This is a genomic window from Bacillus sp. FSL W8-0629, assembly GCF_038593225.1.
Taxonomy (GTDB): Bacteria; Bacillota; Bacilli; order Bacillales; family Bacillaceae; genus Bacillus; species Bacillus altitudinis.
The window spans coordinates 1,346,210-1,461,552 of the sequence record NZ_CP151975.1; the positions used below are offsets into that span (position 1 = coordinate 1,346,210).

Below are 115,343 nucleotides of genomic sequence, written 5' to 3' on the forward strand. Positions count from 1 at the left end.
ATTCATGACAGGGAAATATCCGTTCATGATGTTTGGACTTCCAGCAGCAGCACTTGCGATTTACCATGAAGCAAAACCTAAGAATAAAAAACTTGTAGCAGGAATTATGGGGTCAGCGGCCCTTACTTCTTTCCTAACAGGGATCACTGAACCGCTTGAATTCTCATTCTTGTTTGTTGCACCGATATTATTTGCGATTCACTGTGTATTCGCTGGATTATCCTTTATGATAATGGATATTCTAAACGTGAAAATCGGGATGACCTTCTCAGGAGGGTTAATCGACTTCTTCCTATTTGGTATCCTGCCAAATAGAACCGCTTGGTGGCTTGTTATTCCAGTCGGTCTCGTACTGGCTGTCATTTACTACTTCGGATTCAGATTTGCGATTCGCAAGTTTAATCTGAAAACGCCAGGACGAGAAGATGAAGCAGCTGACGGTGCAAGCAGCGCTCAATCTGGAAAAGGCGATGACTTACCTTATGAAATTCTTGAAGCAATGGGTGACCAAGAAAACATTAAACACCTAGATGCTTGTATTACGCGTTTACGTGTCACTGTAAATGATCAGAAAAAAGTGGATAAAGACCGCTTGAAAAAGCTTGGCGCTTCAGGTGTCCTTGAAGTAGGGAATAACATCCAGGCCATCTTTGGACCACGCTCTGATAATTTAAAAACACAAATGCAAGACATTATTGCAGGGCGCACACCTCGACCAGCGAAAGACCCTTCTGCAAAAGAAGAAGTCAGTCAGCAGGTTGAAGAAGTCATTGCAAAACCGCTTCAAAACGAACAAGGGGAAGAAACGTTTGCTTCACCAATTACAGGGGAGCTGCATCCAATTACAGATGTGCCAGATCAAGTATTCTCAGGGAAAATGATGGGTGACGGTTTTGCTATCTTGCCAAAAGAGGGAACAGTGGTTTCACCAGTAAGAGGAAAAATCTTAAATGTGTTCCCAACAAAACACGCCATCGGCCTCCAGTCTGATGGTGGACTTGAAATCTTGATTCACTTCGGGATTGATACAGTCAGCCTCAAAGGAGAAGGATTTGAAGCATTTGTACAAGAGGGAGACCAAGTAGAAATCGGTCAAAAACTTTTAGAGGTTGATATTGATAAAATTAAGTCAGAAGTACCATCTTTAATGACACCAATTGTATTTACAAACTTAAGTGAAGGACAATTTATTGACCTTCAAGAATCCGGTGAAATCAAAGCTGGCCAAGAAAACATCATGAAAATTTCAAAATAATTTTCATAACTGCCGTTCTTGTTAGATGACAAGCTCGGCAGTATGATATAATATTGTGGATGTATGAAATGTATAAAAAGGAGATTGATAAAAATGGCTCAACAAACATTCAAAGTAACTGCAGATTCTGGAATTCACGCACGTCCTGCAACAGTTCTTGTACAAACTGCTAGTAAATATGATGCTGATATCAACTTAGAATATAATGGTAAAACAGTGAACCTGAAATCTATTATGGGTGTAATGTCTCTAGGAATTGCGAAAGGTGCTACAATCACAATCTCTGCTTCTGGTTCTGATGAAAATGATGCACTTGCTGCGCTAAAAGACACAATGAAAAGTGAAGGCCTAGGCGAGTAATGCAACAACTGAAAGGAATCGGTGCTTCAGCAGGCGTTGCGATTGCAAAAGCATATCGTCTGGAAGAACCAGATTTAACAGTTCACCAAAAAGACATCAATGATCCAGAGACAGAAGTGAAACGCTTTGAAGAAGCAATTCATGTTTCAAAGCAAGAACTTGAAGCAATTAAAGAGCATGCGCTAAAAGAACTTGGCCAAGATAAAGCGGATATTTTTTCTGCACACCTTCTTGTGTTAAGTGATCCAGAGCTGCTCAACCCAGTGAAGGATAAAATCACATCGGATAAAGTAAATGCTGAATTTGCTTTAAAAGAAACAGCAACAATGTTTGTTACAATGTTTGAAGCAATGGACAATGAATACATGAAAGAACGTGCAGCGGATATTCGCGACGTTACAAAACGTGTCACTGGTCATTTGCTAGGCGTTGACATTCCAAACCCAAGTATGATTTCTGAAGAAGTCATTATCATTGCTGAAGATTTAACACCTTCTGATACAGCTCAGCTGAACAGACAATTCGTCAAAGGTTTTGCGACAGATATCGGTGGTCGTACTTCTCACTCAGCAATTATGGCAAGATCAATGGAGATTCCAGCCGTTGTTGGAACAAAAGAAGCAACAAAAACGGTGAAAAACAATGATCTGATCATTGTTGATGGTATTAGCGGAGACGTCATCATTCAGCCTTCTGAAGATGAAGTGAAAGCGTATCAAAAAAAGCATGAAGACTACTTAGCTCAAAAAGCGGAATGGGCGAAACTTGTTGACCAGCCAACGGTCACAAAAGACGGCGTTCACGTAGAGCTAGCTGCAAATATCGGAACACCTGAAGATGTGAAAGGTGTACTTGAAAATGGCGGCGAAGCAGTTGGATTGTACCGTACAGAATTTTTATACATGGGCAGAGATCAGCTCCCAACAGAAGAAGAGCAGTTCGATGCGTATAAAACCGTTTTAGAGAAGATGGAAGGCAAAGCAGTGGTTGTCCGCACACTAGATATTGGTGGCGATAAAGAACTTCCTTACTTGCAGCTTCCAAAAGAAATGAACCCGTTCCTTGGCTATAGAGCGATCCGCCTTTGCCTTGAAGAGCAGGAGATTTTCAGAACACAGCTACGCGCGTTACTTCGTGCAAGTACATATGGAAACTTGAAAATCATGTTCCCTATGATCGCGACGTTATCAGAATTTAGAGAAGCAAAAGCTATTTTACTTGAAGAAAAAGAAGCATTGGTTGCTGCTGGTACAGAAGTATCTGATTCCATTGAAATCGGAATGATGGTAGAAATTCCATCAACAGCTGTTATCGCAGATCAATTTGCAAAAGAAGTAGATTTCTTCAGTATTGGAACAAATGATTTGATTCAATACACAATGGCTGCTGATCGAATGAACGAACGAGTGTCTTATCTTTACCAGCCATACAATCCAGCTATTTTACGCCTCATAACGCTTGTGATTGAAGCAGCGCATAAAGAAGGTAAATGGGTTGGCATGTGCGGTGAGATGGCAGGAGATGAAATCGCAATCCCGCTCCTACTTGGATTAGGATTAGATGAATTTTCAATGAGCGCAACATCGATTCTTCCAGCAAGAACGCAGTTAAGCAAGCTTTCTAAGGAAGAAGCTGCATCATTTAAAGAGCATATCTTATCACTTAGTACAACTGAAGAAGTGGTTGATTTCGTGAAAAAAACGTTTCAACATAACTAGGTGATGTAAACCAGACAGGTCAAACTGTCTGGTTTTTTTGTCGAATTTTATCATAATCAGTCATATCGCATGAAGAGAAGGGCATCCTAAAATAAAAAATGGAGGTGACCAGTTTGTCTTTCTCTAACTATAAGCCAGGTGATCAAGTATATGTGATTTATCGAAATCCACATGCAGCCAATGTCGCACAAATTAAAGAAGCGGAAATCGTTTCACATCCTTACAATGAGCAAGAGCTTGCGCTATTTCTACTTGAAACATATCACCCATTAGCCCCTGATGATGCCGTATTTCCAACATACGAAGAAGCAGAAGCCCTTTATCAAGATCTGTTTGAATAAGGGAGATTTTAGAAAGGATAGAAGCCATCCTGAGAGGTTAAAGTAACGATATGAACCTATAAGGTAAGGATGTGCTAATTATGATCAAACCGTTCGTTCCCCAGCTTGTGTATATTGAACCTCGGGCGCTAGAGTACCCATTAGGACAAGAGCTGAAAGAAAAGTTTGAAGGCATGGGAATTGAAATTAGAGAAACAACCTCACACAACCAAGTGAGAAATATTCCGGGGAAAAATGATTTGCAAAAGTACCGTAATGCAAAGTCGACGCTCGTTATCGGCGTGAGAAAAACCTTAAAATTTGATACATCTAAACCATCTGCAGAGTATGCCATTCCGTTTGCGACAGGATGCATGGGGCATTGCCATTATTGCTACCTGCAAACGACTATGGGGAGTAAGCCGTACATTCGCACATATGTCAATGTAGAAGAGATCTTAGATCAGGCTGAACAGTACATGAACGAGCGTGCGCCTGATATCACGCGATTTGAAGCCTCGTGTACATCTGATATCGTCGGAATTGACCATTTGACTCACACACTCAAACGAGCGATTGAATACTTTGGTCAAACCGATCTTGGCAAACTACGCTTTGTTACGAAATTTCATCATGTAGACCATTTGTTAGATGCAAAACACAATGGACGAACAAGATTCCGCTTTAGTATCAATGCCGATTATGTCATTAAATATTTCGAACCTGGCACATCACCACTCGATCAGCGGATTGAAGCGGCTGTAAAGGTAGCGAAAGCAGGCTATCCACTGGGCTTTATTATTGCCCCTATTTACATTCATGAAGGGTGGCAAGAGGGCTATAAAGTCCTATTTGAAAAACTCGATGCAGCTCTTCCTGAAGAAGTGAGACAAGATATCACCTTTGAAATGATTCAGCACCGTTTTACAAAACCGGCGAAGCGTGTCATCCAAAAAAACTATCCAAAAACAAAACTAGAACTAGATGAAGAAAAGAGAAGATATAAGTGGGGTAGATACGGAATTGGAAAATATATCTATCAAAAAGATGAAGAACAAGAACTTAGACAGACATTAGAATCATATATAGAACAGTACTTTCCGTCTGCAAAAATTGAATATTTTACTTAAAACAAGTCATTATGGCTTGTTTTTTCTATTTAAATTTTCTTACAACTATTGAATGCGGTACCAATTTTGCCGATATACACATTAAGATGCGAAAGTAGGATGTAGGGGTGATGAGATGTTTAAGAAACTTCAAGTGAGAATAGCTGTTTTCATCTCAGTTATTTTAATTTTAACCGTTGTCGCAGTTCAAGTGGGTTCCAATTTAGTATTAAGACCACTGATTGAACGAGATGCGAAAACAACGACAGCAGCAACGGCAGAAAGCATGAGAGACATCATAGCACTAAAGCTTGAGAATTACGGTGATACGATTAACAAATTGGCAACAAGTACACTTACTGAAGATTTTGCACAGAAACAAACAAAACAGACATTGGCATTTGAAAACGATGAATTAAAAGGATTGCAGGAGCAGGATGAACTCATCTCGCTTGCCTATATAGGAACAAGTGATGGTAAAATGTTCGCTTTCCCGGAGTCCGATTTTGGTGAAGGGTATGATCCGTCTAAACGAGACTGGTATATTCAAGCGGCTGAAAAGCCTGACGAAGTCCTATGGACAGATCCGTACATTGATAAAGCAACAAATGAAATGGTCGTTTCAGCCACAAAGGCGATCGTACGAAACGGGAAAGTAGTCGGTGTCGCTGGACTTGACTTGAAACTGGCTTCCATTCAGTCTTATATAAAAGAACAAAAGATTCCTTATATGGGAACGGCTTTCTTAGTTGACGGCACAGGGACCATTTTGGCACATCCAACAGAGCAAGGAAAAAATATCTCAAAAGTCGCTTCTGTGAAAAAAGCGATCGACAACTCGGGTATTGATGATGACAAACAGCTGACCGTCATCTCAAAAATTAAAGAGGCAAACTGGACGATCGGTGTGAGCTTCGAGAAAAAGAAACTTCTTTGGATCACTGAACAAATGAATCAGACAAGTATCATTATTTCTGTCATTGCCATTATACTTGCCATGATTCTAAGCTACTTATTGGCTAGAAGCATTACAACACCAATTAAACGCCTCATCGAGCATGTTCGTAAAGTGTCTGAAGGCGATTTAACCAGCTCGCTTGAGTCGAAGTCTCAGGATGAGATAGGGTTCCTGACGAAAAGCTTTAATCAAATGACTGAAGGCATCAGGGATTTAATTGAAAAAGTGAAAGAGTCTTCAGATCAGGTTGTGAAATCAACGGATGAAGTGACCCAAATTTCAAACGAGACCTTGCTGTCTAGTGAACAGATTGCAACGGCTATTCAAGAGGTCGCTGTAGGAGCGACGAAACAAGCATCAGAAGCGGAAACCATTAATGAAAAATCAGAGCATTTGTATGAAAAAGTTCGTCATATGGGTGAGCTTGCCACGCAAATGCAAACCAACTCAAAATCATCGGAAGATGCAAGCTATAGAGGACTTGATGCTCTTGGTCTGCTCGTCCAAAAATCAACACAAGCGAATGAAGAATCGAAGAAGGTAGAGCAAATGCTGCTTGACCTTGAGCATAAAACGAAAAATATTGAAAACGTCGTAACAGCGATCTCTGAAATCTCAGATCAAACGAATTTACTAGCACTGAATGCAAGTATTGAAGCAGCGAGAGCAGGAGAAAGCGGAAGAGGATTTGCTGTTGTTGCAGAAGAAGTCAGAAAGCTGGCTGAACAATCTGCAGAATCAACGAAACATATTAGTGAAACCGTAAAACTCATTCAAGATGAATCGAAAAAGGCAGCTGAAGCGATGACAGCAGCAAGCAAAATGAATGAAGAACAAGGTGATGCCATCAATTCAACAGGTGAGGCACTCAGCAGTATCACAATGGAAATGCAGGCACTTGTCGGCTCCATTGACAGCATTCATACACAAATCAATGAAATGACTGAAGAACAGCAGAAAATGAATGATTCCATTCAAAGTATTGCGGCCATTTCACAAGAATCCGCCGCTTCAGCTGAGGAAGTACATGCTTCCACAGACGAACAAGTACAAACTTTAGAAAGAACGAAAACATCAACAGAAATGTTGAACGAATCAAGTCAGGCACTGCGTCAGGCAGTCAATCGGTTTAAACTATAATCTTGTAGAAAAGAACCTTGCCATGTGAGCAAGGTTCTTTTTGTATGATAAAATATGAACAGAGGAGGGTGCCAACATGCATGTTAATCTATCTGGAAAAAAAGCATTGGTCGCAGCAAGCAGTCAAGGTATCGGTAAAGCCATTGCCTTTCATCTTGCAAAAGAGGGAGCAGATGTGATGCTCTCGGGAAGACATGAGCACACGCTGCAAGAAGCGGTCAAAGAATTATCCCCGCTTGTAAAAGGGAAGCTGACGTATCAAGTATGTGATGTATCTGATGCCAAGCAAATTAAAGCGCTTGTCGTCGCAGCAGCAGGTGATGAAAAACGTCTTGATATACTAGTGAACAATACAGGCGGTCCTCAAACAGGAACACTTGAAACCTTAACAGATGAAGATTGGATGGAATCCTTTCAGCTTCATTTACTCAGCTATATTCGGTTATTAAAAGAAGCCTTGCCGTATTTAAAAAAACAAGGTGCACGAGTGTTAAATATTGCATCTATGTCGGTCAAAGAACCGATCCCAGGCTTGATGCTGTCGAATACATTTAGACCGGCCATTACCGGCTGGACAAAAACAGCTGCCCAGGAGCTTGCCAAAGATGGCATTTTGATCAATACCTTAGCCCCGGGGAAAATTGAAACAGAGCGCGTGAAACAGTTGGACAAACACCGTGCACAAGAGGAGCAACAATCGGTTGAAGAGATCAAAGCACAAGCTGAACGTATGATTCCGCTGGGCCGTTACGGACAGCCAGAGGAATTTGCAGCATATGCGGCTTTTCTTTTATCTGAAGCCAATACATATATGACAGGTCAAACCCTCATCATTGATGGTGGATTGACAAAGTCTCTATAAGGAGGAATTCTTGATGGCACAAATCAAAACAGTTGGTTTTATTGGAATCGGTGTAATGGGACGTAGTATGGCAGGGCATTTAATGGATGCTGGCTACGAAGTTCTCGTTTATACAAGAACAAAAGCAAAGGCAGACACATTGGTTCAAAAAGGTGCTCTATGGAAATCGACCGTAAAGGAGATCGTAAAGGAGGCAGATGCCGTCATCACAATGGTCGGGTATCCATCAGATGTAGAAGAAGTCTATTTAGGAGAAGATGGACTCTTGGAACATGCTGCGCCTGGTACATACCTCATTGATATGACCACATCGAAACCTCAGCTGGCAAAAGAAATTGAAGCGAAAGCGAAGGAAAAAGGACTATTTGCATTAGATGCGCCGGTCTCTGGCGGAGACGTAGGAGCCAAAAACGGCACGCTGGCCATTATGATTGGCGGAGAAAAAGCAGCCTATGAAGCGTGCCTGCCGCTATTTCAGCAAATGGGAGAAAATATTCAATATCAAGGACCTGCAGGAAGTGGTCAGCATACAAAAATGTGTAACCAAATTGCTATCGCAGCAGGGATGGTAGGTGTGGCAGAGGCAATGGCTTATGCGGAAAAATCAGGACTTGATCCAGAGCAGGTACTTAAAAGCATCACAACAGGAGCAGCCGGCAGCTGGTCTTTGTCAAACCTTGCACCAAGAATGCTGAAAGGTGATTTCGAGCCAGGATTTTATGTGAAGCATTTTATTAAGGATATGGGCATTGCACTTGAAGAAGCAGAGCTGATGGGAGAAGAGATGCCAGGCCTGTCACTAGCGAAGTCATTATATGAAAAGCTCAGCGAACAGGGCGAAGAAAACAGCGGAACACAAAGCATCTATAAATTATGGGTGAAATAAAAAAACTGCCCCGCCTACGTGGAACAGTTTGTAGCGTGTAAACAAGCCCTCACATTGCTGAAAAAAGAAGACAAACTAAAAACCTGTCCCAAATAGAGACAGGTTTTTTTAATCTTATTTTCCGATGAATTGCTGCGTCCAGTAGTTACCAGATTTCACATAACCTACACCGATATGTGTATAGTTTTTGTTTAAAATGTTCGCTCTGTGACCTTCACTGTTCATCCAAGCTGTTACCACTTCTTGAGGTGATCTTTGACCTTGAGCAATGTTTTCACCTGCTGTTTTGTACGTGATACCAAATTGCTTCATTTGATCAAATGGAGATCCGTAAGTTGGGCTTGTATGAGAGAAATAGTTTTTATCTTTCATATCTTGTGATTTAGCGCGAGCAGATTTGCTTAATTTAGAATCAACAGAAAGAGCTTTTAAGCCTTGTTTTGCACGCTCTTTATTTGTCAGCTCAACCACTTCTTGTTCAAATGCATTTAAGCTGCTGTCTGCTTTTGTTGCAGTTGTGTCTTTTTGATCAGATTTTGAGCTGTTGTTCGTTGTGTTTTCTTTTGCTGGTGTGCTTGGTTTAGAAGCAGCTGGTTTTTTCACTGATTCTTGTTTTTGCTCATTTTTTGCTTTGTTTACTTCTTTCACCACTTTTGTTCCAGTAACAGGTTGACCACTTTTGATCAGCTTGTTTAATAGAGCTTCGATCTCTTTTTGATTTGAAGTGCTTAGCTTGTTTACATCTGAAGAGATATGTAATTTTGCAGCTAATGTATGAAGATCAATGGCTTGATGCTGTACGTTTATGACTTGTTTCAGGTTAAGCTCTTTCGCATCAGCTGAATGCCCTCCAGTGAACGTGATCAATGCAGCAGCTGTCAGCGCTGAAAAAATGAATGATTTCTTTTTCATTTTGTAACTCCTCCTAAAATCTTTGTTTTGTTTTCTCACAGAAAATCATAACATAGACTTTTTGTTATAAACGTACCAGCATCCTCCATTGACAACGCCCATTTGTCATTTTTGTTAAAGTCATAGAAAGAGTCTCCTTATATCAATGAATGGAGAATCTTTCTATTTAAAGAAAACGACATAAACATACCAATATTTTAAAGTGTTAGTATATTTTTTTGCAGAATAGGGATTGACAGCTTTTTTTCACTTGTTTCGCTGTAACAACTATTACAAAAGTGTTACAATAATGAGTGGTAATTGTAAAAGATTGAAAGGATGAGAGGAGCTACATAAGTGGGAGAGAAACAGCATCAAGGTGCTGCCGAGCAGAAAAAAATGAAGCGCCGGAACGCCTGGAGAATTAATCTCTTTTTCTTCGCTGTATTTAGTTTATTTGCTGGACTTGTCATCAAGCTCGGTGTGCTGCAAATCGTCAATGGTGAGGATTATAAAAAGCAAGCCAACCGAACTGAGGTCAAAACAGCATCATACCCGTCTCCAAGAGGAAAAATGTATGACGCGAGAGGAAGAGTCGTTGTTGATAACGAAAGTGTACCTGCCATCGTTTATACATCAGAAAGCGGTGTGAAAGCGGAGGATAAGATTAAAGTAGCAAGAAAACTTGCGACTTATATAAAAATGGATACAGATTTTTTGAGAGAGCGTGACATTCGAGATTTTTGGCTGGCCAGCCATCCGAAAGAAGCGGATAAGCTCATTTCAAAAGCAGAGCAAAAGAATCTTAAAGCAAAAGATGTCTATCCTCTTCAAGTAGAGCGTGTGCCTAAGAAAGAAGTCAAGGCGATCGAAAAAGATGCAGAGGAAAAAGCAGTTGCAGCGATCTATCGCAGGTTTACAGGCGGATATGCCTTTGAACCTCAAATCGTGAAAGCAATGGACCCGAACGAAGAGAAAAAAGGGGACGAAAAAGTTGCTTTACTCGATGAAACAAAAGAATCAAAACAGACATCATCCGTAAGTTTGACATACGAAGAGATCTCACTTGTATCAGAGCATCTTGATGAACTGCCTGGTGTAAATGTCATCAATGACTGGACAAGGAAATATCCGTATGAAAAAACCCTCTATAATGTCCTTGGCGGTGTCACCACCCCAGAGCAAGGTATTATAAAAGAGCGTGAAGATTACTATATGGCAAGAGGTTACTCGAGAAATGACCGAGTAGGAAAAAGTTATTTAGAATATCAATATGAAGATTTTCTCAATCCAGAAAAAGCAACTGTTCAATATACACAGGTCGGCGGAAAACTGCTTGATGAAATCAAGCGGACAGAAGGACGAAGAGGACTTGACCTTGCACTCACATTTGATATGGAGCTGCAAAAGGAAGTCGACAAAATCGTTGAATCAGAGCTAAGATCCGCTAGTGCAAGAAACTATATGATGGACCGTGCCTTTGTTGTGATGATGGACCCTAACACAGGTGATGTTCTCGCAATGTCAGGTAAGAAAATGGACGGAAGAGACGTCACAGATTATGCGATCGGAACATTTACGACTCAGTATGAAATGGGCTCTGTTGTCAAAGGAGCTACTGTCCTCTCTGGTTATCAAGATGGCATGTCACACAACCAATCCTATACGGATACACCGCTGTATTTTGCGGGAAATGGAAAACCGAAGAAATCATATAGCAATCTTGGCTGGGTTAATGATCTTCGAGCGCTACAAAAAAGTTCAAACGTCTATATGTTTCATGTAGCGATGAGAATGGCAGGGATCACCTACCAAAAGAATGGGCCATTACCAGCAAGACCTGAACACTTACAAAAAATGAGAAACTACTATGCGCAATTCGGTCTTGGCGTAAAAACAGGCATCGATTTGCCGCAGGAATCAAGCGGAATGCAGACGCATCCTAAGACAGTCGGCGGACTCTTGCTTGATGAAGCGATTGGTCAGTATGACACATATACACCGCTTCAAGTCGCACAATACATGTCGACCATCGCAAATGGAGGTAACCGTATTCAGCCAAGAGTGGTGAAAAGTGTTCACTTCCCAACGAATAAGGAAGAAGTAGGTCCTGTTGTGAAGAAATATGAGCCGAAGGTGCTGAACACCATTAACAACTCGAAAGCAGATATTGACCGTGTCAAAATGGGACTAAAAATGGTCACATCAACAGGCGGGACTGCCGCTGGCCGGTTCGGTCAGCATGATGTCGCAGGGAAAACGGGTACAGCCCAAACCTTCTACTATGGTGCCAACCGGAGTTGGTGGGGGAATGCCACGTACAATTTAACCTTTGGAGGATATTATCCTTCTTCCAATCCGAAAGTGGCATTTAGTGTCGTCACACCGTATGTATCAGATAAAGATCCTGTCATTAAAACCATTCCAAGTAAAATTGTTGATAAGTACGTTGAATTACAAAAGAAATATGAAAAGCAATAAACAGCAGGGAGCACAGCAAGAGAAAGTGCTCCCTTTTTGCTGAAAATATGGACGTTTCACACGAGATTGGGAGGAAAATACGGTTTTTCTAGCGAATCCTTTTTATACATCAAACTAAGGACAACCCTAAAAAAATTAAAGGAGGGTCGGACGACGATGGAACAAAAAATGAAAGATTCGAATCAGCTGTACTCGAATATTGATTTACATGCCGTTCTTTCTTCTAATGGCCGCTTTCTCTACATTTCTTCCAATTGTAAGCAGCTTTTGCTCTATGAACAAAAGGATTTACTAGGGTGTTTTTTGAAAGACTTTGTTCATACCGAAGATCAATTTCTCGTCGAAAGTTATTTCTATAATCAGCACATGCTAGAGATTTGCCACTTTAGACTGCTTAGAAGTGATCTTACAGCTGTATGGGTAGAAGCAAGCATTGATTTTGTTGCTTGTGATGGGTTAGACAACGAATTAAGTAGAGAAATGATCCTGAAAATGAGGGTAATGAATACAGAGCCTCAAAAAGCAGCATTTCAACCAACAGAAGTGTCAGAACAGTCGTTAGGCAGTCTACCGGCTTTCCAAGATGTCAGTGAAGCTGAAAATCTGATTGCCATGCTGCCAAATCCGTTATGTATTACGGCGCTTGGGAAAATTGTGTATGCCAACGATGCGATGCTGCAATTAATGGGTGTATGTACAAAAGATGAAATGATCGGCAAGTCTGCGTTTGATTTTATTGCCGAGGAGTACCATGACATTGTGAGAAGCCGAATCAAAAGACTGCAGCAAGGCCTTCCAGTCGGAATGATTGAACAAATATGGAAAAGGAAAGACGGGAGCATGATTCATATTGAAGTGAAGTCATCTCCGGCAATTTATCAAAATCAACGGGCAGAACTTTTACTATTAGTGGACATCTCTTCCCGTAAGAAATTTCAAACCGTTCTTCAAAAAAGCAGAGAGCGGTATCAGCTGCTTATCCAAAATTCTATTGATACCATTGCCGTCATCCACGATCATAAATGGGTATTTATGAATGAATCAGGTATTAAATTATTTGAAGCCGAACATTACGATAAATTAATCGGAAAAGATATCTTTCATCAAATCCATTCATGTGATCAGCAAAAAGTCAAAAAGAGCATATCACGTATTATCGAAAGAGCATCAGATTCTGAGATTGTGACGATGAGCTGCCATACGTTTAAACACCGGTTGATTTATACAGAAATGGTGTGTATCCCTACCACATTTTTTGGTGAAACAGCCGTTCAAATTATTTTAAGAGATATATCTGAACGAAAACAAACAGAAGAACTCATGTTGCGCTCTGAAAAATTATCAATCGCAGGTCAATTGGCAGCAGGCATTGCACATGAAATAAGGAATCCACTGACGGCGATTAAGGGCTTTTTACAGCTCATTAAACCAAAAACAAAAGACCGTGATCAATATTTTGAAATTGTCTTCTCTGAGCTGAGCCGGATTGAAATCATCTTAAGTGAGCTACTAATGCTTGCGAAGCCGCAGCAAACAGCATCCATGCAGACGCTTGATTTGAAAAAAATCATTAGCGAAGTCACCGCTCTGCTAGAAACACAGGCCAACTTAAATGGAATTTTGATGAACACAAGTGATATCGAGGAGGATCTCCTGATGAATGGGGATCAAAACCAGCTGAAGCAGGTGTTTATCAATTTAATCAAAAATGCCGTCGAATCCATGCCGGACGGAGGGAAGGTAGACATTACCGCCAAAGCCGAAAAAGAAGGGATACTTGTCACGATTAGAGATGAAGGAATTGGTATTCCTGAATCGGTCATGAAGCGGATCGGCGAACCTTTTTTAACGACAAAAGAAAAGGGAACAGGGCTTGGGCTCATGGTGACATTTAATATTTTAGAAAATCACAACGGAACCATCCGGGTAGATAGCGACCCAGAGAAAGGGACTGTGTTTCACATCATGTTTCCCGCAAAATAAAAACAACGGCAAGAGAGCCGTTGTTTCATCCGTCTATTGATTGTATGGAACGCTTTTCAAGAACAAATTGTTCGAGACGGTCAAGTCCTTCTTTTAACGTTTCAAGTGAATATGCATAGGAAAGGCGCACATATCCTTCTCCGAGTGAAGAGAAAGCAGAACCAGGTACGACCGCAAGTCTTGTACTTTCTAACAACTCCATGCAAAAATCAAATGAACTCATCCCAAACGATTCAATGGAAGGGAAAATATAAAAAGCGCCGGAAGGCTTAATGACCGGAAGCCCCATAGAAATGAGTCGATCATATACATAGTCGAGTCTTTTCTTATATTGCTCTCTCATGATCAGTGCATCATCCACACCATTTGTCACTGCTTCAAGTGCCGCCTTTTGTGAGATAGCCGAGGCACAAGACACGTTATATTGATGTACTTTTAATACATGTTTAGCAATAGGAGCGGAAGCAAATAAAAAGCCGATTCTCCATCCGGTCATGCTATGAGATTTTGACAGTCCATTGATGACAATCGTCTGTTCCTTTAAGAAAGAAGCAATGGAGTGATGCGGACGATCAAATGTCAGCTCACTATAAATTTCATCAGATAGAATAAAAATATCCTTTCCTTCAAGAAGCTGTGCAATTTCTTTCAATTCTTCTTCTAATAGCGTGACCCCAGTTGGATTTGAAGGGTATGGAAGGACAACACACTTTGTCTTTTCCGTTAATGCATCTTCAATCAGCTTGGCGTTTAATTTAAAACCGGCATTTGTTGTGTCGATATGCACAGGCACCGCACCGCACATCCGAATGATCGGTTCATAGCCAGGGTACACAGGGCCGGGCAGGATGACCTCATCGCCTTCAGTCAAAATGGTTCGAAACGCAGCATCAATTGCTTGACTCGCACCTGTTGTCACAATGATTTCTGTCTCTGCATCATAATCAAGGTGGACTTTCTTTTTGATGTACTGCTGGATCGCTTGTCTTAGCTCTAAAAATCCAGCATTATGAGTATACGAGGTGAAATTCTCGTCAATGGCTGTTTTGGCAGCTGTTTTGACATGATGCGGCGTATAAAAATCGGGCTGACCTATGGTCAATGAAACGACATCCTCATATGAAGATACGAGATTTGAAAATGTTCGAATGCCTGAAATTTCAATATCCTTTACTCTTGGATTCAGCAAATGCTCCATTTCTCATCACCTTAAAAATTTATGTTTTTATCCTATTTTACCATTCACTGCATAAATGTCACCTGCGGAAAGGCTTCGGATATCGTTATATGTAGTCTATTCTCCCATCCATCACAGCATGAGTGATATATGAAGAAAGAGCAACATTTATTATAGCGTAACCTGCTCGGAAAATACAGCTCTGCTTAAGATGATTAGAATAAGGCAAAACGGTATAAACTGAAAGAACGAGAGAATCAAGTCATGGGAATTGCTTTCACAGGCATACGATCTCCTGAAGGAGGACGATAATAGATGGATCAATCAGCAAAGACATCGAAAATAGCCTTTTTATCCGTCATGAGTAATACGTTTGTTGTGGTCCTTAAAATCATTGTAGGGGTGTTAACTGGATCTGTTGCGGTTTTATCAGAAGCCATTCACTCTTTTCTCGATTTAATGGCCTCTTTTATTGCATTTATCTCTGTTCGTATTTCAAGAAAGCCGGCAGATTCAAAACATCCTTATGGACATGGGAAAGTTGAGAATATTTCTGGAACGATTGAAACTTTGTTGATTTTTGTAGCTGGGATTTGGATCATTTATGAGTGTGTTCATAAATTAATGCATCCTGAGCCTGTTAAACTGCCGGTACTTGGTATTGTGGTCATGCTGATCGGGGCACTTATCAATTTTGTTGTGTCGAGAGTTGTGAACAAAGAGGCAGAGCGAGTACATTCTGTTGCCATGAAATCGAATGCACTGCATCTTTTAACAGATGTGTTTACGTCACTAGGAGTCGCCATTAGTTTATTGCTTGTTGCATTAACGGACTGGTATTTCCTCGATCCGATTATTGGAATGGTGCTAGCGCTCTATATTATGCGTGAAGCATTTAAACTCATGAAGGAAGCCTTCCCGCCGCTTGTCGACGCCCGGTTAACCCCGGAAGAAGAACAAGCGATAGAGGCCATCATTCAAACATTCAGTCAAGAATTCATTGAATATCATGACTTTCGAACAAGACGATCCGGTGCTGAAGAATATATTGACTTCCATTTGATTGTTCATGGAAAAACAACCATTGAAGATGTTCATCAATTATGTGATCGAATTGAAGAGAACATTCAGCAGGCGTTTCCGCATGCACAAATCTTTATTCATGTAGAACCTGAAAGTGAAAGAAGCACACAAACGTAAAAAGGCGATACCACCTCTTTGAAGGTTGTATCGCCTTTTTTTACGCTTCATCTATGAAATGAAATCAATATCCATAAGCAGTATCGTAATCTTCATACCAAGAGATATAAGCAGCATCTTCATTAGATAAACCATGTTTCATATCTAAAAAATCAGCTTCGCAAATATCTTCAATCACAGTCATTTCGTTGTTCTTTAATAGTACGACAGTTCCCATCATGAACACCTTTCTTTAAAAAATCCTTGACTATTGTACCATGTGAAACATGATTGTCAACAGAAGAATCGGAATGAGACAAAAATATCACAAAATGTTAAAAAATCAGGCGTTGAAAGAACTAGATGTGCCATAATTTTCGTGAATTTTCAGTATTTATTCACATAAATCATCTTTGAAAAATGATCTAAAATTCATGTAAAAATGTAAAGCTCCATTGATCTTGCGATATTCATAAGATATAATAACGAATGATTATAAGAAATTTATAGAAAACATACATAATAAAGGAGAAATAGGATGGAAACAAACATGTCAGAAGCACCTATTCAAGAAGAAAAACATCCTGAACTAGCTGGTGTAGGTTATCGTTTTCTTGCTCATCTTTTAGACGGTGTCATTATTAGTGTACCATTTTCATTCATTGTATTTATTCTCGCAACACTCTTTTTTGTCTCAAGCCCTGAGGCGGCATTTTTAATGTATGATGATAGCTATTACTATTCTTCAACGGTGATCACGGATGAAGAATGGGCAGTCATTATGGGCTTTATCTTTTTCTATGGCGTAACGATTTTAGTCGGTATCGCGGTGACTTGGCTGTATTATGCGATCATGGAATCATCAAAGCTGCAAGGAACTCTTGGCAAAATGGCTCTTGGAATCAAAGTGACAAAAGTAACGGGTGGAAAAATAACATTCGGGCGCGCGACAGGCCGCTTTTTTGCAAAAGGCTTTTTGTCTCCAATCTTATTCATTGGCTACATCATTGCGTTTTTCACAGAAAAAAAACAAGCACTTCACGATTTGATTGCAAGTACCATTGTCGTAAAGAAATAATGAAAAGAAGCACCTCTGCTAAATAGTAAGGGGTGCTTTTTGTATAGATTGCTTGTATGGAAGAGGGAAACGTCACATAAAGTAGAATGATAGTGAAAATAAAAGCAGAGAAGGGAGTCAATCTATTGAAAAGAGGGAAAATGACCGTTCAAAAAAAAGGGGCAAGCTTCGGCCTCTTTTTCACCGCACCTGTTTTGGCCTGGGCATTGTATGATTTTGCAAATACGATATTTTCATCGAATATGATCACCATTTTTTTCCCATTTTACTTGCAGGAGACGATAGGCGACAGTGCGAGGATGGATCAAATCGCCAGTACATTTATTTCTTATGCGAACGCACTTGCAAGCTTTTTTCTCGTCATTTTTACGCCTTTATACGGTGTGCTGATTGATCGTACAGGGAAAAAGAAGCGGTATATCACGGTGTTTACCCTGATTTGTATTGCCTGTACCTTTATGATGGGGATCTTTGCTGGGATTGATTTCTCAAGCGAATGGTTTGGTCTTCCTGTCTCCTTATTGGTGGTGGTTACCTTGTTTGTCATCGCCAAATTTTTCTACCACTCTAGTCTTGTTTTTTATGACACCATATTGCCCGATCTTGGGACAAAGGATGAAATTCCCCTCATTTCTGGATTCGGTATTGCTGTCGGCTATTTAGGTACACTTGTCGGCCTTTCTGTTTATTTACTTGTAGGAAATGACCAGTTTCATGAAGCATTTATTCCGACAGCCCTTTTATTCTTTCTCTTTTTTCTTCCTTTTCTCTTTATTATAAAAGATCCTCAACCTCTCCCGCAGCAAGAGAAAAAGGCGTCTTTTTTCAGCGGGTATAAAGAGATTATTCGTACGTTTAAAGAGATGAAGCAGTACAAACCGGCCTTTATTTTTATGATCGCTTTCTTTTTTATGAATGATGCGTTGCAGACAGCGATTGCGATGATGGCGGTTTATGCGAAAATTATCATTGGCTTTACGGCAGGTCAATTTATTTTGCTTTATCTTGTGTCCACGATTTCAAGTATCATTGGCTCGTTTCTATTCGGATATGTCACAAAGGCCATCGGGGCAAAGCGCTCGATTACAGTCGTGTATGTCATTTTAATTGTGGCGCTCATTCTAGCTGTGACAGCGACAACTGAATGGGTCTTCTGGGTAGCAGGCAGTCTATTCGGAATTTCACTTGGCGCAAGCTGGGGATCATCACGAATCCTCATTATTGAGCTGACGCCTAAAGAAAAACGAGGACAATTTTTTGGTCTCTTTGCGTTTTCGGGAAAGGTGTCTTCAATCGTCGGTCCCATCATTTATGGCTCCGTCACACTGCTATTTGCAACACACGGGAATCTCGCAAGCCGTCTTGCATTAGGGTCTTTGCTGATCCTTGCAGCCATAGGACTTGTGATTCATCAATTCGTACGAGAGAAAGCGTAAAGAAACGTCAACTTTTTACCCATGCTGCCGATATAAAAAGTACAATCTTATATTGAAGAATAGAGGGATTTCCGTGGCTTTAAACAAACAAGAAATTTTACTTGACTCTGGTACTAATGAATTGGAAATTGTGAAGTTTGAAATTGGTTCAAATCAATTCGGCATTAACGTCATGAAAGTAAGAGAAATTATTCAGCCAGTTGAGGTGACAGTTATACCGCACTCTCACCAAGATGTAGAAGGGATGATTAGTTTACGAGGCGAGATTTTACCAGTCATCAATCTATTTTCCTTTTTTAATGTCGAGTCAGATCAGTCAGAACAAGAGAAATACATTGTGACTGAATTTAACCAACGGAAATTTGTGTTCCATACAGGAACGGTATCACAAATTCACCGCGTCAGCTGGGAAGAGATTGAAAAACCAACTGCACTCAATCAAGGAATGGACCGTCATTTAACAGGGATCATCAAGCTTGACGAGAAAATGATTTTCCTTCCAGATTACGAAAAAATCATCTATGATATTGAATCCGCATCTGGCGTAGACACATATCATATGTTTGACGGTGAGAAAGACGAGAGAAGAACAGGGAAGAAGCTGTATGTTGTTGAAGATTCTCCGCTTCTCATGCGCTTATTAACAAATGAATTAACCGAGGCAGGCTATAAAAACATTGTAACCTTTGAAGATGGGAAACAAGCATATGACCATGTCATGGATCTTGTCAGTAAAGGCATTAGTGTGACAGAAGAAATTGATATGATTATTACAGATATAGAAATGCCAAAAATGGATGGACATCGATTAACAAAGCTGCTGAAGGACAATCCTTTAACACAGTCCATTCCCATTCTCATTTTCTCTTCATTAATTACGGACGATCTGCGTCATAAAGGGGAAACCATCGGTGCAGATGATCAAATTAGTAAACCAGAAATTCATCAGCTGATTGAAAAAGTAGATCATTTTATTATCTAAAGAAAAAAACCACTCGCTTTGAGTGGTTTTTCTGTTTAAAAATAACTTTCCCCGAGCCGTTTGAAGACGGGTTTTGTATAATGTGATTTTTGTTTTGTGGCGGCAGGTTTTTCTTTTAAACCGACATACGTTTGAAGTATTTGTTTTGCTCGATTTAATGACATATTCGCTTTCGGATTGCGATATGATTGATTTAAATTTCCTAAGTGTGGCAAAAATTCGAAGTCTTCTTTAGTTGGTGGCAGATGAAAATAATAATCTCCGATTTCAATCAGCACGTCGGACTGTTGTTGACTATATCTGGGATTGTTAGAGAAATGTAGGCCCACTTTTCTTCCTTTACCTTCTTGCAATAGTTTTTGCAGCGCACGTTTTTTCAAAAGATAAAGAAACTTGGGATTTGGTGCGGTTTTAGCATGGCGGTTAACAGTATAAATGGCTTTTGCGATGTTTTCTGCTGTAGGTTCTATGTCTTTAGTATGAGCATAATCGTCCATTTTTTCTCTCCTTTGTCTTTCGTCTTCCTGTGCTTAGTATAAATTATACGTTTTTATTAGTAAATTGCAAATAGTCTTATTGTAAAAAGCAATGAGATTACATGGTTATTATTTAAAATAGCCAAAAATCATAATGTTGAAACCTTGCTGAAATTTGAAGAGGTCGACACATCTTTCTATCACTTTTATGATGAATGTCTCGCTGTTTTAGATGAAAAGCATACCATTATGTTAAATATTCAAGTGGTAGGAATTGGCTGAGCATTGGTAGAAGATGCAGTAGGGGTGCATAAGTTAAAAGATCGTTTGTTTTCGATCATTAGAGGATGTAGTGAAATGTATACAAAGTGAACTATCATAACAAGATAACTACCTATTTGAATCAATGGGTAGTTTATCAATGTATAGATGGTTCATCGTGTAAAATTTACCATATGCAAGACAATCAAAGTCGAACATATGGCTTAAAAACATGGACTATTTCGTATGGCTAGAATAAGCACAGTAAAAACAGCCGTTAAAATCAGTTTCACTCGTCATTTTTTTGGCTTCATCCATGGCGCTTTCACTGTTCATGTGCAGACCAATCAACGTACGGCTTGCTGCATCACCTAAAAATGCGCAGTCTTCTGTATGTACAACATATTGTCCTTGTTCATTTTTTGAATGAATAAAATAATAGCTTTTTAGCATACCTCTCACCTCCAACCTGACTATATTACTATAAAACTTCCAATATTGTAAAGAATTTTTATTAAAAATGTTGCATTTATACACATCCCTTTTATTTCATAAAAAGAAAAATTTGTTATAAGATAAGAAGAGCAAAGTCAATGAGAACAGAAAGGACGGTTTAGATTGAAAGATATTTTAACGCCTTTATTGGTCGCTTTTGTCGTTGGAGGCATTGTGTACGTGATAGATGATCAGCCGATTCATCCTTTTCTTCTTTTTCTCATCTTATTTATTAGCATTTATACAGTCGATAGAATCGTTCATTTTGCTTCAAATCATTTCGATGAGCAGAAAAAATAAGCGTCGTTTATGTTACTGCCATGAAAAAAGGACTTTCTATAGAAGAAAGTCCTTTTTGCTTCATCTATTGTACTCCCTGACCTTTTAATTCACGCTGTACATCTAAGTCGGCAGCTTCTCTGCTGAACTTTGGCAGTGTAATGAAGTAAAAAAGGAAGACGAGTAAAATAATAATACCCATTCCGTAATAAATGTAAGAAACATTGGTGATGAGCTTTGGAAATAACACGGCAATTAAACCTAGCGTCATTGATTGTGCAAACATGGTGAGCGGATCAACCCACCCTGATACGCGTCCCATCAGACGAGGGTGAACAATTCTTGGGAGCCAGCCTCCAATGACAATGTTGACTGGACCAATACATGTACCAATGACAAATGATGTGACATAAAATAACCATAATGTATGGGTAGAACCAAGGACAAAAATTAAAATACCTGCAACTAGAATTGGAATCGACATGAGATATTGCATCTTTACCTTTTTCGCAAGAATAGAGCCAAGTAAGCTTCCAACTAGAAGTCCGGCACCGATCGCGATCGTAAAAAAGGATGTATGCAGTTCAAAATGGTCCGGTGAAAGACCGTATTTCATTGTAAACATCGGAAGAACGGCAAATGCGCCATTCACAAGACCAAAAACAAAAAAGCCAAAAATTAAAGAAGCCAATAATTTATTTTTTAAAATATAGAGAATGCCTTCTTTAAAATCTTTTAGAGATGTTTTAACGGTCATGCCTTTCCAGCCTGCTTGTCCATTTGGCTGACGTGCTTCAATTGGAATATTGCATGATCGAATGAGAATACCGGAAATAATAAAACTGACCAAATCAATGGTAATGGCACCGTGAAGTCCAATCGTTTTATACATAATGGCACCAATTCCAACACCAAATACCATAAACAAACTAAACAGCATCTGATTTAAACCAGCAGCCTTTGCATATTGATCTTTATTTAAAATGGCCTGAACGAGAGAGGCTTCAGCTGGATAGAAGAACTTCGTAATGGCACTTCGTATAAACAAGATCAAGAAAATAAGCGGCAGTGAATTAAAATAAATGACGATAAATAAAACGATCGTCAGCCCAGCTCGTATCCAATCACAATTCTCTGCGACTTTTTTACGATCAAAACGGTCTGCGACCACACCGACCATAAAAAAGACAAAGATCGTAGGCAGTGAATACATTAACTCTGCTAAAGTGGCGTAAGCGGGCTGATGACTAAAATGGTCGAGCAAATAAAAGGCAAACGCCATATTGCCTACTGTTGTCCCCATTTGCGAGGCAAGTGCTGCAAAAAAGAGACGAACAAAATTTCTGTTTTTAAAAATATCCATAAATACGCTCCTTAACCTGAAGATCCCACTTTCTATCATATAAAATTTTAATCATTCGTACAATTAATTTCTCCTACTGGCTAATGGTCACAGGTGTTCCATTTGGAACAATTGAAGCAAGTTCGATGACATTCTGATTGTACATGCGAATGCACCCTCTAGACACAGCTTTACCAATTGAAGACGGGTTATTCGTTCCATGGATGCCGTAATGAATTTTTGAAAGGCTCAGCCAATAGGCGCCAAAGGGACCTCCTGGGTTTGGCTGTCTGTTGACAATATAATAAGAACCTGTCGGTGTCATGTTTAATATTCTGCCGGTTGCAATCGGGTATGAGCGCAAGAGCTGTGATCCAGAAAACAGCACGAGACGTTTCGCTGAAATTGACACAGATATGCGGTAAGGGATCGTGTTAGGATCCGGTAATCCAGGGATGATGATGACTTCATTTTGTTCTGGCTCGCGGGCTTGAAGTGACGGATTTGCAGCCTTTAAATCATCTGTCGTTGTTCGAAAATCAAGTGCTATAGAAGCAAGTGTTTCTCCACTTTTTACCGTGTATCGCAGCACGAAAGTACACTCCTTTTACTCAAATAAAAGAAGCCATGATCCCCGCCTCACATATACTATATGGACGGGATCAGGCCCAGTAAGGTTTCTCCTAACATTTGTCATGAGAATGATCTTTGTTTATACATATGCAGGAAAAGGTGATTTGGCTTCTCTTTACACGTGAGATGTTAAGGTGAAAAAAGTGATTTCAGGTTTGGCTAAAAACCGAAGCGGCAGTCTAGTTGTCCCAAGCCCGCGGTTGACATAGATACGGTGCTGATAGCTACCGTATAAGCCTTCGACATATATACGCCCAAAAGGTGCTGTGAGAATCGGTCCATAGAAAGGAAGCTGTATTTGACCGCCATGCGTATGCCCAGAAAGCTGCAAGTTAATAGGTGTTGTTTCAAGTTCTAGTGCGGCATCAGGCTCATGCACAAGCAATAACGTAAAGAGATCAGAAGAGACTTCTCGTTTGATGAAATGGTAATCAGGCATACTCATCATGAGATCATCCAGTGTAGCGATCTGTATGCGTCCGCCTTCTTTTTCTAAGTGAAACACTTCATTTTTACATAATGTAAAACCGCAAGCTTTCATCGTTTCTTCATATACATCAATGCCAAAGGGTCCGTAGTCATGATTTCCGCATATGGCAAACTTTCCAAACGGAGCATCAAGCTTAGACAAAGAGGCTTTGGCTTTTTCATGTTCTTCAATCGATGCTTCAAAATCAACAAGGTCACCTGTAAACACAATGAGATCTGGAGATGCAGCGTTGATCTTTTGGACAACAGTCTCTAAATCTTTTGCCGAAAATGTATCACTTAAATGAACGTCACTAAATTGCGCAATTTTAAATTGGTCAAAAGAAGCCGGTAGCTGAGCATCATGAATGGTGAGTGATACGGTGTCGATCATGCGCGGCTCAATGTACCGAGCATAGCCATAACCGGATGTGGTCGCCAAAAGTCCGAGAATACTCGCACCAGCTGCTCCTTTTAAAAACTGCCTACGGGAAAGTTGCTTCATATAAGACTCCTTTAAAAATAAAATTAAGTATAGCATGATTTTTGATGAATCTCCCATATGGTGTATGGAGGGGAAATCATGATATGATAGATGAATAATGAATGAATAGTCATTCAAAATGCACAAAGGGGGAGAACAAATGGCGAAGCAAACAGTGATTGTCACAGGAGGATCAAGCGGAATGGGAAAGGCGATGGCGACTCATTTGGCACTCGGGGGCTGGAATGTTGTGATTACTGGAAGAACAGAAGAGACCCTTGAAACAACGGCAAATGAAATCAAACAGCAAGGTGGTTCGATCGCTTATTTTCCAATGGACGTGCGACATCCAGAAGATGCTGATCAAATGGTGAAGTTTGCGGTAGATACATTTGGTGATGTGGATGCACTTATTAATAACGCGGCAGGCAACTTTTTAGTTCCAGCAGAAAAACTGTCTCCTAACGGCTGGAAAGCGGTCATTGATATTGTGCTAAATGGCACCTTTTTTTGCAGCCATGCAGTGGGCAACTATTGGATTCGTCAAAAGAAAAGCGGAAGTATGATCAACATGGTCGCCACATATGCATGGGGGGCTGGTGTTGGTGTAGCGCATTCAGCAGCCGCAAAAGCAGGCGTACTATCACTTACCCGAACGCTTGCAGTCGAATGGGGAAAGCAATATCGGATTCGCGTAAATGCCATTGCGCCGGGGCCCATTGAAAGAACAGGTGGTGCAGATAAACTGTGGGAATCAGAAGAGGCTGCCCAAAGAACATTAGATAGTGTTCCGCTCGGTAGACTTGGCACACCAGAAGAAATTGCAGAACTTGCGAGTTTCTTATTATCTGAGCATGCATCTTATATTAATGGAGATTGTATCACGATGGATGGGGGGCAATGGCTCAACCAATCACCATTTTGAATGACCGTGTAAGACCTGCTTTTGATATGGTATAATCACACAAAGAGAGAAGCAGGTGATGAAAATGGTCGATCCATTGGATATTTTAACGAATATTGAAGATGTTTTCCCGCACTATCAAGCGATCTTCAGTGCGGAGGAACAAAAAGTGATAGGCTATGAGATTCTTGGAAGAATGAAGCTTGAGTCGGGAACAGTTAGTCTAGGCTCCTTCTTTACGGATTCATCTATTCCTGACGAATATAAATTGGAAGTAGATCACAAAGTATTAAGTCAAGCGCTTGATCTCTTCACAACCGCAGATGAAGATTTGCTCATCTTTATTAATCATGATGCGAATGTCCTCATGCTTGATCATGGCGAAAGTTTTTTAGAACTTTTAAAAGAATATGAAGCAAGGGGTATTCAGCTTAACCGGTTTGTCATTGAAATTACTGAACATACGTTTAGCGGCGACATTGAACAGCTTTACCATACGTTAACGTATTATCGTACATATGGGATCAAAATCGCCGTATCTAATATAGGAAAAGAAAGCAGCAATCTTGACCGGATTGCTCTGCTTTCACCTGATCTATTAAAAATAGATCTTCAGGCTTTAAGAGCTTCGTCTCCATCTCCTTCCTATGAATATGTGTTATACAGCATTTCACTTCTTGCAAGAAAAATAGGAGCGGCTTTAATCTATGAAGACATTGAAGCGAATTTTCAGCTGCAATATGCATGGAGAAATGGCGGAAGATATTTTCAAGGCTTCTACCTTCACGAGCCTGCCGCACAATTAATTGACCGTAACAAACGAAAAGAGCAGCTTAAAGAAGAATTTCAACAATTCATTGCCCATGAGAAAAAGAAACTCCAAGCTGTCTATGAACATTCTGAAACCTTTTATAAACGAATTCATCAAGCCGTCAGTACGTTAAAAAAATCATGCAGCACAAATGATGAACTTATACAAAAACTGGCACTTGAACTAACCGATTGCAGCTTTCGCATTTATATGTGTAATGAAGAAGGGTTTCAAATCACTGGAAATGTGTTTAAGAAAGAGAAAGAATGGCTGTTTCAGCCAGAGTATATAGAGAAAAACTGGAGCTGGCGCCCTTATTTTCTAGCAAATATTCTTCAAATGAGAATTAGCGGAAAAGGATTTTTCAGCGATATCTACAGTGATTTAGAAACTGGAGAACGAATACGTACGTTTTCTTATCCGTTAGAGGGAGACGTGTATTTGTTTGTAGATCTTCCGTATGCTTATCTATATGAGCAGGAAGGATTAATTTAAAAGCAGCCGTCAAGGCTGTTTTTTTTATTAGAAAAAAGATAGAAAAAATGGTTGACAATGAAACTGATAATCATTATCATTTAGTTATAGAGAGAAGCTACTCTCTGTTCCCCAACCCCTCTATCAGATCAAGATCCAAAAAACTTGGCGCTACCCCCGCCAAGTTTTTTTTGTGCGCCAATCATTCCCTTCATGCATAGGACATCCCAATTCATCCATACACCTTAAATGATGATAGTTAGACAGTAGGAGGGAAAAGTCATGATCAAACGTGACAAGCGGCTGCTGATTGATTTACCAATGCCAGATCACCCAGATGCAAATGGTGCAGCGGCTGTGCAAGAATTACTCGGCGGAAAATTTGGTGAAATGTCCACATTAAACAACTACATGTTTCAATCGTTTAACTTTAGAGGGAAACGAAAGCTCAAACCATTTTATGATCTTGTATCAAGTATTACAGCTGAAGAATTCGGTCATGTAGAGCTTGTGACAACTGCAGTCAATCTCATGATTACGGGAACCACCCATGGGGGCGATCCAGATACGACCCCGATGAAAGCGGCTGTTGATAAACGAAATACGCAGCATTTTATCCAAACGGCACAAACAGGCTATCCGTTTGACTCCATGGCAAAGCCGTGGACAGGTGAGAATGTGTTCTCAAGTGGTAATCTGATTCTGGATCTTCTTCATAACTTCTTCCTAGAGTGCGGAGCTCGTACGCATAAAATGCGCGTATATGAAATGACGGATCACCCTACGGCAAGAGAAATGATCGGTTATTTACTTGTCAGAGGCGGCGTTCATGTTGTGGCGTATGCAAAAGCCCTTGAGGTAGCGACAGGGGTAGATGTTGGGAAGATGCTGCCAATTCCAAATCTCGACAATAAATACTTTGACTCTGCAAGAAAGTTTGAAGATCAGAATATTCATACAAAACTGTATACATTTAGTGATACGGATTATAAGGATATCAATCAAATTTGGAAAGGAAACCATCCGATTGATGGAAAGCCGCTGACAGTTATTGAGGGCACGCCAAAAGGTGCACCCGTGCCAGATTATAGAGATTTGCCGGAAGAGTTTGCTCCAGGTATTTCAAAAGAAGATTTTGACGAAATTGCGAAACGCCTGATGAGATCGGCCGGTTTATAAAAAACAAGATGCATGAGAAAAGAAAAAAGACTCAAAATAAAAAAACAGATTCTTTTTCTTTTTTTGAATTCAAGAGGAAAAATATCATCTGAGAACACTTTATGGTATGATGCTTTGTAGGACTTGTGTATAATCAATACGGGTTCATCTTGAGTTGTTTTTTTGAAAGGAGTCTTTTTTTAGAATGTCACAATTAATGGGTATCATTACAAGGCTGCAAAGTCTTCAAGAGACAGCAGAAGCTGCAAACGAGCCGGCACAGCGTTATTTCGAAGTGAACGGTGAGAAAATCTGTAGTGTTAAGTATTTCGAAAAGAATCAAACGTTTGAATTGACTGTTTTTCAACAAGGGGATAAGCCAAACACTTTCCCATTTGACAACATTGATATGATTTCGATTGAGATTTTTGAGCTTCTACAATCCTAAGCTGAATCGTATGAAATGTTTTTTCTAAGAATTCCTTCGTTGATTGCGGAAGCATACACTTCATAAGTGATGAACAAATGGAAGATGATCATTCAGTGCAATATTCGGATAAGAGACCATTGAAAAGGAGTTCCTTTCTGTGAGTGATTCTTTTTTCTTTAATCTTTCTGAAAAGCATTTAGCGTTTTCTGATGTTGTCATGAGAATGAAAGACTTTATTCAGAAAGACCCGAGATCTGTTTATGTACTATCAATTGGTACGGACTCTCAGGTCAATCAGAATGTCACAAGATTTATGACTGCAATTCATCTTCACCGGATCGGCAAAGGAGCTTGGGGCTGTCTCACGCAGCAAGTGTTGAATCGGCCTGTACAAAGTCTTAGAGAAAAAATTTCATTAGAGACAGCGTTTAGCCAAAAGGTATGTGCAGACATCCTTGAGGGACCTTTAACAGAACTGATGGATTTGCTTCTTCCGTTTGCTCAGGAAGGGGCAGACCTTCGTTTTGAAGTCCATCTAGATATTGGCAAAAAAGGAAGTACAAAAGAGCTGATCCAGGAAATGACCGGAATGATCACAGCCATGGGAATTGAAGCAAAAATAAAACCCGACTCATACGCAGCATTTTGCTACGCCAATCGATACACAAAATAAATTCCGTCATTTTTCTCCAAACGTTGTCGAAACGTGCGGTTGACGATTCGATTCTAGTTCCTTATTCTAGCTGTATAGAGAGGAAGCAGACATTCAAACGCCTGCTAATCAATATAAAAGCATATATGAAACAGGGGGCCTGATGTTGAATGAGCGTCATCGAAAATCGTTTTAATGAAGAAGAGAAAAAGCTATTATTAAACGTATTACTGAATCAGGAATATGCTGTCGAATTACTAAGCAGTGAGATCAATGATATAGAATGTGGAACAAAAAATGTCGACGACAATACGTATAAGAAATTGATCACATTGTATGACAGAGTAAGGTTTGAGAATTAATATCGATTGAACATTCTATTAGATACTCTACGCTGAGTATCTTTTTTATGCAGAAAAAAATCTTTCGACAAAATTCGTTTTAGTTTATGCTTAATGTTAAACGGGAATGTATGATTGATGATTGAGAGAAAAGGGGTCGAAGAAACATGATAGAGATAGAACCGGCTCAATTACTTGAGTCAACAGTAGCTGAGCATATGATTGATGCAGATAAAGTGGCACACGTTCAAATTGGAAATAATCTTGAGCACGCCCTATTGGTCCTGACAAAAACAGGATATACAGCCATACCTGTTCTGGATGCTTCTTATCACCTTCATGGGTTAATTGGAACAAATATGATCATGGATAAAATCTTTGGCTTAGAACGAATTGAATTTGAAAAGCTCGACCAATTGAAGGTAGAAGAGGTCATGCTATCAGATATTCCAAGACTGAAAACGACGGATCCTGTTTTAAAAGGCGTTCACGCTGTGACGAATAATGGATTTGTTTGTGTGGAAAATGAAGAGCAAGTATTCGAAGGAATTTTCACTCGGCGTGTTGTATTAAAGCGCTTAAATGAAGTCATTCATTCCGCAAAAAAATGAGCTGTAGCCCAGCTTATTTTTTTTGCCTTCATAAGCTATTATTTATATAATGACTATATAAAATAAGAAAAACTTATCAAGAGAAGGAGGGCGTTCATGCAGCTTCAAGAGTTACATATGCTTGTTGTACTTAGTGAGGAATTGAATATGAGAAAGGCTTCAGAGCGGCTCTTTGTCTCTCAGCCTGCCTTATCTCAAAGGCTGCAAACGATTGAAAAAGAGTGGGGAACCAAAATCTTTTTTCGTTCACAAAAAGGCCTGACAGTCACTTCAGCTGGCGAACAGATTATTCAATTCGCCAAAGAGGTCACGACTGAGCAGGATCGAGTGCGAGAGAGAATTGACGAGCTTGAAGGAGAAATTCACGGTACACTCAAGCTTGCAGTTGCGTCCATTATTGGTCAGCACTGGCTGCCAAAGGTGCTGAAGCGGTATGTCGAGAAATACCCAAATGCCAAAGTATCTCTTGTGACAGGCTGGAGCAGTGAGATGCTTAAAAGTCTGTATGAAGACCATGTCCACATTGGCATCATTCGCGGGAATCCTGATTGGAAGGGCACAAAGGAATACTTAATGACCGATCATTTATATTTAGTCGATTCTGTCATCAAGGACGTGGATGAGTTAATTGAGACAGAACGCCCGTTTATTCAATTTAAAAGTGATAGCACCTATTATCAAGAAATTCAGCACTGGTGGCATCAAAAGTTTAAAGTGTCGCCAAAACAGACGATTCTTGTGGACCAGATTGAGACATGTAAACAAATGGCCTATCACGGTATCGGCTACGCCATTTTGCCTTCGGTCACCTTATATGATCATGAGAAAAGTGTACACAAAACCCCGCTTGTAGACGCAAATGGAGAGCAAATCGGACGTGACACGTGGCTGTTAGGATATGAAGCCTCTTTTCAGTTAAAACAAGTTCAAGCATTTGTTGGTGTGGTGAAAGAAATGCTTGAAAGTGAGGCAGTGTAAGTACTTCTGGAAGAGGAGGTGCTTTTTAGGATAAGTGGTTTGATTAGGTTTCTAATAGATTTATCTGTTTCATACTGAAAAAGCAGAAAGCTGGAAGAAATGATGAGAAATCAACAAAAAAAGAAGATGGATATACCGAAGTGGGGAACTTATTTACGCGAGAGATGGCGTGGACGTTTTGCAAGTCATCTTTCTTTAGAAGAACAAAAAGAGATTGGGATGGATGGTTTCCTATGGCACTTATGCAGCTGGGGAAAAGTTGAATGCCTTGAAAAAGAGGCAGCGATAAACGCCTTTCATCAGCAATCAAAGCATACATGTACTATTTTTTATCAATTTACTCAAGAAGCGTATCTGTTTGAAAACGCCGCTGACCTGTCAGTGAAGGAACTGCCGTATACAGACGGACACATGGACTATAGCGATCTGTATGTCATGGATTGGGAAGAAAATTGGACATTTGTGATGACGCACGAATCCGATTGCGGTCCATATTTTATTCAGAAATAAAAAAAGAGTAAACCACAAAGAGATAGAGTGATAATCAATTAAAGCCGCCTTCCAATTGGAATGAGCGGTTTTTTGATGTACGTCATGTTTATTTTGAACAGCACCTTTTCATAAAACATTTGACAATGAAAATCATTATCATTTAAAGTGTACATATAATAATTGAAAATGATTATCATTTAGATGAGGTGACCAATAGATGAAAGCACTAATTGCATTTGCGAGTATGTCTGGCAATACGGAAGACATGGCAGCGATCTTAAAACAAACGCTTGAAGGAAAAGGGATAGAGACAGAGATGATGGAATTTGACGACACAAGCGCAGAAGATCTTTCTTCATACGATTATGTCATGATCGGCTCTTACACATGGGGTGACGGTGATTTACCTTATGAAGCTGAAGATTTTTATGAAGAGGTCTCAGCACTTGAACTTAGTCACATCAAAGCGGCGGTATTTGGATCAGGCGATTACAGTTATCCGAAGTTTTGCGAGGCTGTTCATACCTTTCATGACATGCTGAAATCAACAGGTGCATCCGTATTTCCTGAAACATTGAAAATGGAACTTGCGCCAGATACAGATGAAGATGTGGCGTGCTGTGAGGAGTTTGCAACAAGCTTTTTAACGTGGGCATCATTGTCTGAGAAAAGAGTTGAAAATCATGTTTCATAAAGGTGCGACAGCTGTAGCTGCGTCTAAAAGTGGCGGCTACTTTGTTGCTGTCAAACGAGAAGGTATTTTTCATTACAGTGTAGAGGGCGGATGGCAGCAGCTTTTTAAGCTCAAGCATAAAATCCACGCTATCAGTTATATTGGTCCGTATTTGTTCGGAGTTGGTGAAAATGGAACTGTCATACGATCAGGAGATGAGGGCCATACGTGGGCGCTATCATCTTTTCCGACAAATGCAGTTGTTTGGTCTATTACAGGACGCAAAGATGGGTTTGTATGCGCACATGGAAAGCATAGTATTTATGTGTCAACCGATTTCGGAATTTCCTGGGAAATTATGAAGCCGTTTGCTCATGTGAATCAGCCCCCTGTGATTCGCTCATTATGTGTAGCCGGCGATTATCTTTATATTGGAACGCAGATTCATGAGGTGCATGGAGGAATATGGGTGTATGACTTCAAAAGTGAACAGGTTTTTCTCCTAAACAGAGAAGAGCACCGAATGACTGCTTCTATGCTGCTTTGCGGGGAACACCTCCTTGTCTGTGCGTTGGGCTCTAAAAAAGGGAAAAGAGGATCTGTTCAAATTTTAGACTTACATACAAATATGCTGCATGATATTCAATCACAAGCTTTTACGCGAGAGGAATCATTTTTGGATGTGTCAGAGGATAACGGCATTGTGTACGTGACCACCTCACAGGACGAGCATGGATTTTCTAAAGTGTATCAGCTTGATATAGAGCAAAAAGAGCTCAAGTGGTTTGATACGATCAAAGGGCACGGTTTTCGTGTCGCCAATCAAAAGGAGAATTTTTTCTGTGCGGGTTTATATGAAAGTAAGTTTGTCAGGCCTTATGAGGAACCTGCACTGATTCATTAATAAGGAGGAAGAAAAAGTGACGAAAAAAGTTTTATTGGTGTATGCCACAATGTCAGGAAATACAGAAGCAATGGCTGATTTAATCGAAAAAGGATTAAAGGAAGCTGGGGCTAGCGTGGACCGGCATGAAGCGATGGATATTGATGCTGAACTTCTTCATGATTACTCGCACATTCTGTTAGGTGCATATACTTGGGGAGATGGTGATCTTCCAGATGATTTTATTGATCTATATGAAGAAATGGAAGAGCTTGATTTGACGGGTAAAGCATTTGCTGTATTCGGTTCTGGAGATACATCTTATGAACATTTTTGTGGAGCTGTGGATTTAATTGAAGAAAAAGTGAAGGAGCTGGGCGGTGATATCGTCCTACCATCCATCAAAATAGAGCTGAATCCAGAAGGAAACGAGGAAGAGGAATTGATTTCTTTTGGGAGACAATTTGTTCATCTTCACCAGCAAGAAGCGGGATAAAGAGGCCCGCTTGTTTTATTTGCCAAGGCGCAGACAATTCTTTCACTTGTCATTAAAACTCTCCTTTGGTACAGTAATGAAGTATAAATTAAGAGGAGGACATACATACATGAAACAAATGGACGCTGATGAAATTATTTCATTTATTCAAAATAGTACAAAATCAACACCTGTTAAAGTCTACATTAAAGGGGACTTAGAAGGTATTGAATTTGGTGAACATGCAAAAACATTTATCACAGGTAACACTGGTGTTGTCTTCGGTGAGTGGAGCGAAATTCAAGAAGCTCTAGCATCAAACAAAGACAAAATTGAAGATGTTGTCGTGGAAAATGACCGTCGTAACTCTGCGATTCCTATGTTGGATTTGAAAAACATCAAAGCACGTATTGAGCCAGGTGCAATCATTCGTGATCAAGTGGAAATTGGCGATAATGCAGTCATCATGATGGGTGCTTCTATTAATATCGGTTCAGTCATCGGTGAAGGTACGATGATTGATATGAACGTTGTTCTTGGCGGCCGTGCGACAGTAGGTAAGAACTGTCATATCGGTGCGGGATCTGTTCTTGCAGGTGTTATTGAGCCGCCTTCTGCTAAGCCAGTTGTAGTAGAAGATGATGTTGTCATCGGTGCAAACGCTGTTGTTTTAGAAGGTGTGACAATTGGGAAAGGTGCGGTTGTAGCAGCTGGAGCGATCGTTGTGAACGATGTTGAGCCTTACACGGTTGTAGCAGGTACACCTGCAAAGAAAATCAAAGACATTGATGAAAAAACAAAAGGTAAAACTGAAATCAAACAAGAACTGCGTCAGCTTTAATTGACACAATTCGCAACTGAAGACATAGACGTGGATGATATATCCACGTCTTATTCGTATAGAGGAAAGGAAGCGAGTTCACTTGTTAAATCGTGAGCAATTAATATCCATTCGAAGAGATTTGCACCAAATCCCTGAGCTTGGTTTTAAGGAATTTAAAACACAAGCTTACCTCATCAAGCATCTCGAATCGTACCCAGCAGATCGAATCGAGATGGAAACATGGCGGACTGGACTTTTTGTGAAAGTAAAAGGGACAAATCCTACGCGCGTCTTTGCGTATCGTGCAGATATGGACGGATTATCTATCCCTGAAGAAACGGGCTATCCATTTCAATCGGTACATGAGGGCAACATGCATGCATGTGGACATGATCTTCATATGACCATTGCGCTTGGTATCATTGATCATTTCGTGCATCAGCCAATCAAAGAAGATCTGCTATTTATTTTCCAACCGGCAGAAGAAGGGCCAGGCGGAGCTGAACCGATGCTTACAAGTGATGTTCTAAAAAAGTGGACGCCAGACTTTATTACAGCGCTGCATATTGCACCTGAATATCCAGTCGGCACGATTGCAACAAAGCCGGGCCTATTATTTGCTAATACGAGTGAGCTTGTGATCGATCTTGAAGGAAAAGGCGGGCATGCCGCATACCCTCATTTAGCAAATGATATGGTGGTGGCTGCAAGTGCACTAGTAGGGCAGCTGCAATCGGTGATTTCACGAAATGTGGACCCTCTTGATAGTGCCGTCATTACAGTTGGCACGATTACAGGTGGCACTGCTCAAAATATCATTGCGCAGCACGCAAAGCTGGATGGAACCATTCGCACGCTCTCGCCAGAGTCTATGAAAAAGGTGAGAAAACGAATTGAAGCACTGGCAAAGGGAATTGAAATTGGCTACGAATGCAAGGCGACAGTTCGATACCCTTCAGCTTATTACGAAGTGGACAATTCAAAGGATTTGACAGAGGAATTTATGTCATATGTAGCCGAAGAAGGGCTTGCGAATGTTATTGAATGCAGAGAAGCGATGACAGGAGAAGATTTCGGCTACATGCTGAAAAAATACCCTGGGTTCATGTTTTGGTTGGGGGTAGATTCAGAATATGGACTGCACCATGCCAAGCTGACTCCTGACGAAAATGCGATTGAAACAGCTGTGAACGTCATGACGGCTTATTTTAAAAAGCAAGCAGGTGAATGAATAATCAAATGACCTCCTGTACACCTTATGTACAGGAGGTGTTCTTGATTATGACAAGAATTGGTGTAGAACAATCTTTATCCGATGTAGAAGAGCTTTTGAAGCAAAAAGGGTATGATGTCGTACGTATTCAAAATGAACAGCAAATGGATCAGTGTGACTGCTATGTGGTCACAGGACTAGATTCAAATGTTCTTGGCATTTCAGACACAACGACAAAGGCATCTGTCATTACAGCGTCAGGTATGACGGCTGATGAAATTTGTCAAGAAGTAGAACAGCGTGTTCAATAAAACAAACAAAAGAACCAGGATTTTATGATCCTGGTTCTTTTTGCTCTTTGGCTAGATCGAGTGCTTCTTTCATTTTTTTGCGCAGAATTCGTTCGACACGCCACTGCTCCATCGTTTCAGTTTTTGCAATGATACGAAGGACGAGGGATGAGGAGCCAAATGATTCCACTCCAACGACTTGAGGACCTTCGATGATTTGCGGCATGCTCTCACGAACTTCATCACAGGCTGCTTGCAAAGTGGTGATCATCTGATCCACATTTTCATCTGGGGATAATTCGATATCAACGAGTGCCTGCATCGTCCCTCGTGAATGATTGCTTACATTAAGTATACTTCGGTTTGGAATGAAATGAAGAGTGCCATCAAAGCTTCTAAGCTGTGTTGTTCTCAGTCCAATTTGTTCAACGATCCCATCGAAACCAGCAACCGTTATATACTCGCCGACATCAAATTGTTTTTCCAGCAGTATGAAGAAGCCTGTCACAATATCACTCACTAATCCCTGAGCGCCAAATCCAATGGCAAGTCCTACAACACCTGCCCCAGCCAGCAAGGCGGTTGGGTTATAATGAAATAAGTCGAGGATCATCACAACTAGAATAAAAATCAGCAAGTAGGCGAAAATATTTAAGGTAAGACTTTGCAGCGTTTGAGCTCGTGATAAAGAGACATCATGCTTTTCAGAGAATGCTGAATAGGCACGCTTAATCATCTTGTTTCCAATCGCTCTGATGATAAAATAAATCACAAAAATAGCGATTAGTTTTAACAAAATTATACTGCTGTTCATGATGATGGAAACCCAATCTACTTGTTCAAGTGCTTTCATGATCTTCAAAACCTTTCTATGTATGTGCGAAATGAGAAGCTAATCATTTGTTCCCTTATGCAAGTCATGTTAAACTTTTAATAGTTGGAGCGAGAGATTGTGACAAATCGTTAATTAAATTTATTATTAATTAATATTGACTAAAAATCGCTTAAGTATTATAATTATATTTGTGAAGTTATTAACTAAATGAGAATTTAACCTATTGATTCTCATTTTATATACAGCTAAGAAGTCTGTATAAAGATATTATTTTTGGAGGGATTTACATATGGCAGAGCGTTTTGTAGGAAAACAAGCTCCACGTTTTGAAATGGAAGCAGTACTTGCTAATAAGGAATTTGGTAAAGTGAGTTTAGAGGAAAACATCAAGAATGACAAATGGACAGTTCTTTTCTTCTATCCAATGGATTTCACTTTTGTTTGTCCAACTGAAATTACAGCAATGAGCGATCGTTATGATGAGTTTGAAGATTTAGATGCAGAAATCATCGGTGTATCTACTGATACAATCCATACGCATCTTGCTTGGATCAACACAGATCGTAAAGACAATGGTCTTGGAGAATTAAAATACCCACTAGCTGCTGACACAAACCACACAGTATCTAGAGAATACGGTGTTTTAATTGAAGAAGAAGGAATTGCACTTCGTGGTCTATTCATCATTAACCCAGAAGGCGAACTTCAATATCAAACAGTATTCCACAACAATATCGGTCGTGATGTAGATGAGACACTACGTGTTCTTCAAGCATTACAAACTGGTGGACTTTGCCCAGCGAACTGGAAGCCTGGTCAAAAAACACTTTAATTGATAGTTGAAGAAGCAGTCTAACTGATGTTAGACCTTCAGATTGTTGACAAAGGGCTAAAATGAACTTGATTTTAGCCCTTTGTCTTCTTTTCAGCGTGATAGAAAACCTTTGCAGCCCTAGGAAGGACGAGTACTGGCGCGAAGCGAATGTGACATTTGTGAGCATCAGCACGCAGGACTGACAAAGAATGCGAGGGTTTGTCTACATGCTGGGGTCTAACTGATGTTAGACCTTTTTGTTTCGAGACATACAATGGATGGAGGCGCTTCAAAATGAAATTACGTCAACCAATGCCAGAACTAACTGGTGCAAAAGAATGGTTAAATGGAGAAGTAACAAGAGAAGAATTAATTGGTGATAAACCAACATTGATCCACTTCTGGTCAGTTAGCTGTCACCTTTGTAAAGAGGCGATGCCGCAAGTGAACCAATTCCGTGATGAATACAAGGATCAACTAAACGTGATCGCAGTTCATATGCCACGTTCAGAGGATGACCTAGATCTAGAAAAAATCAAAGAGGTTGCAAATGAGCATGAAATCACACAGCCAATCTTTGTAGACAGCGACCATAAATTAACAGAAGCATTTGAGAACGAATATGTACCAGCTTACTATGTATTCGATAAAACAGGTGCTTTACGCCACTTCCAAGCTGGCGGCAGCGGTATGAAAATGCTTGAAAAACGTGTCAATCGAGTTCTTTCTGAGTCTGAAAAGGCTGCAGAATAGGCTTTCCCCCATTCATGGGGGTTTTTTCATGGGGAAAAATAGGAGACATATTGCACTGGATGAATATGATTGTAGGTGGAATGCCTAAGAAAAGAGAAAATGAGGGATTTCATTAAAAAAATTTCCTGAAACAAAAAGGTATTATGACCTATTTACATTTTTATTTTGAAATGAAAATGTAAAGATTTTAACTTTTTACTATTCAGAACGTTTTTGCACAAAAGAAATTTCAGTTTGGTAAATAACTATATAAATCAAGTAGTATAAGCATTTATTCAAAATTTTTACAATATTTTAAAGGTAGTTAAAAGCCTATAGTGGCAATGAAATGGGTGCCGATTTTTCTTCTTTGGCAAAATTTTAGTTGGAAATACCTATCTGATAGCAAACTGTAAAATGATAAAAAAATAGTTGATAAAATTAGTTTTCTAATCTAATATTTACTATAGAATATTTTTTATATGATGAGGGGGAAATCCATTGTTTAATGAGAGGGAAGCGTTACGTTTACGATTGGAACAATTAAACGAAGCAGAAGTAAAGGTCATCCGTGAATATCAAATTGAACGAGATGCGATTTACGCAAAACTAAGAGAATTAGACCGTCAAGGTACAGGTCTCGTCACAGATACAAAAAAAGAAGTGCGTACAGAGAGAAAAACGGATTCGTTGCCTGTATTAGCTGAGCTGGCTGCACAAGAAATGAGAAGCTACAATCAGCCTGCGCAAACGCAGTCAAACGTTACATCATCTTTAGGAACAGGTCAGCTAAATGGTGCACCTGTAGGTATTCCTGAAGGATCTACAAGACGCAGAAGAGGCACAGCTAGACCTGGATCAAAGGCAGCTAAGCTTCGTGAAGCTGCAATCAAAACATTAAAGCGTCATAATGCTGCGATTAAAAGCTCTGAACTTCAAAAAGAGATTGAAAAAGAGAGCGGTCTTGAAATTCCAAATATGACAACGTTTATGCAAAGCTTAATTAAAATGTACCCAGAAGTGAAGAAACCTTATCGCGGACAGTATATTTTAGAAGGCGACATTCAAACAGAAGACGAATAAATAAAAAAGAAACTGCTGGGCGTAAATGCCAGCAGTTTTTTCTTGCGTACGTGATGAACGGATCACTTTTTTTGATCAACTGTATAGACAATCTTTCGTTCTTTGGGCATGTTGTCGCGCTGTTTTTTAAATCCATCGATCTTCACTGTCATGACCTCTCCACTCCGCTGCACCGCATCAACTTTTGCCTGGAGCGTTTCTACTTGTTCGTTTAGTTTCTTCAAAATCGGTCCTATTTCTTCGGTTGTTTGCAAAATAGGGTCTTGTGAGATCGGCTCGGCATTTGTTTGGGCTGACTGGTCGATATCAGCAAAATGAGAAGCGATCCATTCCTCGCTTTCGGCTAACTGTTTTTGGTAGCTCGTGAGTGTTTCATAAAAAATGGCTTCTTTTGCTTTTTCGATTTGCAGTAATTTTTCTTGTGTTTCATAAAAACGCTCCTGTAGATGCCGCACGCCTTCTTGTAATAAATGAAGCTCTGCGTTTTTATCGCCTAGAGTTTGTTGCAGTTTTTCAATCACAGCGGATAAAGTATTTCCTTTTTTCTCCTCTTTTGCAAGCTGTTTATCTTGGTCTAGTAATCGCTCCTGTAGTTGCTGAGACATTTCCTTATATTTTACAACCTTCAAATGCAATCGGTGCTTTTCCTCTGTTTCTTTTCGTCTATGATAGGTTTCCTTTTGCAGCATTTCATGAAGAAGGACGATTTTATGTAATAATTCCGATTTGCTATAAGAGAGATCCTGTATTTTAGATGATGCTTCGTCTTGGTCAATGGTCATTTCATCCAATTGTTGTTTTAATTGAGTGAAATCCTTTTTCATCTCATGATATTCTTGAGATAGCTTCTTGTTTTTAGCATACGTATATGTGGACTGTAAATCTGAAATCATCTGTTGATATTTGGCCGTTTCAGCTTTTAAAAATAGATTTTCTTGAGACAGATCATGGAATAGGGGAGAAGCATGGCGCCGGTTCATAGGTAGACCCTCCTTATTCATGTTATCAATAAAGTATGCGAAATGAGTGCGATTAGAACAACCATATCAAAGGGGATGAGATGATGAGAATAGTGAATGTGATACTAGCCGGAGGTGCTTCTAGGCGTTTTGGAGGGCCAAAGGCAAGTCATGTCTATCAGGGGAAACCACTATATGAACATGTGAAAGAGCAACTTTTGAAAGGGGAAACCGTCATCATCAGTCACCCGAAGCTTCTGCCTTTTTTCAAAGCAAGAGGGGAACAAGCTGTTTGGTTAGATGATGAACAAGTGCGTGGGTATGGCCCGCTTGCAGGCATATATACCGCTATGCAAAAGCAAGAAGCAGAGTGGTATTTAGTGACGGCATGTGATATGCCATTCATACGAAAAGAGACAGCCGTCGCTTTATCTTCTTATTGCCATGAGCATGTAGATGCTGTGGTCCCGATGGTGCAGGAAAGATTACAGCCGTTATTTGCGCTTTATCACCGCCGCAGTCTTCCGTTTATTTCTGCGTGCTTAAAAGAGAATCAATTAGCTATTAAAGACTTATTACAAAAACTTCACGTCCAGGTTGTTCCAGCCGACGAACTGAACGTGGCACCAAATGAATTTCACAATATCAATAAAAGAAGCGATTTACCTGAAAACGGTATGATATGATACATAAAAACGAGGAGGAGAGAACAATATTGAACGAGCGATATTCAAGGCAAATCTTGTTCACTCCGGTAGGGGAAAAAGGGCAGTCTGCGCTTGCCGAAAGCCATGTCCTTATTGTTGGAGCTGGTGCACTTGGAACAGCGTCTGCTGAAGGGCTTGTCCGTTCAGGAATTGGTACTTTGACGATTGTAGATCGTGATTATGTCGAATTCTCAAATTTACAGCGGCAGCAGCTGTACACTGAATACGATGCAAAGATGCATGTGCCAAAAGCGGCAGCAGCTAAAAAACGTCTCCAAGAGATCAACCATGAAGTGACCATTCACGCTCTTATTGAAGATGCAGGAGTAGAGCTGTTAAGACCTTTATTCCGAAAAGCAAATATCGTCATTGATGCGACTGATAATTTTGAGACAAGAATGGTGATGAATGACTTATCTTTAGAAACAAATACGCCTTGGATTTACGGTGCCTGTGTGAGCAGTCAGGGAATGTATATGACCATTTTGCCGGGCAAAACACCTTGCTTATCCTGTGTGTTTACCTCAATGCCTGTTGGGGGTTTGACATGTGATACAGCTGGTATTATTTCTCCTGCTGTCCAAATGGTGTCGGCTTATCAGCAAACAGAGGCATTAAAATATTTAACAGGGCATGAAGAGCAAATGGAGCGAAAGTTTGTCACGTTTGATTTGTGGCAGTCGTCTTCGTTTAAAATGGATGTATCTCGTACGAAGCAGGAGAGCTGTCCTTCTTGCGGCACAAATAGAACGTATCCATATTTACAGGAACAGCGCAAAAAAACAGCGGTTCTTTGCGGACGTGACACCGTTCAAATCATATCTAAGGATTTAGAAAACCTTTCATTTCAGCATGTAAAAGAGCGTCTGTCCTCTATTTGTGAGGTGGAAGTGAACGATTTTTTAATTCATATACGCTATGAAAGACACCGTATCGTTTGTTTTAAAGGAGGACGTGTATTAATCCATGGGACAAATGATGAAAAAGTAGCCAATTCATTACTAGCAAGACTGCTAGGCATATAGGAGTGAGAAGTGATGGAAAGACGACAGCCAATTCCAGTAGAAGAGGCAGTAAAGAAAGTCCACCAATTTCAAAAACATGGACAAGTCGAATGGGTTCCTTTAAAGAACAGCCTTGGAAGATGGCTTGCAGAGGATATTTTAGCAGATCACGATGTTCCTGCCTTTGATCGTTCTCCGTATGATGGTTTTGCACTTCGAGCAGAAGATACAAAGGATGCATCGAGCGAGCATCCGGTTGAATTTGAGGTCATTGATCATATAGGGGCAGGTATTGTTTCTGCAAAAACGATCGGTCCTTTTCAAGCGATTCGCATCATGACAGGAGCGAAGATTCCAAAAGGAGCAAATGTTGTGATCATGCTTGAATTGACGAAAACGTTTGAAAAAGACGGTAAATCAATGATGTCACTTAAAAGACCTCTGAAAAAGGGAGACAATATTTCTCGGCAAGGAGAAGAGACCCTCAAAGGGAACGTCATGATCAAAAAAGGCTCAAAAGTTACCCCAGGCGTGACGGCGATATTGGCAACGTTCGGGTATGCGGTTGTGCCAGTCGTCAAAAAACCGGTCATCGGTATCATCTCAACAGGTACCGAGCTCCTACAAGTAAGTGATGCCATGGTGGACGGTAAAATTAGAAATAGTAACCTAAGTATGGTGTACGCTCAGGTTCTTGAAGCTGGAGGAGAACCGCTTGATTTAGGCGGTGTATCCGATGATTTTGATCAAAGCTATGAAGCAGTAAAAGCAGCCTTAAGCAAAGTTGATATGCTCATCACAACAGGTGGTGTATCGGTAGGTGATTTTGACTTTTTACCTGCTATTTATGAAAAACTAGGTGCAGATGTGTTGTTTAATAAAGTGGCCATGAGACCTGGAAGTGTGACGACCGTTGCTGCGTTGCCAAATGGTCAATTGCTTTATGGGCTGTCAGGAAATCCGGCTGCCTGTTTTGTTGGATTTGAACTATTTGTCAAACCGATCATTTATAAATGGTGTTTGAAAGAAAATCCATTTCCCGTTTTTACTGAGGCGAAGCTGACACATGATTTTCCAAAAGCCAATCCGTTCACACGTTTTGTTAGAGCATCACTTCATTTTACTGGCAGTCAGCTAAGTGTGACGCCAACAGGTCTTGATAAATCTAGTGCGGTGACATCGATTGCTCATGCTGATTGTTTCATTGTTTTGCCCGGAGGAACAAGAGGGTTTAGTGCAGGTGACCAGGTCAGCGTTCTGCTATTTCACCACGAAGGCGGTGCTCCATGTTGGATGACAAATTAAACATTCTACAAGTCGTGGGCTATCAAAATAGTGGTAAAACGACGCTGATCGAAAAATTATGTCAGCTGGCGGATGAAGAAGAAATGCAGCTAGGCTGCTTCAAACATCACGGACATGGTGGAAAGCCAGACCGTCTGTTCAAACAAAAAGATACGGATCGATATGTTCAAGCGGGTGCATTTGCCGCAGGTGTGGAGGGAGAAGGTGAATGTCACTTTTTCATACGGCACATGACATTCGCACAACTACTCAACATGTGTCAGCATCTTCCTTTAGATGCCGTCTTGATCGAAGGATACAAACAGGCGCCTTACCGCAAAATCCTGTGTGTCAAAGACGAACAGGAACTCATTGATCTTTCAACACTTTCTCATATACAAACAGCCATTTATTTCAATAAAGAAATGCAATTCACTGAGAAATACCCGTTTCCTGTGTTTTCAGCATTTGATAAGCGCGGGATCACATTTGCTTTTAATTTATTGAAGGGGGAAGCCTCGTATGAATGAACTTTTTAACATCACAAAAGAGCCAATTGATGTGAATGAATTGATTCAGCATGTCACAAGACGCAAAGCGGGAGCCATTACGACATTCATAGGCACGGTAAGAGAATGGACAAATGGCAAAAAAACGCTGCGTTTAACATATGAAGCATACATACCAATGGCGGAAAATATGTTGAGTCAAATTGGCCAAGAAATTAAAAAACGCTGGCCCGATACAGAAGCTGCTATTGTGCATCGTATTGGCACTCTTGAGATATGTGACATTGCAGTGGCAATAGCTGTTTCATCACCACATCGGAAAGCTGCATACGAAGCCAATGAATATGCGATTGAACGAATAAAGGAAATCGTTCCTATTTGGAAAAAGGAATACTGGGAAGATGGAGAGGCTTGGATAGGTGATCAGCTTGAAACCGTTTCATACCCGGAAGGAAAACCTAGTACTCTCCAACTTAACGAGAAAGAAGGGAAGCGGCATGATTAGCGTATTATTGTTCGCCGGCCTTGCTGAGAAGGCCGGTAAACAACAAATCATCATTCAAAAAGATCAAACAACGGTTGATGAGATTAAAATAGAATTACAGGAGGTATATGGTGTTGATACTGCACAAAACGTGATGGTTGCAGTCAACGAAATATATACGAGGGGAAATGCTGAAGTGCGTAGCGGGGACACTGTTGCACTCATTCCTCCTGTAAGTGGTGGATAATAGATATTAGAGGACTTGGTTATGGCCGGCGGCTGTAACCAATTTTTTTATGTGTGAAAAGATTGTAGAGGTACTTGGGTATGATCTTCGTAAATAAAACATCCCCGGCGTGCTTTAGAAATGTGAGGATCGAGCTGTTGAATGAGATCATACAATTCGCTGATTCGTCTCACATTGAAATCTGTTCGTGCTTGAAGCTGTTCTTTTAATTCTTTTGTGCTCACGATGCTTCCCTTTTTTTCTTTAATAATATCTACACACCTTGCTGCGTAGTATATTTTGTCATTAGAAGGTCTGCTCTCTTTCATATCAAGTAATTTAAGCTCATGATAAATCAGTTCTCTTTCCTTTCGAAAGTATTGCCATGTTTCTTGTTCCTTTTCATAAAGTAAAATCAATTGCAGTTTCAATTTTTCTCTTAACATTCACTTGACTCCATTTCCACTATCATTTAACCTACCTCTATTTTACATTATATGAAAAAATAACATTTGATCAAGTAAAATCCTTTTATTTTTATTTTTTTAATATGAAAGTATTGTTACTAAAGGCTCATCTGTTCTATAAAAGGCGCTAAACATAGTCCTATAAAGCCGGGATTCATTGAAATTACTAGGAATATTTTAACAAAAAATTGTTGTGTCTAACTGAGACCATCTGAATCCAAAGGAAAAGGATATTTATTCCGAAAGACATGTTGTTTACTTCATAAAATGTTTTTCAGTCAGTAAAATCATGATTTTTTCATATGAATATGGTCGGATCAAGGTATCATTTGAAAGATGTCGTTCATGAAAATAGAATAATAGATTCAATCCTATCACTATGAAAATAAGAAAATCAAATGATCTATCACTTATTGGCAATCTTTTGATAAAATAGAAACAACAAGAGTATGAAAAAACGTTTCCATACTTACAGCACATGGAGAGGATGACATTTGATGAAAGAAACAACGCAAAAACCCACAATTATAGGCGTAAGCACAAGACCATCAGAGCATTTAAAAAGAGTGTGGGAGCAGCCATTCGTTTGGTGGCCTTTATCATGTGTACTTGTTTTAACAGTAGTGGTCACTTATTTGTCTCAGCTAGTGAATGAAGGATTGTGGGCAGATTTAATTTTGCCGATACCTTTTGTTTATGTGATCACGCTCATTGGTTTGGTCATTGGGATTGTCATTAATACTGCCGTATACAAGTTCATCGTCTTTTTAGCAAAAGGTGATGCAACGTTTCAGCAGCTATTTTCAGGTGTGCTTTATATCACACCTATTACGATCATTGGTACGATCATTTCTCATTTAGCGATCATCATTTTTCATGTGCCAAAAGATATCACTATTACCTCATTAAACGCATTCATTCGAATGTCTGGTTCATGGCATGCTGTGTTCGCAAATATCGATCTTTTTGTGATCTGGAATCTTGTTTTAACAGGCTTTTTATTGATCAAGGTCGGCCGCATTTCGCCAAGAATATCTTGGATTATTGTGAGTGTCTTTTATGTATTATCTTTAATTTTTCAATATGTAGGAACTACGATCACCATCAACATGCAGTAAGCTGGAGGTAGAATGTTTTTATGAGAAAGAAAATCATCATCGGATCCATTTTGATTATTGTGATTGGTTTATTTATTGGATTTAACATTGCAAAAAACCAATCAAAACCTGTGTCTACGGCAGCATTTAAAACAGTTAAACTCACACCAAAAGAAATAACCTCTAAGGTGATGACGCCTGGAACACTTTCATTCTCGGAGGAGCAATTTATTTATACAGAAGAGGAGAAGGGAAGCCTGAATCATATCGCTGTGAAAGAAGGAGAAAAGGTGAAAGCTGGAACACCGCTCCTTACATATGAAAATAAGGAACTGGAGCTTGAAGAACAGCAGCAAGCACTTGCGGCTGAATCAAGTACACTAAAGCTTCAACAATTACAAAATAGACTCAATACATTAGATGAAAACCAGGGAAAAAAGGCGGGCTCTGATTCGAAAAACGAGCGAGATCAGCTTGAACTCGAACTCAAAGCCGCTGAATTAGAGCAAAAACAAGCGGAGCTTAACCAAGAAAAAGTAAAGGCACAAATAGAAGATTTAACGATACATAGCAAAATTGAAGGAACAGTCATCTCCATTGAGCAAGATGCTGGCGCAGGGAAGCTAGAAGAGAGACAGCCGGTAATCCATATTGGCAACGAGAAAAAAATGATTGTACGAGGCTTAATCAGTGAGTATGATGCTATGAAAGTCAAAAAGAAACAAAAAGTAAAGGTAACGTCTGATGTCATTCGCGGAAAGAGTTGGCAAGGAGTGGTGAAAAAAGTGGGCGCTGTGCCTGCCCGGTCAACAGCAGAAACAGCTGCTAGTGATCAAACCGTACAATATCCAGTCGAAATTGAAATAAAAGGGAAAAAGCCGGATGCAAAACCAGGCTTTAAAATGATCATGGAAATTGAAACGGACAAGCGTCAAGTGCACACAATTCCTGAAACAGCTGTGAAAAAAGAGAAAGATGGATCATTCGTTTATGTTGTTGAAAAGAATGCACTGAAGAAAGTAAAAGTGACATTAGGTGAAACGTCAGGTCAAGATCTTGAAGTGACGAAAGGTTTAACAAAAGAAGATCAAATCATTGCAGAGCCATCAGATGATATGTATGACGGAATGGAAGTGAATGCTGAATGATTCAGCTTTCAAACGTGACAAAAAGCTACGAAGTCGCTGAGGAGACATTTGATGTATTAAGTGAAGTGGACCTCGTCATTGGTAAAGGCGAGTATATGTCCATTATGGGCCCGTCCGGCTCTGGGAAATCAACGTTAATGAATATCATTGGCTGTCTGGACCACCCGACCTCCGGACAGTACCATTTTCAAGGTATGGAGCTGTCGGCAGCAAAGGATCAAGAACTGGCAGTGATTCGAAATCGATCCATTGGTTTTGTTTTTCAACAATTTTATTTACTGCCTAGATTAAATGCGAGGCGAAATGTTGAACTTCCGATGATTTACGCTGGTATCAGTCAAAAGGAAAGAAAAGAACGTGCGGAAATGGCACTTGAAAAGGTTGGTTTGGCAGATCGAATGAAGCATATGCCAAACGAGTTGTCAGGGGGTCAAAAGCAAAGAGTAGCCATCGCACGTGCGATTGTCAATGAGCCGGAGCTTATCTTGGCAGATGAACCAACAGGCGCTCTTGATTCAAAAACGAGCGGCTCGATTATGGAACAGTTTACAAAGCTCAATGAGGAAGGAACAACGGTTGTGCTCGTTACTCATGAAGAAGAAATAGCTGCGTATACAAACCGGATAGTCGTTGTGAGAGATGGACGCCTCGCTCAAGATAGATTGATACAAGGAGACGAATGAATGAAACTCTTTGAAAATATCAAAATAGCGCTGAATTCTGTCCTTGCTCATAAATTGCGGTCTATTTTAACGATGCTTGGCATTATTATTGGGGTTGGCTCGGTGATTGCAGTCGTTGCCATCGGTCAAGGCGGCGAGCAAATGCTGAAAGAATCAATTTCAGGGCCAAACAATACCATTGATATGACCTATACACCCTCTGATGAGGAGTTAAATGCGAATCCGAATGCGTTATTTGAAGCCACATTTACTGAAGAAGACATTCAAAGTGTTCAAGCATTGAATGGGGTTAAACAGGTTGCCTCCTCCACGGCACAAGGCATGCAATTAAGATTCCAAGATACAACAATAGATGCAACGGTCAATGGGATTAATGAAGGCTACACGAATGTACATTCATTACATATAGCAGAAGGACAGGACTTACGTGAAATCGATTTTAGGAGCGGAAGAAGGGCAGCTGTTATTTCAGAAGGGATACAAAAAGAATTGTTTAATGGAGAGAAGGCAGTAGGCGAGTTGATTTGGATGAATGGACAGCCGGTTGAGGTGATCGGGGTTTTAGCAAAACAGGAAGGGCTGTTTTCATTTGATATGAATGAAATATATGTCCCTTTTGCAATGCTGACAACTGCATTTGGTGTGAAAGAATATGATAAGTTGTCTATTCAAGTCGCACATGCTGATCAAATGAAAGAAGTAGGAAAGAGTGCGGCTGCACGATTAAATGAAAATCACCATACAGACGATGCTTACGAAATGATCAATCTGGAAGAGATTGCAGCAGGCATTGGTCAGATTACGTCTGTCATGACAACAATCATTGGCTCAATTGCTGGTATCTCATTACTTGTCGGCGGCATTGGTGTCATGAATATTATGCTCGTATCAGTCACAGAAAGAACAAGAGAAATCGGAATTCGAAAGGCACTTGGGGCAACTAGGGCTCAAATACTCGTTCAGTTTTTAATTGAGTCTGTCGTCCTTACACTGATCGGTGGGTTACTTGGAATCGCGCTTGGCTTAGGAGGTGCTTCACTTGTGTCACTGTTTGCAGGGTGGCCTTCTCTTGTATCGTGGCAGATCGTATGTGGAGGCGTCCTATTTAGTATGCTCATTGGTATTATTTTTGGACTGATTCCTGCCAATAAAGCAGCGAGGCTCGATCCTATTGAATCACTTAGATATGAATAATCCTAAAGATAACGTTCAAGGTGCTGACAAGAAGGTAGAACGAGATATGTTGCCTGCTGTTCCGCACCTGAAGCCTTTATGCAAAACGCATAAAGGCTTTTTTTCGTTCAATTGAATGAAATGAAAAATGATAGAAATGCTAATATCATGACTTTCTTCTCAATGTCACATATTTTTCAGTTTACAAATGGTACATATAAAGGTAAGATGACCATTGTGAAAGATTTTGATAGTTATTGAATGTATTTGATTGTTTTGTATTGATAATGTTGAAAAAAGCGATTACAATAAAGGTGCGCGCAAAATGAATACGTTTTCAAAAGGGGGTGTTTTCAATGCTAACACCAGAAAGACATCAACTCATTATCGACTATTTAGAAGAAAACGATGTCATCAAAATACAGGACTTAACGATTATGACGGATGCGTCTGAATCTACAATTAGAAGAGATTTGTCAGCCCTCGAAGAAAAAGGTTTTCTTAAAAGAGTTCACGGAGGAGCTGCTAAAATATCTAGTATTCGTCTTGAGCCAGATGTGTTTGAGAAATCTGCCAAAAACCTTCATGAAAAGTCATTGATTGCAGAGGCAGCTGCATCACTTTTAAAACAAGGCGATTGTATTTACTTAGATGCTGGTACGACAACACAGCAAATGATTGACTTTATCGATCCAGATCAAGATATCGTGGTGGTGACAAATGGTGTCATGCACATTGAAGCACTCATGAGAAAAGGCATTTCTTTTTACCTGATAGGCGGATCAGTGAAACATCGAACAGGAGCCATGGTGGGAGCCGCAGCTTTGACAGCTATGGAAAATTACCGTTTTGACAAAAGCTTTGTTGGGACGAACGGCATTCATCCCGAGGCAGGGTTTACAACACCTGATCCAGAAGAAGCGCTCATTAAAAAAAGAGCCATGAAGCAGGCGAAAAAAACCTACATCTTAACAGATGCCTCAAAGTTTGGCGAAATATCGTTTTCAACCTTTGCTAGTTTACAGGAAGCCACCATTATCACAAACGACGCAAAAGAGGATTCATTCGATAATTACCATGAAAAAACGGTTATAAAGGTAGTGAAAACATGATTTATACAGTTACTTTAAACCCATCAGTTGATTACATCGTACACGTGGAGGATTTTGCGGTCGGCGGTTTAAATCGTTCAACCTATGACAAAAAATATCCAGGTGGTAAAGGAATCAATGTCTCAAGGCTTTTAAAACGGCACGGTGTTGAATCAAAAGCACTTGGATTCATTGGCGGTTTTACAGGCAAATATATTCAAGACTTTTTACAAAACGAACAATTACAAACAGCCTTTCATGAGGTGTCAGAAGATACACGTATCAATGTGAAACTAAAAACAGGCGAAGAAACGGAAATCAACGGGCTCGGTCCAAGTATTACTGAAGCACAGTTCGATTCGTTTTTATCCCAATTCACTTCATTAACAGAAGGCGATGTCGTTGTATTAGCAGGCAGCATTCCTTCTTCACTGCCTCATAACACATATGAGCGCATTGCTGAAGTATGTGCGAAGCAAGGGGTAAGAGTAGTACTTGATATTTCTGGAGAAGCCTTAAAAAAAGCAGCAGATCTGAAACCATTCTTAATGAAACCGAACCATCATGAGTTAGGTGAAATGTTTGAAACCAGTATTTCATCTGCAGAAGAAGCCATTCCTTATGGGGAAAAGCTGTTGGAACAAGGTGCTGAACATGTCATTGTATCTATGGCTGGAGACGGCGCTCTCTTATTTAGTAAGGAAGGGATCTTTCAATCTAATGTTCCAAAAGGCAAGTTGATCAACTCAGTTGGTGCAGGGGATTCAGTCGTTGCAGGATTCTTAGCTGGCGTTTCTAAAGGCCTTTCCATAGAAGAATCATTTAAGCTTGGCGTCACATCAGGAAGTGCTACAGCATTTTCTGAGGAACTTGGAACAAAAGAGCTTGTCGATACATTATTGCCACAAGTAAAAGTCACACGCATTTAAAGGAGGAGTCATCATGAAAATTACAGAACTACTCACGAAGCATACGATTAAGCTTCAATTAGACAGCCAGCAAAAAGAAGCCGTTATTGAAGAACTGGTCACTGTATTAGATACAGCTGGTAAATTAAATGATAAAGAAGGCTACAAAGCAGCTGTTGTTAATCGTGAAAAACAAAGCTCTACGGGAATCGGAGAAGGAATTGCGATTCCTCATGCGAAAACAGCAAGTGTGAAAGAACCTGCTATTGCATTTGGTCGTTCAACAGCTGGTGTAGATTATGAATCATTAGACGGACAGCCAAGTCATCTTGTCTTTATGATTGCAGCAACTGAAGGCGCAAACAACACGCATTTAGAAGCACTTTCTCGTTTATCCACACTTCTCATGCGTGAAGAGATCCGAAAGCAGCTTCTTGAAGCGGCTACTGAAGATGAAATCATTGAAATTATCAATACACATGATAAAGACGATGAAGAAGAGGAAGTCAAAGAGGAACCGGCTGCACCGGGAAAACCTGCTAAAATTTTAGCGGTGACAGCTTGTCCAACAGGCATCGCGCATACATTTATGGCTGCAGATGCTTTGAAAGAAAAAGCAAAAGAAATGGGCGTTGACATTAAAGTTGAGACAAACGGCTCTAGTGGAATTAAACATGCCCTGACAGCAAAAGAAATTGAAGAAGCGCCAGCTATTATTGTGGCAGCTGATAAACAAGTGGAAATGGAACGCTTTAAAGGCAAACATGTCATTGAAGTACCTGTGACAGCTGGAATTCGCCGTCCGCAAGAATTGATCGAAAAAGCCATCAATCAAGATGCGCCGATTTATAAAGGTTCAGGCGGCAGTTCTTCAAAAGATGAAAATGAATCATCAGGCAAGGGAAGAAGTGGATTCTATAAGCACTTAATGAGCGGTGTAAGCAACATGCTTCCGTTTGTTGTTGGGGGCGGTATCCTCGTTGCGATTTCATTCTTCTGGGGAATTAACTCAGCTGACCCTAAAGATCCTTCTTTCAATTCATTTGCAGCTGTATTAAAAGGAATTGGCGGAGATAATGCGCTTGCCTTAATCGTTGCTGTATTAGCTGGATTTATCGCAATGAGTATTGCAGACCGTCCAGGTTTCGCACCAGGTATGGTTGGCGGATTCATGGCCTCTGCAGCAGGTGCTGGATTCTTAGGCGGATTGATTGCTGGTTTCCTTGCTGGTTACATTGTGGTGCTGCTCAAAAAAGTATTCACTTTTGTACCACAGTCGCTCGATGGTATTAAACCAGTTCTGCTCTATCCATTGTTCGGTATTTTCTTTACAGGGATTATCATGCATTACATCGTCAACACACCTGTTAAAATGGTCATGGACGGATTAACACACTGGCTTGAATCACTTGGTACTGGAAACCTTGTATTAATGGGGATTATTTTAGCTGGTATGATGGCCATTGATATGGGTGGTCCGATTAACAAAGCGGCCTACACATTTGGTCTTGCGATGATTGCTGCTGGCAACTATGCACCGCATGCTGCGATTATGGCAGGCGGAATGGTGCCGCCTCTAGGAATTGCCCTAGCGACAACGATCTTTAGAAACAAATTCTCTAAACGTGACCGTGAAGCAGGTATTACATGCTACTTCATGGGAGCTGCGTTCATTACGGAAGGGGCGATCCCGTTTGCAGCGGCAGATCCTCTGCGCGTCATTCCTTCGGCTGTGATTGGTGCAGCAGTTGCAGGTGGATTAACAGAATTCTTTAGAGTGACGCTTCCTGCACCGCACGGCGGACTATTCGTTTTCTGGGTAACAAACCATCCAGTTCTTTACATCATCAGCATCTTAATCGGTGCCATTGTTACAGCGCTACTTCTCGGAATTCTAAAAAAACCAGTCCGACAAGAAGCTTAATTTGAAAAGAAGCATCGTGAAGAGCGGTGCTTCTTTTTGTTTAATCATCAGCAAATTAGGAAAAAATATCTAATTGAATGGTTGTCTTGTGAATTTTTAAATAACATGTGATAAAGTAAAGTTATTCAATTCACGTTTCAAGTCTTTTAGCAGAAAGTCTTAGGAGGAAGCAGTATTTTGAACGAAGAAAACAAACAAAACGAAAATGACATTCAATCTGATGGGAAACAAGCCAAAAAAGAGAAGAAAAGTTCTCTGTTTGAATGGATCAAAGCCATTTTAATTGCACTTGCCCTCGTCCTCATCATCCGTACGTTTATTTTTGAGCCGTATGTGGTGGAAGGAGAGTCAATGGAACCAACCCTTCATGATGGAGAAAAGCTGTTTGTTAACAAAACCATCAACTATCTCGGTGGAGTCAAACGTGGTGACATCGTGATTATTAATGGAAAAGACGGTCAGAAAATTCATTATGTCAAACGATTGATCGGCCTTCCAGGCGACACGATTGAAATGAAGGATGATACGCTTTACATTAATGGTAAAAAAGTAGCTGAGCCTTATTTAAAAGAGAACAAGGCGCATGCCAAAGAGTATGAGGTACATTTAACAGGAGATTTTGGTCCAGTGAAAGTACCGAAAAACGATTACTTTGTTATGGGTGACAACAGACTGAATTCTATGGACAGTCGAAATGGACTCGGACTCATTGAAAAGGATCGGATTGTCGGCACATCAGAATTTGTTTTCTTCCCATTTGGCGATATTCGACAAACACAATAAATACACCTTTCTCAATGCGTAAGAAAGGTGCTTGAATGGACGACCCTTCATGTAGGGTCGTTTTTAATTTGGTGTGAGCATCGTGACAATGATGACAATGGCCAAAACAGAAGCGAAAACGGACCCAGTAATCGCCACAACAGAACGGAATAATCCAATTTTCACATTGTCTTTTCCGCGCTTTTGTAAAAACCGTTTTGAAAAGATATGGACCAGTGTGTAAATGAGGACAAGTCCAATATAAAGGCCAAAGTCTCTTGCATTAAAGCCAGTCGCTGATAAATAAATGCCCATAAAGAAAATCAATAAACAGTATTCCATGAGTGTGAGTAATCTCAAATCGCCCGAACTCCTTCAATAAAAACATTCCCACTTATTATACCATATTGGACAAAAAGCCTTTGTTCTTAGCGAGAGACGTTTCTATCAATCGTTATTCATGTTATACTTCATATTGATGAATGAGTGATGGAGGATTAATAAATGATTGCAGTGAATAATGTTAGTTTGCGATTTGCTGATCGTAAATTATTTGAAGAAGTAAATATTAAGTTCACTCCTGGCAACTGCTACGGACTAATTGGTGCCAATGGAGCTGGTAAATCAACGTTCTTAAAGATTCTTTCTGGAGAAATTGAAGCTCAAACGGGCGATGTTCATATGAGTCCTGGTGAACGTTTAGCGATTTTAAAACAGAACCACTTTGAATACGAAGAGTTTGAAGTGTTAAAAGTCGTCATCATGGGTCACAAACGTCTATATGATGTGATGCAGGAAAAAGATGCGATTTATATGAAACCTGATTTCTCAGATGAAGACGGAATTCGTGCAGCAGAGCTTGAAGGTGAGTTTGCTGAGTTAAACGGATGGGAAGCGGAAAGTGAAGCTGCGATCCTATTAAAAGGTCTTGGCATTCCAGAGAGCCTACAATCGAAGAAAATGTCTGAGCTTGGCGGATCTGAAAAGGTAAAAGTATTGTTAGCACAAGCTTTATTCGGTAAACCTGACGTTCTCCTTCTCGATGAGCCAACGAACCATTTGGACTTACAAGCGATCCAGTGGCTAGAAGAGTTCCTCATTAACTTTGAGAATACCGTCATCGTCGTCTCGCATGACCGTCATTTCTTAAACAAAGTATGTACGCATATTGCAGACCTTGACTTTGGAAAAATTCAAGTGTATGTCGGAAACTATGATTTCTGGTATGAATCAAGCCAGCTGGCATTAAAACTCAGCCAGGATGCCAACAAGAAAAAAGAAGAACAGATTAAGCAGCTTCAAGAATTCGTTGCTCGGTTCAGTGCGAACGCATCTAAATCGAAGCAAGCGACATCAAGAAAGAAATTGCTTGATAAGATTTCGCTAGATGACATTAAACCATCTTCTCGTAAATATCCTTATGTTCATTTTGCGCCAGAGCGTGAAATCGGAAATGATGTCCTTCAAGTAGAAGGTCTATCAAAAACGATTGACGGTGTAAAAGTACTGGATAACGTCAGCTTTATTATGAATCGTGAGGATAAAATTGCGTTCTTAAGCCGTAATGAGCTTGCTGTCTCTACTTTATTTAAAATCCTTGCTGGTGAAATGGAGCCAGACAGCGGGACGTTTAAATGGGGCGTGACAACATCTCAAGCCTTTTTCCCTAAAGACAACAGTGAATATTTTGAAGGAAGCGATTTAGATCTTGTTGATTGGCTTCGTCAATATTCTCCTAATGATCAAAGTGAAAGCTTCCTGCGTGGTTTCTTAGGCCGTATGCTTTTCTCTGGGGAAGAAGTGAAGAAAAAAGCAAGCGTCTTATCAGGTGGAGAAAAGGTTCGTTGTATGTTATCAAAAATGATGCTGTCTGGAGCGAATATTTTGCTGTTAGACGAGCCGACGAACCATTTAGACCTAGAGTCCATCACAGCGCTGAATAACGGTCTAATGAGCTTTAAAGGGGCTATGCTCTTCTCATCTCATGACCATCAGTTTGTTGAAACAGTTGCAAACCGTATTATCGAAGTGACGCCAAATGGCATCGTTGATAAACAAACAACTTATGATGAGTTCTTATCAGATCAAGAAATTCAAAAAAGACTACAAGAGCTGTATGCATAAACATAAAGAAAAGACATCCACATGAGGATGTCTTTTTTCTTTAAAAAGCCCAATTTCCATTTCGGAAAATCGGTTCACGTTTACCATCTTTTGTGATTCCATCAATATTCATTTCCTTTGAACCAATCATAAAATCGACGTGTGTAATACTGCTGTTCACACCAGCTGCGTCTAATTCCTCTCGTTTCATCTCTTTACCGCCTTCGATATTAAATGCATAACCGCTGCCGATGGCAAGGTGATTGGATGCATTTTCATCGTAAAGTGTATTGTAATAGAGGATATTTGAGTTAGAAATTGGTGAATCATCTGGTACAAGGGCAACCTCACCTAGATAATGTGAGCCTTCATCTGTTTCAACGAGAGAGGTTAAAATGCCTTCGCCCTCTTTGGCTTTCACATCTACAATACGCCCATTTTCAAAGGTTAACGTAAATTCATCGATAATGTTTCCTGCATAACTAAGTGGCTTAGTGCTAGAGACAGTCCCGTTTACACCATCTTTTTTAGGTACGGTAAAGACCTCTTCTGTCGGCATATTGGCCATGAATGATACGCCGCGTTCACTTACGCTGCCAGCACCTACCCAAATATGCTGCTCTGGAAGTTCAATCGTTAAATCTGTACCTGGTGCTTCATAGTGCAGCTTGTGGTAGTGACGTTCATTTAATACTTTTACTTTTTCATTTAGTGATTCATCATGCTTTTTCCACGCTTCAACAGGATCTGGCTGATCAGCGCGGGCGACTTTAAAGATTTGTTCCCATAATAATGCAACAGCTTCTTCATCTGCATGCTCAGGGAAAATCTTTTTCGCCCAATCTTTTGATGCAGCACCGACGACTGTCCATGCAACTTTGTCAGATTGAACGTATTGACGATATGTATGAAGTGCTGAACCTGCAGCTTTTTGCTGTGAAGCAATTTTTTTCGAGTCAATGCCACTTAGAAGATCAGGGCTTTCTGACAAGATCGTAATAAAAGCACCGCCACGTTTTGCGATGGTTTCCATCATCTGTGCTTCCCATTCTGGAAATTGCTCAAACACATCTTGTGGGGCATGTTCATATTTTAAACGGGTCAGAACACCATCACTCCAGCGGATATGTACGTTTTTCGCTCCGCGCTCATATGCGTGTTTTGCCACAAGGCGGACAAGGTCTACAGATTCAGTGAACGCAGATACGACCACTTCTTGACCACTTTGAACATTTACACCTACTTCAACGATGGTTTTTGCATATTGATCTAGTTGTTTTTCGAATGAACTCATAAAAAACCCTCCTTTAGTCATGTTCATCATATCAGATTTAAGACCGAAAAGGAAAATGGGGAGCCGTCCCGAAGCAAAATAAAAAAGCCGCTTTCGTGCGGCTTTTTTAGCGGTTCAGTTGTTTCACAGGCTGTGCATTAGAAGGGGGCATATGTGAAAACGACAGGCTCATTCCTCCTAAAATAATACCGGTTAAAATGACTGTGACAACGACCCGTTTACCTAAATCAAGCAACATGTTCTTCCTCCTTCACGTTTATCCATTCATCACGATATGATCGAAATGATGAAAAAAGAAGTAGAACATGAAGATTATTTTAATGTTTTTTGCAATTTGTCGATTACTTCTAATGAACGACCTGTTCCAATTGCGACAGATTCAAGAGGATTTGCTGCGATATGAACTGGGACGACAATTTCTTGAGAGAGCCATTCTTGAATGCCGTTTAATAGTGCACCACCGCCAGTTAGAATGACGCCGCGATCTACGATATCACCACTCAGTTCTGGAGGGCTGTCTTCTAATGTAGCCCGAATCGCCTCTAAAATATGAAGAAGTGATTCTCGCATAGCACCTTGAATTTCTGTTGATTCAAGTGTAATTGTTTTTGGAAGACCTGTGACAAGGTCGCGTCCACGAACTTCTAATGATTCAGGTTCGTGTTCAATGAGTCCATAACCAATTTCCATTTTTACCTGCTCAGCTGTCCGTTCACCGATCAGTAAATTGTATTTCTTTCTCACAAAAGTAATGATATCTTCATCCAGTTGATCTCCGCCAATTCGGATCGAGTGGCAAGAGACAACTCCGCCAAATGAAATGATCGCTACCTCTGTCGTTCCTCCACCAATATCTACAACGACGTTGGCAACAGGCTCGTCCACCGGGAGATCAGCACCGATTGCAGCTGCGACGGGTTCTTCAATTAAATGCACATGCTTTGCCCCGCAATTTTTGACAGCATCGCTGATCGCGCGGCGTTCGACAGCTGTTGAACCTGATGGTGTACAAACAACCACAGTCGGCTTTCTAAAGGTAAACCCAATATTTTTTCCTGCTTTTTTCATAATTTGTTTGAGTAAATCGGTTGTCATATCATAATCAGCGATGACACCATCTTTCATCGGACGGATCGCTACAATTTTTCCAGGTGTTTTCCCAATCATCTCTTTTGCTTCTGACCCCACTGCAAGGACAGTTTTTGTTTCCGTATCTACTGCTACAACGGATGGTTCATTGAGAATAATTCCTTTATTTTTACTGTAAACCAATATGTTAGCTGTTCCTAAATCAATTCCAATTTCGGCATTTTGAAACATGTTTTCACCCAATCTCTATTTTTGCTGTTTTAAACAATTTTACATTTAAAAGTTCAGAGGGTTGAGGTCATTTGTGGGGGTTTGTGATCACCTTGAAATGAATCTGTAAAATTCAAGTCTCATTTTGACAATCACAATAAATTTTCCCTTTGGTTTTTCGATTTTGAAAAAAATTTTTATGCAGGAGAAACCTTTTAAGAATCTCTTACGTCTACGATATATCAATTGGTGAAAAACAGATTGATCTTGAGCTAATGAAAGAAAGAGGGAACGAAATTGAAATCTATCGGAGTTGTAAGAAAAGTAGATGAACTAGGGCGTATTGTGATGCCAATCGAATTGAGAAGAGCACTTGATATCGCTATTAAAGACAGTATGGAATTTTTTATAGATGGAGATAAAATCGTCTTGAAAAAATATCAGCCAGAGGGCGTCTGCCTGATGACTGGTGAGATTACTTCTGAGAACCACGAGTATGGAAATGGTCAAATTACATTAAGCGCTGAAGGCGCAGAACTACTGCTAAAAGAGCTTCAAGAAGCCCTTCAGCAGTAAATAAAAATAGCCTGTTCTCTCCCATTGTGCTGAGAGCAGGCTATTTTTTCTAAAAAAGTTACTTAAAAATGCCGCATCTCCCTCAAAAAATAAGTGGAAAATGGTACAATTGACAAAGAATCTCAGGGCGGCAGGTGGAATTATTTGAACAAAACATATCAAGTACGGATCCTGTTATCCGTTCTTGCATTTATATTAATTTTGAGCTGGGATTTCTTTTATTATCTTAGCGGCTATCACATTAATTGGCCGCTCGATCTAGCCTTTACAGTCGTTGTTTTGGCCGGTATTTGGAGCATCTCAGGCTATGTGGACCGGTTGAATTTGCTTGTATCAGATTTAAATAAACGAGAAAAAGAAGCACACGAACTGACAGAGCGGCTGAATCGAATAACAGATAACTTGCAAGAAATCGTCTTTGAAACCAATGAAAAAGGTGAAATCATTTTTTTAAATCAAGCATGGAAACAAATGACGGGTTACGACATAGAGGAGTGTCTAGGTACGATGTACAATCAGTACTTTGATCAAGAAGAGCATGTCGTTCAGCATTTGTTGTCTGTGATCAAAGAGCATAAGGATGAGGGGCGGGTGGAGCTGCAGCTTCTCCATAAAGAAGGAAAAAAGGTATGGGGAGATGTGCATTATAAGCTTTATTTCGATGAACAGCACCAGTTTACTGGAGGTATTGGAACGGTTGCAGATATCACGAAACAAAAGCAGGCAAAGCTTGAACTTGAAAGATCAAATCAGCAATTGCAAATGCAGGCACAAAAGCTGGCTGTTGCAGGACAAATAGCCGCTGGCATTGCCCATGAAGTCAGAAATCCGCTCACCTCAGTCAATGGATTTTTGCAGCTGATGAAAACGCAATATCCTGAAAGAACCGATTATTTTGATATCATCTTTTCTGAAATTAAACGCATTGATTTTGTTTTAAGTGAGCTGCTTGTCTTAGCAAAACCTCAATCGGTTCAATTTCAAGAAGTACAGCTCCATGATTTGCTAGAGCAGGTGATTACGTTATTAAAGACCAATGCCGTTCTTTCAAATATTGATCTCAAACAGCCATTTAAAAAGCAGGATGCTGGCACGATATTAGCAGACGCCAATCAAATGAAGCAGCTGTTCATTAACTTAATCAAAAATGCGATCGAGGCGATGCCTGAAGGCGGCAATATATACATATCAACAGAAAAAGTGATGAAAGAATGGAAAATCACGATTCAAGATGAAGGAAAAGGAATGTCCGAAGAGGACATTCTGAAAATATATGATCCTTTCTTTTCGACTAAAAAAGAAGGTACAGGACTTGGTTTAACGATCTGTGCGACGATCTTAAAAGATCACCATGGAAGAATGGATGTAAAGAGCGAGCTCAGCAAAGGGACGGCTTTTGATATTTACTTACCTGTGTATCAAAAAAGCAGATAGTAGCAAGGTGAGAGGATGTGATGTGTGATGACGAAGGAGACAAAGACGTTATTTGTGTATGGGACACTTTTAAAGCACGAAAAGTATCACGAGACATTGATGAAAGAAAGCAGTCCATTAGCAGCATCTGCTTGGATAAAAGGGAGACTGTACGATACAGGTGAGGGTTACCCTGTGTGTGTTGTCTCGGAACAAAACACAGTATATGGAGAATTGTATGAGGTCAGTGATGAAACGCTGCATAAGATAGATGAGCTAGAGGAAGGGTATGACCAGCAGGAAATAGAGGTTATGACAGACCAGGGGCCAAGGTCAGCCGTTGCTTATACAATATGTAAGCAGAAGGCATCGAGCCTGAAGGAGATTGAAAGCGGCTGCTGGAAGTCATATCAACTATGGGAGCGCAAACCGTCTTCCTTCTATTATTTTGCCTATGGGTCCTGTATGGATGATGCAAGGTTTAAGCTTGCGAAAGTGGAACATTATTTCAAACAAATCATCGGCGGCGGCACACTTGATCGTTTTACCACAAGGTTTACATTGGTGCGCCCTGATGGATCAAGAGCAGATTTGGTAGAAGACGGCGGAGAAACAGAGGGTGTTCTATATGAAGTACCTTTTGATGCCATTCGTTATTTGTACAAACGAGAAGGTGTAAATGAAGGGACTTATCGTCCAGCATTTGTCGATGTCACAGTAGGTGATCAAGTGTATGAGGACTGCTTGACGTTTCTCGTTTTAAAAAAGAGCGAAGAAATTGCGCCTCCTGGTCATTATCGCAGTGAAATCGAAAAAGGAGCAGACCTTTACTTAAGTGAAGCGTTCCGTAAAAAAATACGGTCGCATATGGATTCATTAATGAAACCGTAGTAAAATGCATGGTAAGTGATATAAAAGGAGTCTGAACATGAAAAAGGAATATGCAGTCATTGGTCTTGGACGCTTCGGCGGAAGTATCTGCAAGGCGCTAAGCGAAGAAGGACTTGAAGTCATGGCCATGGATATGAATGAAGATCGTGTGAACGAATATGCTAAAATTGCATCACATGCCGTGATTGGTGATTCGACGGACGAATCTGTCCTAAAAAACCTAGGCATCCGCAATTTTGATCATGTGATCGTGGCGATAGGTGAAAACATTCAGGCGAGTATTTTAACAACGATTATGCTGAAAGAGCTTGGTGTCAAAATGGTCACAGTGAAAGCTCAAAATGACTACCATGAAAAGGTTTTGAATAAAATTGGTGCGGACCGTATTGTCCATCCTGAACGAGACATGGGCAGACGGATTGCACATAAAATTATTTCTAACAACGTGCTTGATTATTTAGAGCTGTCAGATGAGTACAGCCTTATTGAAATCGTCGCCAACAGCAGACTTGCTGGGCACTCTTTGTTAGATCTCGACATTCGTGCAAGGTACGGGATCAATATCGTGGCAATTAAGCGCGGGAAAGAAGTGATCGTTTCACCGCTCGCAGATGAAATGATTCAAAAAGAAGATATCCTCATTGTCATTGGGGCAGTGGCAGATATCGGGCGCTTTGAAAAACGAGAAATGCAGAACGACTATTAAACACTCCGAGAAGGGGTGTTTTTTTGCTTTAGAAGTGTACATATGGGGCGGACATTGTGGGAGAGAACAAAGTGGAAAAGAGTCGTTTACTTTCTAAAAGAACAGCAAAATAGAACATGGTTATTTTTCAGCCAATTATCACTATTCAGAAATAAAAATCAATCTTTTGATATGGTTGATTTTCTCTAAATGTCATTGACTGGGCAAACAGATTCGTTTACGATAAGAAACATTATATTGTTTACTCGGAGGAGGCAGTGTCGTTGGATAAGGAGCTTTTCAGACATCAAATTGAGGTAGCTGCAAAGAGAAAAAAGGCAGCCCTAGTGATTAAACATGCGAAGGTTATGGACGTGTTTAACCAGGAATGGATAGACGCTGATGTCGCTGTTGAAAATGGAAAAATAGTAGGAATTGGGGAGTATGAAGGAGAACAGGAGCTGGATGCAACAGGTCAAATGCTTGTTCCCGGATTCATTGACGGCCACGTTCATATCGAATCCTCGATGGTGACTCCTGCTGAATTTTCCAAAGCTGTCGTTCCTCACGGTGTGACAACTGTTGTAACAGACCCGCATGAAATTGCCAATGTATCCGGTGTTGCAGGTATCCGTTTTATGCTCGAAGAAGCGAGAAAAGCTGCTCTAAATATATATTTCATGCTGCCATCCTGTGTACCGGCAGTCAGCTTTGAACGATCAGGTGCTACACTAAAAGCAAAAGATTTAAAGCCTCTTTATCAGGAGAAAGAAGTGCTTGGTCTTGCCGAAGTGATGGATTATGTCGCGGTGGAACAAGCGGAAGAAGATATGCTTCAAAAACTGCTTGATGCTCAACATGAACATAAACTCATTGATGGCCATCTAGCAGGATTAACGGACCGATTAATTAATGTGTACCGAACAGCTAATGTCCAAACGGATCATGAGGTGACAACAGCTCAAGAGGCCCTTGAACGTGTCAAAAGAGGCATGTATGTCATGCTCAGAGAAGGCTCTGTTGCTAAAAACGTGAAAAACGTATTGCCTGCTGTCAATGAGAAGAATGCGAGACGCTTTTTCTTTTGTACGGATGATAAGCATTTAGATGATTTAATGGCTCAAGGAAGTATTGATGAACAAGTACGGATGTCGATACAAGAAGGATTGGACCCCTTTATAGCATATCAAATGGGAAGTTTAAACGCAGCGGAGTGCTTCGGTCTCAAAACAAAGGGAGCAATTGCACCAGGCTTTGACGCGGACTTTATGCTCATTTCTGACTTACATGAGGTAGGAATTACAAGCGTCTTTATCGCAGGAGAATTGGTCTCTGAACATGGAGAATATTTGCCAAGTGTCGACAAGATCACGCCAAATTCTTCGCTCATGCAATCGGTACATGCAGTGGACGTTCAAGAGAAAGATCTAACGCTGCCTATAACAGATCATCAAAAGATGAATGTCATTCGCATTATACCGAATCAGCTTGAAACGAAATTAGAACAAATATCTCCTTCTGGAAGCGATGGACAATTTACGAGTGATATTGATCGAGATGTATTAAAAATAGTACTTGTCGAACGCCACAAAGGTCTATCTGAAATTGGGATAGGGGTCGTCAGCGGTTTCGGCTTAAAAGAGGGGGCGATTGCAACAACAGTTGCCCATGACTCGCATAACTTAATTGCCGTTGGAACAAATGATGCTGATATGATCAAAGCCATTGAGACGTTAAAAGAAGCAGGGGGCGGTTTGACCGTTGTAAAAGACGGAGAAGTTCTTCATACGCTTCCATTACCGATTTCCGGTTTATTATCAGATCAACCTGCACATACGGTCAATGAAAGCCTTCATGCACTCCATGATGCTTTAAACGAAACAGGCTTTGCCTTAGAATTTAATCCGTTTTTGACATTATCCTTCTTGGCACTGCCAGTCATTCCTGATGTGAAAATGACAACACAAGGATTGTTTGATGTGAGAAGTTTTCAGCATCTCCCGATTCAATCGTAAAACAATGACTGAACCCGCACGTATCGTACAGATATGCGGGTTTTTTTATTGCGCATAAAAAAGAGACACAGCCAATTGGCTGTGTCTCCTTGTACGTCATTACACTTCCATAATAATCGGTAAGATCATTGGGCGGCGTCTTGTTTTTTCATAAAGGAAAGGAGCAAGAGTGTCCGTAATTTCGTTCTTAATTTCAGACCACTGAGTTGTCTTACGTTCCATTACTTTTTCAAGATGCTTTGAAATGAGATCTTGTGCGTCGTTGATGAGGTCGCCAGATTCTCTCATGTAGACAAAGCCTCTTGAGATGAGATCAGGACCTGCAGAAATTTTGAATTCTTTCATATCCATGCTGACAACAACAATGACAAGACCTTCTTCTGAAAGAATGCGGCGGTCTCTTAACACGATGTTGCCGATATCACCAATACCGCTACCGTCGATATACACGTTACCTGAAGGAATTTTGCCAGCGACACTTGCTTCGTCACCTTTCAGTGCAAGAACTTCACCGTTATCCATGATAAAGCAGTTTTCCTCAGGGATTCCGCAATCATTCGCAAGTTTAATATGCGTTTTTTGCATGCGGTACTCACCGTGAATCGGCATGAAGAATTTTGGTTTAATTAAACGGAGCATCAGCTTTTGTTCTTCCTGCCCGCCGTGTCCAGAGGTATGAATATTATTGAGTGAGCCATGAATGACTTCAGCACCAGCACGATAAAGCTGGTTAATGGTACGGCTTACGCTAATATTGTTACCTGGGATCGGTGAAGACGAGAAGACAACAGTGTCTCCAGGGTTAATTGAAATCTGGCGGTGCGTACCGTTGGCAATACGAGAAAGAGCGGCCATCGGTTCGCCCTGACTACCAGTACAAAGAATGGTTACTTTGTTTGCTGGAAGGCGGTTAATTTCATTGTGTTCAATGAACGTGTTTTTTGGACATTTGATATATCCGAGCTCTTGTCCAATATCAATGGCAGACTCCATGCTACGCCCAAACACAGCGACTTTTCGGCCGTTGGCAACAGCTGACTCGATGACTTGCTGAAGTCTGTGAATGTTAGATGCAAATGTAGCAAAGATAATACGTCCATCTACTTTTCTGAAGATGTCATCAATGCTTTCACCTACACGTCTTTCGGACATCGTAAATTCTGGAATTTCACTATTTGTACTGTCAGATAGAAGACAAAGAACGCCTTCTTTCCCGATCTCAGCCATTTTCGTTAAATTGGCAGGCTCGCCAACAGGAGTAAAGTCAAACTTGAAATCGCCTGTATGTACGATGTTACCAGGAGGTGTCTTAACGACAATTCCATAAGAATCTGGGATACTGTGCGTCGTTCTAAAGAAAGACACAGCTGTTTTTCTAAATTTGATCGTATCTTCTTCTTCAAAGATGTGAAGTTTGGTCTGTCTTAATAGACCATGCTCTTCCAATTTGTTACGAAGTAGGCCGATTGCGAGTTTGCCTCCGTAAACTGGAATATTCACTTGCTTGAGAAGGTAAGGGATACCGCCGATGTGGTCTTCATGTCCGTGAGTAATAAAAAGACCTTTGATTTTATCTTCGTTTTTAACTAAATACGTATAGTCAGGGATGACGTAATCAATTCCAAGAAGTTCATCTTCAGGGAACTTAATACCAGCATCAATCAAAATGATTTCATCTTGAAATTGAACGCCATACGTGTTTTTACCGATCTCGCCTAATCCGCCGAGCGCAAAAACTGCCGCCTGATCGTTTTTTACAAATTTCATTCCTCTCATAGCTCCAATACTTTAAAATTTTCACTTTCTCGTTCATAGTCTAAAAAAGCACCGTCTACAGGCTGAATGAATTCAATATTGTAGTTATGTTTTTTCAACTTATCGCGTACGTCTCTTTCAGAAACCGCTTCAACGTATAGTGAATCTGTGTGTTCTCTCACAGGTACCTCAGTCGTACTTGCCTGAAAAAATACCTTATATATCATCCAAATCTCTCCTTAAATACCGTATGTTACACTCGCTTATTCTATTATATTAAAAAAACGCGCATAAGAAAAGTCTCAGAGAAAAAAGGACCTTCAGCAAATGTGCGGAAGATCCTTTTAAGCAATCGATTTTTTACGAAGCATGTCCTTCCATTGTCTTCGAATTTTCTTGCGCAGACGACGAAGCATCGCGGATCGCCTCCTTTCGGTATGAGTCTCATTCAGCCATTTGTTCCGTTCTCTCTATATACTTGTATTATATGATGTTTCCACTTAATGTTACATGGTTATATGTGGGAAATGGGCGTTTTAAGAGGAAGTGGTTTCGTCAGTGAAGATCTTTCTGTATGATGAAGGGGAGAGGGTATACATAACAAGAGACAGGAGACGAGATATGAATAAAAAAGTCATCTTCTTTGATATCGACGGTACTTTATATGACCATGATAAAAAAATACCTGAATCAACGAAGCGAGCTGTTCGTTTATTAAAAGAAAAAGGGCATCATCTCTTCATTGCATCTGGCCGATCGCCTTTTCTCATCCAGCCTATTTTAGAAGAAATAGGGCTTGACTCATTTATTGCTTATAACGGTCAGTATGTCATGTACGAAGGAGAAGTCATTTACGGCAATCCGCTTAAGCAAGAGCTGATGGATAAAATTTATGAAACAGCGGATCAACATGATCATCCGCTTGTTTTCATGGGAGAGAAGACGATGAAGGCGTCTGTGCCGAACCATCCATTTATCCATGAAGGGATTGGCACTTTAAAAACAGAGCATCCCGAGCATGATTTGTCATTCTTTAAAGAAAACGTCATTTATCAAATGCTACTATTTTGTAAAGCAGAAGAGGAACATCTATATGAAGCGTTCCGTGAAGAAATTGATCTCGTCAGGTGGCATGAGCTGTCTACTGATGTCCTGCCAAAAGGTGGATCGAAGGCTGAAGGAATTAAACGAGTCATTGAAAGACTTCCGTACGATCAAAAGGACACAATTGCCTTCGGTGACGGGCTGAACGATCGAGAAATGATTTCTTTTGTTGGAACAGGCGTTGCGATGGGGAATGCAGTCAATGAATTAAAAACATTAGCTGACTTTGTCACCAAACCTGTAGATGAGGATGGCATATTCCACGCTGTGACTGAATTAGGCCTTATTGATGAATAAAAAACAAGACCCGCTGATGGACGGGTCTTGTTTTTATGTTATGATCTGCCGATCGCAACCGCGTTGTCTGGCTCGGCGAATGGATGATCTTTTTGAATATGATCATAAAACATAATGCCATTTAAGTGGTCAATTTCATGCTGGAAAACGATGGCCGGAAACCCTTTGAGGCGAATATCAATGTCTTCACCTTCAAGCGTTGTACCTTTCACCCTGATTTTTTCATAGCGCGGGACGAATCCAGGGATGGCTTCATCAACAGATAAACAGCCTTCTCCAGTAGCTAAATAAGCTCTTTTGACTGAATGGCTAACAATGCGAGGATTGAATAATGCATAGCTGTAAAGTTCTCCGCCCTCGTCTTCACAGTGAACAGCGATCATTCGTTTACTGATATTGATTTGCGGAGCTGCTAGGCCAACACCGGGTCTAAGTTCATATTTTTCAGCAATGTCTGCATCCTGACTGTTTTTGACAAATTCAATCATGTCAGCTAATTGCTGTTTTTCTTCTTCTGTTGGCGGGAGTTCGACCGCTTCAGCTGTTTGTCTTAAGACGGGATGCCCGTCTCGTACGATATCATCCATGGTAATCACAAAACTTCACTCCTATTTCCTTTGTATGTAAAGTATATAAAATGATACACAACATATGCAATGAAATAAAGAAGACCGGTCGTATGAGACCGGTCAGAGGCTTATTCAGCCATTAGCAGCAGCCACCGCCGCCTAAGAATGCTGCGCCAACAATGATCAATAGAATGAATAGGACGACGATTAAAGCGAATGTACGTCCACCACCGTAACCGCAACCGTATCCACCACCATAACTTGGATAGCAACAACCGCCGCCGTATCCATAACCGTAACCGCCGTATCCACCATACATACTTCCATGACTATAATTAGACATACTTTTGACCTCCTTTGGAAATACACTCGGCCTCTCATAAGTGAAGGCGAAGCGTGTAATATAAACTATGTATGAATGCACTATTTGTATAGTCATGAGCCTAGAGCATGAAAAAAATCTTCTTTCCCCTCAAAAAACCATCCTCTTTCCTTGTCACAACCGCCCTGAAAAATTATAGTGGTATGTGGAGATGTAAAGGGGGACCTTGTAATTGAAACAGATGAAAAGAAGAATAAAAGCAGGTGCAACTTTAGCGGGGATATGCACCCTCTTGCTTGCGGGCTGCGGAGGTCAAAATCCGCTTTATGAGATGCAAGATGCCATGACAAAAATGAGCGAAAAAGAAGCATCCTTTGAAAAAGAACAAGGCGCACTGCAAAGCTATGAAAAAAAAGAGCAGCAGTTGTATAAAAAAATGATTCAAACAACAAAAGACCACACAAAAACCGTCTCAAACTTGTCTGATCAAGCATTAGCATCGGCAGAAAAGCGTGAAGAACATTTAAAAACAGAAAAAGACAGCATGGATCAATCGAAAAAAGAATTTCAATCTGTAAAGGAATTCGCTGGACAGATAAAAGATGCAGAAGTAAAAGACAAAGCAGAACAAACAGTCAAATCAATTGAAAAAAGATACGCATCGTATGATCAGCTTTACCGTGAGTATCAAAAGGCGCTGAAACAAGACAAGCACTTGTATGAATCCTTAAAAAGAAAAGACTTAGGATACGCCGAACTGAAATCCAAACTGAAAACAGTCAATCGTTCCTATAGTAAAGTTAGAAAAGAAAGCAAGAAGTTCAATCAATATACAGATCAATTGAACGAATATAAACAAGCTTTATACAAAACAGCTCAGAAAGAATCACAAAATAGCTAAAAACAGTACTTGCATATTTGTTAGCTCTGTTTATCGCTGCTACTCACAAAGTGCCTGCGTGTCGTTACTCGTTTTTCCAAGATGTCAAACTGAAAAGAAGAGAGAGGGTTAAAATGAAGTTCATTTTAGCCCTTAGTCCATCACGATCAAAAGAGCTGAAAATAGCTCTTTTTTTATTTTTCGACAAAAACAAACATGTGCTATTGTAGTACAGTGATCCACTCTATACTAGTACAGTTTGTGCTGTTGATTAAACAGATTGATACAGGTCACCATAAAAAGTAAAGCGAATACATTTATTTAAATAAAGCCGTTAAATCAATTGACGGACTATTTTTCTTGTTGTAAACTATTCCTTGTTAACAGAAGTTGTATTAGTTTTTTGTGAACTATCGTTAATACAGTTAGAAAAACTCAAAAGCAAGCGATCATCCAATGTTTCGACAATGATCTTTGTGGCTATTATATACAGGAGTCATATGAGCATTTTGGGTTATCCTATATCTGTATGTATAAATGGATTCACGACAAATTGACTGTTAAAAGAAAGGAAGAGGTGACTTTAGAATGGCTGCAAAAACAAAAAAAGCAATTGTTGATAGCAAAAAGCAATTCGATGCCATCAAAAAGCAGTTTGAAACGTTCCAAATTTTAAACGAAAAAGGCGAAGTCGTAAACGAAGCGGCAATGCCAGATCTTTCAGATGACCAATTAAAAGAATTAATGCGCCGTATGGTGTTTACACGTGTATTAGATCAACGTTCAATTTCATTGAACCGTCAAGGACGTCTTGGCTTCTATGCGCCAACAGCTGGACAAGAAGCTTCTCAGCTTGCAACTCACTTTGCACTTGAGAAAGAAGATTTCATTCTTCCAGGATATCGTGATGTACCACAATTAATCTGGCACGGTCTTCCACTAACAAAAGCATTCTTGTTCTCTCGTGGACACTTTGTTGGAAACCAAATGCCTGAAGATGTGAATGCACTTTCTCCGCAAATCATTATCGGTGCACAAATCATTCAAGCTGCTGGTGTAGCTCTTGGTTTGAAAAAGCGCGGTAAAAATGCTGTTGCAATCACTTACACTGGTGATGGTGGAGCTTCACAAGGTGATTTCTACGAAGGTATTAACTTTGCAGGGGCTTACAAAGCGCCAGCGATTTTTGTTGTCCAAAACAACAGATATGCGATCTCTACACCTGTTGAAAAGCAATCTGCTGCACAAACGATTGCACAAAAAGCAGCTGCAGCTGGTATCGTAGGCGTACAAGTTGACGGTATGGATGCATTAGCTGTATATGCAGCGACTGCTGAAGCTCGTGAGCGTGCTGTAAATGGTGAAGGTCCAACATTAATTGAAACTCTTACATTCCGTTACGGCCCACATACAATGGCTGGTGACGATCCAACAAGATATCGTACAAAAGAAGATGAAAATGAGTGGGAGCAAAAAGATCCATTGGTACGCTACCGCAAATTCTTGGAAAACAAAGGCCTTTGGTCTGAAGAAGAAGAGAATAAAGTCATCGAAGATGCAAAAGAACAAATCAAACAAGCAATCAAAGAAGCTGACGAACAGCCTAAGCAGAAAGTCACTGATTTGATTGAAAACATGTACGATGTGAAACCATTTAACTTGGTTGAACAGCTTGAAATCTACAAACAGAAGGAGTCGAAGTAAGCCATGGCGCAAATGACATTGATTCAAGCGATCACTGATGCGTTACGCACAGAACTGAAAAATGACGAAAACGTTCTTGTTTTCGGAGAAGACGTTGGTAAAAACGGCGGCGTATTCCGTGCGACTGAAGGATTGCAAAAAGAGTTTGGTGAGGATCGTGTATTCGATACTCCACTTGCTGAATCTGGTATTGGCGGTCTTGCAATTGGCCTTGGACTACAAGAATTCCGCCCAGTAATGGAAATTCAATTCTTCGGATTCGTTTACGAAGTATTAGATTCTGTTTCTGGACAAATGGCTCGTATGCGTTACCGTTCTGGTGGACGCTGGCATTCTCCAGTGACAATCCGTTCTCCATTTGGCGGAGGAGTTCACACACCTGAGCTTCACGCTGATAGCTTAGAAGGTCTTATTGCACAACAGCCTGGTATCAAGGTTGTTATTCCTTCAACACCTTACGATGCAAAAGGACTTTTAATTTCTGCAATCCGTGACAACGATCCGGTTGTATTCCTTGAGCATATGAAACTTTATCGTTCTTTCCGTCAGGAAGTTCCTGAAGAAGAGTACACAATTGAAATCGGTAAAGCTGACGTGAAACGTGAAGGTTCTGACCTTTCAATCATCACTTACGGTGCAATGGTTCACGAATCACTTAAAGCTGCTGAAGAACTTGAAAAAGAAGGCGTTTCTGCTGAGGTCGTTGACCTTCGTACAGTGAGCCCGCTTGATATTGAAACAATCATCGCTTCTGTTGAAAAAACAGGCCGTGCGATCGTTGTTCAAGAAGCACAAAAACAAGCTGGTATTGCAGCAAACGTAGTAGCTGAAATCAATGATAGAGCAATTCTTAGCCTAGAAGCACCAGTACTTCGTGTAGCTGCACCTGATACTGTATTTGCTTTCTCTCAAGCTGAGAGCGTATGGCTTCCAAACCATAAAGACGTGCTTGAAACAGCTAAGAAAGTTCTTGAATTTTAATTAAATGACAGAGGGGAAAAGAATTTATTTCTCTTCCCCTTTATCAATTACATGACCGTGTAATGTTGACAGAACAAGGGTTTAACATAATCTAGGAGGCGAAAAACAGTGGCATTTGAATTTAAACTTCCGGACATCGGAGAAGGTATCCACGAAGGTGAGATCGTTAAGTGGTTTGTAAAACCAAACGACGAAATCAATGAAGATGACGTTTTAGCAGAGGTACAAAATGATAAAGCAGTTGTAGAAATTCCTTCACCTGTTAAAGGAAAAGTATTAGAATTAAAAGTTGAAGAGGGAACAGTTGCAACTGTAGGACAAACAATCATTACGTTTGATGCACCTGGTTACGAAAATCTTCAATTTAAAGGCAGCGAAGAAGAAGGCGAAGCGAAAACTGAAGCTCAAGTACAAGGTACTGCTGAAGCTGGTAACGAGCCTGAAAAGAAAGAAGTTGCTCAAGAAGAAGCGGCAGCAGCAACTGGTGCTGGCGCACAAGAGCAAGTAGATGCTGATCCTAACAAACGCGTTATTGCTATGCCATCTGTACGTAAATATGCGCGTGAAAAAGGCGTTGAAATTTACAAAGTTGCAGGTACTGGTAAAAATGGCCGCGTGCTAAAAGAAGATATCGACAGCTTCCTTAATGGCGGTTCTGCAGCAACTCAAGCAGCAGCACCTCAAGCAGCTGAAAGTGCGAAAGAAGAAGCGGCTCCAAAAGCGGCAGCAGCTCCAGTTCTAGAAGGAGAATTCCCAGAAACTCGCGAGAAAATGAGCGGAATCCGCAAAGCGATCGCGAAAGCAATGGTGAACTCTAAGCACACAGCTCCTCACGTAACATTAATGGATGAAGTTGATGTAACAAACCTTGTTGCACATCGTAAACAATTCAAACAAGTTGCAGCTGATCAAGGAATCAAGTTAACTTACTTGCCTTACGTTGTAAAAGCTCTAACTTCTGCTTTGAAAAAGTACCCAGTACTTAACACTTCTATCGATGATAAAACAGATGAAGTTGTTCAAAAGCATTACTACAACATCGGAATTGCAGCTGATACTGAAAAAGGCTTGCTTGTTCCAGTTGTGAAAAATGCAGATCGCAAAGCGATTTTCGAAGTATCTAACGAAATCAACGAGCTTGCAACAAAAGCACGTGATGGTAAATTGGCTCCAGCTGAAATGAAGGGTGCATCTTGCACAATCACAAACATCGGTTCTGCTGGTGGACAATGGTTTACTCCAGTCATCAACCACCCAGAAGTAGCGATCCTTGGTATTGGCCGTATCGCTGAAAAAGCGGTTGTTCGTGATGGCGAAATCGTTGCAGCTCCAGTCTTAGCTCTTTCCCTAAGCTTTGACCACCGTATGATTGATGGAGCTACTGCGCAAAATGCCCTTAACCACATCAAGCGTTTATTGAATGATCCACAATTAATTTTAATGGAGGCGTAAATTCATGGTAGTAGGAGATTTCCCAATCGAAACAGATACTCTTGTCATCGGTGCAGGTCCTGGTGGATATGTAGCTGCTATTCGTGCTGCACAGCTAGGACAAAAAGTAACAATCGTTGAAAAAGGAACACTTGGCGGCGTATGTCTAAACGTCGGCTGTATCCCTTCAAAAGCATTGATCAATGCTGGACATCGTTTCGAGAATGCAAAGCATTCTGAAGACATGGGTATCAAAGCTGAAAACGTAACAGTTGATTTCACAAAAGTTCAAGAGTGGAAAGCTTCTGTTGTCAACAAATTAACAGGTGGAGTTCAAGGTCTTCTAAAAGGAAATAAAGTAGACATCGTCAAAGGTGAAGCTTATTTCGTAGACAGCAACTCTGTACGTGTCATGGATGAAAATTCAGCGCAGACTTATACATTTAAAAATGCAATTCTTGCAACTGGATCTCGTCCAATCGAATTGCCTACATTTAAATACACAGACCGCGTGATTAACTCAACTGGTGCTTTAGCGCTTAAAGAAGTACCTAAAAAGTTAGTTGTCATCGGTGGTGGATACATCGGTACTGAGCTTGGTACTGCTTATGCGAACTTTGGAACAGAAGTTGTCATCCTTGAAGGTGGAGACGAAATCCTTCCAGGTTTTGAAAAGCAAATGAGCTCATTAGTGAAACGTAACCTGAAGAAAAAAGGAAACGTTGAAATTCACACAAACGCTCTTGCAAAAGGCGTTGAAGAAAAATCTGACGGTGTCACTGTTACTTTCGAAGTAAAAGGTGAAGAAAAAACTGTCGATGCTGACTACGTACTTGTGACTGTTGGTCGTCGTCCAAACACAGATGAGCTTGGTCTTGAGCAAGTTGGTGTTGAATTGACAGACCGCGGAGTTGTCAAAACTGACAAACAATGCCGTACAAGCGTTTCAAACATCTATGCAATTGGTGACATCGTTGATGGACCACCACTTGCACACAAAGCTTCTTACGAAGGTAAAATTGCTGCTGAAGCAATCGCTGGAGAGCCAGCTGAAATTGATTACCTTGGTATTCCTGCTGTTGTATTCTCTGAGCCAGAACTTGCAACTGTTGGATATACTGAAGCAGAAGCAAAAGAAGAAGGAATCGACATCGTTGCAGCGAAATTCCCATTCGCAGCGAACGGACGTGCACTTTCTCTTGATGCAACTGATGGCTTCATGAAAATGATCACTCGTAAAGAGGATGGTCTAGTTATCGGTGCACAAATCGCAGGTGTTGGTGCTTCTGATATGATTTCAGAGCTTAGCCTTGCAATTGAAGCTGGTGTGACAGCTGAAGATATCGCAATGACAATTCACGCTCACCCAACTTTAGGTGAAATTACAATGGAAACGGCTGAAGTAGCAATCGGAAGCCCAATCCATATCGTAAAATAATGAACGTTGAAACCCTCTCCACACGGAGAGGGTTTCAGATTGTTGACAAAGGGCTAAAATGAACTTGATTTTAGCCCTTTGTCTTCTTTTCAGCGTGATAGAAAACCTTTGAAGTCTAGGAAGGACGAGTACTGGCGCGGAGCGAATTTGACATTCGTGAGCACCAGCACGCAGGACTGACAAAGAATGCGAGGGTTTGTCTACACGCTGAAGCCCTCTCCACATGGAGAGGGTTTTTTTATGTATGTGAAACTCGCTGAAAACGAAAAACCCTCATGAGCTGAGGGCTTTTTTCATATGGATATATAAGTGCAAAGTCGAATCGTTAATTTGTATTCACTCGATCTAATGCTTGGCATATGGGTGATAAGATATCCTCTTTACTTCGGACATTACCTTCCACCTTCACAATGACCTTTTCATTATTGACAAGTAAAATAGCCGGCAGTTCGTCTACTTCATTTTTCCAGCCTTTACGATCTTCTTTGACAATCATCTTGGACATTTCCTTTGGATATTCATTTTTTAAATCGAGCACTGCGTCATAATAAGGACTTTCTTTATCAAGATTTTCTGCATCAGTAAAAAAGAGAATTCTTGGCTTTTGAATATGACTGACCTGGTCTGTCTGATTCGGTATGATATACGCAAATGAGCATGAACTAAGTACAAAGAGCATAGGGAATATAATGAGAAGGGTCCTCATAAAATTCAATCTATTCACCTCAAAATCCTTTGGGGTTGTACCAACATTTTTAGGAGCCAGTTCCCTGTTAGTCACTCTAGTGTATCACGTCCTTTTTGACAATTTTCGATTGTTACTCAATTGTTACAGAATTGATATGAAGCAAAATACATTTGAAACGTTTCCTCAAGATGATGAGAAAAAAGCATATTTTTATAAAAAATGATTAAATGTGTCATACAATTAACCGTTGACAACTTAAATGTGACATCATATTATAGAGATATGAAATAGATTAAACGCTTTCAAACTTTGAGTAAAGAAAAGGGGAATGTACGTGGGTACAATTATTTGTCAAGATTGCAATGAAACCATTGATCAATTTGAAAATGAAAAAGTGACAACACTTTATGGAACATGTGGTCACTGTCATTGCTGTGATGAAGCCTCTGAATAAATAAAAAAGCATGCAGCTCCAATTGGGGCTGCATGTTTCTTTTTTATAAAATGGCTTTTTGTTCTTTAATGACACGAATCATATCTAGTGTGGAATCTTCAGGTCCTTGAACAGGAAGACCGATTTCGATATTTTTAAAGATATAGGAGATATTTTCTTCTGTGATGATTTCTCCTGGTATAAAAATAGGAATACCAGGCGGATAAACCATGACAAATTCTGCAATGATCCGGCCAGCCGCTTCTTTAAATGGAATGACTTCCGTTGTTGCGTAAAAAGCGTCACGCGGCGTCATCGCAAGCGAAGGGATCTCAGGCAGTAACACTTCTGTCACGGCTTGTTTGCCGCCTTGACGTGCAGAGGTGGCCGCAATTTCCTTCATAGCCGTTACAAGCGTATCGATCGTCTCATCACAATCGCCAGGCGTTACGATACATAAAATGTTGTATAGGTCAGAGAGCTCTACTTCAATTCGGTAGCTTTCTCTTAGCCATTTCTCCACATCATGGCCATTGAGTCCAAGGTCTTTAATGGAGATGATTAATTTTGTTGGGTCATAATCGTAAGTAGAAGGTGAACCGAGAATTTCTTGACCAATACAAGTAATACCTTCAATTTCGTTTAAACGAGTTCTTGCTGATTCAGCTAATTGAATGGCTTCATCTGCAAGTGCCTTTCCTTCAGTCGCTAATCGCTTTCTAGCGACATCCAGGGAGGCTAAGAGCAAATAAGAAGTAGACGTAGTTGTCAGCATGCTTAAAATAGATTGTACTCGATCCTTTGAAACAAGCCCTTCTTTTATATTTAAAATCGAGCTTTGGGTGAGAGAGCCGCCAAGTTTATGCACACTTGTTGCTGCCATATCAGCTCCCGCCTGCATCGCAGACAATGGAAGCTCATCGTGAAAATGAATATGCACACCATGTGCCTCATCTACAAGAACAGGTACGTCATATGAATGAGCAATCTCTACAATGGTTTTTAAATCAGCTGAAATGCCAAAATACGTTGGGTTAATTACAAGCAGCCCTTTCGCATCTGGATGTTTAGTCAGCGCTCTTTTAGCTGACTCTGGCGTGATGCCATGAGAGATGCCAAGCTCTTTGTCAATTTCCGGGTGAATAAAAACAGGTACTGCACCAGAAAATACAATAGCAGACATAATCGACTTATGGACATTACGAGGAACAATAATTTTGTCTCCAGGGCCACAGACGGTCATCACCATTGTCATGATCGCACCGCTTGTTCCTTGTATAGAGAAAAACGTATGGTCGGCACCAAATGCTTCTGCTGCAAGCTCCTGTGCTTCTTTGATCATTCCTCGAGGCGAATGTAAATCATCAAGAGGTTCTATATTAATAAGGTCAATGCTTAATGCATTGTCTCCAATGAATGCTCTAAATTCAGGATCCATTCCGGCTCCTTTTTTATGGCCTGGAATGTGAAATTGGACTGGATTGGTTGAAGCGTGTTTTTTTAGTCCAGTGTATAAGGGTGTATCATGTTGTGACAATTGCTTTCCCACCTTCATCGAAATACCTGCTATTATTATCCCAATAACAGCAGATTTCATTGCATAAAACAAAAGAATTATATTATGAACTGATCGGAATGTAAAGCATAAAATCAATCGGATTCTGATCAAACAGATGCTATAATAAAAGTTCAAATAAGAAATGTGGATTAAAGTGAGGGACAAGTAAATGGAATATCAATATCCAATGGACGTCGACTGGACAACTGAAGAAAAGATGGCGGTCATTTCATTTTTTCAAGCCGTTGAAAAAGCCTATGAAACAGGAATTGCGAAACAAGCATTACTAGAGGCTTATAAACGATTTAAAGAAGTTGTACCATCAAAAGCAGAAGAAAAGACGCATTGTGCGGCGTTTGAAAAGGGAAGTGGGTATTCCCCTTATCGCACAGTAAAAAGTGCAAGAGAGGCTGAAGAAGCAGCTATGATACGGATGTAAAAAACGAGCCAATATAGGCTCGTTTCAGCGTGTAGACAAACCCTCGCATTCGTTGTCAGTCCTGCGCGCTGGTGCTCACGAATGACAAATTCGCTCCGCTCCAGTGCTCATCCTTCCTAGACTGCAAAGGTTTTCTATCACGCTGAAAAGAAGACAAAGGGCTAAAATAAAGTTCATTTTAGCCCTTTGTCAACAATCTGAAACGAGCCAACATAGGCTCGTTTTTTTATACAGATTCTTTTTGTGTAAAGCGGTATAGATAAGTTACTGTGCGGAAGGCATCTTCAATTTTCGATAAGAATTCTTCATTATTCATTTGAACAACTTCTTCTCTAGGAAGCTGGATGCCGCAAAGGAGTTCGGCCTTTTTGACTGTTTGAACACGTTCAAATAGTGTTCTCAGCTGTTCAGCATCAAGTTCGCTGTGGCGGAGGACGTCCGGTTTCATATGATCCTTAGACCAAACAAAGTTTTGCGGTATTTTCTTTTGGATCGTGTTCAGCTCTTTTTCGAATAGTTGCCCATATTCACCTTTCACTGGAGATTCATAAATGAGCGCAAACCATACAAATACATGAGTTTTCCAAAGCCCAATTTGAAAATGAGGGAGCTTTTTATACCCACGCTTACTGTTAGCGAAAGCCACCCAAGTGTCATTTGGCGGGTTGACTGATCTTCTTGCATGTTTTGCCACGTGGACAAACATTTCGTCACCTGTAATAGAAGAAAGAAGCGGTGCAAAATGTTCACCAAGTGCTTCAAGCTTTGGACGGACTCTCTCTTTTAATACGGTCATACGTTCATCTAAACCGTCTACTGTGAATGTTTCAAAATCTTCATCTCTAAAACGCATTTCACTCATGTTATGCCTCCTGTATCTTTTCGCTGATCATATTTTATCATAGCTTGGGTCAAGCTCAAAAAAAGATGCACTTTAAAGAGAAAGATAGCAGGGATCTTGGTTCGGCGTTTAAAAACTTCGATTTTGTGGTACATAACAAATAGGTAAAAACACAATTTTCAGAATGTCGTTGCGGTTATGCGATCGCTTCATACGATATAAGCAAGAACCATTTCTCTTATCGATTGTATTTTTTATCAATGAAAACTGACAAGGAATGAATCATTCTCTGGAAGGGGCGTTGACCAGTGAAGCAAATCGTGAAGCATGGGTATAGACAAGAGAAGAAGAATCGCATCGCTGTGTGGAGATTAGAGGTTGATTATGAGCTTTCTACGCTTCATGAAGCCATCGAGCAAAAAGATGATATCCAGGTAGAACGCAGCAAACGAAAGCTTGAGCGCCTAAGAAAAGAATGGGAGCAGCTTCAAGGGTAAAACAAGGTGAGGTAAAAACGAACCAATTCATCGGTTCGTTTTTGTATGAAGCTGCTTTTTTCTTGCTTTTACGTACATAATATCAGTATGCTAATACAAATAGGTACTACATAGAAAAGAGGTTTACAGTCCGATGACAAACTGGGTGGAAATTGACCGACTTGCAAAGCTTTGGGTAAAAGAAGCGGGTAGCCGCATTAAAGCATCCATGCAGGAAGGTCTATCAATTGAAACGAAATCAAATCCAAATGATCTTGTCACAAACATCGATAAAGAAACAGAACGTTTCTTCATTGAAAAGATACAGTCGACATTTTCAGATCATCATATTTTAGGAGAAGAGGGCCAAGGGGAAGAAGTGACCTCTCTAGACGGGATAGTATGGATCATTGATCCAATTGATGGCACCATGAACTTTATCCATCAAAAACGAAATTTTGCCATTTCAATTGGGATATTTGAACATGGTGTGGGGAAAATCGGCCTTATTTATGACGTCATCCATGACGAGCTCTATCATGCAGTCAAAGGAGAAGGGGCGTATATGAACGATACCTTACTCCCGCCTTTAAAAGATGTTGCCATTGAAAAAGCCATTGTCGGCATTAACCCAACATGGGCGATTGAAAGCCCCCATTTTGACGCTAAGCCGTTTGCCCGTCTCGTACGCGATGTGAGAGGAACACGAACGATTGGGTCAGCTGCACTTGAACTAGCTTATATTGCAAGCGGAAGAAGCGACGCATATGTCACGTTAAGGTTAGCGCCTTGGGATTATGCGGCTGGATGTGTGTTACTTGATGAAGTAGGCGCTGTTTACTCGAATATTCACGGCGAACGCTTGACATTTCTAGAGAAAAATAGCATTGTTGCTGGAAATCGATCCATCTGTGAAAAAATCTTGCATGATTACATAAAGGGAAGCGGAAATAAAAAATAAACAACATCACTTCATGAGAATGAAGTGATTTTTTGTATTTGATGAAACTTTTTGACAAGTCAAATGTCTATACGAACGAGGCCTTAATTTGAAGTAAAGGATTGTGTAGCGATGTTTGATTTGTTTAGTGATTTATCCCTCCATTTTGAAAGGTTTTTTATTTTAAATGAGTACAGTATCCACATGATTCAATGGTGTGTGCTTGGACTATTTGTCCTTTTTATTACACTTCCCATATGGAAAGAAAAGAAGAGTAGTTATGTATTTTATGCTGGAATCGTATTAAGAGTAGTTCTGCTAGGGAGTATGACACTTGAGATGATCCACCAAGTGATAGCTAGACAGTATACGATCGAAACATTTGAAGTGCTGACAGATTTCATGCAATTTCTCATCTATGGATATGTCTTGCTTGCATCACTTTTCTATGTGATTTCTCTTCCTTATTTAAAAAATAGGGGCATGTTTTTTGCATTTGATTTATCTGTGTTACTTCTGCCTTTATGTCAAACGGTATTTATTGTGTTAGTTGAAAGCAAAAAGTTCTTTCTCAGCGGTGATACGGAGCTGGTATGGAGAAATTTGATGACCATTGTGCTTATGATTGGCTTTGCCGCTTTGGTACTTCACCTATTCTTTCGTTTGTTTTGGCATCAGAAGTGGAAAGAATTGCTGTTTTTCTATGGCCTGATTTTCGCTGCGCTGCTGTATATTTTTTATCCTTCTATCTCGAAGTATGAGCTGCAATCTTCGTTTAAATCCATTGTGATTTTAGTAGCGGCCGCAGGAAGCTTTATGACATTACATTTGTTATGTGCGTTACTACAAAACAAGGTGAAGTTGAGACAGTGGGGTGCTTGGGGAATTGTCGTCTTTTTTATGCTGATGCTGAACCCGATCCTAAATCTCCCACATATCATGTTTCAATTTACTAAAACGGAACTGACAGATACTTTCTCAGAAGAATATCGCCCTTTATCTGAAGCAAGTGCAAAAGCATTCGCTTCAAAGTTTGTACCAGCGGACATTTCATTATATTCAACGACTATTAAGCAGCCGATCTCTGATAACTACGTGTTTGCAGCCGATCAGTATGAAGTGAATGTTTCTGCGTTTACAGGTGAATTAAACAGCTATTTTTATCATGGTCGCGCAAAGGGTCAGCATTTGACCGATAAAGAATATAGGGAAAATACCATTGAATTTTTTGAAAGAAGCGGCCGATCCGTTGATCTAGACCGCATCCGTGTAGTGATTGAAAAAGAAGACGGGGAGACAAGCGTTCTTCTGTTGCCAAAAATGTCTCAGAATAAAGATGAGAGCTTAGCGTTTGCCACCTGGAAAAAAGAGACGCTTCGACAAGCGCAATATGGGAACGCCATCTTTCAATTGAAGGATGTAGACGGGATCAATTTAACAAACAAAGAAATGAAAACGAAAATTAATCGTATTTATAAAAAGTTAAATTTACAGCCCCCAGCTTACCAGATCACAGACGTTGATGCTTTTTATTTTGAATGGCAGCATGAAGTGGCGGTAAAGACAGCCGATCAATCTGAATTTCTGTTTAATGGTTCAACGAAAGAATTGCAGAAAATACAGCTATCAAAAGCGATTCTTCAACAGAAAAAAGGAAATATCAGTGACGAAGATTTGTTTGAAATGATAGGGGAACAGTCAAAAGACGTGAAGATAGAAACAGGAACTCGTGAACACAAACAATATACTTTTCACGGATCATCAAATTTACTTCATGTGACGAGAGATGCCGATGGAATTGAGTTGAATTGGCAATCAGACTCTTCTTTACCGCATACGGTATCGAATCAAGAACGTGATGAAGTCTATCAGCAAGTTCTCAAAAAGTATGAACCTTATGCCATCTATAAAAAACAAATCAAGCCGGTGAGAATGATCGACAAAGAGGGAAAAATGAGCATTTCGTGGTTTGTGATCATTCAAACCTTCGGATCGAATGAGCGGAAAATATATGAAGTAAATGGACGAACAAAAGAGGTGCAACGTTTTGACAGATAAAGAAAAACAAGCCATCTTTCAAGACTTATATGAATTGTATCAGGAAGGGGAGCTTGGAGAAGAGGCTTCTAACTGGATGAAGACGCATGAAAAGCAGTTTCAGCATTCTGTTAAGGGAAACGAGTTTGCTCCTGTCCACACTGAGGATCAGAGCGATTATCTCGAATTAAAACGCATGAAGTGGTTTATTTCTTCGTTATACTTCTTTTTTATCGTTTTATCAATTTGGATGACTGTGTGGTTTTATTTTTGATGTCTAGACCGACCAATCAAATTGAAAAAATATATGAAGAATATTTTCAGGAAATCACCAAATATTTATATCGCAGAACGGGAAATGTCGAAACAGCCAAGGATCTTGCGCAGGATGTATTTATCAAGGCACTGCATGGATTATCCTCTTTTAAAGGACATTCAAGCATTAAAACATGGCTTTACACCATTGCTTATCATACATTTGTCAACGACTATCGCCGAAAAGTAAAACGAACTTTTACGGATGTAGAAAAAGCTGACTTTTTAGAGCAGCAGATATTCATGACACCTGAAGAGCATTTAGAAACTCAAGCTGATATTCAAAGGCTGTGGAGCCATATCAATCAATTGAAGGATTCTTACCGAGAAATCCTCATTTTAAGAGATATTCAGGAATTATCGTATGAAGAAGTAGCGGAAATTTTGAATTGGACTTTATCTAAAGTAAAGACAACCCTTCATCGAGCAAGATTAGAGCTGAAACGAAAGCTACATTGTGAGGAGTTCAACAAATGAACTGTTATTTGATTGAAGAACTATTACCACTTTATATAGAAGGGGACACGAGTGAAGAAACAAATCAATTAGTGAATGAGCACTTACGTTCATGCAAAAAATGCCTTCATCTATATGAAGAAATGAAAGAACCAGTGTCTATTGCAAAGTCAACAGAATTCATACCGTTCATAGATGAAAAAGAAGAAAAAAGAAAGTTTGAAAAGCGCTACTATGGAAAACTGTTATTACGGGCAAGTATCGTATTTAGTATCGTCTATCTCATCATGCTCTTGATTTATTGGATATAAGAAAGAACCCCCATCTGGATGAACCGGATGGGGGTTTTTTGAGCTTAGTTCAATTTTTCTTTAGCAATTTGAACTGCATCATAGAATGTTTTTAATTGCTCTTGAGGAATTTTCTTAAGCAATTGGTTGAAAACAAGTAATTCAGTAGAGCTGAATCCAAGACCTTTAGCGATTTTAGAATCAATTACAACGTTTCCTTTTTTGTCTAGAACAAGTGCATCACCAGCAAGATCAGCAATTCTGATCACTGATTTGAAAAGCTTTTCGAATTTAGTTGCTTCTTCTTTAGTAAGACCAAGTTCAACAGCTTTTTCTGCATCAAAAACCAATTTCCCTTTTTCGTTTTTAGTGATGCTTTCACTGAAAACGATTGTAAGAACAGCTGCGCGATCTAAGAATTTCTCAGCAGTCGCCGCTTCTTCTTCAGTCAAACCGAGCTCAACAGCTTTTTTCACATCAAATGTGTAGCTGTTGTCTTCCTCAACAAATGAATTGATGAGAATGCTGATAACACGCTCGTTTTTCTCCAATAAATCTTTAATAATTTGTTGCTGCTCAAAAGGAATCCCTTTGAAAGTTGCAGCGCTTGCTTGCCCAGGAGCTACTGTTGTGAAAGTAAAAATGATAGCTAAAGCGAAAAATACAACAGAGCTGAGCGATTTGCTCAAAAACTTCTTCATGCTTCTTTTCTCTCCCTTTTCTGTTAAATTTTGTTGCAAGAACAGCATACCATGAGAAACTTTGTGGAAGAATAGGAAAAATGTAACTTTGTGTTTGATTTTGGAGAACTATAAAAGTTCTTGTCGAAAAATGGAGGAGTTCAGATTGCTTAGATTTGCCAACACTATATGAAATTTTTAGTTGAATCATTAGTGTTACATAGGTGGTTGGTCTTGTTTTTACCCAAAATAAAAGCCTTCTACATGTAAAATGTAAAAGGCTTTTCATAAATTTTATGATTGTACGTTTAATTTTCGTTTTAATGTAAATCCTGTACCCATGAAAATCATGGCGAACACAATACTTAGACAAATACCCAGCACGTTTTTTTCTGCAAGAGTTACCCCAATAAACGCCATACTGACAACCGCAAGTAATGCACATAATAATAGAAGCCATTTGATTTGTTTCATTTGTCTCCATCCCTTTTTTTAGAGTTAATATAAGTTTACAGAAAAACGATCGGCATTTAAAGGGGATTGTGATATAATATGAAAGTTATCTAATTATTTTAGGAGATGAAAATGTGAAACTTCGAAAAGACCTTCGCAACATCGCAATTATTGCCCACGTTGACCATGGTAAAACGACGCTTGTTGACCAATTGCTCCATCAAGCTGGTACTTTCCGTGCGAATGAAAATATCGCTGAGAGAGCCATGGATTCAAATGATTTAGAGCGAGAGCGCGGTATTACGATCTTAGCTAAAAATACTGCGATCCATTATAAAGATACACGCATTAATATTTTAGATACACCAGGACACGCCGATTTCGGTGGTGAAGTTGAGCGTATCATGAAAATGGTAGATGGTGTACTTCTCGTTGTGGATGCATATGAAGGTTGTATGCCTCAAACACGATTCGTGCTAAAAAAAGCACTTGAGCAAAACTTAACACCAATTGTTGTTGTCAATAAAATTGACCGTGACTTTGCTCGTCCAGCTGAAGTAGTCGATGAAGTCATTGACTTGTTCATTGAATTGGATGCAACAGAAGAACAACTTGAATTCCCAGTTGTATATGCATCAGCAATCAATGGTACAGCAAGTAACGATGCTAGTAAGCAAGATGAAAACATGGAATCGTTGTTTGAAGCGATTGTCAACCATATCCCATGCCCAGTCGACAACCATGAAGAGCCGCTTCAATTCCAAGTGGCGCTACTTGATTACAATGATTATGTTGGAAGAATTGGAATTGGCCGTGTATTTAAAGGAACGATGCAAGTAGGACAGCAAGTTGCTCTAATGAAAGTGGATGGCAGTGTAAAACAATTCCGCGTGACGAAGATTTTTGGTTTCCAAGGGTTAAAACGAGTGGAAATCAATGAAGCGAAAGCTGGAGATCTTGTCGCAGTATCTGGTATGGAAGACATCAACGTAGGTGAAACAGTCTGCCCGGTAGAACACCAAGAGGCTTTGCCGATCCTGCGTATTGATGAGCCGACACTTCAAATGACATTTGTTGTGAATAACAGCCCATTTGCAGGCCGTGAAGGAAAGTACGTGACATCACGTAAAATTGAAGAGCGTTTAGAACAGCAGCTTCAAACAGACGTAAGTCTTCGTGTAGATCCAACGGATTCACCTGATGCTTGGGTCGTATCAGGACGCGGTGAGCTTCACTTATCCATTCTGATTGAGAATATGAGACGTGAAGGATTTGAACTGCAAGTATCGAAGCCAGAAGTTATTGTAAAAGAAGTTGACGGTGTTCGATGTGAGCCTGTTGAGCGCGTTCAAATTGATGTACCAGAAGAGCACACTGGCTCTATCATGGAATCAATGGGCGCAAGAAAAGGTGAAATGATTGACATGATCAATAATGGTAATGGTCAAGTTCGCCTGATCTTTACAGTGCCATCACGTGGTTTAATCGGATATACAACTGAATTTCTTTCATTAACTCGTGGTTTTGGTATTTTGAACCATACGTTTGACAGCTACCAGCCGATGCAGTCTGGTCAAGTTGGCGGACGCCGTCAAGGTGTACTTGTTTCAATGGAAACAGGTAAAGCAACTGCTTACGGAATCCAGGGCGTTGAAGAGCGCGGTGTGATTTTCGTTGAGCCGGGTGTTGAAGTATACCAAGGAATGATTGTTGGTGAGCATAACCGTGAAAACGATCTTGTTGTCAACGTGAGCCGTATGAAACAACAAACAAACGTACGTTCAGCGACAAAAGATCAAACAGTTAGTATGAAAAAACCACGTATTATGTCACTTGAGGAATCTCTTGAGTACTTAAATGAAGACGAATACTGTGAGGTTACACCGGAATCTATCCGTTTAAGAAAGAAAATTTTAGATAAAAACGAACGTGAGAAAGCAGCGAAGAAGAAAAAGCTAGCAGGATTATCTTAATTCCATGAAGAATTAAAAAGATAGAACCCTGAAAGATAAGGGGAGGGAATCTTTTTGAATGATCAGGAAGTAAGTGAGAATCTATCCTTTTTCGCGATGCTGTTTCGTGTCGATGAAAATCCGCAAACAGGGATGTGGCTCTTATATGGCACCATCCTTGTTTTAGCGATTATTGTTTTTAAACTCGGCTTTGCTAGACGTTTACCGATTTTAAAAGCACTTGTCATTTATTTGTTTTTGATTTTTGGTTGCACGTTTCTCACATTTCTAGGTATCTTCTTGCCAGTCGCAGAAGGCCTGGTTGTGGCAGCTGTCATTTTGATTATTTATAAAATACGGCTGCATCGTGCGAAAAAAGAAGGAACAGTAAGTACGTAAAAAAGACCTGAACTTGTGTCAGGTCTTTTTTATGTCTTCTGTTCTTTTTTTCCTTTTTTCTTCTTTTTCTCTTTCGTCGCAGGATCTTGATAAAGAGAGAATCTGCCAGTTTTGATGCGTGCCTCTGTCTTTACTTTAATTCTTTGTTGGCAGTCATCGCACATATATGTATGAATCGGTCGATTTCTTAACCGTTTAGCAACAAGTGTATCATCATTAATGGTTTCAAGCTTTTCACATAATGAGCACTTCACTCTCATCATTTTCACCTCACTTTGGTCATGCCTTCATTATAGCATGTTTTTTGAGCCACTTAAAATCAGCATAAAAAAGGCTTATATCACAAGAGATATAAGCCGCAGCGTGTAGACAAACCCTCACATTCGGTATCAGTCCTGCGCTTCGGTGCTCACGAATGTCAAATTCGCTCCGCGCCGATACTCGTCCTTCCTAGACTGCAAAGGTGTTTTCTATCACGCTGAAAAGAAGACAAAGAGCCAAAATAAAGTTCATTTTAGCCCTTTGTCAACAATCTGATGCTTATATCACAATAGATATAAGCCGTTCTCATTATTTCTTCTGATTCATATGATGGTTTGATTGATCATTTTGGTTTTTTTCTAATTGCTTTTGATCTTGTTGTTTGAGCTGATGGTTCGGATCATTTGTCGGATCTATTTCGTTACGGTCGATTTCATTTCGAGGCATTTCTGGCATAACACGGCCCACAATAGCTGCTAGTTCGTCCATAATTCCGCTTACTGGCCTGCCAGCTTGTATTTCTTTGCCCATTTCCTTTAAACGGCTCACTGTATCTGGATCAGCGACGACAACAGCATTCGCACCTTCTGGGTCATTTTTTAGAGCTTTGGCGACTGAATATTTAATGGTTTCAACTTTGCTTCTATCTAAATCATCTTTTACATCAATGCCGACGACAGCATACTTGCCGATGACGATCGCTGTTGCGTCATTTACATCTGCTACATGCTCAGTCACATTCACTAGGTGCTTTGCCACATCTGTTGATGGGCGGGCTTTGTCAGTGTTTTTCTTGGATGAGTCTGATACTCTTACTAAATGCTTGTTTCCGTCTTGATGTTCTTGTGCCAAAGGCTTCTCTTGGTGCTGGCAAGCGCCTAATAAAAGAATGGTTTGAACCATGAATAACGTCAAAAATAGTCGCATGTGTATTCCCTCCTTCACAAACTGCATGATTTATTTTATTGTTGAATTAACCTTCTAACTTTATTCATGAAAACATATATTTTAACAATCGTTTTTGGAAAGACAAGGATGAATGAAACCCCGATCAGGAGGCGAAGGACCTGAGTAAAATTTATGTATTAGACACAAATGTGTTATTACAGGATCCGAATTCAATCTTTTCATTTGAAGACAACGAGGTCGTGATTCCGGCCGTAGTGTTAGAAGAAGTAGACTCGAAGAAGAGATATATGGACGAGGTTGGGCAAAATGCACGACGTGTCTCACGTTTAATCGACGGGTTGAGATCGAAAGGGAAACTGCATGAAAAAATTAGGCTGGAGTCAAAAGGAACGTTGCGTATTGAGCTGAATCATCGCTCTTTCCATGAACTTCAAGAAATTTTCATCGAAAAAACAAACGATAACCGAATTTTGGCTGTTGCGAAGAATTTGAGCCTAGAGGAAGAAACAAAACCGGATGGCCGGCCTGTTATTTTGGTCAGCAAAGATGTCCTAGTGCGAGTAAAGGCGGATGCCATTGGTCTGCAAGCAGAGGATTTCTTAAGCGATCGAGTGCTACAAAATGAAGACATTGATAACGGCTATCACGAGCTCTATATTCCGACTGAGCAGCTGAATACATTTTATAAGCAAAATCAGTTACCGATAAAAGACGTCACCCAGGCGCCGTTAAATCCTCATCAATTTATCATTATGAAGGGAAATGAGGGTGGTTCTGCTTTGGGGATGCTTGATCAAAAAGCAGAGCATGTGAAACGGCTTATTTATGACCAAGAACATATTTGGGGAATTCGCCCAAAAAATGTCCAGCAAACGATGGCGCTTGAGTTACTTTTACGCCGCGATATTCCGCTTGTGACACTTATCGGAAAAGCGGGAACAGGAAAGACACTGCTTGCGCTTGCTGCTGGATTAATGCAGACAGAGGACCTCGGCATGTTTAAAAAGCTCATCGTGGCCCGCTCCATTGTTCCTGTCGGTAAGGACTTAGGGTATTTGCCAGGCGAAAAAGAAGAGAAGCTCAGACCGTGGATGCAGCCGATCTATGACAACCTAGAATTTTTATTTAACACAAAAAAACCTGGTGAACTCGATGCGATACTTGCGGGCATCGGTTCAATTCAAGTGGAAGCTTTAACGTATATTCGCGGGAGAAGTATCCCTGATCAATTTATCATTATCGATGAGGCGCAAAATTTAACAAAACACGAAGTGAAAACATTATTAACGCGGGTTGGTGAGGGAAGTAAAATTGTGCTCATGGGAGACCCAGAGCAGATTGATCACCCTTATTTAGACAGCTTAAATAATGGGCTCACATATGTCATTGAGCGTTTCAAAGGGCAGCAAATATCTGGACATGTCAAGCTTGTCAAAGGAGAAAGGTCTGGACTTGCACAGCTTGCAGCTGATTTATTATAGTCCAGACCCGTCATCTTATGTAATGATTAACTCTTTGACGCCTTTAATCGGCTGAGTGATGTTGGACTGATCCTCGAAATAAACGTGGATTGGTCCTTCTTCTGTTATAGGCTTTCCATTTTGGCTGAAATGGGCAATGCTATCCATCGCCTTAGAGAGCGGAACAGCAATTGTTTCTGTTTCTGTGACAAATTCACACGTCTCCGCTTGTTCGAGCGGTTCTGCATTTTTTATCATGTCGCCAAGTTTCATCCCGAAGCTGCCTGTGACAAGTCTTTCTTTTTCGTACTTTTTCTCTGTTTTTAATGTGGGTGGAAGTGTTTGACCTTCTCTTATGACCCGCTCTTGATCGAGTTCCTGATCTAGCTGCTGCTCTTCGTTTGCTGCACTTTTCTCAAAAAATGAATCCATTAAAAATTTACGGTCATCAAAAATCCATACACTCGGATCAATGGTGATCTTGTATTGTACGTTCCCCTTGATTTGAATAATGCTCATGTTCAAGACAACCCCTTTCCAACATAAATTATAGAAGTTTTCGCCCGCTTTGTCACTTTCATAAACATGCACCTCCTTGTACACACTACGATTAGACGAAAAATAGGGAGGATTTTGGGCATGGCATGTCGTGACAATGAAGAGCTTCAGCGATTTGTAGAAGAGGCAAAAAAGGTGGCCAAAAATGGAAAGGTAGCATCCTATATTCCGGCACTCGGTAAAGCGGATCAATCGGATTTATCTGTCGCTGTTTATCATGTGAGTAATACGTGCCACTCAGCGGGAGATGTTGATAAACGATTCACCCTGCAAAGTATTTCAAAAGTATTAGCCCTGGCGCTCGTGCTCTCAGAAGAAGGACCGAAAAAAGTGTTTCAATATGTTGGACAAGAACCGACTGGCGACCCGTTTAATTCGATGATTAAACTAGAGACTGCAAGCCCCAATAAGCCGCTTAATCCAATGATTAATGCAGGAGCACTTGCCGTTACAAGTTTAATAAGAGGGGCAACGCCGCAAGATCAGCTGAACCGGCTGCTTGGTTTTATTAGAGAGCTTGCCAATGACACCACCATTACATATTGCAAAGAAACCGCTGCATCCGAATTTGAAACATCAATGATTAACCGCGCAATGTGCTATTATATGAAGCAATATCATATCATTAAAGGGAATGTAGAAGAGGTGATGGATGTCTATACGAAGCAGTGCGCCGTCATGATGAATAGCCTGGATTTGGCGAAGATCGCGTGTGTTTTTTCATTAGATGGCAGGCATCCAGAGACAGGAAAGCAAATCCTTTCGAAAGATGTTGCTAGAATTTGTAAAACGTTTATGGTCACATGCGGTATGTACAATGCGAGCGGGGAATTTGCGATCAATATCGGAATCCCTGCTAAAAGTGGTGTTTCAGGCGGAATTATGGGGGCGGCGCCATACGACTTTGGGATAGGTATATTTGGGCCTGCTTTGGATGAAAAAGGGAATAGTATTGCGGGTATTAAGCTGCTTGAGCTCATGAGTGAAAAATATGAGATGAGTATCTTTTAATGACGAATGGCTTCTTTTTATTTTTACAGAGCGAACTGTACAAATCTGCTTGCAATTTTGGGCGTTTCGCTTTATGATAAATAGAAGAATTAGGTACTCGCCTGGGGAACGGAGGGATACTTTTGGCGTCAGAAATTTTAGTCGATCATCGGCAAAAAGCACTGGCTTTATTAAAATTGGATGCAGATAAAATTTTAAAATTGATCCAAGTGCAAATGGACAACTTAACGATGCCGCAATGTCCTCTTTATGAAGAGGTTTTAGATACTCAAATGTTCGGATTATCGCGAGAAATTGATTTCGCTGTCCGGCTTGGATTAGTTGATCAACATGAAGGCAAAAAACTACTCGATAAACTTGAGAGAGAACTATCCGCACTTCATGATGCGTTCACAAAAAAATAATGATTGAAAACTCAAACTTCCACAACATAAGTTTGAGTTTTTTTGTCCGCCTTTTTATTTTGATTGATGCCAAACGGACTTGATTGTCTCATGAAAGACGAACAATATAAAGAGGTAAAACGGGATCAAACGGAGAAAATGTAGTAGAATAAGAACAGCTAAGAGAAGAGAATATCAAGCAGTAGAAATAGACGTTAGGAAGAGGATTATATGTTAAAGAGAATGCTAAAATCGTATGACTACTCATTATTGTTCGCCATTATATTAATTAGCGCATTCGGCTTGGTGATGGTGTATAGCTCAAGTATGATTACATCTGTGATCAGATATGATGCTGCGCCAGATAATTTTTTCAAGAAACAGCTTTTATTTATGATTGTTGGGGCGGTCATCTTGATTTTTACAGCCCTCATTCCGTATCAGCTGCTCTTAAATAAAAGATTCCAAATTGTGATGCTTTTGCTATCTGTGTTTTCTCTCATTTATGTGTACTTTGGCGGTCACATTGCAGGGAATGCTAGAAGCTGGATCAAATTTGGGCCTTTTAGTCTTCAGCCAGCAGAATTCGTTAAGATCGTTGTCATCATTTATCTTGCTGCTGTCTATGCAAAGAAGCAGCATTATATTGACCATATTTTAAGAGGGGTTACACCTCCAATTGTGGTTGTCTCCATCCTATGCGGATTTATTATTTTGCAGCCAGACTATGGGACAGCTTTTATCATTGGTATGATTGCCCTTGCGATGATTTTATGCTCAGGGTTTAGCGGTAAAACGCTGGCCAAGCTGCTCGCTTTATTTAGTGCGGTGATGGTTGTTGTGACACCGTTTATTATTCTTTTTTGGGATAAAATTTTCACGCAGAATCGTCTTGGACGTTTTGAGAGTTTCCAAGATCCATTTAAAGACGCAGGCGCTTCTGGGCATCAATTGATTAATTCATATTATGCGATTGGATCAGGAGGCTTTTTTGGGCTTGGTCTTGGAGAGAGTGTACAAAAGTATGGATACCTTCCAGAACCGCATACAGATTTTATCATGGCAATTATCTCGGAAGAGCTTGGTTTTTTCGGTGTATTTTTTGTCCTTGCTCTCCTTGGCTTTATTGTCGTGAAAGGTTTTTACATTGCGAGAAAGTGTGAAGATCCGTTTGGAAGTTTGCTTGCAATAGGAATTTCTTCAATGATTGCCATCCAAACGTGTATTAATTTGGGCGGTGTTTCAGGTCTCATTCCGATCACTGGGGTCACACTTCCGTTTATCAGCTACGGGGGATCCTCTATCATTTTACTGAGTGGATGTATGGGAATATTGCTGAATATCAGCATGTTTACTGAATATAAAGAGCGTTATAAAAAGAAAAAATCAATCAGCAAACCATCGATTCAAAAAAATGGATTGCAGAAAACTTTGAATCTTTAGAAAACAAAAGTGTACAGTTTTCATTTCTTCCTTTATTATAGAGTACATATAAAATTTTAAGGGATATGGAGGAGTGAGAATGTCACAGAGAACAATTCAAAAGGTTCTAGTTGCAAACAGAGGGGAAATCGCTATCAGAGTCTTTAGGGCCTGTACGGAGCTCAACTTACGTACAGTGGCCATTTACTCCAAAGAAGACTCGGGCTCTTATCATCGCTATAAAGCCGATGAAGCATATCTAGTTGGAGAAGGGAAAAAGCCGATTGATGCCTACCTTGATATCGAGGGGATCATCGAAATTGCAAAACGAAATGACGTGGATGCGATTCATCCAGGATACGGATTTTTATCTGAAAATATTCATTTTGCAAGACGATGCGAAGAGGAAGGCATCCAATTCATCGGCCCAACTTCTCAACATTTAGATATGTTTGGAGATAAAGTAAAAGCGAGAGATGAAGCGAAAAAAGCTGGGATTCCAGTCATTCCAGGAAGTGACGGGCCAGTTGATTCGGTCAAAGAAGTCGAAAAATTCGGTGAAGAATACGGTTACCCGTTTATTATTAAAGCTTCACTTGGAGGCGGCGGCCGAGGTATGCGGATTGTCAGATCAAAAGAGGAGCTGAACGAAGCCTATGACCGTGCAAAGTCAGAGGCGAAAGCGGCTTTTGGAAATGACGAAGTATACGTTGAAAAGCTGATTGAAAATCCGAAGCATATTGAAGTGCAGGTGATTGGTGACAATCACGGCAATATCATTCATTTATATGAGCGTGACTGCTCTGTTCAAAGGCGTCATCAAAAAGTCATTGAGGTTGCACCAAGTGTGTCTCTTTCTAATCAATTGCGTGAAGACATCTGTGAAGCGGCTGTTCAGCTGGCCCAGAATGTATCGTATATCAATGCAGGGACTGTAGAATTCCTAGTGGCAAATGGCGAGTTTTATTTTATTGAAGTCAATCCTAGGGTCCAGGTGGAACACACGATCACAGAAATGATCACAGGTGTCGATATCGTCCAAACCCAAATTCTTGTCGCAAAAGGACATGACCTTCACAGCAAAGAAGTAGGGATACCAAAACAAGAAGATATCTTTACACATGGATTTGCCATTCAATCAAGGGTCACAACAGAAGATCCTTTGAATGATTTTATGCCAGATACAGGAAAAATCATGGCTTACCGTTCAGGCGGTGGTTTTGGTGTACGTCTTGATACAGGGAACAGCTTCCAAGGTGCGGTGATTACACCTTATTACGATTCACTGTTGGTCAAGCTGTCAACTTGGGCACTTACATTTGATCAAGCTGCGGCTAAAATGGTCCGAAATTTACAAGAATTCAGGATTCGCGGCATTAAAACAAATATCCCGTTTCTTGAAAACGTCGCAAAGCACGAGAAGTTTCTAAGAGGGGAATATGATACATCGTTTATTGATTCAACACCTGAGCTATTTAACTTCCCTAAGCAAAAAGACCGCGGAACGAAAATGCTTACTTATATTGGTAACGTTACCATTAATGGGTTCCCTGGTATTTCGGAAAATAAGAAGCCTCATTTTGATCAACCAAATGTGCCGAAACTTGCTGTCCATGAAACGATACCTTCTGGAACAAAACAATTGTTAGACAAGCATGGACCTGAGGGACTCGCCAATTGGGTGAAAGAACAAAGCGGTGTACTCTTAACGGATACAACCTTTAGAGACGCACATCAATCCCTGCTTGCAACACGCTTTAGAACACACGACTTAAAGAAAGTTGCTCAGCCAACAGCAGGCTTATGGCCAGAGTTATTCAGTATGGAAATGTGGGGCGGCGCTACATTTGATGTGGCATATCGTTTCTTGAAAGAAGATCCTTGGGAAAGATTGAAAGAGCTTCGTCAAGAAGTGCCAAACACTTTGTTCCAAATGCTATTAAGATCATCAAACGCTGTTGGATATACAAACTATGCGGATAATGTGATTAAAGCATTTGTAAAGGAATCGGCAGAGGCAGGCATTGACGTCTTCCGTATTTTCGACAGTCTAAACTGGGTCAAAGGTATGACGCTTGCCATTGATTCTGTTCGTGAATCCGGCAAAGTGGCAGAGGCAGCGATTTGTTATACAGGTGATATTCTTGATCCATCACGTCCGAAATATGATTTGAAATATTATGTCTCTCTTGCGAAGGAGCTTGAATCCGCAGGCGCTCATATTTTAGGCATTAAAGATATGGCGGGATTATTAAAACCGCAAGCGGCTTATGAGCTTGTATCGGCTCTAAAAGACGAGCTCACGATTCCAATCCATCTTCATACACACGATACGAGTGGAAATGGACTCTTCACCTATGCAAGAGCGATTGATGCAGGTGTTGATATTGTTGATGTTGCAGTCAGCTCTATGGCGGGGCTCACATCACAACCAAGTGCGAGCTCATTATATTATGCTCTAGACGGACATGAAAGAAAGCCAGAAATGAATGTTCAAGCGGTTGAACGTCTTTCTCAATATTGGGATTCCGTCAGAAAATATTATCATGAGTTTGAAAGCGGAATGAATTCACCGCATACAGAAATTTATGAGCATGAAATGCCTGGCGGTCAGTATAGTAACCTGCAGCAGCAGGCGAAAGGTGTCGGCCTTGGCGAACGCTGGAATGAAGTGAAAGAAATGTACAGACGTGTAAATGACATGTTTGGTGACATTGTGAAAGTGACACCGTCTTCTAAAGTGGTCGGAGATATGGCACTTTATATGGTGCAAAACGATCTGACAGAAGAGGATGTTTATGAAAAAGGAGCAACACTGGATTTCCCAGATTCGGTTGTTGAATTGTTTAAAGGCTATTTAGGACAGCCACATGGCGGATTCCCAGAAAAGCTGCAAAAGCTGATTTTAAAAGGGGAGGAGCCACTTACTGTCAGACCAGGTGAGAAACTGAAGCCTGTGGACTTTGAAGAGATCAAAAAGCAGTTCAAAGAATCACATGATCTGACGTTGACAGAACAAGATGCCATTGCATATGCTTTATATCCGAAAGTCTTTTCTGAATTTGTTCAAACAGCAGAAAGCTATGGAGACATCTCTGTTCTTGACACACCAACCTTCTTCTACGGGATGAGACTTGGTGAAGAAATTGAGGTAGAAATTGAAAAAGGGAAAACCCTCATTGTCAAACTCGTGTCAATTGGAGAACCGAATCCGGACGCTACAAGAGTGCTTTACTTTGAGCTGAATGGACAGCCGCGTGAAGTGGTCATTAAGGATGAAAGCATCAAATCCTCCGTTCAAGAAAAAATGAAGGCAGATCGCTCAAATCCAAATCACATTGCGGCATCGATGCCAGGTACTGTGATCAAAGTACTTGTTGAAAAAGGACAGAAAATTTCACAAGGTGAGCATTTGATGATCAATGAAGCGATGAAAATGGAAACGACGGTACAAGCACCGTTCTCAGCAGTCGTGGATGAAATTCATGTCACGAATGGAGAAGGGATTCAAACTGGAGATCTGTTGATTGTCTTAAAGCCTGAATAATGAGTGAGACACATCCACTGCGATGTGTCTCAGCGTATAGACAAACCCTTACATTCTTTGTCAGTCCTGCGTGCTGGTGTTCACGAATGTCACATTCGCTCCGCTCCAGTACTCGTTCTTCCTAGACTTCAAGGGCGTTCTATCACGCTGAAAAGAAGACAAAGGGCTAAAATAAAGAGCATTTTAGCCCTTTGTCAACAATCCAAGACACATCCACTGCGATGTGTCTTTTTTTTGAGCGCATTAAAATGTGCAGCCGTCCGCTAGAGTGATTACACTATAGAATGAGGTGAAGAAAGAGTGGAAATTGTCGTGATTTGGTTTCGCCGAGATATGCGATTGGATGATCATATCGCCTTATCAAAAGCGATCACATATGCAAAAAAACATCAGTACCGATTATTTGCTTTTTATCATCTAGATCCATTTTTTACAGAAATGGAACTGGATTTGAACAACGAACATTTCTTTCAAAACTTGGCCAATTTCGTCAAGGAAGCAAGAGAATCTCACATGTATGTTCATCTCATTCATGATGATATTTTGTCCGCTTTTCAAAAGCTCCTGGATGCTTATGACATCAATGCGGTCTTTTTTAATGAGGACGAAGTAGGAAATGGTCAAACACGTGATGAGCAAGTGACCCGTTTCTTAGAAGAAAAGGGCATTCATGTGTCAAAGTGGCAAGATACGCATCTGCATGGGGCGAGAGATATTTTAAAAGCGGATGGTTCTCATTATCAAGTGTTTACTCCATACTATCACGCGTGGAGGAAGCAGGAGAAGCAGTCTGTGATAAAAGTTGACAAATCATTTCTGAGCAGCAAGCATACGATTTGTGATGAGTCACTTTCTGAAAAGGGAGATGAGAAACTAAGGGACATCATCAAGAAATGTACAAGGAAATTCGATCAGATTGGATCAGACAAAGCGATGAGCACGCTAGGCGGCTTTATTCAAGAAAGATTGACGCATTATCATGAGAAACGAGATATTCCGTCTGTTTTTGGGACGAGCAAGCTGTCTCGGTTCTTAAAAACCGGGACCATTTCTATTCGCACGATCTTTCATGCTGTCAATGAGGAAGAACTTTTTGAAGATGAGGGCAAGGAAACATTTTTGAAAGAGCTAGCGTGGCGTGATTTTTATCATATGATCTTTGCGCATTATCCAGAGATGAAAGAAAAAGAAATCAACGCCTCCTTTCAACATATAAAATGGAATGATGATCAGACACTTTTTGAAGCTTGGTGTAAAGGACAAACAGGCTTCCCACTCGTTGACGCTGGGATGAGACAGTTAAATGAAGAAGGCTGGATGCATAACCGTTTGAGAATGGTGACGGCTTCATTCCTGACAAAAGATTATCTCATCGATTGGAGAATGGGCGAAGCGTATTTCGCGAGAAAACTTGTCGACTATGACGAGGCTTCGAATATTGGAGGATTTCAGTGGGCAGCCTCTGTCGGAACGGATGCTGTTCCTTACTTCCGTATTTTTAACCCAACGACCCAGTCGAAACGATTTGATCCAAGCGGAGAATATATTAGAAGGTATGTACCAGAACTAAAGCATGTGAATGAAAAATGGATTCATGAACCGAGTAAAATGCCGATAGATGAGCAAATGAAATCGGGATGTGTGCTGGGGGATACATATCCTCTGCCTACAGTCGATCATCAAGAAAGACGAAAAAAGGCCATTTCGCTATTTGAAGAAGCGAAACAAACATGAAAGAAATCCCCCTTTTCGGATGAAAGGGGGATTGTATGTTTATCTGAAAGGCTCTCTATTTTCATATTTAAACCGGGCAATGAGTAAGCAGAAGTAGCATAGTACCCCAAACAAACAAGAAATAAAGAATGAATGAGCAAGCGCATAACCGAGTGCGAGCTGAGAATAAACAGACATGACACCTGAGATCGCTTGAAGTGTAATCAGAATGGCTGAAATGATCCATCCATAATACAGCTGCTTTTGTTCTTTATAATGTTTAAGGGCATGGAACATCGCAACAAATATCCAAACGAATAAAAGAAGGGCTGCTGCTCGGTGAGACATTTGAACCCATTGATTAAAATACGCTGGAAGTGCGCCGTCTTTTGAACAAAATGGGAAGACAGAGCATGCAAGACTTGATTTTGTATGTCTCACATAGGCGCCCGTATACACCACAATATACGTATATGTGATCAACCCATAAATATGGAACTGCATTCTTTTGCCGATATGAAGCGGCTTCACAAGCTTTGTTTCAGATCTGGTGGCTTCAAACACAAGTAGTGCCAGCAGTAAAACGGAAGCAAAAGAAATCAGTGAAATACCGAAGTGCAGTGCCATGACAAGTGCGTTAGAACCAAACACAACGGCGAGTGCCCCTAACAGCGCTTGAAGCAGTAAGAATATAATGGACATGATGACCAAAAATTTGGTTTCACGGAATACTGGACTGATTTTTTTCCAGCATAAGACCGCCAGTGCCAATACAAGAATGGTGGAAACTCCTGTTGACATGCGGTGGCTCCATTCGATAATGGAAGCAGGGTTCATTTCTGGAAAGAAACGACCGTGGCAAAGGGGCCATTGTCTGCCGCAGCCAAGACCGGAGCCAGTTTTCGTCACAAGCGCACCGCCAATCAGAACGATCAGCATCACAAATGTTGTGACAACGCTCAATAACCTTAAAGCAAATTTCATCAAATGATTTCACCTTCTCTAAATAACTTCTGATCTAAATGAAAACCTCACATGCTCTCAAGTTTAAGCCAAATGCGTGTTCTGTTGCAATTCATAATGACCAAAGTTCACAAAAAAATGATATGTTAGTTCACAAAGTTTACAGATTTAGAGTGCTTGATCTTTCTTTGACAGTCTGATAGAAATAGAGGAGAGAATATTTCATTTTGCACCGCCTTCTGAAACGCACATCCTAATAAATTCACGAAAAGTTCACAAATAACTTCAAGTTTGTCGTTTATTATTTAATAGGATGTTTTTTTACAGCTCTTTATCTTGTATGATAGAGTTGTAACGATTTTACGTTTTATTCGTTCGTTTGAAGGTTTGGGCAAGGGAGGTTATACACATTGGCAAATTCCAAAACAGCCGCGGAAGCAGCTATTCATGGACAAATAGAAGAAACAACCGCTTTAAAAGATTTTCTTGCTCTTATTAAAATGGGCATCGTCAATTCCAATTTCATTACAACATTTACTGGAATGTGGCTTGCTTTTTATTTTACAGATATGAGTTTTCTTGGGAATCTTGATATTGTGCTGTTAACAATGATTGGTTCTTCTCTTATTATTGCCGGTTCATGCGCCATTAATAATGCGTTTGACCGTGATATTGATATACTAATGGAAAGAACAAAAACAAGACCGACGGTGACAGGTAAAGTTCAGCCAGGTCAAGCGTATGCATTTGGTATTCTGCTTGTTGTACTTGGACTGATTATGCTTCTGATGACAACTGTTACATCAGCAGTGATTGGATTTATCGGTGTCTTTACTTATGCAGTTCTATACACGATGTGGTCTAAACGTCATTACACCATTAATACAGTCATTGGGAGTGTATCTGGTGCGGTTCCGCCATTAATTGGCTGGACAGCTGTTACAGGCACCATCGACACAACGGCTTGGGTCCTGTTTATGATTATGTTCATCTGGCAAATTCCGCATTTCTTATCACTTGCGATTAAGAAAACGGAAGATTACCGTAAAGCAGGTATTCCAATGCTGCCAGTTGTTTACGGCTTTGAAGTCACAAAACGCCAAATCATCATTTGGACAGCATGTCTTCTTCCGCTTCCATTTTTCTTAGGTGGATTAGGATGGCCGATTGTCGCACTTGGCACATTGCTGAACATTGGATGGCTCGTCATTGGGCTTATGGGCTTTAAAATGAAAGATATCATGAAGTGGTCAACACTCATGTTCGTTTATTCATTAAACTACTTAACGATCTTTTTCGTTGCGATGATTATTATTACACTATTCTAGAGTGAAATACACTTTGATCACATCAAAACAATGGCTATATCTTATAACACAACATTTTCTTACAACTATGAAAGCCGCCTGATATTCAGTTCTATTTAGGCGGCTTTCTGTTTATACATAGATGGTATTTTGAGTAAAAACATCATTTTTTTATGAAAAGAGGAAATGTAAGTGCTTTTATAAGAGGCGGGGGTTATGGATGGGTGAAAGGTGATTTTATAAATAAGAGGTAAAAGCGAAAGGCAAAGGAGATCAAGCAAAAGGGGTTGGGACAAATTATGATAAGAAAATGGCGTGTTTATTCACTGTTTCTCTTACTGACGCTCGTTTTGGCGGGCTGCGGTGAACCATACTTATCAACACTCAAGCCAGTTGGGGAAGTAGCAGATAAACAGTTTTTCCTAACGGTACTGAGTACACTTATTATGGTTCTTGTCGTTATTGTTGTATCGATCATTTTCTTTTACGTCATCATTAAATTCAAACGTTCTAAAGTGGGAGAAGATACGATTCCTAAACAGGTAGAAGGGAACCGTAACCTCGAAATTACGTGGACAGCGATTCCGATACTTCTACTCATTATTCTCGTTGTACCTGTTGTGGCATACACGCTTGAGCTAGGGGATACAAGCGCCATGGATAAGAAAAAACGAGATCCTGAAAAGACACTTGTAGTGAATGTAAGAGCCAGCTTATATTGGTGGGAATTTGAATACCCTGATTATGGGATTGTGACAAGTCAGGAATTGATTGTTCCAACTGATCAAAAGGTTTATTTTAAGCTGAAAGCATCTGATGTGAAACACTCATTCTGGATTCCATCAGCTGGGGGTAAAATTGATACAAATACAGACAACGAGAACAAGTTTTATTTAACGTTTGACTCAAAACGAACGAAAGATGCTGGAGAATATTTCTATGGGAAATGTGCAGAGCTTTGTGGTCCATCACATGCTTTAATGGACTTTAAAGTTAAAACGCTTTCTCAAGATGAGTTTTTAGGCTGGACGAAAAAGATGACAGATTATAAGAAGCCTGCATCTACGTCAGATCTAGCCCTTGAGGGTGAAAAACTCTTTAAAGAGAAAAACTGTTTAAGCTGTCATGCGGTAGAGCCTGGAGATGAACGGCCAGAGGCGGCAAGGACTGCACCAAACCTTGCAACCTTCGGAGAGCGGACAAAAGTAGCTGGAATTAAAGACATGAACAAAGAAAATGTCAAAGCATGGCTGAAAGATCCAGAGAGCTTTAAACCAGGTAATAAGATGACAGGGACGTACCCTAAACTAAATGACTCAGAAGCAGACGCACTCTACGAGTATTTAAAAGGTCTTAAAATACAGTAAATGCCTTGAGCAGCTTGAAGTTGCGCACATTCAAAAGGGTATACGATCTATGTGAAGTTTTTGTTAAGAGCTCCCGAATAAGTCTCTACATCCAAGAATAAGTCATCTGTCAGATATAGTCTGTTTTTAGAACGTGAAGATAGACATTGATATGAAAAGGGGCAAATGGGAGATAAGAGGGGGATTTCATGGTGAGTACAATAGCTAAAAAGCGGGGGTTTGGCGCTGTCTTATGGGATTACTTAACGACGGTTGACCACAAAAAAATTGCCATACTATATTTAGTGGCAGGGGGATTTTTCTTTTTAATTGGTGGCCTGGAAGCGATGATTATCCGTATTCAGCTAGCCATCCCTGAAAATGATTTTGTGAGTGCAGGGTTTTACAATGAAGTCATGACGATGCATGGAACAACGATGATTTTCCTTGCAGCAATGCCGCTTTTATTTGCATTAATGAATGCGGTTGTACCCATTCAAATTGGTGCACGTGACGTAGCGTTTCCATTTGTGAATTCACTTGGTTTTTGGCTGTTCTTTTTCGGAGGTATTTTCTTAAACCTTGGATGGTTTATGGGCGGAGCACCTGATGCAGGCTGGACTGCCTATGCGTCGCTCACGCTGAATTCAGAAGGGCACGGCATGGATTTCTATATTTTAGGGTTGCAGATAGCGGGTATTGGTACGCTAATTGCCGGAATCAACTTTCTTGCAACGATTATTAATATGAGAGCGCCAGGTATGACGTACATGAGAATGCCGCTCTTTACCTGGACGACGTTTGTGGCATCTGCACTAATTTTATTCGCATTCCCGCCGCTGACAGCAGGGCTTGCGATGCTGATGCTTGATCGAATGTTTGATACGAGCTTTTTTAATCCAGAGCTCGGCGGAAATACAATCATCTGGGAGCATTTGTTCTGGATTTTTGGACACCCAGAAGTGTATATCTTGATTTTGCCGGCATTTGGGATTTTCTCTGAGATCATTCCGGTGTTTGCAAGAAAAAGATTGTTTGGTTATTCGTCCATGGTGTTTGCGACTGTATTAATTGGTTTCCTTGGATTCATGGTGTGGGCGCATCACATGTTCACAACAGGACTTGGTCCAATTGCCAATGCGATCTTTGCCGTAGCCACAATGGCGATTGCGGTGCCAACTGGAATTAAAGTTTTTAACTGGTTGCTCACCATATGGGGCGGTAATGTGAAGTTCACAACGCCGATGCTATATTCAGTTGCGTTCATTCCGTCATTCTTACTTGGCGGTGTAACCGGCGTCATGCTTGCAGCAGCAGCAGCGGATTATCAGTTCCATGACACGTACTTCGTTGTGGCGCATTTCCACTATGTCATTATCGGTGGTGTGGTCTTCGGTATTTTAGCAGGTGTGCATTATTGGTGGCCGAAGATGTTTGGGAAAATACTGAATGAGAAGCTTGGGAAAATTGGCTTTGTGCTGTTTTTCGTCGGTTTCCATTTAACGTTCTTTATCCAGCATTTTCTCGGTCTTTGGGGCATGCCGCGCCGAGTCTTTACATTCTTGCCAGGTCAGGGTCTAGACCTTGGGAACTTGGTGAGTACGATTGGGGCACTGTTCATGTTTGTAGCAGTTGTCATCATGCTGATTAATATCATCTGGACGACAGCAAAAGGGGAGCGTGTATCGGGCGATCCTTGGGGAGATGGAAGAACGCTTGAATGGGCAGTATCTTCACCTCCGCCAGAATATAACTTTAAGCAGCTGCCTCTTGTACGGGGACTTGATCCATTATGGATTGAGAAAATGGATGGTAAAAAAGGAATGACAGCATCTGAACCGCTCGATGATATTCACATGCCGAATAATTCCATCTTGCCTATCATTATCTCATTCGGTCTATTTGTGTCAGCGTTTGGTTTTATGTATCGTCAAGAACACAGCTGGGGTCTACCGGTGATCTTCATTGGTCTTGGGATCACGTTTGCGACCATGCTCGTTCGCTCTCTTAAAGATGATCATGGATACCATATTCACAAAGAAGATTTGACGGATGACGATGACAAAGGGGTGAAAGCATAATGGAACCACAAAAAATGACAGCGGAAACCTTTCCGGCTTCTCCTGAGAAAGCCACGTTAGAAGGAAAGAATAAGTTCGTCGGGTTCTGGTTGTTTCTTGGGGGAGAAACGGTCCTGTTTGCATCTTTGTTTGCCACTTATTTGGCGCTGAAAAATTCAAATGCAGGCGGCGCAACAACAACTGAAATGTTTGACCTCACACTTGTGTTTATTGCCACAATGCTTCTGTTAACGAGCAGTTTAACGAGTGTGTATGCTATGTATCATATGAAAAACTTTGCCTTTAAAAAAATGCAGCTTTGGCTTGGTATAACCGTTCTTTTAGGTGCTGGATTTTTAGGGGTAGAAATTTATGAGTTTTATCATTATGTGCATGCGTATGAATTTACCATTACGAGCTCTGCACTTGGCTCTTCCTTCTATACGCTTGTTGGAACACACGGGGCTCACGTCGCATTTGGACTTTGCTGGATCACCGCTCTGATGATTCGGAATATGAGACGCGGACTCGATTTATACAATGCACCAAAATATTATGTGGCAAGCCTTTATTGGCACTTCATTGATGTTGTGTGGGTCTTCATCTTTACCGTTGTATATTTAATGGGAATGGTGGGATAAGAATGGGAAATAAAAACACAAATCAGTCCAAAGTCGATCTTGTCTATCGGAAAAAGAAAAATGCCGAAGAAATGAAGCATCAGCTCATTTCTTTCGGCTTGATGATTGGTTTAACGTTTGTTGCCTTTTTAACAATCGCCTCTGAAGACGTCGGAAATTGGTTCGCTGTCCCTTTTATTTTACTGCTTGCAGTGATTCAGGTCGCTTTTCAGCTTTATTATTTTATGCACATGAACCAAAAAGGGCATGAAACACCCGCGTTGTTTCTTTACTCAGGTGTGTTTGTCGCGTTTATTACCGTTTTAGCCTTTTTGACCATTATTTGGTGGTAAGCTCGCTTTGCCCTTGAAGGAGGCGCAGCAATGGAAAACTTAGAGATATTTGGATTTCGTGCATTATGGAGTCCTTACTATTTGACATGTATTGTAGCAGCAGCCGCTTTTTATCTGCTTCTCGTGACGAAGGGTAAGCACCGTGCGACGGTGAAAGAGAAAACGCTGTTTCTCACGGGGCTTGTGTTGCTTTATGCAGTGAAGGGGAGCCCGATTGATTTAATGGGGCATATTATGTTCAGTGCGCATATGGCGCAAATGGCAGTGCTCTATTTGGTCATCCCGCCCCTTCTTATCACAGGTTTACCTGCGGCGATTTGGGAGCGGATCATTCAAACACGGGGTATTCAGCCGATTTTCCGCTTGTTTTCTAAGCCGTTGATTGCCTTACTCGGTTTTAACGGGTTGTTTTCGCTGTATCATATTCCGCTTGTGTTCGATTTTGTCAAAACAGATCCGTTTTATCACGCATTGATGACGGTTGTCATTTTTATCGCTGCCTTTTTCATGTGGTGGCCGCTTGTCCATAAAGTGCAAAGTCAGCCGCAGATTACAGGCATTTTAAAGCTTGGATATATTATGGCAGATGGGATTTTAATGACACCTGCCTGCGCACTCATTATGTTTAGTGAAGCGCCTATCTATGCCACTTATTCAGATGCCGGCGCATGGATACAAGCACTGCACCTATGCGTACCGAGTGATATGCTTGCTGGTCTTGCGCTTACGGGACCTGACATGTTTCATACATTGCCGCTGCTAGAAGATCAGCAGCTAGGTGCTATTTTGATGAAAATCATTCAGGAGATTGTATACGGATCGATTCTTGCTGTTGTCTTCTTTGACTGGGCGAGAAAAGAAAGAGCGAAAGATGCCGTACCAGATGCGCTCATTCCGAAATATGAATAAATGAAAAGCACAGCCGCAGGGGCTGTGCTTTTATGCTTCAGCAGTTATCGCTTCTAGTTTTTCTTTCAATTGGTTCAGTGTTTTTTTGCTGGATTGAATAAGAGATTTAGGGAAATCTTCGCCTTCTCCATATTCAACACCATGCGGATAATAGTGTTTTCCAAGTAAAGGTGTCAGCAGCTGGATGTGGGCTTTTTTGGAGCCGACATCTCCCTCAGTGGCGTAGCCAGAGATCCGTAAGTAAAACGTCCCCTCTACCATGTTATACTTCCTGTCGTACGTCACACGCTCATAATCCCATTGATCGGCTCGTACAAATCCTTCACTTTCCATAATGAAATCCAATTTATTTAAGTCAGCTGATACCTTTTCAATCCCCGTACCTTCAAACTTCACCCAAAACCCCTCCTTATAAAAATTCCCTTTACTGACAATCATAGTATGAAAGCGTTAAACTTTCAACTGTGAAAGGTATGTTCTTTTATAAGCTGGTTACAGTAATAAAGAAAATAACGGATGGAGGAATCAACGTGAAAACGAAAAAAATCAAAGATATCATGACAAAAAAAGTAGTGACGTTGCAAAAGGACGACAATGCATATGAAGCGGCAGTCAAAATGAAAGATGCTGACATTGGTGCCATTCCAGTAGTCGACGGAGATCAGCTTGTTGGTATTGTCACAGACCGCGACCTTGTACTTAGAGGTATTGCTGAGAAAAAGCCGAACTCACAAGAGGTTGGTGCCATCATGACGAAGGAAGTTTTGACAGCTGAAGAAGATGCAACCCTAGAAGAAATTGTCCGGTTGATGTCAGAACATCAGCTCCGCCGTATCCCGGTTGTCAAAAACGGGGCACTCACAGGGATCGTAGCCCTTGGGGATTTATCAGTTGAAGATTTATCAAACGATCGTGCAGGTGATGCTCTGACGGAAATCTCTCAACAAGACCAGGATCATGGCCAAGGATTTCTTCATTAGGAGGGGCATATTTTAAATTCGTGTTAAATAGGCTGTATTGTCGTTGATAAATGGAGCAAGTTTTGTTTAAATGACAGTAGAAGGTACTTTTTGTACCTTGCCAATTTAACGGAGGTGTTTATTTGAAAACTGTGCTGAAAACACTCTTCATCCTCCTGATTATATCTGGAACGTATGTTCTGTTTATTCAATATGGATCTTCACCAGAAAAAGAAAACAGCAATGAGCCGAAGGTGTCTAATGAAGAAACATCTAGCGATAAGCCGATCAACATTCCGAAAAAAGGTCTCATGTCCTTTATGGGGAAGTCTTCAAACGAAGTGCTTAAACAGCTAGGGGAACCAGATCGCATTGATCCTTCCGCATATGATTATGACTGGTGGATATACAATCAATCGAAGAAGCACTATATTCAAGTAGGGGTAAAGGACAGTAAAGTGGTGACCTTGTTTGCGACAGGGGATGGGCTGAATGTTGAGCCGTTTAAAATCGGTCAAGCCACAAGTGAAGTGTTTAAAAAAACACAAATCGCTCCTTACATTCATGTAGAGGACGAGGGAAATTCATATCGCTTTGAATTCTCAGAAGATGATATGAATACCAGGCCGACGGTGAAAGTGGGAGATGATGTGTATGTCCAGCTCTACATGGATAAGTTTGAAAGCACTCTTTCGAGCATTCGAGCCTTTAACGCAGATACATTTGTCAAACAAAAGCCGTATGAAGTCGTTTATCGAGGTCAATTAATTGAACCTGAGGCGATATCAGGCGAAAAGTGGAAGGATATTGAAGCGTCGAGTCAAAAACAAATTTTTGATATGACCAATATTATCCGCCATAAGTACAAACTGCCGACCTTAAAGTGGGACGATGAAACCTCTGAAGTGGCATTCATGCATAGTGAGGACATGAAGGATCATCATTATTTCTCCCATGAATCTAAAAAATACGGCACGCTGAAAGACCGGTTAGAAAGAGGCGAGGTCGCATTTCAGCTTGCGGGGGAAAACATTGCGTATAATTATGTTGATGGCCCTGCAGCTGTAGAAGGTTGGCTGAATAGCGAAGGTCACCGGAAAGCATTGTTAAATCAAGATTACACGCACCTTGGCGTTGGTGTGAAAGAAAAGTACTATACACAAAACTTCATTAAGAAAACGTCTTAATCCTCTAAACAGCTGCGCACAGATAGCGGCTGTTTTTTTATGAAAAGGGCTCACCAAAATAGACCCAGATGTATATAGTATAGTAGGCATTTGTATGGGGGGTGAGGATATGACAAATAAGCAAAAGCAAACATCCATTGATGAATTTAAACAGTTCGTCAGACGCCATCCGAAATTAATTCAAGAAGTGCAGACGCAAGAAAAAAGCTGGCAAAGTTTATACGAGAATTGGGTCATGTTTGGTGAGGAAGATGACATGTGGTCTCCTTACCGGCAAACACAAACGGAAGAAGCAAAAGAAGAAAAAGCCGCTAAGCAAAGTGAACCGGGAAAAGCAGATTTTATGTCTAAAATGGTTTCTGCAGTGAAAAAAATGGACGCTGATCAAATGAATGAACAAATTAATAAAATGAGCCAGTCTATTTCCTCTTTACAAAGCTTACTCGGTCAATTTTCATCAAATGGCTCAAAGAAGGGTTCATCTGGAGGCAGCCAGCACCCATTCTCCTTCAGGAAAGATTAATTGAAAGGGGATGCTTTTGGTGCGGAGAGAAGTACAAGAGTTTGTCATGGCCGAAGAGGATCGAATCAAATTCATCAGGCAGCGCCCACTCTGGTATAGACAGTTAACGCGGCATCCTGAAAATGTCACTTCGTTTGAATTAGATAAAATGAACTTTTACGAAAAAACCATTCCTCATCGTGTGAGCCAGTTGAGCAATAGTGTCCAAATGGCTGAAATGATGATCCAGATGTTCCAAGCAATGCGCAATCAAAATGGAGCCGGGTGAGGCTTTTTTTGAGTTGATTAAGATGTCTATTTCATGAGCATCCTATGAAAGTAGACGAAAGGAGAATCAGAACATGAAATGGATGCTGTCAATATGCGCATTGCTTTTTCTTCTCACCGGATGTCAAAGTCAACATGATCAAGAGCAAGTAACTAGGCAAGAACCAGCAGTACCAGTCATGCAGCAGACGCAAAGTGAAATGAAGCAGCAAGGCTTTTTAAAATACAAAGTGCAGGGATCTGTTGTGTATATAGAAAGTACACTTCAAGATTTTCACCTTGAACCTTCACCCCTAAAAAAGGATAAGAAGGCTGGGTATTTTACTGTGTATGTAGACGGGAAACGGGCAGGCAATGAGTATACTGCGGCGTTTGTGGTCAAGCACCTTTCAAAAGGAAAGCATAAAATGACCGTTGTGCTAAATTCTCGTCACCCTGAATATAAGCAGAAAAGAGAGACGTGGGATGTATTTGTCACGTAAAAGCATTTTCTGATCCATAGGTTTCGTGGTAAACTATGAATTGGAGGTGCAACATTTATGTATGCGACAATCGAATTCGTGGAGCTCCAAGAGGAAGCAAATCAATTGGCTGCCATGATTCTTCAGTCGGAGGAGGCTGAACATTACCGCAACTGCTTTAAGCGTCTCCAGCAAGACGAAGAAGCCCAACAAATTATTGCCCATTTTACAAAAGTAAAAGAGCAATATGAAGATGTGCAGCGGTTCGGCAAATACCATCCGGACTATAGAACGATCTCAAAAGAAATGCGTGAGGTCAAAAGAAAGCTAGATCTTCACGATACAGTGGTTGATTTCAAAAAAGCAGAAACAGCGATTCAATCCATCTTAGATGAGATTAGTATTGAAATCGGTCAAGCTGTATCAGTATATATTAAAGTTCCAACAGGGAACCCATATTTTGATGGTCTATCATCATGCGGCGGTGGCTGTGGATCAGGAGGCAGCTGTGGCTGTAAAGTATCTTGACGAGACTTGAACGTCTCGTCTTTTACATAATGAACGGAAAGAATTGAAAAGCGGCAGGTGAAAAGATGGATACCAAACGTCAAGGGATGGTCGTTTGGCTGCATTCGTTAAAGCAGTCAAAAGCGCTAAGGAAATTTGGGAATGTTCACTATATTTCAAGGAAAATGAAATATGCAGTGATTTATTGTGATATGAATGATCTTGAGCGCCACATGGCAAAGCTCAGTTCATTGCCATTTGTAAAACGTGTTGAGCCTTCCTATAAACCTTTTATTAAATTAGAGTACGAATCGAAATTGGACAAAGCAAAAGAGTATGATTATAAGGTGGGCTTTTAAAGACACAAAAAAATCCCCGCGGCATCACCCGCGGGGTCCTTCTATTCTTAATGATTCATTAAGGAGAAGGCAAAGGGAGAGGAGAAACCGGAGGAAGAACTTATGGGGAAACGTAAGTCTTCTCCGCGGTTGGCAACAGCACCACATCAGATGCTGTTAACAGTAGTATGACCCTCTCTTTTGTGATCTATACATAGAAAATGAATGGAATTCAGTGCATTGTCCCATGTGGAGTGGATATGGTAAGATAATGTTGAATTTTTTGTCATCAAACAATATTCAATAGATGCAAGCGCAGAAAAAGTGGTGGAAAAATGAGAGTGATTTCTGGAACAAAAAAAGGCCGTACACTTAAAGCGGTACCTGGCCAATCAACAAGACCAACAACAGATAAAGTAAAAGAATCCATTTTTAATATGATTGGACCGTATTTTGATGGGGGATGGGCCCTTGATTTATTTGCTGGAAGTGGTGGTTTAGGTATTGAAGCGCTTTCTAGAGGATTCGATCATTGTATATTTGTGGATCGAGATATGAAGGCGATTCAGACGATTAAAGGCAACTTGAATCAATTGTCGCTGATGGATCAAAGTGAAGTGTTTCGAAATGATGCAAACCGTGCACTCGCCGCTGTAGTGAAGCGAGAAGAATCTTTTCAAGCCATCTTCCTTGATCCGCCGTATAAAGATCAAAAGTTGAAAGCACTTCTTGATACGATTGATGAGCATTCCTTATTAGCAGATGATGGCGTCATTGTGTGTGAGCATGATAAAGATGTGACACTGCCAGAGGAAGCAGGACAGCTGCATATCTCAAGGCAGGAAATGTACGGAATGACTGGCATTACGATCTATAGAAAGCGGGGAAATTAAAGCATGGGGAATATAGCCGTTTGTCCGGGTAGCTTCGATCCAGTCACATTGGGCCATTTGGATATTATCAAAAGAGGGGCAAAGATTTTTGATGAAGTATATGTGTGCGTCCTCAATAACTCGTCAAAAAAGCCGTTGTTTACTGTTGAAGAGCGATGTGAACTCATTCGTCAAGCAACAAAGGAGCTACCAAATATCAAAGTGGAATCCTTTCATGGACTGCTCGTTGATTATGCGAAACAAAAAGAGGCGAAAGTCATTTTGCGCGGACTTAGAGCGGTGACGGACTTTGAATACGAGATGCAAGGGACATCAATGAACAAAGTGTTGAATGATGACATTGAAACGTTCTTTATGATGACGAATAATCAATACTCCTTCTTAAGTTCAAGCATTGTTAAAGAAGTAGCGAAATATCATGGATCAGTCAAAGAGCTTGTACCGCAAGAGGTCGAAGCTGCGCTGAAAGAGAAATTTAATGGATGAGTGCATTGTGCACTCATCCATTTTTTAATTTCTGATAATAGAGCGCAATATACACGATCAGACTGAACAAGGTGATGAGAGGACCAGCAGATACAAGCTGATTCCATAACATGCTGCTAAACATCACGACTTGCTCGCTTGTTTCAAATGCCCCTGCTGGAAGCGCCATGTCTGCTTTAGAGACATAAAGGGGTTTGAATAACAAAAAAGCAAAGACGGCTGCGTAAATACCGTGAAGCAAACGGGCGAAGAAAAACGGTTTAAAGCGTATATCGGTTGCTGCCAAAATGCCAGCTACCTGAGCTTGAACGGAGAATCCGCTAAATCCCAAAATAAAGCTGACCACAATTGTTTTAGCGAGCAGGGAAACCTCTTGTGACCCTGTGAGCTGACTTCCTAATGTGATTTCAAATAGACCCGCAATCATGGCTAGATCTAATTCCGGCGGAAGGTGCATCGTTTTCAGTATAGAGCCGATCCCGATAGAGAGAAGATCTGTTACATGAACGACAGCGAGCATTTGACTAAAGACAGAAAATAAAATGATAAAGCCGCCAATCATAAAGAGCGTTTGAACAGATGACATGACAGCGTCACTTAATATTTGGCCAAGTGGTCTTTTCTCTGCAAGTCTTGCCGTATGAAGAGCGCTGAATGCTTCTCGAATTGGAGGCAATAAAAATCCTTTTCGGCTTCTGAGGTGCGCATCATGACGTGCTTTATATCCGCGCATCGTCACCCCAACCGCGAGATTTCCTAAATAATGTGCACAGGCTAACACAATGCCTAAAGCTGGGTGATGAAAAAATCCTACAGCCACTGCTCCAAAAATGAACAAAGGGTTTGAAGAATTGGTAAATGACACAAGGCGTTCTGCTTCAATTCTTGTCAGCTGTCCTTCCTGCCGAAGTCTTGTCGTCAATTTAGCGCCAGAAGGAAAACCAGAGGCCATTCCCATCGCCAGTACAAATCCGCCGACACCAGGCACCCGAAAGATAGGCCGCATAAATGGCTCTAATAATACGCCGACAAATCTGACAATCCCGAAACTGATTAATAGCTCGGACAAAATAAAAAAAGGTAGCAGCGATGGAAAAACCACTTCCCACCACATTGCAAGTCCATTTTTCGATGCTTGCAAAGAGGCTTGTGGATGTGTAATCACAGTGGCTGTTAAAAAGATAAAAAAAGCAGCGATGAACAGAGTGTTCCATTTTTTCATGGAGATGTCGCCCCTTGCCGTTATAATCTATTGGCGAGCTCGTGATTAAAGAAAAAGAGATGCTAGCCGAGCCTGTCTTCTATTACTATACGATGAGAAGGGGCATGTTTAGACCTATAGATTCGTATATATGCATAGAAAGAGGAGGGTGGATTCATGAAACGACCGATTATCGGGCTTGCGCTGGGCTCCGGGGGTGCCAGAGGGATGGCGCATATCGGGGTTTTATCTAGTCTTGAGAAACAAGGAATTCAGGTGGATATGATCGCAGGAAGCAGTATTGGTGCTCTTGTGGGGAGCTTTTATGCAGCAGGACAAGACGTAGAAAAAATGAAAAAACTTGCACTTGTCTTCAGAAGAAAGTATTATGCTGACTATACACTGCCAAAAATCGGTCTGTTAAAAGGAAATCGAATTTTGCAGCTGATTCACACGTTTACATATGGGAAGAATATTGAAGAAATGCGCGTGCCTCTTGCGATTGTCGCCTGTGACCTTCAGACAGGGGAGAAGGTTGTGTTCAAAGAAGGGTCTGTCTCACAAGCAGTCAGGGCAAGCATTAGCATTCCGGGTGTGTTTGTTCCGCATGAAATAGGCGGCAGGCAATTGGTGGATGGAGCGGTAGTGGACCGCATTCCTGTTTCTGTTCTCAAAGAAATGGGGGCAGATCTCATTATCGCCTCTGATGTATCAAGGGTGAAAAAAACAGAAAAGGCAACGAGATTATCGGATGTCATTATGCAAAGTTTGGACATCCTTCAAAATGAATTGGTTCGTCACCAAACCATTCATGCAGATCTCATGATTCGGCCGAAGCTCGAGACCTTTAGCTCTAGTGCGTTTACACAGGTTCAAGAAATGATTGAAGCAGGTGAACTCGCCGCCGACCAACTAAAAGAAAAACTGAAAGATGTCATTGATAAATGGGAGTGTTAATCGAATGAAAAAATTAAATATTCGCTGGCTCAGCTTTTTTGCTGTTGTTCTAGTCTTATTTGGCTTAACTTTTGTGAAACTGCCCTATTACGTCACAAAGCCAGGTGATGCAACAGAAATTGCGCCACACATTCAAGTAGACGGAGGATATGGCGAGAAAGGCAGCTTTTCTCTTATGACCATTAAAGTAGGTCCAGCCAATCCATATACGTATTTACTTGCAAAAATGAACAAGTATGACGAAATCGTTCCAGAAGAAAATATTAAAGCGGACGGAGAGTCTGATGAGGATTATATGAAACGGCAGCTGCAGCTCATGAAAAGTTCTCAAGAAAATGCAATGATTGCCGCTTATACAAAAGCGGGGAAAAAAGTAGATTATACGTTTAATGGGGTATATGCGAGCTATGTGATGAAAGGAATGCCTGCATATGGGAAGATTGAAGTTGGCGATAAGATCAAAAGCGTCGACGGCCATACATATGAGTCAGCAGATAAAATGGTTTCGTATATCAGCAGTAAAAAAGCAGGCACGACTGTCCGTTTTGTACTTGAACGTAATGGCAAAGAAATTACGCAGAACGTGACGTTAAAACCATTTAAAGAAGAGCCAAAACGAGTGGGAATTGGCGTATCACTATTTACAGACCGTCATGTGAAAGTGTCTCCTTCTGTGAAAGTGGATATTGAAAACATCGGCGGTCCATCGGCTGGTTTAATGATGTCACTTGAAATTTACAATCAGCTGACAAAAGAAGATGAAACACATGGCTATGCGATCGCAGGAACTGGAACGATTGATGCAGATGGTACAGTCGGACCGATTGGCGGAATTGATCAAAAGGTTGTTGCAGCAGACAAAGCAGGAAAAGACATCTTCTTTGCACCGAATGATAAAGGTGACCCAAACTCTGACTACAAAAATGCAGTCAAAACAGCAAAAGATATTAAAAGTGATATGAAAATCGTTCCTGTGGATACCATGCAGGACGCACTAAACTATTTAAACAAATTAAAAGAGAAAGCATCATAAAAAAGAGCAGCCTGCAAATCAGGCTGCTTTTTTCTATCGAGATGAAAAGAGTCCGCTCTCTTCATCATATCGAATCGGTGATGTTTTAAACTCTGCTTTTGTTAACTCTGTTTGCATGGGTTCAGAGATGGGAAGGCTGAACACCCTTGAAGCGCGAATATCAAGATCAAGGGCGGGATGTGAAAAGGAAGACAGTTTACTCACAAGTGTTACATCCAACTCTTTTTTTACAAGAGACAAGTACTGTTGTCCTTTCCTTGTCATTCCAAGTAAACGAATATAGGGCGCTTTTTTCTCTTCAAGCAGCTCGTGCATCGTCTTTTTCTTCACGTTCATTAATAGATGCGTATTCATCCGCTGTAACCTTGTCCACGTATATCGTTTTGTTTTGACAAGTGATAGATACTCCTCGTAGGAAGATGCATGTGTCATGGCTTTTTGCATGCGGTGTTCAATGCCTTCTTCAATTTCATAGATGCCCTCTAGTTCACTCGTATCCATTGTATGAAAAACGTGTTTCAGAAAGCGAAAATAGGCTTCTTGCGTATGTAAAAGACCATATGAAGAATGATAGTCGTGTAATTGCTTTAAAGTAGCGTCTGGGAGGTAGGGCGTGACTGCTTGAAATGAGCTCTGTTCTTTTAATGCTTTTCGGATACTTGTGGCGCTTGCGATTTTTTGGTTGTCAGGCAGTTCTTCATCATGATAATCAGATGCAATTCTTTGAGACGTAAAAGGCTGCATGTGTGGAGCTCTCTCTAAGATGGCTTTAACATAATGAAAGCCTAAAATGTTATTTGGTTTGGACAAATCCAGTAAGTGTTCAGAATGAATGGCATCTTGAAACGCACCTGCTGCTGCTGAGGGATAACTAAGACCTTCTTTCACCTTTTCTTTTGTTAAAAGATCAATCTCTGCCTTTTTTTCATGCCAAGCGTGTGCTGTGCGCTCAAATGCGTTGATCTCTCCATCCTCACTGCCGAAAAAAAGAGAATGGCATTTTAATGTATCGAGGATGGACACAGCCCCATTGGCGAAGGTTTCTGCCTTTTGTACGGCATATATGTATGGAAGCTCACACACAATGTCTACGCCGTTTTGCAGTGCCATTTTTGTACGTGCCCATTTTGAGACGATGGCAGGCTCCCCGCGCTGGAGGAAAGAACCGCTCATGACGGCAATGGCAACATCTGAGGAGGTTTGTTTTTTCGCCTGATTCACATGATAGGCATGTCCATAATGAAATGGATTGTACTCGACAACGACTCCCACTGCTTTCAATAGATGTTCCGCCTTTCTTGCTATGGTTAAATGGTCTGTGCTACAGTAGCATAAGGGAAAAATGAAGACCATTTTTTTCAGTGTAGGCATTCCGAGAACTGATGTCAAACAGCCCTTTGACATCATGAAGGACTGTAAAGAAAAAATATTGACAAATAGCATGATGAAAGCTATAATCATGTTTGTTGCTCTTAGAGGTGATACAATTGAAATGGACAGTTTATCAGTTACATCAAAAAGCTAAAAACAGCTTCGATTTTCATGAGACGGTTGACTTAAATGAACTTACTAGCCTTCATTCAGATATACGTCGCATTTCACCAGTAGAGGTGAAAGGGACTGGAGTGATCGAATCAAAGCAAG

General features: G+C 40.6%; 124 protein-coding genes (2 of these 124 running past the window's edge). 93 read left to right on the plus strand and 31 right to left on the minus strand.

The annotated features are described in order from the left end of the window. The 8 genes from ptsG to NSQ17_RS06910 form a co-directional block, all read left to right on the plus strand. Window positions 1-1,255, plus strand: partial view of a glucose-specific PTS transporter subunit IIBC gene (gene ptsG / locus NSQ17_RS06875; RefSeq protein ID WP_342467975.1) — the 3' portion only. 845 nt of this gene lie to the left of the window's left edge; the window shows 1,255 of its 2,100 coding nt (coding positions 846-2,100); its start codon lies beyond the left edge, outside the window; the stop codon is at window positions 1,253-1,255. Window positions 1,256-1,348: 93 nt separating this feature from the next. After that, on the plus strand, window positions 1,349-1,615 hold the full coding sequence (locus NSQ17_RS06880; RefSeq protein ID WP_003211078.1) for a phosphocarrier protein HPr: 267 nt from the start codon (window positions 1,349-1,351) through the stop codon (window positions 1,613-1,615). Next, window positions 1,615-3,333, plus strand: coding sequence for a phosphoenolpyruvate--protein phosphotransferase (gene ptsP / locus NSQ17_RS06885; protein ID WP_008348058.1), 1,719 nt, complete (start codon window positions 1,615-1,617; stop codon window positions 3,331-3,333). The genes NSQ17_RS06880 and ptsP overlap by 1 nt, the downstream gene beginning before the upstream one ends. Before the next feature lie 98 nt (window positions 3,334-3,431). Then, the gene (locus NSQ17_RS06890) at window positions 3,432-3,674 is read left to right on the plus strand and encodes a transcriptional regulator SplA domain-containing protein (protein WP_034646394.1); all 243 of its coding nucleotides are present in this window, start codon (window positions 3,432-3,434) and stop codon (window positions 3,672-3,674) included. 80 nt (window positions 3,675-3,754) lie between these two features. Further along, window positions 3,755-4,783, plus strand: coding sequence for a spore photoproduct lyase (gene splB / locus NSQ17_RS06895; protein WP_007498710.1), 1,029 nt, complete (start codon window positions 3,755-3,757; stop codon window positions 4,781-4,783). A 115-nt stretch (window positions 4,784-4,898) separates the two neighbouring features. Beyond that, window positions 4,899-6,860, plus strand: coding sequence for a methyl-accepting chemotaxis protein (locus NSQ17_RS06900; RefSeq protein WP_342467976.1), 1,962 nt, complete (start codon window positions 4,899-4,901; stop codon window positions 6,858-6,860). 76 nt (window positions 6,861-6,936) lie between these two features. Beyond that, entirely contained in the window at window positions 6,937-7,722 is a 786-nt protein-coding gene (locus NSQ17_RS06905; protein WP_039169125.1) for an SDR family oxidoreductase, read from the plus strand. Between the two features lie 13 nt (window positions 7,723-7,735). Further along, complete coding sequence (locus tag NSQ17_RS06910) at window positions 7,736-8,608, plus strand: NAD(P)-dependent oxidoreductase (RefSeq protein WP_342467977.1); 873 nt, start codon at window positions 7,736-7,738, stop codon at window positions 8,606-8,608. A gap of 114 nt (window positions 8,609-8,722) precedes the next feature. Here the strand turns inward: NSQ17_RS06910 and NSQ17_RS06915 are convergent, their stop codons facing one another. Continuing rightward, complete coding sequence (locus tag NSQ17_RS06915) at window positions 8,723-9,520, minus strand: CAP domain-containing protein (protein ID WP_007498701.1); 798 nt, start codon at window positions 9,518-9,520, stop codon at window positions 8,723-8,725. Window positions 9,521-9,856: 336 nt separating this feature from the next. Between NSQ17_RS06915 and NSQ17_RS06920 the strand changes: the two genes are divergently transcribed. Together NSQ17_RS06920 and NSQ17_RS06925 are read left to right on the plus strand one after the other, a co-directional pair. Next, window positions 9,857-11,980 (plus strand): penicillin-binding protein 2, encoded by a 2,124-nt coding sequence (locus NSQ17_RS06920; RefSeq protein WP_039169120.1) that lies wholly within the window; start codon window positions 9,857-9,859, stop codon window positions 11,978-11,980. 156 nt (window positions 11,981-12,136) lie between these two features. Then, entirely contained in the window at window positions 12,137-13,963 is a 1,827-nt protein-coding gene (locus NSQ17_RS06925; protein WP_256689219.1) for a PAS domain-containing sensor histidine kinase, read from the plus strand. A 25-nt stretch (window positions 13,964-13,988) separates the two neighbouring features. Here NSQ17_RS06925 and NSQ17_RS06930 read toward each other — a convergent pair whose 3' ends face one another. Continuing rightward, complete coding sequence (locus NSQ17_RS06930; RefSeq protein WP_007498694.1) at window positions 13,989-15,161, minus strand: aminotransferase A; 1,173 nt, start codon at window positions 15,159-15,161, stop codon at window positions 13,989-13,991. Between the two features lie 294 nt (window positions 15,162-15,455). Here NSQ17_RS06930 and NSQ17_RS06935 point away from each other — a divergent pair, with 294 nt between their 5' ends. Beyond that, window positions 15,456-16,340: a cation diffusion facilitator family transporter gene (locus NSQ17_RS06935; protein ID WP_017359428.1), complete on the plus strand. Its 885-nt coding sequence runs from the start codon at window positions 15,456-15,458 to the stop codon at window positions 16,338-16,340. Window positions 16,341-16,404: 64 nt separating this feature from the next. Here NSQ17_RS06935 and NSQ17_RS06940 read toward each other — a convergent pair whose 3' ends face one another. Then, window positions 16,405-16,557, minus strand: a complete 153-nt coding sequence (locus tag NSQ17_RS06940; protein ID WP_017367142.1) for a hypothetical protein — start codon at window positions 16,555-16,557, stop codon at window positions 16,405-16,407. Window positions 16,558-16,857: 300 nt separating this feature from the next. Between NSQ17_RS06940 and NSQ17_RS06945 the strand changes: the two genes are divergently transcribed. From NSQ17_RS06945 to NSQ17_RS06955, 3 genes are all read left to right on the plus strand, one after another. Continuing rightward, window positions 16,858-17,397 (plus strand): RDD family protein, encoded by a 540-nt coding sequence (locus NSQ17_RS06945; protein WP_039169112.1) that lies wholly within the window; start codon window positions 16,858-16,860, stop codon window positions 17,395-17,397. Between the two features lie 125 nt (window positions 17,398-17,522). After that, window positions 17,523-18,833, plus strand: a complete 1,311-nt coding sequence (locus NSQ17_RS06950) for an MFS transporter (protein ID WP_170861579.1) — start codon at window positions 17,523-17,525, stop codon at window positions 18,831-18,833. Window positions 18,834-18,906: 73 nt separating this feature from the next. Beyond that, complete coding sequence (locus tag NSQ17_RS06955) at window positions 18,907-19,815, plus strand: chemotaxis protein (protein ID WP_024719666.1); 909 nt, start codon at window positions 18,907-18,909, stop codon at window positions 19,813-19,815. 35 nt (window positions 19,816-19,850) lie between these two features. Here the strand turns inward: NSQ17_RS06955 and NSQ17_RS06960 are convergent, their stop codons facing one another. Both NSQ17_RS06960 and NSQ17_RS06965 read right to left on the minus strand, forming a co-directional pair. Next, window positions 19,851-20,312: a YkyB family protein gene (locus tag NSQ17_RS06960; protein ID WP_007498684.1), complete on the minus strand. Its 462-nt coding sequence runs from the start codon at window positions 20,310-20,312 to the stop codon at window positions 19,851-19,853. A 477-nt stretch (window positions 20,313-20,789) separates the two neighbouring features. After that, window positions 20,790-21,005, minus strand: coding sequence for a hypothetical protein (locus tag NSQ17_RS06965; RefSeq protein WP_058337408.1), 216 nt, complete (start codon window positions 21,003-21,005; stop codon window positions 20,790-20,792). A 165-nt stretch (window positions 21,006-21,170) separates the two neighbouring features. Between NSQ17_RS06965 and NSQ17_RS06970 the strand changes: the two genes are divergently transcribed. After that, window positions 21,171-21,347, plus strand: coding sequence for a hypothetical protein (locus NSQ17_RS06970; protein ID WP_162837046.1), 177 nt, complete (start codon window positions 21,171-21,173; stop codon window positions 21,345-21,347). A 64-nt stretch (window positions 21,348-21,411) separates the two neighbouring features. Here the strand turns inward: NSQ17_RS06970 and NSQ17_RS06975 are convergent, their stop codons facing one another. The 3 genes from NSQ17_RS06975 to NSQ17_RS06985 all read right to left on the minus strand — a co-directional run bounded on the left by NSQ17_RS06975 (window position 21,412) and on the right by NSQ17_RS06985 (window position 24,274). Next, a complete protein-coding gene (locus NSQ17_RS06975) occupies window positions 21,412-22,689 on the minus strand; it encodes an MFS transporter (RefSeq protein WP_008348012.1) in 1,278 nt (425 codons plus the stop codon). A gap of 73 nt (window positions 22,690-22,762) precedes the next feature. Further along, entirely contained in the window at window positions 22,763-23,260 is a 498-nt protein-coding gene (locus NSQ17_RS06980) for a L,D-transpeptidase family protein (RefSeq protein ID WP_041507380.1), read from the minus strand. 156 nt (window positions 23,261-23,416) lie between these two features. Beyond that, complete coding sequence (locus tag NSQ17_RS06985; RefSeq protein ID WP_144678868.1) at window positions 23,417-24,274, minus strand: metallophosphoesterase; 858 nt, start codon at window positions 24,272-24,274, stop codon at window positions 23,417-23,419. 139 nt (window positions 24,275-24,413) lie between these two features. Between NSQ17_RS06985 and fadH the strand changes: the two genes are divergently transcribed. The 15 genes from fadH (at window position 24,414) to NSQ17_RS07060 (ending at window position 35,482) form a co-directional block, all read left to right on the plus strand. Beyond that, the gene (gene fadH / locus NSQ17_RS06990; protein ID WP_144678867.1) at window positions 24,414-25,178 is read left to right on the plus strand and encodes a 2,4-dienoyl-CoA reductase; all 765 of its coding nucleotides are present in this window, start codon (window positions 24,414-24,416) and stop codon (window positions 25,176-25,178) included. Window positions 25,179-25,242: 64 nt separating this feature from the next. Beyond that, on the plus strand, window positions 25,243-26,463 hold the full coding sequence (locus tag NSQ17_RS06995) for an EAL-associated domain-containing protein (protein ID WP_024719569.1): 1,221 nt from the start codon (window positions 25,243-25,245) through the stop codon (window positions 26,461-26,463). A gap of 261 nt (window positions 26,464-26,724) precedes the next feature. Beyond that, window positions 26,725-27,621 carry a manganese catalase family protein gene (locus tag NSQ17_RS07000; RefSeq protein WP_019743902.1) on the plus strand — a complete coding sequence of 299 codons (897 nt, stop codon included), beginning with the start codon at window positions 26,725-26,727 and terminating at the stop codon, window positions 27,619-27,621. Between the two features lie 184 nt (window positions 27,622-27,805). After that, entirely contained in the window at window positions 27,806-28,048 is a 243-nt protein-coding gene (locus NSQ17_RS07005) for a DUF1797 family protein (RefSeq protein WP_003212254.1), read from the plus strand. Between the two features lie 139 nt (window positions 28,049-28,187). Beyond that, window positions 28,188-28,703, plus strand: a complete 516-nt coding sequence (locus NSQ17_RS07010) for a ribonuclease H-like YkuK family protein (protein WP_342467978.1) — start codon at window positions 28,188-28,190, stop codon at window positions 28,701-28,703. A gap of 149 nt (window positions 28,704-28,852) precedes the next feature. Further along, window positions 28,853-29,044 carry an antirepressor AbbA gene (gene abbA / locus NSQ17_RS07015; RefSeq protein WP_008347999.1) on the plus strand — a complete coding sequence of 64 codons (192 nt, stop codon included), beginning with the start codon at window positions 28,853-28,855 and terminating at the stop codon, window positions 29,042-29,044. 146 nt (window positions 29,045-29,190) lie between these two features. Continuing rightward, on the plus strand, window positions 29,191-29,634 hold the full coding sequence (gene cbpB / locus NSQ17_RS07020) for a cyclic-di-AMP-binding protein CbpB (RefSeq protein WP_007498671.1): 444 nt from the start codon (window positions 29,191-29,193) through the stop codon (window positions 29,632-29,634). 96 nt (window positions 29,635-29,730) lie between these two features. After that, window positions 29,731-30,612, plus strand: a complete 882-nt coding sequence (locus NSQ17_RS07025) for a LysR family transcriptional regulator (protein WP_039168691.1) — start codon at window positions 29,731-29,733, stop codon at window positions 30,610-30,612. Between the two features lie 102 nt (window positions 30,613-30,714). Then, complete coding sequence (locus tag NSQ17_RS07030; RefSeq protein WP_096881344.1) at window positions 30,715-31,122, plus strand: DUF4275 family protein; 408 nt, start codon at window positions 30,715-30,717, stop codon at window positions 31,120-31,122. Between the two features lie 199 nt (window positions 31,123-31,321). Further along, window positions 31,322-31,798, plus strand: coding sequence for a flavodoxin (locus tag NSQ17_RS07035; RefSeq protein ID WP_008347992.1), 477 nt, complete (start codon window positions 31,322-31,324; stop codon window positions 31,796-31,798). Continuing rightward, on the plus strand, window positions 31,788-32,681 hold the full coding sequence (locus NSQ17_RS07040; protein ID WP_342467979.1) for an exo-alpha-sialidase: 894 nt from the start codon (window positions 31,788-31,790) through the stop codon (window positions 32,679-32,681). Before NSQ17_RS07035 ends, NSQ17_RS07040 begins: the two co-directional genes overlap by 11 nt. Before the next feature lie 16 nt (window positions 32,682-32,697). Next, the gene (locus NSQ17_RS07045) at window positions 32,698-33,156 is read left to right on the plus strand and encodes a flavodoxin (protein ID WP_008347989.1); all 459 of its coding nucleotides are present in this window, start codon (window positions 32,698-32,700) and stop codon (window positions 33,154-33,156) included. 109 nt (window positions 33,157-33,265) lie between these two features. After that, the gene (dapD, locus tag NSQ17_RS07050; RefSeq protein WP_342467980.1) at window positions 33,266-33,976 is read left to right on the plus strand and encodes a 2,3,4,5-tetrahydropyridine-2,6-dicarboxylate N-acetyltransferase; all 711 of its coding nucleotides are present in this window, start codon (window positions 33,266-33,268) and stop codon (window positions 33,974-33,976) included. Between the two features lie 34 nt (window positions 33,977-34,010). Then, window positions 34,011-35,189: an N-acetyldiaminopimelate deacetylase gene (locus tag NSQ17_RS07055; RefSeq protein WP_268362108.1), complete on the plus strand. Its 1,179-nt coding sequence runs from the start codon at window positions 34,011-34,013 to the stop codon at window positions 35,187-35,189. Between the two features lie 50 nt (window positions 35,190-35,239). After that, window positions 35,240-35,482, plus strand: coding sequence for a YkuS family protein (locus NSQ17_RS07060; RefSeq protein WP_024424725.1), 243 nt, complete (start codon window positions 35,240-35,242; stop codon window positions 35,480-35,482). Between the two features lie 22 nt (window positions 35,483-35,504). Here NSQ17_RS07060 and NSQ17_RS07065 read toward each other — a convergent pair whose 3' ends face one another. Then, window positions 35,505-36,314, minus strand: coding sequence for a mechanosensitive ion channel family protein (locus tag NSQ17_RS07065; protein WP_024719563.1), 810 nt, complete (start codon window positions 36,312-36,314; stop codon window positions 35,505-35,507). Between the two features lie 271 nt (window positions 36,315-36,585). On the opposite strand from NSQ17_RS07065, the gene ahpA reads away from it, so the two are divergent. The 3 genes from ahpA (at window position 36,586) to NSQ17_RS07080 (ending at window position 38,925) form a co-directional block, all read left to right on the plus strand. Then, window positions 36,586-37,128: a biofilm-specific peroxidase AhpA gene (ahpA, locus tag NSQ17_RS07070; RefSeq protein ID WP_007498654.1), complete on the plus strand. Its 543-nt coding sequence runs from the start codon at window positions 36,586-36,588 to the stop codon at window positions 37,126-37,128. Window positions 37,129-37,404: 276 nt separating this feature from the next. Further along, a complete protein-coding gene (locus tag NSQ17_RS07075; protein WP_008345174.1) occupies window positions 37,405-37,863 on the plus strand; it encodes a TlpA disulfide reductase family protein in 459 nt (152 codons plus the stop codon). Window positions 37,864-38,343: 480 nt separating this feature from the next. Continuing rightward, complete coding sequence (locus NSQ17_RS07080) at window positions 38,344-38,925, plus strand: hypothetical protein (RefSeq protein WP_007498648.1); 582 nt, start codon at window positions 38,344-38,346, stop codon at window positions 38,923-38,925. Between the two features lie 62 nt (window positions 38,926-38,987). On the opposite strand, the gene NSQ17_RS07085 is transcribed toward NSQ17_RS07080, so the two are convergent. Next, on the minus strand, window positions 38,988-39,905 hold the full coding sequence (locus NSQ17_RS07085; protein ID WP_144678863.1) for a sigmaE regulated sporulation protein: 918 nt from the start codon (window positions 39,903-39,905) through the stop codon (window positions 38,988-38,990). A gap of 83 nt (window positions 39,906-39,988) precedes the next feature. Between NSQ17_RS07085 and NSQ17_RS07090 the strand changes: the two genes are divergently transcribed. The 6 genes from NSQ17_RS07090 to moaD are packed head-to-tail and all read left to right on the plus strand — an operon-like array spanning window position 39,989 to window position 44,119. After that, complete coding sequence (locus NSQ17_RS07090) at window positions 39,989-40,570, plus strand: molybdenum cofactor guanylyltransferase (RefSeq protein WP_268356711.1); 582 nt, start codon at window positions 39,989-39,991, stop codon at window positions 40,568-40,570. 29 nt (window positions 40,571-40,599) lie between these two features. After that, on the plus strand, window positions 40,600-41,616 hold the full coding sequence (locus NSQ17_RS07095) for a MoeB/ThiF family adenylyltransferase (protein WP_024719562.1): 1,017 nt from the start codon (window positions 40,600-40,602) through the stop codon (window positions 41,614-41,616). A gap of 9 nt (window positions 41,617-41,625) precedes the next feature. Beyond that, on the plus strand, window positions 41,626-42,900 hold the full coding sequence (gene glp / locus NSQ17_RS07100) for a gephyrin-like molybdotransferase Glp (RefSeq protein WP_342467981.1): 1,275 nt from the start codon (window positions 41,626-41,628) through the stop codon (window positions 42,898-42,900). Further along, window positions 42,882-43,409 carry a molybdopterin-guanine dinucleotide biosynthesis protein B gene (mobB, locus tag NSQ17_RS07105; protein WP_342467982.1) on the plus strand — a complete coding sequence of 176 codons (528 nt, stop codon included), beginning with the start codon at window positions 42,882-42,884 and terminating at the stop codon, window positions 43,407-43,409. The genes glp and mobB overlap by 19 nt, the downstream gene beginning before the upstream one ends. Then, window positions 43,402-43,893, plus strand: a complete 492-nt coding sequence (locus NSQ17_RS07110; protein WP_041092418.1) for a molybdenum cofactor biosynthesis protein MoaE — start codon at window positions 43,402-43,404, stop codon at window positions 43,891-43,893. The genes mobB and NSQ17_RS07110 overlap by 8 nt, the downstream gene beginning before the upstream one ends. After that, window positions 43,886-44,119, plus strand: a complete 234-nt coding sequence (moaD, locus tag NSQ17_RS07115; protein WP_008345159.1) for a molybdopterin converting factor subunit 1 — start codon at window positions 43,886-43,888, stop codon at window positions 44,117-44,119. Before NSQ17_RS07110 ends, moaD begins: the two co-directional genes overlap by 8 nt. Before the next feature lie 47 nt (window positions 44,120-44,166). Here the strand turns inward: moaD and NSQ17_RS07120 are convergent, their stop codons facing one another. Continuing rightward, on the minus strand, window positions 44,167-44,544 hold the full coding sequence (locus tag NSQ17_RS07120; protein WP_342467983.1) for a hypothetical protein: 378 nt from the start codon (window positions 44,542-44,544) through the stop codon (window positions 44,167-44,169). A gap of 518 nt (window positions 44,545-45,062) precedes the next feature. Between NSQ17_RS07120 and NSQ17_RS07125 the strand changes: the two genes are divergently transcribed. From NSQ17_RS07125 to lepB, 8 genes are all read left to right on the plus strand, one after another. Then, window positions 45,063-45,683 (plus strand): YIP1 family protein, encoded by a 621-nt coding sequence (locus tag NSQ17_RS07125; RefSeq protein WP_342467984.1) that lies wholly within the window; start codon window positions 45,063-45,065, stop codon window positions 45,681-45,683. Between the two features lie 20 nt (window positions 45,684-45,703). Continuing rightward, complete coding sequence (locus NSQ17_RS07130; RefSeq protein ID WP_342467985.1) at window positions 45,704-46,810, plus strand: efflux RND transporter periplasmic adaptor subunit; 1,107 nt, start codon at window positions 45,704-45,706, stop codon at window positions 46,808-46,810. Beyond that, on the plus strand, window positions 46,807-47,493 hold the full coding sequence (locus tag NSQ17_RS07135; protein WP_045034218.1) for an ABC transporter ATP-binding protein: 687 nt from the start codon (window positions 46,807-46,809) through the stop codon (window positions 47,491-47,493). Before NSQ17_RS07130 ends, NSQ17_RS07135 begins: the two co-directional genes overlap by 4 nt. Next, window positions 47,494-48,687, plus strand: a complete 1,194-nt coding sequence (locus tag NSQ17_RS07140; protein WP_024719554.1) for an ABC transporter permease — start codon at window positions 47,494-47,496, stop codon at window positions 48,685-48,687. A 335-nt stretch (window positions 48,688-49,022) separates the two neighbouring features. Further along, the gene (locus NSQ17_RS07145; protein WP_008345143.1) at window positions 49,023-49,778 is read left to right on the plus strand and encodes a DeoR/GlpR family DNA-binding transcription regulator; all 756 of its coding nucleotides are present in this window, start codon (window positions 49,023-49,025) and stop codon (window positions 49,776-49,778) included. Next, window positions 49,775-50,686, plus strand: coding sequence for a 1-phosphofructokinase (gene pfkB / locus NSQ17_RS07150; protein WP_047946873.1), 912 nt, complete (start codon window positions 49,775-49,777; stop codon window positions 50,684-50,686). Before NSQ17_RS07145 ends, pfkB begins: the two co-directional genes overlap by 4 nt. A 13-nt stretch (window positions 50,687-50,699) precedes the next feature. Beyond that, complete coding sequence (locus NSQ17_RS07155) at window positions 50,700-52,589, plus strand: PTS fructose transporter subunit IIABC (RefSeq protein WP_272511466.1); 1,890 nt, start codon at window positions 50,700-50,702, stop codon at window positions 52,587-52,589. A 210-nt stretch (window positions 52,590-52,799) separates the two neighbouring features. Beyond that, on the plus strand, window positions 52,800-53,372 hold the full coding sequence (gene lepB / locus NSQ17_RS07160; RefSeq protein WP_186365894.1) for a signal peptidase I: 573 nt from the start codon (window positions 52,800-52,802) through the stop codon (window positions 53,370-53,372). Window positions 53,373-53,435: 63 nt separating this feature from the next. Here the strand turns inward: lepB and NSQ17_RS07165 are convergent, their stop codons facing one another. Continuing rightward, window positions 53,436-53,711 (minus strand): hypothetical protein, encoded by a 276-nt coding sequence (locus NSQ17_RS07165; protein ID WP_024719551.1) that lies wholly within the window; start codon window positions 53,709-53,711, stop codon window positions 53,436-53,438. Window positions 53,712-53,855: 144 nt separating this feature from the next. Between NSQ17_RS07165 and NSQ17_RS07170 the strand changes: the two genes are divergently transcribed. Further along, window positions 53,856-55,475 (plus strand): ATP-binding cassette domain-containing protein, encoded by a 1,620-nt coding sequence (locus NSQ17_RS07170; RefSeq protein ID WP_007498620.1) that lies wholly within the window; start codon window positions 53,856-53,858, stop codon window positions 55,473-55,475. A 40-nt stretch (window positions 55,476-55,515) separates the two neighbouring features. On the opposite strand, the gene NSQ17_RS07175 is transcribed toward NSQ17_RS07170, so the two are convergent. From NSQ17_RS07175 to mreBH, 3 genes are all read right to left on the minus strand, one after another. Continuing rightward, the gene (locus tag NSQ17_RS07175) at window positions 55,516-56,748 is read right to left on the minus strand and encodes an aminopeptidase (RefSeq protein ID WP_282747044.1); all 1,233 of its coding nucleotides are present in this window, start codon (window positions 56,746-56,748) and stop codon (window positions 55,516-55,518) included. 106 nt (window positions 56,749-56,854) lie between these two features. Continuing rightward, window positions 56,855-56,986, minus strand: coding sequence for a protein YkpC (locus NSQ17_RS07180; protein ID WP_003210922.1), 132 nt, complete (start codon window positions 56,984-56,986; stop codon window positions 56,855-56,857). A 74-nt stretch (window positions 56,987-57,060) separates the two neighbouring features. Beyond that, complete coding sequence (gene mreBH, locus NSQ17_RS07185) at window positions 57,061-58,068, minus strand: rod-share determining protein MreBH (RefSeq protein ID WP_017359401.1); 1,008 nt, start codon at window positions 58,066-58,068, stop codon at window positions 57,061-57,063. A gap of 276 nt (window positions 58,069-58,344) precedes the next feature. Here mreBH and NSQ17_RS07190 point away from each other — a divergent pair, with 276 nt between their 5' ends. The 5 genes from NSQ17_RS07190 to ade all read left to right on the plus strand — a co-directional run bounded on the left by NSQ17_RS07190 (window position 58,345) and on the right by ade (window position 63,627). Next, window positions 58,345-58,623 carry an AbrB/MazE/SpoVT family DNA-binding domain-containing protein gene (locus NSQ17_RS07190; RefSeq protein WP_017359400.1) on the plus strand — a complete coding sequence of 93 codons (279 nt, stop codon included), beginning with the start codon at window positions 58,345-58,347 and terminating at the stop codon, window positions 58,621-58,623. Window positions 58,624-58,767: 144 nt separating this feature from the next. After that, window positions 58,768-60,057, plus strand: a complete 1,290-nt coding sequence (locus tag NSQ17_RS07195) for an ATP-binding protein (protein ID WP_342467986.1) — start codon at window positions 58,768-58,770, stop codon at window positions 60,055-60,057. Between the two features lie 27 nt (window positions 60,058-60,084). Next, window positions 60,085-60,927 carry a gamma-glutamylcyclotransferase family protein gene (locus NSQ17_RS07200; RefSeq protein WP_144678854.1) on the plus strand — a complete coding sequence of 281 codons (843 nt, stop codon included), beginning with the start codon at window positions 60,085-60,087 and terminating at the stop codon, window positions 60,925-60,927. 37 nt (window positions 60,928-60,964) lie between these two features. Further along, window positions 60,965-61,633: a TrkA family potassium uptake protein gene (locus NSQ17_RS07205; RefSeq protein ID WP_008345123.1), complete on the plus strand. Its 669-nt coding sequence runs from the start codon at window positions 60,965-60,967 to the stop codon at window positions 61,631-61,633. A gap of 263 nt (window positions 61,634-61,896) precedes the next feature. After that, a complete protein-coding gene (gene ade, locus NSQ17_RS07210) occupies window positions 61,897-63,627 on the plus strand; it encodes an adenine deaminase (protein WP_144678853.1) in 1,731 nt (576 codons plus the stop codon). A 99-nt stretch (window positions 63,628-63,726) separates the two neighbouring features. On the opposite strand, the gene rnjA is transcribed toward ade, so the two are convergent. Further along, window positions 63,727-65,394 (minus strand): ribonuclease J1, encoded by a 1,668-nt coding sequence (gene rnjA, locus NSQ17_RS07215; RefSeq protein ID WP_008345116.1) that lies wholly within the window; start codon window positions 65,392-65,394, stop codon window positions 63,727-63,729. 5 nt (window positions 65,395-65,399) lie between these two features. Then, window positions 65,400-65,609 carry a DNA-directed RNA polymerase subunit epsilon gene (locus NSQ17_RS07220; protein WP_008345114.1) on the minus strand — a complete coding sequence of 70 codons (210 nt, stop codon included), beginning with the start codon at window positions 65,607-65,609 and terminating at the stop codon, window positions 65,400-65,402. Between the two features lie 394 nt (window positions 65,610-66,003). Between NSQ17_RS07220 and NSQ17_RS07225 the strand changes: the two genes are divergently transcribed. Beyond that, window positions 66,004-66,783, plus strand: a complete 780-nt coding sequence (locus tag NSQ17_RS07225) for a Cof-type HAD-IIB family hydrolase (RefSeq protein ID WP_024719544.1) — start codon at window positions 66,004-66,006, stop codon at window positions 66,781-66,783. A 38-nt stretch (window positions 66,784-66,821) separates the two neighbouring features. Here NSQ17_RS07225 and def read toward each other — a convergent pair whose 3' ends face one another. Next, window positions 66,822-67,379 (minus strand): peptide deformylase, encoded by a 558-nt coding sequence (gene def / locus NSQ17_RS07230; protein WP_008345111.1) that lies wholly within the window; start codon window positions 67,377-67,379, stop codon window positions 66,822-66,824. 112 nt (window positions 67,380-67,491) lie between these two features. Then, on the minus strand, window positions 67,492-67,671 hold the full coding sequence (locus NSQ17_RS07235; RefSeq protein ID WP_026050085.1) for a YjcZ family sporulation protein: 180 nt from the start codon (window positions 67,669-67,671) through the stop codon (window positions 67,492-67,494). 235 nt (window positions 67,672-67,906) lie between these two features. On the opposite strand from NSQ17_RS07235, the gene NSQ17_RS07240 reads away from it, so the two are divergent. The 5 genes from NSQ17_RS07240 (at window position 67,907) to lpdA (ending at window position 74,108) form a co-directional block, all read left to right on the plus strand. Next, window positions 67,907-68,575, plus strand: coding sequence for a YkyA family protein (locus NSQ17_RS07240; protein ID WP_041507359.1), 669 nt, complete (start codon window positions 67,907-67,909; stop codon window positions 68,573-68,575). A gap of 567 nt (window positions 68,576-69,142) precedes the next feature. Further along, window positions 69,143-70,258: a pyruvate dehydrogenase (acetyl-transferring) E1 component subunit alpha gene (gene pdhA / locus NSQ17_RS07245; RefSeq protein ID WP_007498599.1), complete on the plus strand. Its 1,116-nt coding sequence runs from the start codon at window positions 69,143-69,145 to the stop codon at window positions 70,256-70,258. A 3-nt stretch (window positions 70,259-70,261) separates the two neighbouring features. Further along, window positions 70,262-71,239 (plus strand): pyruvate dehydrogenase complex E1 component subunit beta, encoded by a 978-nt coding sequence (gene pdhB, locus NSQ17_RS07250; protein WP_007498597.1) that lies wholly within the window; start codon window positions 70,262-70,264, stop codon window positions 71,237-71,239. 108 nt (window positions 71,240-71,347) lie between these two features. Continuing rightward, the gene (locus NSQ17_RS07255; protein ID WP_327878361.1) at window positions 71,348-72,691 is read left to right on the plus strand and encodes a dihydrolipoamide acetyltransferase family protein; all 1,344 of its coding nucleotides are present in this window, start codon (window positions 71,348-71,350) and stop codon (window positions 72,689-72,691) included. Window positions 72,692-72,695: 4 nt separating this feature from the next. Next, window positions 72,696-74,108 carry a dihydrolipoyl dehydrogenase gene (lpdA, locus tag NSQ17_RS07260; RefSeq protein ID WP_003211097.1) on the plus strand — a complete coding sequence of 471 codons (1,413 nt, stop codon included), beginning with the start codon at window positions 72,696-72,698 and terminating at the stop codon, window positions 74,106-74,108. Window positions 74,109-74,433: 325 nt separating this feature from the next. Here lpdA and NSQ17_RS07265 read toward each other — a convergent pair whose 3' ends face one another. Further along, on the minus strand, window positions 74,434-74,814 hold the full coding sequence (locus NSQ17_RS07265; RefSeq protein ID WP_223255627.1) for a hypothetical protein: 381 nt from the start codon (window positions 74,812-74,814) through the stop codon (window positions 74,434-74,436). A gap of 316 nt (window positions 74,815-75,130) precedes the next feature. On the opposite strand from NSQ17_RS07265, the gene NSQ17_RS07270 reads away from it, so the two are divergent. Continuing rightward, window positions 75,131-75,250: a GapA-binding peptide SR1P gene (locus tag NSQ17_RS07270; RefSeq protein ID WP_003212464.1), complete on the plus strand. Its 120-nt coding sequence runs from the start codon at window positions 75,131-75,133 to the stop codon at window positions 75,248-75,250. 43 nt (window positions 75,251-75,293) lie between these two features. On the opposite strand, the gene NSQ17_RS07275 is transcribed toward NSQ17_RS07270, so the two are convergent. Further along, the gene (locus NSQ17_RS07275; protein ID WP_342467987.1) at window positions 75,294-76,766 is read right to left on the minus strand and encodes an aminotransferase class I/II-fold pyridoxal phosphate-dependent enzyme; all 1,473 of its coding nucleotides are present in this window, start codon (window positions 76,764-76,766) and stop codon (window positions 75,294-75,296) included. Window positions 76,767-76,956: 190 nt separating this feature from the next. Here NSQ17_RS07275 and NSQ17_RS07280 point away from each other — a divergent pair, with 190 nt between their 5' ends. Then, entirely contained in the window at window positions 76,957-77,226 is a 270-nt protein-coding gene (locus NSQ17_RS07280) for a UPF0223 family protein (protein WP_056704806.1), read from the plus strand. A gap of 226 nt (window positions 77,227-77,452) precedes the next feature. Here NSQ17_RS07280 and NSQ17_RS07285 read toward each other — a convergent pair whose 3' ends face one another. Further along, window positions 77,453-78,088: a DUF1054 domain-containing protein gene (locus NSQ17_RS07285; RefSeq protein WP_024720286.1), complete on the minus strand. Its 636-nt coding sequence runs from the start codon at window positions 78,086-78,088 to the stop codon at window positions 77,453-77,455. A gap of 287 nt (window positions 78,089-78,375) precedes the next feature. On the opposite strand from NSQ17_RS07285, the gene NSQ17_RS07290 reads away from it, so the two are divergent. The 6 genes from NSQ17_RS07290 (at window position 78,376) to NSQ17_RS07315 (ending at window position 82,602) form a co-directional block, all read left to right on the plus strand. Then, window positions 78,376-78,564, plus strand: coding sequence for a hypothetical protein (locus NSQ17_RS07290; protein ID WP_008345085.1), 189 nt, complete (start codon window positions 78,376-78,378; stop codon window positions 78,562-78,564). 133 nt (window positions 78,565-78,697) lie between these two features. Further along, window positions 78,698-79,504 carry an inositol monophosphatase family protein gene (locus NSQ17_RS07295; protein WP_100324953.1) on the plus strand — a complete coding sequence of 269 codons (807 nt, stop codon included), beginning with the start codon at window positions 78,698-78,700 and terminating at the stop codon, window positions 79,502-79,504. 183 nt (window positions 79,505-79,687) lie between these two features. Continuing rightward, window positions 79,688-81,541, plus strand: a complete 1,854-nt coding sequence (locus tag NSQ17_RS07300; RefSeq protein WP_268362894.1) for a hypothetical protein — start codon at window positions 79,688-79,690, stop codon at window positions 81,539-81,541. Next, window positions 81,531-81,794 (plus strand): hypothetical protein, encoded by a 264-nt coding sequence (locus NSQ17_RS07305; protein WP_047946851.1) that lies wholly within the window; start codon window positions 81,531-81,533, stop codon window positions 81,792-81,794. The genes NSQ17_RS07300 and NSQ17_RS07305 overlap by 11 nt, the downstream gene beginning before the upstream one ends. Then, window positions 81,794-82,312 carry a sigma-70 family RNA polymerase sigma factor gene (locus NSQ17_RS07310; RefSeq protein WP_268363057.1) on the plus strand — a complete coding sequence of 173 codons (519 nt, stop codon included), beginning with the start codon at window positions 81,794-81,796 and terminating at the stop codon, window positions 82,310-82,312. Before NSQ17_RS07305 ends, NSQ17_RS07310 begins: the two co-directional genes overlap by 1 nt. Beyond that, window positions 82,309-82,602: a zf-HC2 domain-containing protein gene (locus NSQ17_RS07315; RefSeq protein ID WP_212360480.1), complete on the plus strand. Its 294-nt coding sequence runs from the start codon at window positions 82,309-82,311 to the stop codon at window positions 82,600-82,602. Before NSQ17_RS07310 ends, NSQ17_RS07315 begins: the two co-directional genes overlap by 4 nt. A gap of 44 nt (window positions 82,603-82,646) precedes the next feature. Here NSQ17_RS07315 and NSQ17_RS07320 read toward each other — a convergent pair whose 3' ends face one another. Together NSQ17_RS07320 and NSQ17_RS07325 are read right to left on the minus strand one after the other, a co-directional pair. Beyond that, a complete protein-coding gene (locus NSQ17_RS07320) occupies window positions 82,647-83,282 on the minus strand; it encodes a hypothetical protein (protein ID WP_019743865.1) in 636 nt (211 codons plus the stop codon). 273 nt (window positions 83,283-83,555) lie between these two features. Continuing rightward, window positions 83,556-83,735: a DUF5325 family protein gene (locus NSQ17_RS07325; RefSeq protein ID WP_003211596.1), complete on the minus strand. Its 180-nt coding sequence runs from the start codon at window positions 83,733-83,735 to the stop codon at window positions 83,556-83,558. A 113-nt stretch (window positions 83,736-83,848) separates the two neighbouring features. Here NSQ17_RS07325 and typA point away from each other — a divergent pair, with 113 nt between their 5' ends. Next, window positions 83,849-85,687: a translational GTPase TypA gene (gene typA / locus NSQ17_RS07330; RefSeq protein WP_342467988.1), complete on the plus strand. Its 1,839-nt coding sequence runs from the start codon at window positions 83,849-83,851 to the stop codon at window positions 85,685-85,687. Window positions 85,688-85,741: 54 nt separating this feature from the next. Further along, window positions 85,742-86,065 (plus strand): YlaH-like family protein, encoded by a 324-nt coding sequence (locus NSQ17_RS07335; RefSeq protein WP_007499841.1) that lies wholly within the window; start codon window positions 85,742-85,744, stop codon window positions 86,063-86,065. Window positions 86,066-86,094: 29 nt separating this feature from the next. Here NSQ17_RS07335 and NSQ17_RS07340 read toward each other — a convergent pair whose 3' ends face one another. After that, a complete protein-coding gene (locus tag NSQ17_RS07340; RefSeq protein ID WP_096881360.1) occupies window positions 86,095-86,325 on the minus strand; it encodes a YlaI family protein in 231 nt (76 codons plus the stop codon). 310 nt (window positions 86,326-86,635) lie between these two features. Then, on the minus strand, window positions 86,636-87,253 hold the full coding sequence (locus NSQ17_RS07345; protein WP_039168625.1) for a YhcN/YlaJ family sporulation lipoprotein: 618 nt from the start codon (window positions 87,251-87,253) through the stop codon (window positions 86,636-86,638). 140 nt (window positions 87,254-87,393) lie between these two features. On the opposite strand from NSQ17_RS07345, the gene NSQ17_RS07350 reads away from it, so the two are divergent. Continuing rightward, complete coding sequence (locus tag NSQ17_RS07350; RefSeq protein ID WP_342468089.1) at window positions 87,394-88,716, plus strand: PhoH family protein; 1,323 nt, start codon at window positions 87,394-87,396, stop codon at window positions 88,714-88,716. A gap of 15 nt (window positions 88,717-88,731) precedes the next feature. Here NSQ17_RS07350 and NSQ17_RS07355 read toward each other — a convergent pair whose 3' ends face one another. Further along, window positions 88,732-89,214 carry a hypothetical protein gene (locus NSQ17_RS07355; protein WP_008345056.1) on the minus strand — a complete coding sequence of 161 codons (483 nt, stop codon included), beginning with the start codon at window positions 89,212-89,214 and terminating at the stop codon, window positions 88,732-88,734. Between the two features lie 120 nt (window positions 89,215-89,334). Here NSQ17_RS07355 and glsA point away from each other — a divergent pair, with 120 nt between their 5' ends. From glsA to NSQ17_RS07380, 5 genes are all read left to right on the plus strand, one after another. Then, entirely contained in the window at window positions 89,335-90,264 is a 930-nt protein-coding gene (glsA, locus tag NSQ17_RS07360) for a glutaminase A (protein WP_019743436.1), read from the plus strand. Between the two features lie 122 nt (window positions 90,265-90,386). Continuing rightward, complete coding sequence (locus NSQ17_RS07365; RefSeq protein WP_003212509.1) at window positions 90,387-90,668, plus strand: YlaN family protein; 282 nt, start codon at window positions 90,387-90,389, stop codon at window positions 90,666-90,668. Between the two features lie 210 nt (window positions 90,669-90,878). Continuing rightward, entirely contained in the window at window positions 90,879-92,090 is a 1,212-nt protein-coding gene (gene ftsW / locus NSQ17_RS07370; RefSeq protein WP_008345051.1) for a putative lipid II flippase FtsW, read from the plus strand. 79 nt (window positions 92,091-92,169) lie between these two features. Beyond that, window positions 92,170-95,616, plus strand: a complete 3,447-nt coding sequence (pyc, locus tag NSQ17_RS07375; protein ID WP_041092203.1) for a pyruvate carboxylase — start codon at window positions 92,170-92,172, stop codon at window positions 95,614-95,616. A gap of 300 nt (window positions 95,617-95,916) precedes the next feature. Further along, the gene (locus NSQ17_RS07380; RefSeq protein ID WP_342467989.1) at window positions 95,917-97,350 is read left to right on the plus strand and encodes a deoxyribodipyrimidine photo-lyase; all 1,434 of its coding nucleotides are present in this window, start codon (window positions 95,917-95,919) and stop codon (window positions 97,348-97,350) included. A 39-nt stretch (window positions 97,351-97,389) separates the two neighbouring features. On the opposite strand, the gene NSQ17_RS07385 is transcribed toward NSQ17_RS07380, so the two are convergent. Continuing rightward, window positions 97,390-98,313, minus strand: coding sequence for a heme A synthase (locus tag NSQ17_RS07385; protein WP_024720295.1), 924 nt, complete (start codon window positions 98,311-98,313; stop codon window positions 97,390-97,392). 389 nt (window positions 98,314-98,702) lie between these two features. Between NSQ17_RS07385 and cyoE the strand changes: the two genes are divergently transcribed. The 6 genes from cyoE (at window position 98,703) to ctaG (ending at window position 104,887) form a co-directional block, all read left to right on the plus strand. Continuing rightward, a complete protein-coding gene (gene cyoE, locus NSQ17_RS07390) occupies window positions 98,703-99,620 on the plus strand; it encodes a heme o synthase (RefSeq protein WP_007499825.1) in 918 nt (305 codons plus the stop codon). 278 nt (window positions 99,621-99,898) lie between these two features. Further along, window positions 99,899-100,966 (plus strand): cytochrome c oxidase subunit II, encoded by a 1,068-nt coding sequence (coxB, locus tag NSQ17_RS07395; protein WP_039168612.1) that lies wholly within the window; start codon window positions 99,899-99,901, stop codon window positions 100,964-100,966. A 188-nt stretch (window positions 100,967-101,154) separates the two neighbouring features. Then, the gene (ctaD, locus tag NSQ17_RS07400) at window positions 101,155-103,026 is read left to right on the plus strand and encodes a cytochrome c oxidase subunit I (RefSeq protein ID WP_007499823.1); all 1,872 of its coding nucleotides are present in this window, start codon (window positions 101,155-101,157) and stop codon (window positions 103,024-103,026) included. Continuing rightward, the gene (gene ctaE, locus NSQ17_RS07405; RefSeq protein WP_096881364.1) at window positions 103,023-103,646 is read left to right on the plus strand and encodes a cytochrome c oxidase subunit III; all 624 of its coding nucleotides are present in this window, start codon (window positions 103,023-103,025) and stop codon (window positions 103,644-103,646) included. The genes ctaD and ctaE overlap by 4 nt, the downstream gene beginning before the upstream one ends. Before the next feature lie 2 nt (window positions 103,647-103,648). Beyond that, the gene (ctaF, locus tag NSQ17_RS07410) at window positions 103,649-103,978 is read left to right on the plus strand and encodes a cytochrome c oxidase subunit IVB (protein ID WP_003211520.1); all 330 of its coding nucleotides are present in this window, start codon (window positions 103,649-103,651) and stop codon (window positions 103,976-103,978) included. 30 nt (window positions 103,979-104,008) lie between these two features. Then, entirely contained in the window at window positions 104,009-104,887 is an 879-nt protein-coding gene (gene ctaG, locus NSQ17_RS07415; RefSeq protein ID WP_017367183.1) for a cytochrome c oxidase assembly factor CtaG, read from the plus strand. A gap of 30 nt (window positions 104,888-104,917) precedes the next feature. Here the strand turns inward: ctaG and NSQ17_RS07420 are convergent, their stop codons facing one another. Continuing rightward, on the minus strand, window positions 104,918-105,283 hold the full coding sequence (locus NSQ17_RS07420; RefSeq protein ID WP_008345035.1) for a YugN family protein: 366 nt from the start codon (window positions 105,281-105,283) through the stop codon (window positions 104,918-104,920). Between the two features lie 161 nt (window positions 105,284-105,444). Between NSQ17_RS07420 and NSQ17_RS07425 the strand changes: the two genes are divergently transcribed. The 9 genes from NSQ17_RS07425 to coaD all read left to right on the plus strand — a co-directional run bounded on the left by NSQ17_RS07425 (window position 105,445) and on the right by coaD (window position 110,508). Then, window positions 105,445-105,867, plus strand: coding sequence for a CBS domain-containing protein (locus NSQ17_RS07425; RefSeq protein WP_034646433.1), 423 nt, complete (start codon window positions 105,445-105,447; stop codon window positions 105,865-105,867). A gap of 122 nt (window positions 105,868-105,989) precedes the next feature. After that, the gene (locus tag NSQ17_RS07430; protein ID WP_008345031.1) at window positions 105,990-107,033 is read left to right on the plus strand and encodes a CAP domain-containing protein; all 1,044 of its coding nucleotides are present in this window, start codon (window positions 105,990-105,992) and stop codon (window positions 107,031-107,033) included. 109 nt (window positions 107,034-107,142) lie between these two features. After that, entirely contained in the window at window positions 107,143-107,556 is a 414-nt protein-coding gene (locus NSQ17_RS07435; protein WP_024720298.1) for a YlbD family protein, read from the plus strand. Window positions 107,557-107,575: 19 nt separating this feature from the next. Beyond that, the gene (locus NSQ17_RS07440) at window positions 107,576-107,824 is read left to right on the plus strand and encodes a YlbE-like family protein (RefSeq protein ID WP_017359376.1); all 249 of its coding nucleotides are present in this window, start codon (window positions 107,576-107,578) and stop codon (window positions 107,822-107,824) included. Between the two features lie 73 nt (window positions 107,825-107,897). Continuing rightward, window positions 107,898-108,305: a hypothetical protein gene (locus NSQ17_RS07445; protein WP_007499810.1), complete on the plus strand. Its 408-nt coding sequence runs from the start codon at window positions 107,898-107,900 to the stop codon at window positions 108,303-108,305. A gap of 57 nt (window positions 108,306-108,362) precedes the next feature. Continuing rightward, on the plus strand, window positions 108,363-108,812 hold the full coding sequence (locus tag NSQ17_RS07450) for a YlbF family regulator (protein WP_268431967.1): 450 nt from the start codon (window positions 108,363-108,365) through the stop codon (window positions 108,810-108,812). A gap of 65 nt (window positions 108,813-108,877) precedes the next feature. After that, complete coding sequence (locus NSQ17_RS07455; protein ID WP_008345023.1) at window positions 108,878-109,150, plus strand: YlbG family protein; 273 nt, start codon at window positions 108,878-108,880, stop codon at window positions 109,148-109,150. Window positions 109,151-109,464: 314 nt separating this feature from the next. Beyond that, window positions 109,465-110,022: a 16S rRNA (guanine(966)-N(2))-methyltransferase RsmD gene (rsmD, locus tag NSQ17_RS07460; RefSeq protein ID WP_007499805.1), complete on the plus strand. Its 558-nt coding sequence runs from the start codon at window positions 109,465-109,467 to the stop codon at window positions 110,020-110,022. 3 nt (window positions 110,023-110,025) lie between these two features. After that, window positions 110,026-110,508 (plus strand): pantetheine-phosphate adenylyltransferase, encoded by a 483-nt coding sequence (coaD, locus tag NSQ17_RS07465; protein ID WP_007499803.1) that lies wholly within the window; start codon window positions 110,026-110,028, stop codon window positions 110,506-110,508. 13 nt (window positions 110,509-110,521) lie between these two features. Here coaD and ylbJ read toward each other — a convergent pair whose 3' ends face one another. Then, window positions 110,522-111,730 carry a sporulation integral membrane protein YlbJ gene (ylbJ, locus tag NSQ17_RS07470; protein WP_278193016.1) on the minus strand — a complete coding sequence of 403 codons (1,209 nt, stop codon included), beginning with the start codon at window positions 111,728-111,730 and terminating at the stop codon, window positions 110,522-110,524. A gap of 156 nt (window positions 111,731-111,886) precedes the next feature. Here ylbJ and NSQ17_RS07475 point away from each other — a divergent pair, with 156 nt between their 5' ends. Both NSQ17_RS07475 and NSQ17_RS07480 read left to right on the plus strand, forming a co-directional pair. After that, window positions 111,887-112,666: a patatin-like phospholipase family protein gene (locus tag NSQ17_RS07475; RefSeq protein WP_007499796.1), complete on the plus strand. Its 780-nt coding sequence runs from the start codon at window positions 111,887-111,889 to the stop codon at window positions 112,664-112,666. 4 nt (window positions 112,667-112,670) lie between these two features. Continuing rightward, complete coding sequence (locus tag NSQ17_RS07480) at window positions 112,671-113,699, plus strand: SepM family pheromone-processing serine protease (protein WP_017359372.1); 1,029 nt, start codon at window positions 112,671-112,673, stop codon at window positions 113,697-113,699. A gap of 33 nt (window positions 113,700-113,732) precedes the next feature. On the opposite strand, the gene NSQ17_RS07485 is transcribed toward NSQ17_RS07480, so the two are convergent. After that, window positions 113,733-115,160, minus strand: a complete 1,428-nt coding sequence (locus NSQ17_RS07485; protein WP_342467990.1) for a nucleotidyltransferase — start codon at window positions 115,158-115,160, stop codon at window positions 113,733-113,735. 26 nt (window positions 115,161-115,186) lie between these two features. Here NSQ17_RS07485 and NSQ17_RS07490 point away from each other — a divergent pair, with 26 nt between their 5' ends. Beyond that, window positions 115,187-115,343, plus strand: partial view of a DUF177 domain-containing protein gene (locus tag NSQ17_RS07490; protein WP_008345010.1) — the beginning only. It continues 362 nt past the right edge of the window; the window shows 157 of its 519 coding nt (coding positions 1-157); its start codon is at window positions 115,187-115,189; the stop codon falls past the right edge of the window.

What these genes read in the sequence shown, in the direction of transcription:
- NSQ17_RS06880 (WP_003211078.1), top strand. Translation starts at nt 1,349, where the DNA reads ATGGCTCAACAAACATTCAAAGTAACTGCAGATTCTGGAATTCACGCA.
- ptsP (WP_008348058.1), top strand. Translation starts at nt 1,615, where the DNA reads ATGCAACAACTGAAAGGAATCGGTGCTTCAGCAGGCGTTGCGATTGCA.
- NSQ17_RS06890 (WP_034646394.1), top strand. Translation starts at nt 3,432, where the DNA reads ATGGAGGTGACCAGTTTGTCTTTCTCTAACTATAAGCCAGGTGATCAA.
- splB (WP_007498710.1), top strand. Translation starts at nt 3,755, where the DNA reads ATGATCAAACCGTTCGTTCCCCAGCTTGTGTATATTGAACCTCGGGCG.
- NSQ17_RS06900 (WP_342467976.1), top strand. Translation starts at nt 4,899, where the DNA reads ATGTTTAAGAAACTTCAAGTGAGAATAGCTGTTTTCATCTCAGTTATT.
- NSQ17_RS06905 (WP_039169125.1), top strand. Translation starts at nt 6,937, where the DNA reads ATGCATGTTAATCTATCTGGAAAAAAAGCATTGGTCGCAGCAAGCAGT.
- NSQ17_RS06910 (WP_342467977.1), top strand. Translation starts at nt 7,736, where the DNA reads ATGGCACAAATCAAAACAGTTGGTTTTATTGGAATCGGTGTAATGGGA.
- NSQ17_RS06915 (WP_007498701.1), bottom strand. Translation starts at nt 9,520, where the DNA reads ATGAAAAAGAAATCATTCATTTTTTCAGCGCTGACAGCTGCTGCATTG.
- NSQ17_RS06925 (WP_256689219.1), top strand. Translation starts at nt 12,137, where the DNA reads ATGGAACAAAAAATGAAAGATTCGAATCAGCTGTACTCGAATATTGAT.
- NSQ17_RS06930 (WP_007498694.1), bottom strand. Translation starts at nt 15,161, where the DNA reads ATGGAGCATTTGCTGAATCCAAGAGTAAAGGATATTGAAATTTCAGGC.
- NSQ17_RS06935 (WP_017359428.1), top strand. Translation starts at nt 15,456, where the DNA reads ATGGATCAATCAGCAAAGACATCGAAAATAGCCTTTTTATCCGTCATG.
- NSQ17_RS06940 (WP_017367142.1), bottom strand. Translation starts at nt 16,557, where the DNA reads ATGGGAACTGTCGTACTATTAAAGAACAACGAAATGACTGTGATTGAA.
- NSQ17_RS06945 (WP_039169112.1), top strand. Translation starts at nt 16,858, where the DNA reads ATGGAAACAAACATGTCAGAAGCACCTATTCAAGAAGAAAAACATCCT.
- NSQ17_RS06960 (WP_007498684.1), bottom strand. Translation starts at nt 20,312, where the DNA reads ATGGACGATTATGCTCATACTAAAGACATAGAACCTACAGCAGAAAAC.
- NSQ17_RS06965 (WP_058337408.1), bottom strand. Translation starts at nt 21,005, where the DNA reads ATGCTAAAAAGCTATTATTTTATTCATTCAAAAAATGAACAAGGACAA.
- NSQ17_RS06975 (WP_008348012.1), bottom strand. Translation starts at nt 22,689, where the DNA reads ATGGATATTTTTAAAAACAGAAATTTTGTTCGTCTCTTTTTTGCAGCA.
- NSQ17_RS06985 (WP_144678868.1), bottom strand. Translation starts at nt 24,274, where the DNA reads ATGAAGCAACTTTCCCGTAGGCAGTTTTTAAAAGGAGCAGCTGGTGCG.
- fadH (WP_144678867.1), top strand. Translation starts at nt 24,414, where the DNA reads ATGGCGAAGCAAACAGTGATTGTCACAGGAGGATCAAGCGGAATGGGA.
- NSQ17_RS06995 (WP_024719569.1), top strand. Translation starts at nt 25,243, where the DNA reads ATGGTCGATCCATTGGATATTTTAACGAATATTGAAGATGTTTTCCCG.
- NSQ17_RS07000 (WP_019743902.1), top strand. Translation starts at nt 26,725, where the DNA reads ATGATCAAACGTGACAAGCGGCTGCTGATTGATTTACCAATGCCAGAT.
- NSQ17_RS07005 (WP_003212254.1), top strand. Translation starts at nt 27,806, where the DNA reads ATGTCACAATTAATGGGTATCATTACAAGGCTGCAAAGTCTTCAAGAG.
- abbA (WP_008347999.1), top strand. Translation starts at nt 28,853, where the DNA reads ATGAGCGTCATCGAAAATCGTTTTAATGAAGAAGAGAAAAAGCTATTA.
- cbpB (WP_007498671.1), top strand. Translation starts at nt 29,191, where the DNA reads ATGATAGAGATAGAACCGGCTCAATTACTTGAGTCAACAGTAGCTGAG.
- NSQ17_RS07025 (WP_039168691.1), top strand. Translation starts at nt 29,731, where the DNA reads ATGCAGCTTCAAGAGTTACATATGCTTGTTGTACTTAGTGAGGAATTG.
- NSQ17_RS07030 (WP_096881344.1), top strand. Translation starts at nt 30,715, where the DNA reads ATGAGAAATCAACAAAAAAAGAAGATGGATATACCGAAGTGGGGAACT.
- NSQ17_RS07035 (WP_008347992.1), top strand. Translation starts at nt 31,322, where the DNA reads ATGAAAGCACTAATTGCATTTGCGAGTATGTCTGGCAATACGGAAGAC.
- NSQ17_RS07040 (WP_342467979.1), top strand. Translation starts at nt 31,788, where the DNA reads ATGTTTCATAAAGGTGCGACAGCTGTAGCTGCGTCTAAAAGTGGCGGC.
- dapD (WP_342467980.1), top strand. Translation starts at nt 33,266, where the DNA reads ATGAAACAAATGGACGCTGATGAAATTATTTCATTTATTCAAAATAGT.
- NSQ17_RS07055 (WP_268362108.1), top strand. Translation starts at nt 34,011, where the DNA reads ATGATATATCCACGTCTTATTCGTATAGAGGAAAGGAAGCGAGTTCAC.
- NSQ17_RS07060 (WP_024424725.1), top strand. Translation starts at nt 35,240, where the DNA reads ATGACAAGAATTGGTGTAGAACAATCTTTATCCGATGTAGAAGAGCTT.
- NSQ17_RS07065 (WP_024719563.1), bottom strand. Translation starts at nt 36,314, where the DNA reads ATGAAAGCACTTGAACAAGTAGATTGGGTTTCCATCATCATGAACAGC.
- ahpA (WP_007498654.1), top strand. Translation starts at nt 36,586, where the DNA reads ATGGCAGAGCGTTTTGTAGGAAAACAAGCTCCACGTTTTGAAATGGAA.
- NSQ17_RS07075 (WP_008345174.1), top strand. Translation starts at nt 37,405, where the DNA reads ATGAAATTACGTCAACCAATGCCAGAACTAACTGGTGCAAAAGAATGG.
- NSQ17_RS07085 (WP_144678863.1), bottom strand. Translation starts at nt 39,905, where the DNA reads ATGAACCGGCGCCATGCTTCTCCCCTATTCCATGATCTGTCTCAAGAA.
- NSQ17_RS07090 (WP_268356711.1), top strand. Translation starts at nt 39,989, where the DNA reads ATGAGAATAGTGAATGTGATACTAGCCGGAGGTGCTTCTAGGCGTTTT.
- mobB (WP_342467982.1), top strand. Translation starts at nt 42,882, where the DNA reads ATGTTGGATGACAAATTAAACATTCTACAAGTCGTGGGCTATCAAAAT.
- NSQ17_RS07110 (WP_041092418.1), top strand. Translation starts at nt 43,402, where the DNA reads ATGAATGAACTTTTTAACATCACAAAAGAGCCAATTGATGTGAATGAA.
- moaD (WP_008345159.1), top strand. Translation starts at nt 43,886, where the DNA reads ATGATTAGCGTATTATTGTTCGCCGGCCTTGCTGAGAAGGCCGGTAAA.
- NSQ17_RS07120 (WP_342467983.1), bottom strand. Translation starts at nt 44,544, where the DNA reads ATGTTAAGAGAAAAATTGAAACTGCAATTGATTTTACTTTATGAAAAG.
- NSQ17_RS07125 (WP_342467984.1), top strand. Translation starts at nt 45,063, where the DNA reads ATGAAAGAAACAACGCAAAAACCCACAATTATAGGCGTAAGCACAAGA.
- NSQ17_RS07130 (WP_342467985.1), top strand. Translation starts at nt 45,704, where the DNA reads ATGAGAAAGAAAATCATCATCGGATCCATTTTGATTATTGTGATTGGT.
- NSQ17_RS07135 (WP_045034218.1), top strand. Translation starts at nt 46,807, where the DNA reads ATGATTCAGCTTTCAAACGTGACAAAAAGCTACGAAGTCGCTGAGGAG.
- NSQ17_RS07140 (WP_024719554.1), top strand. Translation starts at nt 47,494, where the DNA reads ATGAAACTCTTTGAAAATATCAAAATAGCGCTGAATTCTGTCCTTGCT.
- NSQ17_RS07145 (WP_008345143.1), top strand. Translation starts at nt 49,023, where the DNA reads ATGCTAACACCAGAAAGACATCAACTCATTATCGACTATTTAGAAGAA.
- pfkB (WP_047946873.1), top strand. Translation starts at nt 49,775, where the DNA reads ATGATTTATACAGTTACTTTAAACCCATCAGTTGATTACATCGTACAC.
- NSQ17_RS07155 (WP_272511466.1), top strand. Translation starts at nt 50,700, where the DNA reads ATGAAAATTACAGAACTACTCACGAAGCATACGATTAAGCTTCAATTA.
- NSQ17_RS07170 (WP_007498620.1), top strand. Translation starts at nt 53,856, where the DNA reads ATGATTGCAGTGAATAATGTTAGTTTGCGATTTGCTGATCGTAAATTA.
- NSQ17_RS07175 (WP_282747044.1), bottom strand. Translation starts at nt 56,748, where the DNA reads ATGAGTTCATTCGAAAAACAACTAGATCAATATGCAAAAACCATCGTT.
- NSQ17_RS07180 (WP_003210922.1), bottom strand. Translation starts at nt 56,986, where the DNA reads ATGTTGCTTGATTTAGGTAAACGGGTCGTTGTCACAGTCATTTTAACC.
- mreBH (WP_017359401.1), bottom strand. Translation starts at nt 58,068, where the DNA reads ATGTTTCAAAATGCCGAAATTGGAATTGATTTAGGAACAGCTAACATA.
- NSQ17_RS07200 (WP_144678854.1), top strand. Translation starts at nt 60,085, where the DNA reads ATGACGAAGGAGACAAAGACGTTATTTGTGTATGGGACACTTTTAAAG.
- NSQ17_RS07205 (WP_008345123.1), top strand. Translation starts at nt 60,965, where the DNA reads ATGAAAAAGGAATATGCAGTCATTGGTCTTGGACGCTTCGGCGGAAGT.
- rnjA (WP_008345116.1), bottom strand. Translation starts at nt 65,394, where the DNA reads ATGAAATTTGTAAAAAACGATCAGGCGGCAGTTTTTGCGCTCGGCGGA.
- NSQ17_RS07220 (WP_008345114.1), bottom strand. Translation starts at nt 65,609, where the DNA reads ATGATATATAAGGTATTTTTTCAGGCAAGTACGACTGAGGTACCTGTG.
- NSQ17_RS07225 (WP_024719544.1), top strand. Translation starts at nt 66,004, where the DNA reads ATGAATAAAAAAGTCATCTTCTTTGATATCGACGGTACTTTATATGAC.
- NSQ17_RS07235 (WP_026050085.1), bottom strand. Translation starts at nt 67,671, where the DNA reads ATGTATGGTGGATACGGCGGTTACGGTTATGGATACGGCGGCGGTTGT.
- pdhA (WP_007498599.1), top strand. Translation starts at nt 69,143, where the DNA reads ATGGCTGCAAAAACAAAAAAAGCAATTGTTGATAGCAAAAAGCAATTC.
- pdhB (WP_007498597.1), top strand. Translation starts at nt 70,262, where the DNA reads ATGGCGCAAATGACATTGATTCAAGCGATCACTGATGCGTTACGCACA.
- lpdA (WP_003211097.1), top strand. Translation starts at nt 72,696, where the DNA reads ATGGTAGTAGGAGATTTCCCAATCGAAACAGATACTCTTGTCATCGGT.
- NSQ17_RS07265 (WP_223255627.1), bottom strand. Translation starts at nt 74,814, where the DNA reads ATGAGGACCCTTCTCATTATATTCCCTATGCTCTTTGTACTTAGTTCA.
- NSQ17_RS07280 (WP_056704806.1), top strand. Translation starts at nt 76,957, where the DNA reads ATGGAATATCAATATCCAATGGACGTCGACTGGACAACTGAAGAAAAG.
- NSQ17_RS07285 (WP_024720286.1), bottom strand. Translation starts at nt 78,088, where the DNA reads ATGAGTGAAATGCGTTTTAGAGATGAAGATTTTGAAACATTCACAGTA.
- NSQ17_RS07295 (WP_100324953.1), top strand. Translation starts at nt 78,698, where the DNA reads ATGACAAACTGGGTGGAAATTGACCGACTTGCAAAGCTTTGGGTAAAA.
- NSQ17_RS07300 (WP_268362894.1), top strand. Translation starts at nt 79,688, where the DNA reads ATGATTCAATGGTGTGTGCTTGGACTATTTGTCCTTTTTATTACACTT.
- NSQ17_RS07310 (WP_268363057.1), top strand. Translation starts at nt 81,794, where the DNA reads ATGTCTAGACCGACCAATCAAATTGAAAAAATATATGAAGAATATTTT.
- NSQ17_RS07315 (WP_212360480.1), top strand. Translation starts at nt 82,309, where the DNA reads ATGAACTGTTATTTGATTGAAGAACTATTACCACTTTATATAGAAGGG.
- NSQ17_RS07320 (WP_019743865.1), bottom strand. Translation starts at nt 83,282, where the DNA reads ATGAAGAAGTTTTTGAGCAAATCGCTCAGCTCTGTTGTATTTTTCGCT.
- NSQ17_RS07325 (WP_003211596.1), bottom strand. Translation starts at nt 83,735, where the DNA reads ATGAAACAAATCAAATGGCTTCTATTATTATGTGCATTACTTGCGGTT.
- NSQ17_RS07340 (WP_096881360.1), bottom strand. Translation starts at nt 86,325, where the DNA reads ATGAGAGTGAAGTGCTCATTATGTGAAAAGCTTGAAACCATTAATGAT.
- NSQ17_RS07345 (WP_039168625.1), bottom strand. Translation starts at nt 87,253, where the DNA reads ATGCGACTATTTTTGACGTTATTCATGGTTCAAACCATTCTTTTATTA.
- NSQ17_RS07355 (WP_008345056.1), bottom strand. Translation starts at nt 89,214, where the DNA reads ATGAGCATTATTCAAATCAAGGGGAACGTACAATACAAGATCACCATT.
- glsA (WP_019743436.1), top strand. Translation starts at nt 89,335, where the DNA reads ATGGCATGTCGTGACAATGAAGAGCTTCAGCGATTTGTAGAAGAGGCA.
- ftsW (WP_008345051.1), top strand. Translation starts at nt 90,879, where the DNA reads ATGTTAAAGAGAATGCTAAAATCGTATGACTACTCATTATTGTTCGCC.
- pyc (WP_041092203.1), top strand. Translation starts at nt 92,170, where the DNA reads ATGTCACAGAGAACAATTCAAAAGGTTCTAGTTGCAAACAGAGGGGAA.
- NSQ17_RS07385 (WP_024720295.1), bottom strand. Translation starts at nt 98,313, where the DNA reads ATGAAATTTGCTTTAAGGTTATTGAGCGTTGTCACAACATTTGTGATG.
- coxB (WP_039168612.1), top strand. Translation starts at nt 99,899, where the DNA reads ATGATAAGAAAATGGCGTGTTTATTCACTGTTTCTCTTACTGACGCTC.
- ctaD (WP_007499823.1), top strand. Translation starts at nt 101,155, where the DNA reads ATGGTGAGTACAATAGCTAAAAAGCGGGGGTTTGGCGCTGTCTTATGG.
- ctaF (WP_003211520.1), top strand. Translation starts at nt 103,649, where the DNA reads ATGGGAAATAAAAACACAAATCAGTCCAAAGTCGATCTTGTCTATCGG.
- ctaG (WP_017367183.1), top strand. Translation starts at nt 104,009, where the DNA reads ATGGAAAACTTAGAGATATTTGGATTTCGTGCATTATGGAGTCCTTAC.
- NSQ17_RS07425 (WP_034646433.1), top strand. Translation starts at nt 105,445, where the DNA reads ATGACAAAAAAAGTAGTGACGTTGCAAAAGGACGACAATGCATATGAA.
- NSQ17_RS07435 (WP_024720298.1), top strand. Translation starts at nt 107,143, where the DNA reads ATGACAAATAAGCAAAAGCAAACATCCATTGATGAATTTAAACAGTTC.
- NSQ17_RS07445 (WP_007499810.1), top strand. Translation starts at nt 107,898, where the DNA reads ATGAAATGGATGCTGTCAATATGCGCATTGCTTTTTCTTCTCACCGGA.
- NSQ17_RS07450 (WP_268431967.1), top strand. Translation starts at nt 108,363, where the DNA reads ATGTATGCGACAATCGAATTCGTGGAGCTCCAAGAGGAAGCAAATCAA.
- NSQ17_RS07455 (WP_008345023.1), top strand. Translation starts at nt 108,878, where the DNA reads ATGGATACCAAACGTCAAGGGATGGTCGTTTGGCTGCATTCGTTAAAG.
- rsmD (WP_007499805.1), top strand. Translation starts at nt 109,465, where the DNA reads ATGAGAGTGATTTCTGGAACAAAAAAAGGCCGTACACTTAAAGCGGTA.
- coaD (WP_007499803.1), top strand. Translation starts at nt 110,026, where the DNA reads ATGGGGAATATAGCCGTTTGTCCGGGTAGCTTCGATCCAGTCACATTG.
- ylbJ (WP_278193016.1), bottom strand. Translation starts at nt 111,730, where the DNA reads ATGAAAAAATGGAACACTCTGTTCATCGCTGCTTTTTTTATCTTTTTA.
- NSQ17_RS07475 (WP_007499796.1), top strand. Translation starts at nt 111,887, where the DNA reads ATGAAACGACCGATTATCGGGCTTGCGCTGGGCTCCGGGGGTGCCAGA.
- NSQ17_RS07480 (WP_017359372.1), top strand. Translation starts at nt 112,671, where the DNA reads ATGAAAAAATTAAATATTCGCTGGCTCAGCTTTTTTGCTGTTGTTCTA.
- NSQ17_RS07485 (WP_342467990.1), bottom strand. Translation starts at nt 115,160, where the DNA reads ATGATTATAGCTTTCATCATGCTATTTGTCAATATTTTTTCTTTACAG.